Raw genomic sequence first — 115,343 nt, forward strand, 5'->3', positions numbered from 1 at the left:
TCTATCAGTACCAAATATTGTAGAACCAAAATCTATAAAAAAACCCAGTCTACACAAAAAGAGCATTGATCATTTTGATCAATGCTCTTTTAAAAATATTACTTAACACGACGTTCTGGAATACGAGCGGCCTTACCATGTAATTCACGCAGGTAGTACAACTTAGCACGACGTACGCGACCATGACGTGTAACTTCAAGATGGTCAACACGTGGTGTGTGAAGTGGGAATGTACGTTCCACACCGACACCGTTACTGATCTTACGAACAGTATATGTCTCGCTAATGCCAGCACCGTGGCGCTTAATAACAACACCTTCGAACAATTGGATACGTTCGCGGGTACCTTCAACGATTCGTGCATAGACACGAACAGTATCTCCAGGACGGAAATCAGGCATATCTGTACGAAGCTGATCAGCCGTGATCTTTTCAATTAACTTGTTTTGACGCATGTTTTTCTTTCCTTTCGCCGACATTCATGTCAGATTACTAACAGCGGAATACCGTTTCTGCGGCTTTAACAGCCATTAAATATACTAACATAGTTCAATACTCATTGTAAAGAACTATTCTGGCTCGGTATCGTCTTCTTCAATTTTTATATCGGACAACAAGTGTCTTTGTTCCGCAGTTAACTTAATTTTATCTAATAGATCTGGCCGGCGGTGCAACGTTCTTCTTAATGATTCTTTAGAACGCCATTGCCTAATGAGCTGATGATTACCACTCAACAGTACATCTGGGACCTTCATTCCACGAAAATCAGCTGGTCTAGTGTATTGCGGATACTCTAATAATCCATTTGAAAATGAATCCCCGCTGGCTGAATCGTGATTACCTAGCACACCTGGAATAAAACGGACAGTGGCATCAATCATGACCATTGCGGCTAACTCTCCGCCAGTTAAAACAAAATCACCTAGCGATACCTCATCAGTGACCAAATTACGGATCCGTTCATCATATCCCTCATAGTGACCACAAATAAAGGTTAGATGTTCTTCTTGTGCTAAGTCATTGGCCAGACGTTGGTCGAATCGCTTGCCCGCCGGATCGAGCAGAATCACCCTGCCTTTTGGCATCTCTGGATCTGTTTCCTTGTTAATGGCATCAAAGGCATCAAAAATTGGTTGTGCCTGCAACAACATGCCAGCTCCACCACCATAGGGAGCATCATCAACGTGACGTTGTTTATCTGTGGTATATTCTCGAAAATCAGTAACGTTAACGTCTAATAGCCCCTTCTCGGTTGCCTTACCAAGAATAGATTCAGTAAGTGGACCTTTAAACATTTCTGGGAAAAGACTTAGAATATCAATCCTCATTATTCTAATCCCTCCATCAACTCAACAAAAACAGTTTGATTATCCAGATCAACCTTCTTAATGACATCATCAATGACTGGCAAAAGTAAATCACTTTTCTTTGGTCGTTTTACTACCCACACGTCATTTGCTCCAGGAGATAGAATTTCTTTAATTGTACCAAGTTTTTTTCCATCCAGAGTTTGGACTCCTAGGCCGATAATTTGATGATGATAATACTTTCCATCTTCAAGGTCTTGCTGATCATCTTCGCTTACCATCAGCTGATGCGTTTTAAACTTTTCGATTTGATTGATATCATTAAATTCTTTAAAAGTCACCAAGAAAAAATTTTTTTGCATTCTGGCACTTTTGACAGTCACTTTAATTGGATCAGCATCTTCAATGTACAGGGTATTGCCGACTTTGAATCTTTCATCTGGGAAATCAGTTGTTGAAACGACTTTGACTTCGCCACGAATACCGTGTGTATTCACAATTTTACCAACATTATAGTATTTCAAATTGGACTCCTCTACTAACCCACATGTAAGTTAGAATATAAAAAACGCCTGCACGGTTATTGTGCAGGCGTTTCGTGGTTGCGATGATCGTTAATCAGTAACCGTACTTTTCTAGATTTATCATTAATTGTGCTATGAACAATTGTTCTAATTGCAGCTGCAACGTGTCCATTACGACCGATAACACGACCAACATCATCCGAATGAACATTCAAAGTGTACTGCTCAAAATTTTGAGTTTTTTCTACTTGAATATCAATCGATTCAGGATGGATGACAATCGGTTGAACAATTAATCTAATTAACGTATCTATTTCAGTACTAGTCATGATTATTTACCACTACTTCTTTGAAAACTTTTCATCGTGAAACTTTTTCATGATACCGGCATTTGACAAAATGTTACGAACAGTATCTGAAGGTTGAGCACCGTTGTTAAGCCATTGCATAATGTTTTCTTCTTCAAGCTTAACTTCTGCTGGTTCAATCAATGGATTGTAAGTACCCACTGTTTCGATGAAACGGCCATCACGTGGTGAACGTGAATCAGCAACTACGATACGGTAGAAAGGACGCTTCTTTGAACCCATGCGCTTCAAGCGAATTTTAACTGACATTGAATTAGACACCTCCCAAACTTTTATTAACAGGTAATAATATACCAGTGTTCGAAGTGAATGTAAAGTAAAATTCCTTAACAGTTTTATTTTTTCGATTCACTTCATTAATTTAGAAAGTTCAGGATTTTTTCAAGGCAACTATTCATCCAGGTATTCCTTAGTTGAAGCAATGATATCTTGAAGTCCTTTCTTCGCATCAGCAAACAACATGTGAGTCTGATCATCGGAGAACAGTTCGTTTTGAATGCCAGCATAACCAGTGCTCATCGAACGTTTGATAACGACAACAGACTTAGACTTATCAATGTCCAAAATTGGCATCCCCGTAATTGCAGTCCCCTTACGACGAGCGGCAGGATTGGTAACGTCATTAGCACCAATAACTAATGATACATCAGTATTTTCAAACATCGAGTTTGCTTCTTCCAGCTGCTTCATCTGATCATATGGAACGTTTACTTCAGCAAGTAAAACATTCATATGTCCAGGCATACGACCAGCGACTGGGTGAATAGCGTAGTTAACATTAATATCATGATCTGTCAGTAATTTAGCTAATTCAGCTACTTCATGTTGTGCTTGAGCGGCAGCTAAGCCATATCCAGGTACAATCATGACGTTTTGGGCATAAGCCAACTGAACCCCAACATCATCAGGTGAGGTTTCTTTGACATTAACTGGCACATCATCTGCAGCTGCACTGTTACTATCACCTGTACCAAAACCACCTGCGATAATGTTCATAACCGATCTGTTCATTGCTGCAGCCATTTGGAGGGTCAGAATAGTACCAGCGGCACCAACCAAAGCACCGGCAATGATCAAGGCTTGGTTATCAATAACGAAACCAGCCATTGCAACGGCTAAACCAGTGAAGGCGTTCAAGAGAGAGACAACCACTGGCATATCAGCACCACCGATTGGAATGGTCATCAAAATACCAAAAATTAAACTAGCTACAAGGGTTAATACTAACCACCATGCATTAACTGGAAAACCAATTGTTAATACGACGGCGGCAACAATGACAATAACAACGATGGCGTTAAGTAATTTTGCACCAGGAAATGAAATTGGTTTACCAGAAATATTACCTGCAAGTTTTCCAGTTGCAATTAGTGAGCCAGAGAACGTAACTCCACCAATTACCAGATCAAGAGCAACTGGGAAGGAAAAGGCAAAACTGATATGACTACCCGCAGTCAAGCTAAGGTAATCAAATGTACCAATTGCGGCAGCGGCACCGCCACCCACTGCGTTGAAAAGACTGACCAGTTGTGGCATATCTGTCATTTCAACGGTTCGAGCACGAATGGTACCATATGCTAGTCCTAGAATCAGGCCAGCGGCTAAAACAATGCTGCCAGTCATTGTTGCTTCATGTTTGTTAATAACAATTAAGAACGTCATGATGACGGCAATGATCATCCCCACTGCTGAAACACGATTCCCATTACGTGCAGTTTTAGGTGTCCGCATCATGTGTAATCCAATGACATAACAAGCAGCACTAACCAAATACATGAGCGACACAAGCGTAATTAATCCTGACATTACTTGTCGCCTCCATCCTGTTTTTGATCATCTGTTTTCTTAGGCTTTGAGAACATCTGAAGCATTCTGTCAGTAACGACATAACCACCAGAGACGTTAATCGATGCTAAGAAAACAGCAATGAAGGCAATTACATAAAACAACACTGAGTGAGCTTCAAGTGCAATTAAAATTGTTCCGACAACAACAACACCATGAATAGCGTTGGCACCAGACATCATTGGTGTATGAAGAGTTGAAGGAATTTTACTAATAACTTCGAATCCAACAAGAATACTTAGAACAAAAATAGCAATATTAGTATATAATTCTTGACTCATATTAGCTCTCCTCCTTTGTTTCCGAATCTTCTGCTGGCTCTTCTGGTTTCGGTAGCTCAGGAAGGTCTAGAGCCTTTCTCAACCTTGCATTAATAATTTCACCATCATATACGGCAGCCAATCCAGTTAAAACATCATCAGTTGGATCAATTTGAATTTGATCATCTTCAATAACGTAGTTAATAACTGCTTGAACGTTTTTTGCAAATAATTGTGATGACGAATTAGCTACTCGGCTAGCAAGATCACCCGCACCAACGATGGTGACATGGTTATCGGTAACGACAGTTTCAAAAGGTTTGCTTCCTGCAACGTTACCACCAAGATCACTAGCTCCTAGATCAACGAACACAGTTCCTGGCTTTGAATTTTGCACACTGTCTTCAGTTACCATCAACGGTGGTTTGTGACCAGGCACTTGTGCGGTAGTAATGACAATGTCGTTTTGAGCAATAAATTCAGCCAATTCTTTATGTTGAGCTTCTTGTTCTTCGTCAGTTAATTGACGTGCGTAACCACCACTACCGGCACCGTTAGACACAGAACTGGTTAAGAAAGTAGCACCCAGAGATTCAACTTCGCCTCGTGATGCTGGACGAATATCATATCCTGAAACGATTGCGCCAAGACGCTTAGCAGTCCCAATTGCTTGAAGACCTGCGACACCTGTTCCCAAAACTAGAACTTTAGCTGGCTTGATCGTTCCGGCCGCAGTGATCATCATTGGAAAATATTTTGGATACAAATCACTAGCGATTACGGCTGCTTTATAACCGGCAACACTGGATTGTGAACTGAGTACATCCATTGTTTGAGCTCTACTGATGGTTCGTGGTAATAAGTCAAACGACAAAACATTAACTTTGTTCTTAGCAAACTCCGTCATTTCGTCCGTAACCGTTAATGAATTTAACAACCCTAATATTAACTGACCGCTCTTAAATTGCGATCTGGTTTGTTCGTCGGGGTTATCAATCATGACGACAATATTAGACTGCTCAATGACAGCATTTCGATCGACAACTTTTGCACCCGCACTCTCATAGTCGTTGTCAAAAAAGTTAGCATCTTCTCCGGCACTAGCTTCGACGAGTATCTGTAACCCCTTTTTTACCAATCTCTTGGTAACTTCAGGGTCAAGCGCCACACGGTGCTCATGTGGCGATGATTCTTTAAGGACACCAATTGTAAGACTCATCCCAAATTCCTCCTCCTGAAAAATGTTTGAAAACGGATTCACAATGCAATTATATTGTATTCCTTTTGCAATAAATTGACAAACCATTAAATGGTAAAAATGTTTGATTTATGTGCTTTAAATAGCTCAATAACGCAAAAATATACAAAAAACCCCAGTTAACGACCAGCTTTGTCAAACTGGTTGGTAACTGGGATGGGTTGTTCACGTAATCACATATATCAGTTTTATTACGTAAAATTATCGAATGCTATTATTTACTGCTGGATGTGGCCGCCGTACTCGAAGAACTAGTTGAAGTAGGTTCAGATGATGATCTAGTTGCGGCACTGGAACTGCTAGCTTTAGCTGCTGTCGTTGAACTACTCGTCGAATTAGTTTTGCTATTGGTAGTAGATGAGGAAGATTTAGTTGATGTGCCATAGCTCTTGGCACTGGTATTGGTTCCAGTAGTTGTACTGTACGAAGGACTAACTGTGCTTGTGGACGTTGCAGTACTGGTGGCTGTATTGTCCGTTACGGTAGTTTGTGCAGAAGCTTTGCTTGAAGAACTCGATTTAGACTTTTTCTTATGTTTGCTGCTTGAACTCGATTTAGAAACAGAGGAAACTTTGGTTTTAGAACTAGCAGATGAGCTGGTTGATGTTGAGGATCCTGCACTCAGAGCTAAACTGAACACAATGATTGCCATAATGGCACAAAGCCCTAAGATCCACGGTAAAGGATGTTTATTGAACCAAGCAAAGTATGGCTTTAGCTTGTCATACCTTCCAGTTTCAGGCTTCTTATTATTGGTGGATTGATGTACAGGTTTAAATGCCCTAGCGTACTTGTTTCGTTTTTTAAATAATTGCGTTGATTTTTTGGATCTGCCTGTATTTGTGTGATGTCTGCCAACTCTTGTCGTTGCATTTTGATCTGAACCACGTTTTCTCAAATAAATCCCAACCTTAATTTCGAATACATAATGATGTTTAAATAGCTTTATAAAAATTAGTCAGGAATGATGTAGTCCCTGCTAATGTCCACTATTATCTTAATTTAATTTATCAGTGACTTCAACAAAATTAGTGTGATGGTTTTGTGTTAAAAGTTTGACATCAAAAAAAGAAGTCCACCAAGGGACCTCTTAATTATTTATATTATCTCTATCTTAGTGAGTAAAACCATAAGTCTTGATTTCTGCTTTTTCATGGAATAATACGTGAGCGTTATTTAAATCTTTAACAGCTTGCTTCAGGTCTTGAACATAGTTGTGAGCCATGTTCATCCCCAAATCTGACCGCACTACAATTCGTTGAATCACTACTTTATCAAGATCCTTTGGCAGCGGATAAGCCGGTACCTGCCAGCCTTTCATCAGTAGGCGATCCGCCAAATCATAAAGCGTCCACTCGCGGTTATCATCTTTAGTCAGCTTGTAACAGATAATCGGTAGTTGCGCCCCGTCATTGATGACGTCAAAAATATCCATTTTTTTAATTTCTTTTGCAATGTAGGCAGCGACATCGTGAGTGTGTTTTTGAATGTCATAGTACCCGTCTGAGCCAAACCGAATGAAATTATAATACTGGCCAATTAACTGAGCGGCACTGTGTGAAAAGTTAATGGCCATCGTTGGCATTTCACCGCCCAAATAACTAACCTTGAAAATCAATTTCTTAGGTACAAACTTAGCGTCTCGCCACAGAATCCAGCCAATACCAGGGTAAACTAAGCCATATTTGTGGCCTGAGGTGTTAATTGAAACAACATTTTTTAATCGAAAATCCCACTTGAGATTTGGTTCCATAAACGGGGTATAGAACCCTCCGGAAGCAGCATCCACATGAATGTATACTTTATATTCTGTGTGTGCGTTATAGTCTTCTACGAGTTGATCTAGTTTCTGGATATCGTCATAGCGACCAGTATAAGTAATCCCCAGAATGCCGACAATACCAATCGTGTATTTATCGACGTAGTCCATCACGGTATCCATGTTTAAGGATTGGTGATTTTGATCCAGTGGTACGGTGCGCATTTCAATATCCCAGTAGGTACAGAATTTCTCCCAGCAGACTTGATAGCCGCTGGAAATAACTAGGTTTGGTTTGTGAGCATTAATATCCAAGCCCAGCTTTTCAGCCCGTTTACGCCAGGAAAACTTCATGGCCATGCCACCTAACATGCATGCTTCCGACGACCCGACGGTAGAAGTACCCATATACTTTTCCTTTTTATCAGCATTCCATAGATTGGCGATAATGCTGACACAGCGATTTTCAATTTCAGCGGTCCTTGGATATTCAGATTTATCAATAGCGTTTTTTTCCAATGATTCGCTCATTAGTTTGACGGCTTCGGGTTCCATGAACGTCTGACAAAATGTTGCCAGATTTAATCTGGAATTTCCCTCGTCCAGCAACTGATCTTTCACGAGCTGGTATGCAATTCTTGGTGAAAGAGATTCTTTATTTAAACGATACTTTGGCAGATCGTGATCTTCACCATTTGATCCAAAAGTTGGCCTGAGTAACGAATTTTCTTCTTGATCGTGTTTTCCATATAACATATTAGAGCCACCTCACTTCGATTTATGTGTTATCTACTAATTGTAACCGGTTCCAATTGTGTAATATTATCTTATCATTTTCAATAAGAAGACTCAATTTAGTAAGACTTTAGATGAACTAAATTAACCTGGTAAGTATATAATTAACTAAAATGGTCAAAGGAGGAATTATAATGACTCGCCCAATGCATCGTAAACATTATCGTGTTGATAACGATACAGACCTTAATAATTTGATTAAAGACTTGAAAAAACGTGGATACGAGTGGTTTAGTCCAACTCTTGCCAACCAACCGATCAATATGCCATCAGTGGTTCATGTTGACCCGAACACAATGACCATCACAACGAGCGATATCCCCTTACTGAGTCAAGAAGATATCGATTACGATATTGTCAAATATACTAGCGGTGACAATCTGGACTTGCCGGATGGTCGTTAAAATCGTATCCACAGATAGAAAAACACGAGTGAACCGTCAGAAATAAATCTGATCGTCCACCCGTGTTTTTATTTAAGATAGCTTGTTGCCGTAATGCGTCGTCTTAACCTGAAAAAACTGTTAACAACAAATTTAACATTTTCTACTGTCATGAACAAAATTAGTTCACCGATTAGACAGACGACTAATAGAAATGAAAATGCTTCGATTATTTTTTTAAAACCATTTGCAATGTATCCTAGTGATTGCTTCAAGTTGATGCCACCAATCATATATTTGTTCGCTGTTTGAAATATCTTGTTTATTATAGCACCGCCAGCCGACTTAACCACTACCTTATCAAAATCTTAAATGATCTATTAGGAAAAAAATGGTTATTTGTTGAAAATAACGACTGGTGTACCAACGGAAACAGCCTTGTATAGCTTTGCTACAAATGCTGGTGGATTGTTGACACAACCGTGACTTCCGTGGGACAGGTACCAGTCTCCGCCATAGCGTGGTTGCCAAGGAGAATCATGTAATCCGACACCTGTGTCGTTCGCTGGCATCCAGTACTTTACTGGTTGAGAATAGTTGGCGCCGTGTAAAGTTGCATTTCTTTGTTTGCTCCAGATGTAATCGACGCCGGTGGGAGTTGATTTATGTTTAGTTGGATTGCCAGTGACAACATCTGAATCCATCACTAATTTACCCTTTTTATAAAAGTACTCATGTTGATTCTTAATATCAACCTCCACGTAGGTACTACCAATGTCTGTACCATTTCGATGGTAACCTCTACCAGTTGTAGCAACCCAACGATGAAAGTTTTTACCGTCATTAATGTTTTGACTTAACATTGTTAATTCTTGCTTTTTATCTACAGACCAGCCATAAATGCCACCTTTAACGTCAACGGTTCCTTCTTTAGTGGATTTGAATTTATGATCCTTGCCGTACGTTGCATATTGATGATTGACCTGATCCAGGAATGTCTCTATTTTACTGGTATCGAGTTGAACATCGCCATTGTTTTCTTTAATCCAAGACTGTACCCGTTGTCGATTAACTTTGAGAGATTTATGGTCGTATATTTTAATAGCGCCACTAACATTACCCATTTTAGTCATTTTGGATTTTGCTTGCTTAAATTTGGCCATATTTGTGGTCAATAACGGTTTAATGTACGTAGCGTTTAGCTTAACGGTATTTTGGTTATGATCCACACTAGTACTGATTGCCTTCGCCAGTCTGGTTGCACTAATTTGATTACCTTGATGTTGTTTGTGGGTAATCAATTTACCGTTTCTATATGTTAAATACGCGTCCTTTGATGGTTGACGTTTTTGATTTAGCTTATCAGCGGTCTGTCGACTATATTGCTCCAGTGTTTTTTGATTCAATAACGCACGACTATTGGGAATTGTTTGTGCATTGTTGGTTAGAACTTTAATCGGCCAATCCCAAGCATGCTGTTTTCTAGCGAGCTCTTTCAACGGTTGTTTAAAGTCTTTACGTATTCCAATTGTTTGTTGACTATCTTTAGCAACTATTTTGCCATTTTCCACCAGCGTCATTTGATTAGTTTTTAAGTGGTGAATTAAAATTTTATCTGCCTGATCAACACTTTTTCCAGCAATCTTAGTACCTAAAATTTCTGTGTGTGGCAGAAAATGACTATGATAATGAATTACACCACCAAAATAAATAATTATCAAAACAATAATTCCCAATGCCACGTATCCGCGACTGTTCAACTTTCTCATCTTAAGTACTCCCTATGGTGCTTACCAATTATTACAACAATATTACGTTAACATTTCATAGACGTAACATCAATGTTTTTTTATGATGGCGGTATTTTTTGTGAACATTGTCATAATTTAAGATTCGATAACTTTCTTAAGATAAAGACTAATCTTTATGATAATCCTTATATAAATTTGCGCCGTAAATTCACAATTTCAACACTGGTGGAATGATAAAATATCTTCGTTGTTTAAATTAACAAAGAAGGTTATTAGTATGTCACAATATAAGACATTTATTTTAAATTTTGATAATGGCGATCATTACACATTCAGTATGGCGGATACTAAGTTGGTATTTGCAGCTGTTACGCATGATTTTATGTACATTGATGGCTCGATTCATAATATTTTACACACATCATCTGTGTACTTAGAACTGCCAGTTGCTAAACTGCAACATATTATCAAAACAAACCTAAATCGATCGCTTACCCTTCAGCGACGCTTAGAAATTGGAGGCTTTGACTCAATTTCTTTTAGTGATAAAACAATTGAAATTGGTAGTGGTCGAAACCATCCGAATGTTAAAATTGATGAAATTAGCGGAGTGAAACCGAAAAACACTGATAGATTTTTTGTAAACATTCATCCGGAAAACGGGATTGATGTTGAAACTGGCGAAGTTGATGAACTAATTGCGGGTAAATAAGATCAAAAAGTATTAAACACATGGTTGGTTCAAGATCCAGCGGTATCTACGAATATTACCAAAACTACTAATCTAGGCCTCAACTTATCTAGTTTAAACATTGCAAACACCGATTTCTGATCATATAAGCAAGAGACCCCAAACCAAAATTCAGGATTTTGGTTTGGGGTCTCTTACATTATTTGAATAAAAATGCTGCTGTTACTCTCTTATTAATTCCAATCATGGCTAGTTTGAACAACCATATAGAGACGATCGTGGTTATCTCTGCCAGCTTTTTTACCAATATCCTTGAAACTGCCGCCAACCTGTTTCATACCGGTCATATCAAGTACTTCAGAATCATCGATATTGACGCTAAAGTACTGCTTTGCTAACGATAAAGCCAACTTGGTGTAGCCAGATTCATTCACAATTACTCGGCCACTATCATCAAAGGTGAAGACGTCATCATTGAATGGATCTTCTGGAATACCTCTTAAAATATTACTTTTTGCCTCGATCACTGCCACACCAGCTTCAATGATTAAGTAGATGTGATACTGATCATCCACCGCTTCAATTAATCTCAATGTGTGTTCTGGTAATTTATTGCCAATACCATCTAGAAACTCTGCACCCTCTGCTGCAACGGAGAATTGGTGATTGCTGTAGATGTCACTTAAAACTCTTCTAGCCTGCCAATTAGATGTTTGGTACATTAATTGGTCTTCTTTAAATTTATTTTCTGAGTACATCTGACCATAATTAAAGTCTTTGTACAGTGTTGACCACATCTCATTCGTACTTGGTATTGGTTTTAGTTGTATTGTTTCTTCTTCCATTTCGTCAAGATTAGTATTTGTAAAGCTGCCAAGTGCGTATATTTTGCCAAAACGACTGTACTGATCCCTGATTCCCTGAAATAAATTATGTTGGTCCATGAAAATCACCCCAGTTTTAGTAGGTTACCCTACTTATTTTACACTTTTTAATTAATTTTGTTGTTCAACAACATTAACCGTGATTGGAATTCCTAGCTGATTTTCGGCCATATAAGGCCCCCAAAACTAAAATTTTAGTTTTGGGGGCCTTATATTTTAAGGGACAAAGATCCCCTATATCTTATAGATCAATCTATGCAGGAATGATCATTGACTTGATAACTTCACGATTGGTCATAGCTTGGTAAGCTGAATCAATATCATCGAGACTATACGATTTAGTGAAGACTTTGCCAGGATGAATATCACCGTCTAGCACAGCCTTTAGTAAAACTTGTTTATCGTAAGTTGTGACCGACGCAGGACCACCGGCAATGATAGTGTTTGTGTAAAATGACTGAGCCATATCCATCTTTGGTTCATGTGGAAGCCCCACACGGCCAATGATGGCACCTGGACGACCAAGCTTCATTGCTTCTTCGTTTGATTGTTCACTGCCGACACATTCCAACACTGCATCAACGCCGGCATTGTTTGTTAATTCTTTGACTTTGGCAACAGCATCATCCCCACGCTCTGCGATAATATCTGTAGCACCAAATTCAAGAGCTAGTTTTTGCCTGTCTTCATGGCGACTCATAGCAAAGATTCGCTTTGCTCCGCGCATCTTAGCCGCAATAACTCCGCATAGACCAACGGCACCGTCACCGATAACCGCCACCGAATCACCCTTCTGGACGTTTGCTACGCGAGCGGCGTGATAACCAGTGGCCATCACGTCAGCTAAAGTTAGCAATGATTTAAGCATTTCTTCACTGTAATCGTCTGGATTACCGGGGATTTTAACCAATGCCCATTCCCCGTGTTGGAACCGAATATATTCAGCTTGAACACCATTACTGAAGTTATCAGTATGGTTTTGACAGTCACCATCAAAACCGGCAAGACAAGCAGCACAATGGCCACACCCGTGTGTAAATGGTGCAATAACGAAATCGCCAGTCTGAACCGTTGTAATGGCTGATCCAACTTCGGTAACGATACCGATTGCTTCATGACCGGAGTTTTCAGAATTTTCGGGAACATCGTCTAAACCACGATATGCCCACAAATCGGATCCACAGACACAGGTTCTAACGATCTTGATAATGACGTCGTCATCCTTTTGGATAGTTGGCATGTCAATATCCTTAACTTCAACTTTACCTGGTTTAACAAAAATTGTTGATTTCAAATTTAGCACTCCTTTTGAATGACTGAGTATTGAATTGCAAATTAATGGTCTAAAGTTCAGATAATTACAAAGAAATTGTATACCTTTGAGTAAGCTTTAAGTCAAGATGTTTATTGATTTTTATTTTGGTGTGACGATGACGGTTGCACTGATTGGTCCTTCTGCAACCATCGGTGGTAGGTAAGAACTGCCATCATACTTACTTTCATACGCAGCATTAATTTTGTCAGTTAACTCGGCGTCGTTGATAATTGGTGCAAAGTTAACTTGATATTCATGGCCGGCCAAACTGATTTTACCGGCTTTTTGGGTGATTGCTGAGTTGTACCATTTGGATTTTTGACCGTTCCAGGCACGAATATAAAGTCCATCGTCTACTACAACCGACCAAATCCATGTCGGGGTACCAAACGTCTTGCCGTCATCGTAGTATGGTGAAACGTGAAAATCGTCTGCTTGTTTAAATTTACTTAATTGTTCTGAAGTCCATTCACTCATATTAATCTCTCCTTACAATTTTTCTGATCTCTTTAGCTGGTACTCCGGCCACAACCGTATTATCGGGGACGTCTTTAGTCACCACCGCTCCGGCACCAACAATTGAATTTCTTCCAATTGTAACGCCGGGGAGAACAATTGCTCGTGCTCCAATCCATGCGTTTTGTAAAACATGAATTGAGCTAACCAACAATTCCCGCCGATTGTCTGGATCAGGGTCATGATTGACCGTAATCAGTGACGCACCGGGTCCAATTAGAACATTATCTTCCAATTTGATACCGCCTAGATCTGTCATTTGAACATTAGCGTTTAACAAAACATTGTTTCCAAATTCAATTCCAGCACCATAATCAGTGGAAAAAGGTAACTTCATCTGTAGATCTTTTGGAGCTGGTCGTCCTGTAATTTCTGAGATAAACTGCGCAATCATTTTGGCTGAATCTGCATTTGCATTCATATCTCTTACTAGCCTTTGATTACGATTAATTGTGGCTCGACGGTCTGCAAGATCGGTTGCGGTTAATCTGACTGTTTTGTTAATGTAAATCAACTCCTCTCTGAAGTGTATCGACAACACATTGATAAGCTTATTTTAAAGATATAAGATGATTATGTTAAATACCTATTGATAATGGTTAACTATACGTTTTAACTATCGATTGGAGGAATTAGTGATGGAAATTAGGGTTTTACGCTACTTTGTATCAGTTGCGCAAACACATAATATGTCTGAAGCTGCCCGGATATTGCACGTGTCACAGCCGACATTGTCACGTCAGATTGCTGATTTAGAGGTGGAAGTTGGTGGTCCCCTATTTGAACGACGATCACGTGAAATGGTTTTAACCGCAACCGGTAGATATTTACTGTCAAAGGCGAACACGATTCTTTCGTTGGTTGATAAAACGACTACTAATTTACAAGCTCAACAAGTTGATATATCTGGCAGTTTGGATATTGGATCAGGAGAAAGTGAAAATTTGGATGCTTTAATGAAGCTACTGGCACACTTTCAGTATGATTATCCTAATGTCACGATTCATCTACATACGGGTAACGCTATGACAACGGAAAACCAACTCGAAAATGGATTGCTTGACCTAGGTGTTACGATGGGCCGGCGAGATCTCCGTTCTTTTGATTCGTTAAAATTACCACAACAAAATCGTTGGGGTGTAATTATGCGAAAAGATAGCCAGTTGGCACAAAAAAGCAGTGTTGTGCCCACCGATCTGATTAATTTACCAATTTTTGTTTCGGAGCAAGCCATGCAGCGTGACTTTTTTGCGGACTGGTGGAGAAACGTCAAAGATTCTATCAATGTGATCGGTACTTACGACTTGCTCTACAATTCAACGTTATTAGTTCGTGCAAGAAAATGCTATGCAATTGCATTTGACGGACTGCTTAGCGGCAATATGGCTAAAGATTTAACATTTCGACCACTTCAACCTGAACTTAACGAACCAATTAATATAATTTGGTCGAAAAATCAACAATTATCACCAATTACTGCCCTATTTTTGAAGAGGCTACGGGCCGCTTTCGGATGAGATTATACAAAGTTGTTATCGTTCAAAAAAAGCATCCTTTCTGGATGCTTTTTTGGTTATAGTTTCGCTTAACCGATGCTACCTTCCATTTCGAAGCCAATTAATCTATTTAATTCAACTGCGTACTCCATGGGCAATTCTTTTGTGAAGGGTTCAATGAAGCTCATCACGATCATTTCAGTCGCTTTTGCCTCAGAAATACCACGGCTCATCAAATAATATAACTGTTCTTCTGAAATTTTTGAAACTTTAGCCTCGTGTTCCATGGCCACATCAGCGCACGAGATCTCGTTAAATGGAATTGTATCACTGGTAGACTGATCATCCATGATAATGGTGTCACATTCCACATGAGCAAATGATCCTTCTGAATGCTTGTTAAACCGAACTTTGCCACGGTAGTCTACTGCACCGCCATCTTTAGAAATCGATTTTGAGATTACTGACGATGAGGTGTTTTTAGCATTGTGAATCATCTGTCCACCAGTGTCCGAATCAATATTTCGGCCGGCGACGGCAATTGACAGCATGGTGCCACGAGCGCCCTCACCGTTTAAGTAAACAGATGGATATTTCATGGTCACTTTTGAACCTAAATTACCATCCACCCATTCCATCACAGCATTATCGAGTGCTTGGGCCCGTTTAGTCTCCAAACTGTAAACGTTGTTTGACCAATTTTGAATTGTCGTATACCGGCAATATGCGTTTGGCAACACGTTAACTTCCACAACTGCAGCGTGTAAATTATCTTGATTGTAGATTGAAGCACTACATCCCTCAACGTATTCAACGTGGGCACCTTCATCAACGATGATCAACGTTCTTTCAAACTGGCCTGATCCTTCGGTGTTCATGCGGTAGTACGATTGCAGTGGCATTGATAACGTGACACCTTTTGGAACATAGATAAATGTGCCACCTGACCAAACTGCCGCATTCAGTGCTGCAAACTTGTTATTAATAGGTTTAATAAGTTGACCAAACCATTTCTTAAATAATGCTGGATGTTCTTGTAATGCTGAATCGATGTCTGAAAATATTACACCTTGTTTGTCAAAGCTTTCTTTCATGTGGTGATAAACGACTTGTGATTCATACTGTACGGCCGACCCCATTAAGAATTCCCGTTATGCTTCCGGTATGCCAATCTTGTCAAAAGTATCTCTCACATCTGTTGGCACTTCATTCCAGCTATCATGGGTTTCATTAGTATATTTTTGATAATATTTCATATTTTTTAAATCTAACCCACTTAAATCAGGTCCAAATGAAGGAAACGGCATTTTTTCGTAAACATGAAATGCTTGTAATCTGTAATTTAACATCCATTCTGGTTCACTTTTATCCCGCGAGATTTGGCGGACAACGTCCTCTGTTAATCCTTCATTTGTCGAAAATATTGGATCCACATCATCGTGAAAACCAAATTCGTAGCCAGCATTGTTGGCTAAAATATCTTCTAGTTTATCCATAAACTCATTTCCTTACTATGTATTTATTTTGTTGTTCTATGTGGTGAAAATACAAAATCTACCCTCCTTAATCTAATTAAAACTAGATTATAAACCAATCCAGCAACATTACATAGTGTTAGAATAAATAATTTATATATTTTTGTATATAAAGATTAACGATGCTTTTGTTGCTGTGAAATGAAAAACACCTGTTCTAATAGACTGAGATCATCCACATGATTTTATATTTTAATTATGATACCTCACTAGTACACAATCTAAAAATTTCAACAAATATTTTTATAGAAGTAATCTAAAATTTTTTAAATATTTTAGAATTAAGCCTTCTAATTGCTGATATATTAACAATAATCTAAAACCTTAACTTTAGTAACATACATATTTGGGCAAAATATAGTGTAGATATTGACTTATATAAAATTGGAATATACAATGTCTGTGAGAGATTGTGAATTATATAACTATGAGGGGTGATAAAAGATGGAACAACAAAATATAATGGCTGCTGGAATGTTGCATAGGATGATTCGTGAATTTACTGACAATGAGTTAGCCCCACTGGATATGCAGATCGATGCACAAGGAGATTATCCAGATGGATTATTTGATAAGGTTGTCAATAACGGCTTGCTAGCAATCACACTTCCTAAGGATTACGGTGGTGCTGCTTTTGATTACGAGACTGCAGCTAAAGCACTTCATATCATGGCAATTGGGAATGCCAGTATGGCAGTCACACTGGAAGGTCACTTTAAGACGTTGGAACAAATTTTAAAGTACGGTGATCAACGATTAAAAGATGCTTATTTGCCAAGTGCTACTCATCGAATTTTCGCCTTTTCTCAGACAGAGTCATCTGGCGGTTCTAATCCTAAAGGAATTTCTACCCGTGCCACTCGTCAGGGAGATGACTGGATTATTACGGGTGATAAAATCATGATCACTAATGGCGGACTAGCCCAAGTATATTGCGTTTTAGCAAAAACCGATGATGATCAAATGGGCGTCTTTTTGGTTGACCAAGATATGCCCGGATTTTCTTTTGGTAAACGCGAAGACTTTATTGGTTTGCGTGGTACACCGGTTGGTGAAATTGTGATGGATCATATTAAGGTTCCTAGTTACCACCTGCTGGGCAAAGTTGGTCAAGGCCTGGAAATTGGCAACAATGCTCATGATGATGCACGAATTTTAATGGGTGCAGTTTTGACAGGTATTATGGAACACGAGTTGCAGATTGCGGTTGATTACAGTAAGCAACGTAAAGCATTAGATACCCCACTATATGAATTGCAATCAATTCAAGAAAAGATCGCAGAGATTGCCATTGCCCGTCAAAACACTGAATTACTCTACCAGCATGGTGCCCAATTGAAGCTTGCACATCAGTCATATGCTCAAGTGGCAGCGATGACTAAATCGTATGGTAGTCGTGCGGCTGTTCGTTCCGGCGATATGGCACTACAAGTGCTAGCGGGATATGGATACAGTCGTGAATATCCTATTGAGCACTTGATTCGCGATGCACGCGCAATGGAAATTGCCGAAGGTACTGTTGAGCGAATGAACGGTGAAATCACACTGAAGCAGATTAATCGTTAGGAGTGAGTCGGATGAAAATTGTTGTATGTATCAAGCAAGTACCAAAAAGTGATTCGGTAAAAATTGATCCCAAGACCAATAATATGATTCGAGATAACGTTGAAGGTGTAATTAACCCATTTGATAAAAATGCAATTGAAGCTGCCTTGACGATTAGAGACCAACTTGGTGGTGAAGTAATCATTCTAAGTATGGGTCCTGATAGTTATATGAGTTCCTTGCGTGATGGCCTTGCAATGGGAGCTGATCGAGCCGTCTTGTTGAGTTCCCGTGCGTTTGGTGGCGCAGATACTCTCGCAACCGGCTATACAATCAGTCAGGCACTGAAAAAAATTGGTGATGTTGATTTAGTTTTGTTTGGTCGCCAGTCTGTGGACGCGGATACCGGTCAAGTTGGGCCAATCGTGGCACAATATCTTGATGTTCCTCAAATTACCTTTGTTGAACAGTTGCGGATGATTGACCAGCATACTTTGATTGGTCAACGATTATTAGATGGTTCAACCCAACAAGTCCAGGTGACATTACCGGCAGTTGTAACTGTCCGTGCCGAACTAAATACACCACGATATGAGACGCCAGTTAATATTCAGTCCAGTTTTGAAAAAAATGTTGATGTATGGGACGAACATGACATTGATTTAGACAAGAGTCGCATTGGCCAAGCTGGTTCTCCGACGGTTGTCAAAAGAGTTTTTGCGCCTGACAAAAAAGGACGGCAGACAAAGACTTTGAATGGTAATGCCAAAAAAGCGGTGCAAGAATTGCTGGGACAGATTAACAATTAAGGGGTGATAACATGACACAAACAGAAATTTGGGTATACGTTCAGACCAATCAAACATCAGTTGAACCAACCAGCCTTCAGTTAATTACCAAGGCTAAAGAAATTGCAGTTAATCAACGGGTAGTCGCAGTGATGCCAACTGTTGTTTCTGAAAAACTAATTAATGAAGTCCAGGAGTATGGTCCTGATAAAATTATTACCCTTGAAGATGATCGGTTTAAAACAGCTACTGACACTGAAATTGCTGATGTATTGTATCAAGTAGTTAGTACCAGAAAACCGAATAGTCTTTTAATTCCTGCAACAGTGATTGGTAGATCAGTTGCACCACGCCTACAAGCAATGTTACAAACTGGATTAACGGCTGACTGTCTAGACGTTTATTTTGATGGTGATACGCTAGTTCAAGTAAAGCCCACGTATGGTGATGACATTATGTGCGAAATTACATGCCCTGATCATCAACCACAAATGGCGACTGTCCGCCCTAACGTTTTCAAAGCAGTTAAACAAAATAATGACACGACAATTGAGAAAGCTGATTTTGAATTTCATCCTGAAACTCAAGTGAAGGCAAGTACACCTCAGTCAATTATTAGCAGTGCCGCCAACATTGGGGATGCTAATGTGGTCGTTGCTCTCGGCCGTGGAGCTAGTAGTCCAGCCATCATTGAAAAAGCCCGTAAACTAGCGGCTAAGCTTGGTGGCATGGTTGGCGTGTCTCGACCATTAACTGACAGTGATGAATTTGGTCACGAAAGCCAAATTGGTCAAAGTGGCCAGTCAATTGCGCCTGACCTGCTGATTAATTTTGGCATTTCAGGAGCTGTACAGTACCTGGTCGGTATTGAGAATGCTAAGACAATCGTTTCAGTCAATACTGATCCAGATGCTCCAATTTTGGCAGCATCTGATTACGCATTTGTCGGAGATGCAAATGATTTTATGGATAATTTACTGGAACAAGTAAGATAAAAATACTAAAAAATAGACGCATTACCTTAGATTTGAGGTAATGCGTCTATTAGTATGCAGTATAAAAATTAATCTTTTTTCCAAAAGTCCGTTGTGGCACCTTCAGATGAACTTGATACAAGGTGTGCATACTTACCTAATACACCACGCGAATACAATGGTGGAATTTTGGTTTCTTTGCGTCGTTTGGCCATTTCTTCGTCTGATACTTTCATGGTGATTTCACGAGTATCTTGATCGATCACGACAGTATCTCCGGTGTGAAGGTAGGCAATTGGACCAGCGTCCTGTGCTTCTGGTGCAATATGGCCAACCACGAATCCGTGTGAACCACCAGAGAAACGTCCATCCGTCAGTAGAGCAACGGTTTCACCCTGCCCTTTACCAACCAAAATACCAGAAAGCGACAACATTTCCGGCATGCCAGGGCCGCCTTTCGGGCCAACAAATCTAACGACAACAACATCGCCATCTACAATTTCATCAGCCATAGCGGCATCAATCGCATCTTCTTCGTTATCAAAAACCTTGGCTGGACCTTCATGGCGTCGCGCCTTCAGACCGGCTACCTTAATTACGGCACCATCGGGAGCAAGATTACCGTGAAGAATAATTAATGGACCATCTTTTCGCTTAGGATGTTCAAGTGGCATAATGACTTTCTGACCTTCTTTAAGCGATGGAGCATCTTTTAAATTCTCGGCCAGTGTTTTACCAGTTACAGTCATGCAATCACCATGTAGGTAACCATTTTCGTATAGATATTTCATGACGGCTTGAACACCACCAACACTGTATAAATCACGGAATACGTACTTACCGCTTGGCTTTAAATCAGCTAAATGAGGGACTTTTTTCTGGAATGTATTGAAGTCGTCAATTGTTAACTCCACGTTTGCGGCATGGGCAATTGCCAACAGATGAAGAACAGCATTAGTTGATCCACCCAATGCCATGACCACCGTAATTGCATTTTCAAATGCATCACGCGTCATGATGTCCTTTGGATAAATTCCCTTTTTTAGGAGGTTGATAACAGCCTCTCCGGCCTATTCAACATCTTTTTTCTTTTCTTCAGTCGTGGCTGGATGAGATGCTGATCCTGGTAGACTCATCCCCATGGCCTCAATTGCTGAAGCCATAGTGTTGGCTGTGTACATACCACCGCAACCACCGGGTCCTGGGCATGCATTACACTCAATGCGGTTAACTTCTTCTGATGAAATATCACCATGATTCCATTGACCAACGGCTTCAAAAATTGAAATTAAATCAATATCTTTTCCATCTAAATTGCCGGGATCAATGGTGCCACCGTAGACAAAAATAGCCGGAATTTCAGTGTTAGCAATCGCAATCATTGATCCAGGCATGTTTTTGTCGCAACCGCCGACTGCCACAAATGCATCGCAATTATGACCACTCATCGCTGCTTCAACTGAATCGGCGATAATATCGCGAGATGGTAACGAGAAACTCATCCCTCTGGTTCCCATTGAAACCCCATCTGAAACAGTGATCGTGCCAAATTGGACCGGCCAACCACCTGCGGTAATTACCCCCTTCTTTGCTAATTTACCTAAACCTTCTAGATGCATATTACAGGGAGTATTTTCTGCCCATGTACTAATAACACCAACGATCGGTTTCTTAAAGTCTTCGTCTTTCATACCGGTGGCGCGTAATAAGGCACGGTTGGGTGCTTTAACCATTCCATCATAGACGTGACTGCGAATCCGAAGGTCTTTTTCTTCATTCGCCATATGTATTTCTCCTTCCGAAACCACAAACTAACTACCTTGTTGGTTTCTAATCGTATTTTAACATAGAAAGCTTTGTATATAGATGGATTATAAGTAAATTAAATAAAAAACTTGAAAGTTAAAGCATTTAATGTAAAAATACAACTACTTTAGTAATTTTTGAAGGAGGTCAAAACAATGCGTGATGACATTAAGATCAATGATAAAGCGGAGCCTATTGAAGAATCATTACTAGATGTGTTAGAAACAGTTATGGATCCAGAAATAGAATTAGATATTTATAATTTAGGATTGATTTATGAGATTAACTTAGAAAATAATGGCAATTTACATATTATTATGACTTTTACCGGAATGGATTGTACCTGCATCGGATCAGTATCCAATGATTTGAAAACCAAACTACCAAAATTAAATGAAATTAACGATGTTTCTGTAGATATTGTTTGGTCGCCTGCTTGGAACATGACCAGAATTAGTAGAATTGGTCGTATGACATTGGGAATCAGCCCTCGCTGATGTTACAATAAATACATATTTTAAATTCATTTATTAGGAGAAGTGATAGTTTTGATGCTGAATCTTGCAAGAATTTATGATGAAAATCAGCCTGATGGTTACAGGGTACTTGTTGATAGAATTTGGCCACGAGGGATGAGTAAAGTTCGCGCTAAACTAGATCTTTGGGAGAAGAATGTGGCCCCATCAACGGAACTACGCAAATGGTTCGGTCATGATCCTCAAAAGTTTGCTGAATTTAAAGAACGCTATACTGCAGAATTAAATGCAAGTGGTGCTGCATCGGCATTATTTGATAAAATTAAAGATCAGCCCAATGTATTACTGCTGTACGCGGCAAAAGATGTAGAAAATAATAATGCGGTTGTACTACAAGAAATATTGAACGGAATGAATAAAAATAAGTAAAGCTACAATACAGTGTGGACCTGTAAGGAGCTTTACTTTTCTTTTGACTAATATTTTATCCAAACATAGTTTTTATATTTTTATTTTTAACATTATTGTCCAAACGACAAACTATACCAAGAAATAAATCGTCGTTTTTTAAAAAGTCGATAATCTGAGTTGCTACAGTAGATTGCAATAGTTTAATTTCTTCGAAAGCTTTTTTCTGCGAAATAATATTACACATAATACCCTCACTATTGTCAGTGGGGATTTTTTCCTGTGCGTCCAATTTACTGGAATCTCTAATAACATAAATAACGCCATATTTATCAGTACAAAGATAATAATATTTCTTTTTTTTGTTATCAAAAATCGTATCCGTTGAATTCATTCTCTTGAAATCTGTATTGAGTATACGTCGTACTTCTTTCAATTTATTTTGTAACGATGTGTACTCACCACAGGTTTCACATTTAGATGTATCTGAGCCAATTATGTGATCGCTATGGTTAATGTCATGGTCATTATTGAGGTCTATACTTTGTGCTAACATCAACCCTCGATAGTGCTTTAACTCAAATTTCATTTCATTATTGTTGTCATTTTTTAAAAAATTCAATTTATCAGACTCCTATCCAAAATAATTGAATTGGTTACTCATTTCTTGTTATTTAAAACTGGTTAGATCATGGCTTGAATATATGCCATACCAAGTTAAAAAGGCTAGTATGGTCCAAATTTTCCTCGAATTATCTTTGGTTCCATCACGGTGATCATTTAATAATTTTAGTACATAATCTTTGTTAATTATGTCATCAGCCGATGAATGCTTAATAATTTTTCTGGCCCATTCGTAAAGATCATCTTTTAACCAATCATTGAGCGGAACTGTGAAATTTAGCTTCTGGTGATTAACCACTTCGTCAGGTAGAAAAAACTTTGCCGCTTCTCTTAAAGCTATCTTTGTCTGCCCATGATTTACTTTTAATTTTGTGGGAATTGTTTTCGATAATTCGTATATTCTCCTATCGACAAACGGTGTTCTTAATTCAAGTCCAAAAGCCATCGACGTACGATCAGCATTTAACAATAAATTATCTGGCAACCAGTAATGTAAATCGATATCTTGCATTCTTGAAATTGGATCAGAACCGATTGATCTTTGATATTCACTGTTAACAGCTTGAAAGAATGGCCTTGAAAGATTGTAGTGGTTCATTAATTGTTGCTTTTCATCTTCTTTAAATATTTTGGTACCCACAAACCTTTCTTCTAAGGGAGTTGTACCACGTAGTAAAAAGTTTTTGAATCGTGAGCCGTCGGTATCATTACTTAATGATTCCTTTATGGAATTTTTTAAGGATTTGGGCAATAATTTAAACCATTTAAGTGACTTTGGCTCAGTGTAAATTCTATAACCACCGAACATTTCGTTGGCGCCCTCTCCTGACATTATAACTTTGCAATAATTGCTACTAAGTTTTGCCAAAAAATATTGAGTAAACGCAGCAGGATCCGCCAGTGGATCGTCTATATAGTAAATAAAATTAGAAAACTCTTTCATAAAATCATCAGGTGTGATAATTAAACTTTCGTTATCAACTTGTAATGCGTTAGCCGTTTGTTTTACTAAATCCAGTTTGTTATACCCCTTTCTATCGAATCCAACAGAAAATGTTTTAATTTTTGGGTTAATTTCTCTAGCTATTGCCACAATAATTGAAGAGTCGATTTCTCCGGATAGAAAAGCACCTATTGGAACGTCTGATCTCATATGTTTTTCTACTGAATCCTGTAGGGTCTCTATAATCGACTGTATTAAATTATTTTTATTGATTTTATTATTTGGGACAATCTTCGCATCAAAGTATTGTTGAATATGCATCCGTCCATAAAAAGTTTTAGTAAAGCTATGGCCTGGCAATAGTTCAATAATATTGTTGCTTAATGTGGATTCGCCCGGAATATACTGATACGTAAAGTAATCCTGTAGCGCATTCATATTGATATCATCGTTCTTAATATTCTTCATCAATGATTTTTTTTCTGATGAAAAATATATTTTTTTATTCGTTTCAAATAAAAATAATGGTTTAATGCCAAAGTGATCTCTTGCACCAAAAACCTCATGAGTCTTGGTGTCCCAAATTACAAACGAGAACATACCTCTCAAATGGGTTACAACAGCACTACCATATTTTTTATAGCCGGCAAGCAAAATCTCAGTATCTGAGTGAGTTTTAAATTCGTAATTTTCTCTTTCAAGTGATTTCCTTAAATCTATATAATTGTATATCTCTCCGTTAAAGACAATCCAGTAACGATCATTATCGTAAGATAGTGGTTGTTTACCTTGATCAAGGTCAATAACACTCAGTCTTCTGTATCCGACACTAATATCATTGTTTTGATAATAAATTTCATCATCTAGCCCTCGGTGTTCAGTTTGTTTACACATCAATCTAATCTCACGCATATCAATACTTTTTTCACCATTACCATTATGAATTACACCAACAAAGCCACCCATTTAAATAACCCTCCATTATTAAATCTTATGTTCATCGGAAGTAGCAACACTTTTAACGTAATACCTCAAGTAAGTGTCATTCATATTTTTTACGTGAAACTCACCTACCGGGTAACTTGATTGAACACCGCCTAATTTTAGATCTCTATTACTTAAGTTTTTAACGCTGACATTTAAAACGCCCGCTTTTTGAGATGCGTAGGAAATATTATTGATACTCGTTGAACTACCTATTTCCTTTTTTATAATTTTACCGTCATGTTTAATAACAACCTTAACCGGAACCTGTATGTGACCACTAACTAATTCGATATTGGAACTATTTGAGTGAGTAACAATATTAGATGAAATCGTCTGGTTAGGCTTAATATCAATCATTTCGTTATCAAAATAACGTCCATCGCCCTGTTCAGCAACAAGTAAATCTTTTTTAACAACATTAGAATTTTTAAATTCATTACCAAACGTACTCAGTAGCGCTAAGGTGACAATGCCTGAAAAGAAAATTTTCTTTTTAATTACCAATCGACTGAATACTTCAGAATTACTAAAGCTTGAAACGCTCCATAACATTAATATTGGAAGTAGCGGAACTGCATATCTTGGTTCCACTTCCCAAAAAATAATGTGAAAACTACTCAAACCAAGTGCAATCAAAATTGCTAAGCCATTGTTATCTTGATTACGGGTGCTTAAGAAACTGAAAGCTGAACTTATAAATAAAAATACTAGAAAAATTTGAGAGATTAGAGATATCCAAGAATTAACTATGTCTTGATTGTATAGATACCAACTTGGTTCTTTTTCCCACTGTGTAGTTAATTTCAAACTGTCAAATGTACCAGATGAAGTAAACACAAAGCTCTTTTTCAAAAGGTGTTGCGCTAAGCCAATAAATCCCATATTTTTAATTCGATCTTTAATAATTTTTTTCTCGGAAGTTTCTTTTCGTGTTTTTGTTTGTAAACTCATTTGATAGTGTGCATCCTGATAATCATATTCGCCGTTTGTGTTTGGATTTAATGACATTGCAATCCAGCTGGTTGCTGGTAGTTCTTCATTTGGTCTAGCCTGATAATCGTAAACATGATTTTCTAATTGAAATGTGCCAATTCCAATGAAAATACAAACTATGCTAATTATCACGGATGTTAGTAGATTTTTACTTGACCACTGCTTTTTTATTAGCTTTGTTACTATCATAATTCCAACGGCAATCAGCAAGACGATCATATTTGGTTTAATGAGTGTGCTGAAAATATCCAGCAAAACCATAACAGCAAAAGAAGCGTATTTTTTATATCCAACATTTGTATCAAAATATATCCACAAAGCGAAGGTTATGATTGGAACAGGTATTACAAATGCATCTGAATAGACAAATAGTCCGTATGCATATAAAGGAACACTAAATAGCCAAAATATTGCGAATATAATTTTTAAAGTGTCCATTTTCCAGTAATGGAAAATCTTTATCCCTGCTAATAGTGCCATGTCAATCCAGACGAATTGAATGATATTAACAGATTGCCAAACGTAGTTAACGGAGAATATTCGAACAAATTTGAGTATATATACTAATAAATAAACATAGTTTACATTGTTTTTATAGACATAAAAATAATTGGCCCACTTAGTTGTCCCTTTAACTAGTGCCATTGCTTGATTTCTGACAAAAAAAGAATCAGCCCTACCGTAATCCACAAAATTAAAAGAAAACCATAGTTGCGTTAAAAAAATTAACAACAAAACTACTGCTAACACAATCTTTTTAATTCTGGTGTTCATTCTGTTTATCAATACATACATTATTCTTGTAACTAGTATTAGGGTTATTGCACCAAACATTATCCAGAATGGGCTAACCAAGAAGGAACTTTGATTAGTTAACATGGAATAAAAAGATGCCATCAACGAAATTGAAAAGAATATTAAAACACCAACGATTTTGATTTTTGATAGATTCACATTTTCACCTGTTATAATTTATTTTAATTTAGTAATTAATCACCCCGTATTTCACTTTCACGAGTAAGCATAGTCGAACAAAAATACTTAAAAAAGACCATAAAAATAAAATTAAAATGAGATTTTCACACTAAACTAAAAAGTACTATGATAATTTCACAGCGTCGATAAAAATTTACTTAATTTATGAGATAGTCATTGAATAAAAAAATTTGTGGTAGTATGTTTACTCGCGGATCGTGTTGAACTTTTTGCCTATGTAACATATCAGTCTTGTCTTTCATTCAACACGATCTTTTCTCGTACATACCTATAATTGGAGGTTATAAAGTGAATAAAACAGTCTTATTAGTCGAAGATGAAATTGGATTAATTGATTCTCTTAAAACCGAATTTGAGTTTGAAAATTATAACGTTTTAACATCTGCAAACGGAATCGATGCGGTTGATTTATTTTTAAAAGAACGAGATAAAATTGATTTAATTTTACTCGACTGGATGTTGCCTAAATTAGATGGTCTGGGTGTCTTAAGAAGAATTAAAAAGGATGGAGATGTACCAATCATTATGTTAACCGCTCGTGATTATACTGGTGATAAAGTTGCCGGTCTTCTTGAGGGGGCTGATGATTACGTAACCAAGCCTTTTGATACTGAAGAATTATTAGCACGAATGGAGGTTGTTCTTCGACGCCCAAGTTCAAACCATTTACAGGGTAACGATGGTGTTTACAGGTTGGATGACTTAATTGTTGATAATGATAAACATCAGGTAATTAGAGGTTCTCACAATATTCAACTAACACAGCGTGAATTCAACCTTTTATTAGAGTTAATTAAGCATTCCGGAAAAACGTTTACTCGTGATGAATTAATAAATTCAGTATGGGGAGTTGATTTTGACGGGTTACCAACCGTCGTTGATGTATATATTCGATACTTGAGAAATAAAATTGATAGAATACCAGGAGAAAACAAATTGATTCACACTACTCGAGGCGTTGGTTATTCTTTATCCTTAAACAGATAAAAAAGCTGACTAACATTATTTTTTATAATTTCACAACTATATAATATTTGTAGCAATGTGCCCTATGACTGTTTATTTACATGAAAAAAGTTCTTCATAATCTATGAAGAACTTTTTTTGTTTATTGAAATTTCACATATAACTGTATTCATATATATAGCTTCCGGTTGTCATGAAAGAATAAATGAGATTTTATCATCTGACTATTATTTTAACGATCTTTTTTAACTTCAATTGTTCTAATAATATGAATACCGAGATACGGGTCTCACAAAGTAAAAAAAGAGATAAAGAGAGGTAGTTAAATGATAACGTCGTTAATGACATCAATTTTAAATATTAGTCACTTGTTACCTCAAGTGATTGCACAGTTCGGCTGGTTAACCTATATTGGATTATTTGGGATAATTTTCATTGAGACAGGTTTAGTTCTTTTCCCTTTTCTTCCAGGAGATTCAATTTTATTTTTGTGTGGTTCAATTGCAGCTTTATCAAATCATCCACTTAATCACATAATTCTAATCATTGTATTGTCAATTGCAGCAATTTTAGGTGACTTCGTTAATTTCGAAATTGGTCAGCATTTGGGTAAACATTTAACCGGTTCTAATAAATGGAGTAAATGGATAAAGCCAAAATATGTGAAAGATGCTCAGTCCTTTTTCAATAGACATGGTTCATCCGCCATTTTTTTAGGAAGATTCGTTCCAATTATCCGAACCTTTATCCCCTTTACTGCTGGTGCCAGCAAAATGCAATATAGAAAATTTGCTATTTTTAATATTTTAGGTGCGTTTTCATGGGTTGCCGTGGCCGTACTTGCTGGTTTCCTTTTTGGAAATGTTTCAATTGTCAAGGCTCACTTTGAGCTAATTATGGTGGCAATTATTATAATTTCACTGGCACCTGCCGTCTTGATGAGTGTAATTCAAAATAAGAGAAATGTTGGATTGTAAATTTACAATCCTTAAGATTTATCGTTTATGTTGTTAATTATTTCGATATCTGAAATAATTGTAATGGGTTTCAAATTAAGAATAATATTATACGATTAATATAAAATGAATAAAATAATTTATTTGAAAGGAATTAATTATAATGCATAAACATAGTATGTGGTTAGTTACTGGTATTGTATCAACCATTTTGTTTATTTTTATCGTATTTGGAGTAATCACTAAAAACAACGTTATAACAAATTTTGATTTTGTTTGTCAGGCTGCAGTTGGATCAATGGTAAATCCAAATGCTACACGAATCATGTCTGTTGTTGCATTTTTTGGAAGCCCTACTGTGAACATTGTACTAACGATATTAATAGCCATCGTCCTTTGGATCATAAAAGACAAAATAATTGCTTTATGGATTATGTGTACCCAACTTGGAGGAAGTGCTTTAGCATTTATCATTAAAGAGTTAGTTCACCGACACAGACCAGGTATGCAAATAATAAAAGATAGTGGTTTCAGTTTTCCAAGTGGACATACTTTTAATACTGCAATCTTAGTGTTGATTGTTATGTTTATTATCGTACCAAAGATTCAGGGGCAAGAATATGAGCTTGTTGTAAATCTGCTCTCAATTATATGGCTATTTGCGGTGGCATTCTCGAGAGTTTATTTAAGAGCTCATTGGCCTTCTGATGTTGTCGGTAGTATCGCTTTAGCTTTAGCTTGGTGGGAAATTGCACGTATTCTATATTTCAAATTCTCTCCTCTTTTAGAAAAATACTTAAAAATAGATAATTCGAAAGGTAGAAATTAGTGACATGGATAAACTTACAATTGTTGTGCCAGCCTATAATGAGGAAGAGGTTCTACCTGATTCTGTTCGAACACTTTTGAGTGTTGAAGACAAATTAATTAGCTCTCAAATGTTCGATTCATCGTCAGACATTTTAATTGTCGATGATGGATCGACAGATGATACATGGAATATTATTAATGAAGAAAATGAAAGAAACAAAAGAATTACTGGTATTAAATTTAGTCGAAACTTTGGTCACCAAAATGCTTTGATCGCTGGAATGACGGAGGCCATTAAGACTGCAGATATAGTGGTTACAATCGATGCGGATCTACAGGATGATCCTAACGCTATTGAGAAAATGACCAGAGAATTTTTAAATGGTTCTGATATTGTATATGGAGTTCGAAATGATCGCCACACGGATACCTGGTTCAAACGAACCTCTGCTGGAGCTTTTTACAGAATATTAAATGTATTGGGAGTTCACTTGATTAGAAATCATGCTGACTTTCGGCTGATGTCAAAACGTGCAGTGGAAGTGCTTCTTGAGTATAAGGAACGAAACCTATTCATCCGTGGCATGATCCCATTAATTGGTTTTCAGAGTTCAAAGGTTTACTACAAGCGATCACCTCGAATGGCTGGTGAATCAAAGTATCCGCTTAGAAAAATGTTATCATTTGCGTGGGACGGACTGACGTCCTTTTCGATTGCCCCAGTTAGGGCAATCCTTATGTTGGGAATATTGTCCAGTCTATTAGGAGTTGCCGCCTTCTTCTATTCAATACTCACTAAGTGGTTTGGATTTACGGTTCATGGATGGTCTTCACTGATGATTTCAATTTGGGTTCTCGGTGGTCTGCAAATGGTAAGTTTAGGAGTAATTGGTGAATACATTGGTAAAGTAACCACGGAAGTTAAACAAAGACCAAGGTTCACAATCGAAAAGAAAATAGGTTTGCAATATGAAAAATAAAAAATTTTCGTTGCTAACCATTTTTCCGATAATTTTAGTAATCGCACTTTCGATTGGCATTGTTGCAAATCTTTTTGATTCAGCAAATCCTAATTCAATTTCGATAGTCCTGTTTATTAGCTTAATAATGCTACTAACATGGTTTTTTACAAAAGATAAATCTTTTCTAACCGAAAACAGTATCAGAATAATAACTTACAGTACTATTTTATTGATTTTATTGATACAAATTATCGTAATTGCTTATTTCAAAGCCTCAGTTTATCATGACCCATTTAGAGTATTTTCCCAGGCAGAATTGTTGAGTCGAAATAGTTTTGACTGGTCTCGTTTCACATACTTTTATCGATATCCAAACAACGTTAGCCTAGCTTTCTTAATGTCTTTATGGCTAAGAGTATCTAATATTTTCTCAATTTCCACCAATATATCGTTGAACATATTGTCTATTATTTTAATCGACAGTTTTATATTGATGATGCTAAAGACCGTCAGGAAAAAATCAAAAAATGATGCACTCTTTATTTTTTTGACCTTATTTTTCCTAATTGGCCCATTTTCCTACTCATACTATTTACAAGTCTTTTATTCAGATTTACCTTCTATGTATATACTGCTACTAACTTTTATTGTTTTAGACAACTGGAACACTTTAAATAAAATAAGACGGTATTTATACGGAATATTATTGTTTTTTGCAATATTGATTGGACAATTAATCAAACCAAATTTGGTTGTTTTCGTTGTGGCCATCGCCATTGTTTTATTATTTGAGTTTAAAAATAACAAAACGTTAACACGACAAATTATGATTCCTCTATCTATAATATGTATTGGTATCTTTGCGGCCTTTCCAGTTGGATCCGAAATTAAGACAATTACTCACTTTTCTAATAATGCAAGATATGAAATGCCATCTTCTAACTGGATTTGGATGAGTTACAAACCGACCGGCCATGGAACGTACAATGGTGCTGATATTAAAAAGATGAATTCCCTACCAGATGAAAAAGCTAGGCAAAAATATTTTGCGCCACATTTAATTGAAAGAATAAAAAAGCTAGGATTTAGTGGAGTTATTAAGTTATGGGTTGTTAAGGCCGGTATTCTTCTAGATACTCGGACTATTCCAAAATCTTACACTGGCGGCTTTATAGAAGTGCCTCACATTTATGCCAAATTTCAAGATTTTGTAAGTATATTGGAATCGATGTTTTATAGAGCCAGTTTTGTTTTCATTTACATGATAAGCATCATGACATTGTTGACTTCATTAAAAACCAAAGAATATCTTAATAGCCCAATCAATATACTAGCGATTGTACTTGCAGTGGGCTATATTGCATTTCATACACTGGTTTGGGAAACTGAAAGTCGTTACGGCCAAGTTTTATTTCCAATTCTAATTTTTATGGATACTCACCTATCCTTGTCCCAGACAATTAAGATTATGAATAAAAATGTAATAGTGATGTGGAGCACGTGCGGATTGATTATAGTCAGTTTGTTTAGCTTTTTTTAAACCCCTGGGCGTAAGCATCCCAGTGTTTTTAGTAAAACGTCAACTGTTGTTGCAACACAGAGCAGCGAACTATCAACGCAATACAAGCCGAAACTCAATAAATTAAGTAAAGGTAGTGTTGCATCGCAAAAAGTTAAACTAAATCAGAGAACTAATAGTTTCTCTTTATTCATGCCACATAAAAACAATATTAACGCATATCTTCTTGATACTAAATCAAGTAAAACTTACAAATTCAAATATTCTGATCACAGACTTAGAGTTAAGGCAGATCTTAGGGCTGGAATTTATAAGGTGGTTGTTACCAGTCCAGTAAAAACCAATAATAAGTTTGAGATTACAACAACTAAAAAATACAAATTAGCAAATTACCCACTAAGTATAAATGGAAAATCTAATCCTTATCAATCGTTCATTTATGTGGCTAGTTATAATAAATAGTGTTAATTTCTACACGAAAGGACTATCTAGTCTAATTAGATAGTTCTTTTTTCGTGAAAAAATTTAAGATTAAGAACATGTAAATCATAAAAACAATTCTTTTTTTGCATGGAAGAATCACAATATAATCTTATCCATTGACTATTCTACTAGAATACTAAATGTATGGAGGTAATTATGCCTTGGAACAACAGTCACTCAAAAAGCCTGCTTATCTTTATGAAATTGACTTCATGCGTCTTTTCTTTATCTTAGGTGTGCTTTTCAATCATGTTATCAATCAGTTTACGGCCAATATGGTCTCAGATCCCACTAATACCGAGTATAAATTACTTTCTGTGAGTTTGATAGTTCATTTCACACGAATGGGTTTCATGTTCATGACCGGTGTTGTACTGACTCTCAACTATTATCATCGTCATGATTGGTTAACATTTTATCGAAAAAGATTTAATGGTAGCATATGGCCTTATTTAATCTGGAACGCCCTATTATTGGTAGTTACAATTATTGTTGGTGAAACTACACAGAACACTAAATCCATATTTAGTTGGTCTGGATTTGGCCAACAATTTGTAAATATTATACTTCACGGCAGTAATTTTTATATGTATTATATGCTAATCATTATGCAACTATATTTAATCTTTCCAGCATTAATGTGGTTATTTCACCATTGGTCAACATATCATAAAAGAATTTTAATCATCAGTTTTTTTATTCAACTTGTTGAGCTAATAATAGCAAAATATGTTTTGCCACATGTAGATACATCTAACTGGATTTATTGGATCAAAAATTATGACATAAATGTATTTTCGTATCAGTTTTATTTCATCTTTGGCACTTTCACGATACTTCATTATCACGAAATAACAGATTGGATTAGCAAACGAATTAAATTTTTGCTACCCACAACCATACTTGCAGCAATCGGTACAGTTGTGTATTTTTGCTGGTATGACAGGATTGTACTTGGTTTAACTGAAGGTAGGTCAGTATCTCCTCATCAGCCTTATACATTAATTTATGCCATTTTAGTGATTGTCATCATTTTATGGGTTGGACAACACTATGCTATGTGGTATAAAAACGGGATGCCTAAATGGCTTTCGTCTGTTGTAAAAAATGGTGCAAGAGTCAGTTTCGGCATGTATCTAGACCAGACAATTGGTCTGCTGATATTGGATGAAACTTTACAGCATATACATGTATCAAATACTACAATGCTTTTTTTAATTCCGTTAGGATACGCATTTGTCGTTGCAATATCATTTGGTATTGCTTGGTTTTGTTATAAAGTACGTCCATTTGGCTTTTTAATTGGACGGCCAAATTGGCATCCATTTAAGCGAGCTAAAAAAAGCAAGTCCTCCATTAAAACAACTGCAAAAATTGGCTATGACATAAATACACGTTAATAAGTCTGGTATATATGGGCAATACAATACTTATAAATGGTATTGTGTTGTCTTTTTTTATATCAATAATTTTGTTCAAAGCGTTGGTATTGTTTTAACAATATTTTTTAACCTATAATTAAACACAACAGGTATTTGAATCCGATTACAATATTTTTAATATTGTCTTTTAGCCTAGTACAATACTGATATTTGTTGGCTAAAGATATAATAATTTATATTACGTTTCTACATTTTATACCCGACAAAGGAGTAAGGAAATGAAACTTGCCAACAAAATAGTTTCAGTAATATTTTTTTTACTGGCATTGTTACCCTTATTTTCATGGCTAATTATCAGTAAAACCAACTTCAGCTATATTTTTACTGGGATTACTTTGATAGTCACTACCGGAGTTCTTATTTTACTTGTTCTATTTAGATTAATTTTTATCTTTCTTTCATCCGTTTCTGAAAAAGTGAATAAATGGATTCTAGCTATTATATTGTTTATGATAATTATTGTTCAATTATGGCTATCCTTCCACTTCATTGATTACGGTAGAGCCGATTCATTTTATGTCCGTAATGAGGCCGTTGGGTTGAGTTCCGGTATTCATGAATGGAACAATTATTTTTACGTTTACAGCAATAATGTTAACTATACTGAATTTCTCGCCGGCTTAATAAGTGTTCTACATTTTTTAAAGTTCACGAATATTTGGCTTGTCATCAACATAATTAACTTTATATGGTTAGATTGCGGATTATTTGCTGCATTAAAAATAGTTTCATTAAAACATTTGAGTCCTGCAGCAGGCAATATTTTTAGTATTTTGTGGTTATTTAGTTTGCCTATATATTTTTTTGGTCTATTCGTGTATTCAGATGTCATCGCACTACCTGTGCCAATCATAACCTTTGCCTTGTGGATATATTTTGATACAAACGATGGATATAAAAAATACGCTTCTTTTGCTGTTATGGTTTTGCTGGATATTTTCAGCACACTCATTAAACCAAATATGATCGTCTTGCTGATTGCCGTTGGAATTATGATAACAACAAAGTTAATTAAAAAACAGTGGTCAAGTAAAACAATATTGACGTCCATGATAATTAGCATAGTTTGTGTTTTTATTGGAATTGGCACATTTCGATTAGAAAACAAAGTTTACAATTATCAGGATAGACCAAATGAAGAACTGCCAGCGACCAGCTGGATCGCTATGTCTCTAAATTTCTCAAACGAAGGAATGTATAATTTAACAGATGTTCGTAAGCAGATATCGTTACCAACTCATAACGCAAAAATAAATTCAGAAAAAAATATTATTAAAAAAAGAATTAAAATGATGGGTGCGTCAGGATTGCTGTTGCATTTCTTTCAAAAGTTATCTATTTTTCTGGGATCTGGAACATTTGGCGGAGAAAAATTAACATCTCAATGGGAAATTGAACCAAGTTGGTATAGAGAAAACCATCAGATATTAAATTTTCAATTTACCATAATTTCTCAAATGTTATTATCCTTTGTTTTTTTAAACTCGGCTATAGGATTTTTGAGACGGAGTTCCAACTATGATAATTTACTGCCATTGTTAATTTTTATTGGTTTATCAACTTTTCATATTTTTATTTGGGAAGTAGAAGCAAGATATGCTGTGCCGCTATACCCTCTTCTACTACTGTGGTGTGCCGATGGTATCGATTCACTTAAAAAAATTACGTTTAAGATTAGCAGATTTAATCAAGTTTTGCTGAGCTTTTGTCTTATTGCTTGTCTTGGGTTGCTGTCATTTATCACGCCTAAAGTATTAAATAATAGATTTTCTTCAACCGTCGTCGCAGAACAGGGAAACGGGAAATATTTTAGTGATGAAAATATAACCTTAAAGGCGAGAGAACGAGTATTTACAACAGTGAAAGTTCATGAAAAAAGCAATATTCTTAAGATATATGGAAACCACAATAGTACAAAGGTTTTGATTATTTTAACAATGGACGGTAAGACCATAAAAACAACGACAACCCGGTTATCTGAAGTTACGACAATGAAATACCCGAAACAGAATCCTGGAAAAATAACAATTGAAATAAAAAACTTGAGTAACCATGATACTTCATTAGGCGTTGTTCATTCCCATTATCCTGTGGATTCATTCCATATTAGAAATATTAAGAATACTTATCTGACATATTATATTATGTTCCAACAATAAAGTTTAGATAGTACTATCTATCATGAAATTAATAAAAGCCACAACCATTAAATTGGCTGTGGCTTTTATTATTATGGATAAAGTAGTTTTTATCAAACTATTAAATTCTTCATTATTACGTTCAGGTGAAGTGAGATTGTTTATTCATGGACCCTAACTTCTATTGAATAATTGTACACTAAGTACTGCGATTTCTTCAATATAGCAACATGGTCAGATGTTACGAACAAGATTGACAAATGAATATTTTTTTTGATACACAAACAACAATATTCGACCTTAAATTAATTATTTAAGTACAGTCAATTAAAATTATCTTGTATAACAAATATAAATTCAGTAAATCAGTATGTCTAAGCAACAAACTGGTTATTAAAACACTCAAATCATCTGCGCTTCTTATTCTTCTTCATACGTTTTTTCTTGTTCTTTTTCATCTGACGAGACATGCGTTTCATAGCTAAACCACTGAGTTTGCTACCACCACCGGGCATGTTACCACCCATTAGGTTTTCCATACCAGACATGTTACCGTTTGAGACTTGTTTCATCATCTTTTTCATTTGGTTGAATTGTTTGATCATGCGGTTGACTTCAACAACAGGTCGACCAGCACCGGCAGCCAAACGACGACGGCGACTTGGGTTTAAGACATCGGGATTTTCTCGCTCCTCAGGTGTCATTGAATAAACAATTGCCTTGATGTGTTCCATGTCCTTTGGATCAATGTTAGCGTTTTTTAATGCAGGGTTATTAGCCATTCCAGGAATCATCTTCATGATGTCTTCCATAGATCCCATTTTTTGAACCTGCGACATTTGATCAAGAAAATCGTTGAAATCGAATGAATTTTCTCGCATTTTTTCAACGGTCTTCTGTGCTTGTTCTTCATCAAAGTCCTTTTGGGCTTTTTCAATCAACGTCAGCATGTCGCCCATGCCAAGAATTCTAGAAGCCATACGATCTGGATGGAAGACGTCTAAATCATCCATTTTTTCGCCTTGACCAACAAATTTAATTGGTTTGCCGGTAACGGCACGAATTGACAGTGCCGCACCACCACGAGTGTCACCATCTAATTTTGTCAGGACAACGCCGGTAATATCTAATTTGTCGTTAAATCCCTGTGCAGTTTCAACGGCATTTTGCCCAGTCATTGCATCAACAACTAACAGAATTTCATCCGGGTCGGCTAATTTCTTGATGTTAGCCAGTTCATCCATGAGCTTCTCATCAATCTGTAAACGACCAGCCGTATCAATGATGACATAGTCATTGTGTTGGTCCCGGGCCTGCTCAAGACCTTGACGTACAATTTCAACTGGGTCTACATCAGTTCCTAGTTGAAAAACTGGCACATCAATTGATTCGGCAACCTGCTCCAATTGATCAATAGCAGCCGGACGATAAATATCGGCAGCAATGAACATTGGACGAGCGTTCTGATCATTTTTCAATTTTAACGCCAATTTGCCGGCAGTGGTAGTTTTACCTGCCCCTTGAAGACCAGCCATCATGATGATTGTTGGAATCTTTTCAGATTTGTTGAGGTCAACAGCCTCTTCACCCATCATTTTGGTTAATTCTTCATTAACTATTTTAACAATTTGTTGGGCAGGATTTAATCCCTTGAGAACTTCGGCACCTGCGGCTCGGGTTCTTACTTGTTTAACAAAATCTTTGACAACCTTAAAGTTAACATCCGCTTCAAGTAATGCTAAGCGAATATCACGCATCGTTTCGTTAAGGTCAGCTTCAGTAACCTTTGGCTTACGACGCAGTTTGGCCATTGTATCTTGTAATCTTTGTGTTAATCCTTCAAACGCCATAACTTACTCCAATCATTCTTCTTCAAGATTTTCTAAGTGAGCAACTAAATTATTTAGTTTTTCATCTTGAGGGTAGTTTTTTTTAACATATGTCTGAATTTCATCTGCTTGCTGATTACGAGCAACAAATTCGCTGTACAAATGTAGCTTACTTTCATAACCTTCAAGAATAGTTTCCGTCCGTTTAATATTATCATATACGGCTTGACGACTCACGGAAAATTCTTCGGCAATTTCACCAAGGGAAAAATCGTCACCGTAATAAAGTTGAATGTAGCTATCTTGTTTTTTGGTCAGTAACGGTTGATAGAATTCAAATAAAGAGTTAATTCTATAGTTTTTTTCAATTTCCATGGCAGTATCCTTTTATTTTGTTGGCTCGACGAGTCCCTTGAACAGTCCGTATACAAATTCGCTGGCATCGAACGCTTGCAAATCGTCAACTTGTTCACCCAAACCAACGTATTTAACTGGAAGATGCAACTCATTTCGAATAGCCAGTACGATTCCGCCACGGGCGGTGCCATCCAACTTGGTAAGTACAATGCCAGTGACATCTGTGCTCTCTTTGAACAATTTAGCCTGGCTTAACGCATTTTGACCGGTGGTTGAGTCTAGAACCAACAATACTTCATGAGGGGCGTCCGGAATCTCACGACTGATGATTCGTTTCATTTTCTCCAACTCATTCATCAAGTTAACTTTGTTCTGGAGACGGCCAGCAGTATCAACAAATAAAACATCGTAATTCTCTTTTTTTGCTTTGGATACAGCATCAAATACTACTGCAGCCGGATCACTTTTTTCAGGACCTGCAACGACGGGAACATTATCTCTTTTTCCCCAAACTTGTAACTGTTGTATAGCGCCTGCCCTAAATGTATCAGCAGCCGCAAGTAAAACTTTTTTACCTTGTTTTTGGTACATAGCTGCCATTTTACCGATGGTGGTTGTCTTACCAACACCGTTGACACCAACAAATAAGATAATGGTAGGGCCAGATTTAGCAAAATTAATTTCTGTGTGCTCATCCTTACCTTGCTGTTCATACAAATCGACCATTTTTTCAATGATCACGTTAGTTACATCCTGTTTGCTTTTGGCATTCTGTAACTTAACTTCTTCACGCAATTGATCACTGATTGAGACAGCCATTTCAAAGCCGACATCGGATTCAATTAAGGCCTCTTCCAAATTTTCAAAGAATTCTTCATCAACATGCCGAAAGTTGGCTAATAGTGCATTTAGTCGAGCACCAAATCCGGTCCTTGTCTTTTCAAGACCCTTTTCATATTTAGAATCTTGTTTCTCCTCCTCATCTTGAATTGGAGAATCGCTAGTTTCAGAATCGTTATCGGCGTTTGATTCTGAACTTTCAGATTGTTCTACAGTGTCTTCTTGTTGCAGTTCATCGGGTACCGGTTCTTCAATCGATGAAGCTGAGCTTTCTGCAGTTTCAGTGGTTTCAACGTCTTCTGTACTATTTTCAGATTCTATCGATTCTTCTTTACCAGGTTCGATAGTCTTTGAATTTGATGAGGTGTTATCTGGAACAGCTTCAGCGGCCGTTCTGTCTTCCCCAGTTGTTGGTTGTACCGCACTTTCAGACTTAATTTCAGCTGCAGAGCTGTTTTCTTCTTTTTGCTCTGACTGTTCGTCTGTTTTACGTGATTTGCGCTTAAAAATGTCAAATAATCCCATTAGTTTCCTCCTTATACTGGTACATCTTCCAGTGAGACCGAGACCATTTTTGAAACGCCAGATTCTTGCATAGTCACACCATACAGGACGTTAGCGTTCATCATAGTACCTTTTCGATGCGTCACAACAATGAATTGTGGGCCACGGCTTCCGTACATGCTTAAGTATCTTGCAAAACGATTAACGTTAGCTTCATCAAGTGCAGCTTCGGTTTCATCCAAGATTGCAAATGGTACTGGGCGAACTTCCAGGATTGCAAACAGCAAAGTGATCGCTGTTAATGCCTTTTCACCGCCGGATAGCAGACTCATATGTTGGTTCTTCTTGCCAGGCGGCTGAGCGATAATGTCGACACCTGTGGTTAATAAATCGTCTGGATCCGTCAATACTAATTTAGCTTGACCGCCACCAAACATTTGAACAAAGACATGTGAAAATGATGTTGCAATTTGGTGGAAGCTTTCGTTAAATCTCGTTTTAACTTCTTCATCCATTTCTTGCATTGTATCACTTAACTGTTTTTTAGCATCTAATAAGTCGGTTTGCTGATCATGCAGGAACGAATACCGTTTGTTAACTCGTTCGTATTCTTCAATTGAACCCAAATTAACTGGTCCAATTTCATCTAACCCACGTTTCAAAAGCTTGAGCTGTGAACTAATTTCGTTTAGGCTCTTGTCACTCAAATTTTGCTTCGCTTCTATGAAGGTCATGGAGTAATTCTCGGATAATCGATTTAGTCCTTGATCAATTTTTGACTCTAAAATCATGTTCTGTGAGTTAACATCGTTTAACTCATTTAGTGATGCTTGTTGTAGCTCTCGTAGTCGGTCAGCGTTTACATTTGCCTCTTCTAACTTAGATGACTGCGATGTAAGTTGCTGATCAATTTGGCTGAGATTTGATTGAGTCTCCGATTGTTGTTCAGTTAAATTCTTCAATTGCGTTTCAGCATTTTTACGTTCACTTTGTCGTTCTTCGATAGATTGATTAGCAATATCTGTCTGGCGCTTGATTGAATCTAGTTCATTGTTAATATCGTTGAGCTGTTCATTTAACTGTTGCCGGTCATCCTTAACGTGACTAACCTTTTCTTGAGCCACGGCAATCCACTGCTTCTTATCATTTAGTTGCTGCGTTCTCTTTGAGGAAGTTGACTGGACAGTTGATAAGTCATTCTTTGCCTCAGTGATTTGTTGCTTAATGTTTTCAATCTTGTCTTTGATCTCTTTTTCTTGATTATCATTGTCGGCGATCTGTTGGTCAAATGATTTGTGAGGATCACCATCCTGATTAATTTCATATTCTAACGCAGATAATTGACGCTTAGCCTCGTTACACTGATCAGTTAGTAACTTTACACTGCCATTAACTTCTTGAAATTGTTCATTAGTTTCAGCCACTGAATGACGCAGTTCATCGATTGTTACACTATTTGTCTTGCTAGCGTCTTCGTATTTTTGTACTCTCTCTTCTAGCTGTGTCGAACTGGCTTTAGCTGAACTCAAATCATTATCTAACTGTTCAATTTCTTGCTGTCGACTCAAAATTCCTTGACGCTGTTGTCGGTTTGCACCACCAGTCATTGAACCACTAGCATTGATTAGTTGGCCATCGAGTGTCACGATTCTAAATCGATGCTGGGTTTGACGGGCGATTGCAGTCGCATTATCCAGCTGATCGGCGATGATTGTGTTACCTAACAGATGGGTTAATACTACCTGTTTATCGTCTTCAGTGCTAACAATATCACTGGCTAGTCCTTGAAAACCCGGTAACGATTCCACCCGAGATAAAATTGAACGATTCGTAGAATAATTTGCCAATGTATCGATTGGCAGGATTGTTGCACGTCCCGCACGTTGACTGACCAAGTACTTGATGATTTGTTTACCGGTTGACTGATTATCAACAACTAGGTTTTGTAATTGAGCGCCAAGAACAGTTTCAACGGCCGTTGTGAATTTTGTTGGTACATTTATCAATTCCGAAACGGGCCCAAATAGCCCCTGGAACATTTGGCGATGTTGAAGTACCTGACGAACACCTTGGTAAAACCCAGTGTACTCAGTTTCCATCGACTTTAGACTGTTGATCCGTGCTTCAAGAGATTGGACTGTCGCTAATGATTGATACCAGGCCTTTTGCACCTTATCATAGCCGTACTTAAGTTTTTGTTGTTGACTAAGTTCGCCATTCAGCTGTTGTTTCAAATCGTCTAACTTTGACGATTCTGTGCCGTAAGATTCCTGCTTTGAAGTTAATTCTTGATTTAATTTAGATAATCGAGTTTTAATGGTGGCCTGTTGCCTGCCAACTTCTTCCTGTCGTTTTGCACTTTGTTCATGATTCCTGGTCAAATATGACTTTTGATTATGAACAGTTGTTAGTTCCTGCATTTGATCAACTTGTTGTCCCTGTAATTCTTCAATTTTTTGGTTCAGAGCGTCTGCCTGTTGTTGGGCACTCATTGAAGAAAGTTGATCGAGTTCTTCCTTCGCACTCTTAATTGAAGCAAGCTGTTCTGTTATTTGAGTTTCAACATTGCGTAATTGGTTTTCTACTGTTGTCTTCTGATCAACTAATTCGTCCCGGCGAGATTTCATCTGACTTAGATTACTATCCTGTTGACTTGAACGTTCATTGGTTAAATTAAGAGTGTTTTTGACATCGGCCAGCTGCTTAGTTTGTGTTAATAACGCTGATTGTAGCTGATCCTTTTTGTTAGTGAGCTCAGTTTGGATCTGCTTTAATTGATCAATTTTTTTGTTAGCTTCTGCAGTTTGAATCTCATACTGGCTAGCCATCTTCTTAGCACTTTGCTGTTGCTTTTCAATGGACTCCTTTTGCCTTTGATACTGTTCAATGTTTAGTACCGTTTTAGTTCGATCTAACAAGTCAAATTGAGATTTTTGATCCTTGTATTCACGCGCCAATGAGCTTTGCTGAGCTAAAGGTTCCAGCTGAGTTTCAAGTTCACTGATGATATCACTGACACGGTGTAAATTATCAGTTGTATCATTCAGTCGTTTTTCTGCCGTAGTTTTATTTTTTTTGTATTTGGCAACACCAGCTACTTCTTCAATGACTGCACGACGATCAGTCGATTTACCATTGAAGATGGCTTCAACTCTACCTTGAGAAATAATTGAAAACGATTCTCGACCAAGACCAGAGTCCATAAATAAATCAAGAACATCTTTTAAACGACATTCTTGACCGTTAAGCAAGTATTCACTATCACCATTTCGATAGAGTTTTCTAGTAATTTTGATTTCAGTGTAGTCACTGCTTAGGTAATGATCTTGGTTATCAAATGTAATCGAAACTTCCGCCCTATTAACAGGTTTACGGGTGTCAGACCCCGCGAAAATGACGTCAGTCATCTTCGAACCGCGTAAATCTTTGGCGGACTGTTCACCCATAACCCAGCGGATTGCCTCGATAATGTTACTTTTACCGCTACCATTTGGACCGACAATCCCTGTCATTCCTGGCATAAATTCGATTTTTGTTTTCTGAGCAAATGATTTAAACCCATTTAACTCTAAGGAAATCAACCGCATTTTGTTCTCTCACTTTACTTACTAGTTTTACGTAAATCATTGAGTGCAGCCTTGGCCGCCTCCATTTCCGCATGTTTCTTGGAAGTTCCAGTTCCGGAACCAATTTTCTGATTGTCTGCATACACGTTAACTGTATATTGTCGAGCGTTAGCAGGTCCCTCTTCCTTAGCAACCTTGTAGTCAATATCGACATCACCATTACGTTGTAAAAACTCTTGCAGACTTGTTTTGTAATCAACAGCATGGTCAAACCAGCCTTGATCAAGTTTAGGAAAAATAACTTTAGTAATAAACTTCTCAACGGCTTTTTTTCCTTGATCAAGGTAGAGCGCACCAATAAATGATTCAAAAATATCACAAAGTAAAGAAGACCGCTGACGTGCCCCAGCCATTTCTTCACCGTGTCCAAGACGAATGTATTTATCAAAATGACACTCAAGTGCGAATTTACTAAAACTGTCTTCCTGCACCATTGCAGCTCTTAGTCTAGTTAGTTCACCTTGAGGCATTTTGGGGTACCGTTGATAAATGTATTCCGAAACGGTCAATTGCAATACGGCATCACCTAAAAATTCAATTCGTTCGTAAAACTTGAGTCCCTGGTTGGGATGCTCGTTAACGTATGAGGCCTGTGTAAATGCTTCATCAAGTAATTCATGGTTGTTAAAATGAATATCAAAATCGTTTGCTAATTCATTTTCTAAGTCTTTAATCATCGCTACTCCCTTCTTTTGTTATAGTGCTTATTATACGTGTTTTGCAAGGATTGGAAAAGAGCTACCAATGTTTATAATTACAAATAAAAAAGCCACAACATTTTGTTTTGGCCTCTTTAAAATATTATACATTTATTTTACTTTGATGCTTGATGTGAGGCAATGTAATTAACAACTTCGCCGATTGTATTCAGCTTTTCGGCCTCATCATCTGAAATTTCGGAACCAAAAGTGTCTTCAACTTCAAGTACGAATTCAACAAAGTCAATTGAATCTGCATCCAAGTCAGTTTTGAGATTTAACTCATCAGTTACTTTAGCGCGGTCAATATCAAAATGATCCGCAACGATGTCACTTACTTTATCAAAAATTTCTTGTTTTTCCATAATTAATAACTGCTCCTAGTTTTCGTTTCACTGAAACAGTTTAGTCGTTTTCGGGCTGCTTGTCTACATTTTCCGTAGTTAATTCAGTATCAAAATATTCAACTGTTTGTTCAATGACTTTTGAATCAATCATTGTTTTAATTTGACTGATAGTATTCTTAACCGCATCAGCCTTAGACGCACCATGGGTTTTAACAACTGGAGATTTCAGACCTAGCAACACAGCACCACCATATGTTGAAGTCCCCATTACCTTTGCAATTTTACCAAACACTGGCTTTAACAGTAGGTAGCCGAGCTTTGCGCGTAAACCACCGTCCATGATACCATGCTTAATCAAACTCAGCATGGTTCTGGCAGTACCCTCAGTAGCCTTAAGTGCAGCATTACCTGTCCAGCCATCGGTGACAATTACGTCAGCTTGACCGGAGAGCATTCCACCAGCTTCAATATTTCCAACAAAATTTAAATCTTCGGTAGCATTTAACGATTGCCATACGTCTTTATGTAGACGATCACCTTTATCTTCTTCTTCACCGTTGTTTAGCAGTCCGATGCGAGGCTCTGAGACACCTAATACTTTTTGAGCGTAGAATTTGCCTAAGTATGCGTATTGAACTAGGTTGCGTTCCTTACTTTCCGCATTAGCACCAGTGTCTAAATAGACAAAATTGTTTTGTTTCAAAGCAGGATTAGGCACCGGCAAGATCGAAGTTAAACCTGGACGATCAATTCCCTTGATTCTACCAACAATAAATAATCCAGCCGCAAGTACTGCACCCGTGTTGCCAGCAGAGAAAAATGCATCTGCATCATGTTCTTTGACTGCATTTGCAGCTCTAACAATGGATGAGTCCTTTTTCTTACGAATTGCGCGGACTGGTTCTTCACCCATTTCAATTTCTTCGGTGGTTGCAATTACTTGGATGCGGTCGTTATTTTTAATTTGCTCATTGACTTTTTTTTCATCACCGAATAGTAAAAATTCAATATCAGGATATAAATCACGGGCCTGTTCAACCCCTTTAATAATTTCTTGGGGCGCATTATCTCCGCCCATTGCGTCTACAGCAATTTTCATATTTTTATTCCTCGTTTCTCGTTATTAATCGAAGTGCGTTTGTAACTGATTGCGTTTTAGATATGCAACTAATGGCATATTATCATCGACTGTGTCCCAATTTGGTGTTTGCAACAATGAAGCGGCATCATGCTGAGCAACTTCCAGCATCTTTAAATCGCCGACCGGATCACCAACTTTAAAGTCAGGAACACCAGACTGTTTTTGCCCCAGTACATCACCAGATCCACGTAATTCCATATCTTTTTGTGCAACTACAAAACCATCGTTTGTTTCAGTCATTGTTTGCATTCTTGCAGTGCCAACCTCATTTTTAGGATCGGCAATTAAAATACAGTAACTTTGTTGTTTGCCACGACCGACACGGCCTCTTAATTGATGTAGTTGCGCTAAGCCAAATCGATCAGCATCGTAAATCATCATTACCGTTGCATTAGCAACGTCGACACCGACCTCAATAACTGTGGTAGATACTAGCACTTGAATCTCATTTTGCTTAAATTGTTGCATCACGTCATCTTTTTCATCATTTGCAAGTCTACCGTGAAGCAGGCCAACCTTAAACTGTGGTGAAAAATATGATTGAAGTTGTTCATAGAGCTCAGTAGCGTTTTTAACGTCTAGAGCTTCTGATTCTTCAATTAAGGGCGTCACAATGTAAACCTGAGTTCCCTTCGATAGTTGCTCCTTAACAAAGTCTAAGCCAACACCTACCTGATTAGATCTAAGCCATCTGGTTATAATTGGCAGCCTGCCCTTTGGTAATTCATCGATAATAGATACATCCATTTCACCGTAGGCTGTAATCGCTAAAGTTCTAGGAATTGGTGTGGCAGTCATTGCTAGTACATCAGGATGGTTCCCTTTTTCACGAAGCTTTTGGCGCTGTCCAACACCAAATCGATGTTGCTCATCGGTAATAATTAAGCCAAGGTTAGCGTATTCAACGCTATCTTGAATTAAAGCATGCGTGCCGATGATTAAATTAATTGCGCCAGCCTTTATTTGTTTTGCCAACGCATTATGTTGTTTCTGCGTTAGGGTTCCCGTTAGTAAGCCAACGTTGACCGGCAAGTTATCAAATAGTTTGGCTAAGTTTTGGGCGTGCTGTTCTGCCAATAATTCGGTTGGAACCATCAAAGCAGCCTGATAACCAGCAGTGATTGTAGCATAAATTGCAATGGCAGCGACAATGGTTTTACCAGAGCCTACATCCCCTTGCAATAATCTATTCATCTGAATCGGTTGGCGTAGGTCACGGCAAATATCGTTAACAACTCGTTTTTGGGCGCCGGTTAATTCATAAGGAAGACTCTTGATAAAGTCTTTTATTTCATCATTATGATAAAGAATTTCTAAACCATTTCTTTTTTGATTAGCACGTTTGGTTGCCTGCAATCTCAGCTGGAATAAAAAAAATTCTTCATAGGCAGCTGTTCGTCTCGCCAATTTGGCGTTTTCATCACTAGATGGGAAATGCATTTCCTTAATCATTTCTCGTCTTTCCATTAAATGGTAATGTTCAATTAATGTATGTGGTAATAGTGTTGCGATTACTTCCTGATATTTTTTAAATGCTGTTTCAATATCTTTACGGAGGGTTGTCTGACGAACGTGCTTATTAACAGAATATACTGGACTAAATGACTTGCTATCATCATCACCGACGTTTACCAGTTTGCTTCCTGTCATTTGACGTCGCTGACCGTCCCATTTGCCGAAAATAGCAACATCGTTACCTAATTCAATTTTTGATTTGAGATAAGGCTGATTAAAAAAGGTAACGCCAACGACTTCTTTATTGACGAGTACTCGAAAGCTCAGGCGATTTCTTTTGTAGCCGAAACGTGCAATTACAGGTTCTGACATCACAGTTCCTTTGATCGTCATTTTTTCTTGATCTTTGGCATTATCAACTGATTGAACTTCAAAGTTATCATAGCGAAGCGGATAGTATGTCAAAAGATCTTCAATTGTCAAAATATTTAAAGAAACTAAGTTCTCAGCTGATTTAGGACCGATACCCGTTAAATCGGTTACCGAATCTTGAAGACTAATCATGCCATCCTCCTTTGGTTATATAAAATGCAAAAATGACCGAGTGAAAACAAGGTTTCCTCTCGATCAAATTTAAACTGCTATTCAACTGAAATTAGATATGGATATACAGGTTGATTTCCTGCATGAATTTCAACTTCTAATTCATCATCAATTGTTGAAATTGCTTCTTCAATAGCTTGAGCAGTTTTTTCATCGCCATCGTTTCCGTAAATAATGGTGATAATTTCGCTATCATCATCTAGCATCTTTTTGACCATTTCGATTGCTGCGTCCTGAACGTTGTCGGCGGTTACTTCGATCTTACCGTCAACGATTCCCATGAAATCATCTTTCTTGATTTCAACACCGTCTATTGTCGTATCTCTAATGGCATTCGTAACCTCACCACTTTTTACAGTGGATAGGTTGCCTTCCATTGCAGTTTGATTTTCTTCTAATGAACTATCTAGATTAAAATCTAGCATTGCTGCCATTCCTTGAGCAATCGTTTTACTGTGCACGATCTTAGTTGGTATATTTACGACTTGTGCAGCTTGGTCAGCAGCCATAAAGATGTTGCCATTATTTGGCAGGACAATTGCTTTTTTAGCACCGCTGTTGTTAACAGCATCAGCAATATCTTGGGTGCTTGGATTCATGGTTTGACCACCACTAATAATCTGGGTCACACCTAAGCTCTTGAATAGCTTTGCAACACCGTCACCAGATGCAATTGCAATAACTGCAGTCTCTGCAGGTTCTTCAGAAGCAACAGGTTCTTCAGCCTTAGCAATTGGTTCTTTAGAGTCTTTTTCCATGATGGTCTCTTGTTGCCAACGCATGTTGTCAACTTTAACCTTTTGAAGGTCACCGAATTCTTGACCCCAAGCTAAGACCTTACCAGGATGCTCAGTGTGGACATGAACCTTAACGATTTCGTCATCATTAACAACTAGTAAACTATCGCCTAGTTTTGCTAAATAGTTATAAAATTCATCATAATCAAATTTCTTGTCAACTTGTTTACCGCGTCCGATTCGTACCATGATTTCTGTACAGTAACCATAGACAATATCATCAGGATCAAGTTGTCCTTGAGCGCTTCTGTGATGTTCAGCATTAATCATCTCGTCCATTTCAGCATTATCTGGTGTATGTCCATCCTCTGCGGTTGTTTGACCACTTAATGCTTCATAGAAAGCTTTGAGAACAAATACGAGCCCTTGACCGCCAGAATCGACCACACCAACTTCTTTTAACACAGGTAGCAGATCTGGTGTCTTCTTTAATGCAGCTTCTGATGCATCATAAATGGCTTTAATAATCTCAACCAAATCATCGGTTGTGTCAGCTTTATCTCTACCAGCTTTTGCTGATTCACGGACAACGGTTAAAATGGTTCCTTCTGTTGGCTTCATGACAGCCTTGTATGCAGTCTGAGCCCCATTAGCATAGCCAGTGACAAAGTCGTTAGCATCAAGTGTAGCTTTTCCCTCAATACCCTTTGAAAAACCACGAAAAATTTGTGATAAAATAACACCTGAATTACCGCGAGCACCCATTAATAGTCCCTTGGCTAAAGCAGCTGCTAATTCATCTACATCATCACTTGTTTCTTCTCTTTCGTATTTAGCTCCACTAGCCAATGACATGCTCATATTGGTACCAGTGTCCCCGTCTGGAACTGGGAATACGTTTAAAGAATTAATGAATTCGGCGTTTTGCTGTAGTCGGTTAGAAGCCGCCTGTACCATCTTGCCAAATTCAAGATTTGTTATTTTTGTGACTGTCAATTAATTATCCTCCTGACGAAATCTCACTAACTTATTCAGCAAGTACGCGAACACCTTGAACAAAGACGTTCACTGAATTAGCAGTTACGCCAAGCATTGATTCTAAATTATACTTAACTTTTTCTTGAACGCTTTTTGATACTTCTGAAATTTTTGTACCATAGCCAACAACAATGTTTACGTCAACAGCAATACCATTGTCCTGTTGCTTTACTACGACACCTTTACTAAAGTTTTCCCGTCTTAAGATATCATTGACGTTATCTCTCAACTGATTGCGGCTGGCCATACCAACAACACCATAGTTATCTGTTGCGGCACCACCCACTACAGTTGAAATTACATCATTATCAATATCAATTGTGCCGTACTGGGTTTTAATTTTAACTGCCATGTTAAATGGCCCCCCTTTTTTATTGCAAAGTAACTTTTACTCATAACGATATTCTACCATACCACATAACCGATAAAAAGCAAATTACAAACTTATGAACCATTAATGGCGGTAGATTAGTGTTTGTAGCTGTAAAGGTCAAATACTTGATAGAAATCTATTGCAATAGTCGCGGTGCTATGTTAAATTATTTAGGTGAGTTATCGCGCAAATGCGATCAATAAAAAAATTTGATGAGAAGAGGAGGGGTTTATTCATGGCTAAGGATTTTATCAACGGTAAACGGACACGCTTTGGTAACAAGCGTTCTCATGCCCTTAACTCAAGTCGTCGTAGCTGGAAGCCAAATTTACAGAAGGTAACAATTCTCGTAGATGGCAAGCCTAAGAAAGTTTACGTTTCAGCACGTACTTTGAAATCAGGTAAAGTGACTCGAGTTTAATTACAAAAAATCACATCTAAATGATGTGATTTTTTATTTTACTAAATTAGCACGAAAAAAAGCAAGTCGGCTTATTATTAGCCTGACTTGCTTTTTTGTGTTATTTATCTTTACTTTGAATAACTGCCACAATGCCAGTTTCAAATTGAAAATGGTTAGTGGTTCCCTCAAATTCATTACTGGTCCATGAAATTGGATAATTACTGTCAAAATGGTCCAATGTGTATTTTTCGTCTAATAGTGTTAATCCTTTGACTTCAGTTAAATTGACGAATGCGAGATATTTTTTATCTGGTTCTTTTACAATTGTATAATTTCCCGGACGATAAAAAGAAATCGTGTTTTGTGCATCAACAATTTTTGTTTTCGAAACAATTGATTTAAATTGGGGATCTAGAACCAGAAATACATTAGCTAGTAAATGATCCAATCTGCCACCTGTAGCACCATAAATGCGCAATTCATCAAAATCAAAATTATCCATGGCAGTTATCACCCCGATTTGTGTATCTGTCAGGTCTTTTTCCGGTGGGAACGCTTTGATTTCTTTAATTTGACTACGAACTAACTTATATTCGGATTCATTGATGGAATCGAAATCGCCAACGGCAATTGACGGCACAATTCCCTGTTTTAGCAATCTAATGGCACCACGGTCAACAGCGACCCATGCGCCGCTGACTTGACCATTTTTTAATTCATCGGGCCACTCTTCAACCGGACCGCCAACTAGTATGTTTACTACTTTCGAATTCATATCGTTTTCCCATTCTTCCAATTTAAAAAATGAAGGCTGAAAAATTATTTTCTCAGCCTTCAAAGTTTTTATTTTGTAGCTTCTTTTAACGAGTTCATCTTTGCAACTGGATCGTCTGAATTGAATACATATGATCCGGCAACGGCAACAGTTGCCCCTGCTTTGTAACAGTCAACAACTGTTTTATCGTTAACACCGCCATCAATTTCAATATCGTAGTTCAAACCACGTTCCTGCTTGATTTTGTCTAATTCAGCAATCTTAGCAACGGTTTCTGGCAAGAACTTTTGACCACCAAAGCCAGGGTTAACAGTCATTACTAGTACTTGATCAACCATTCCTAAAACTGGTTCAATCAGTGATACTGGTGTGCCTGGGTTGATAACTACTTCAGCCTTAACGCCACCATTTTTAATTAATTGAAGAGCTCGGTGAATGTGAGAGGTTGCTTCAACTTGGACACCAATGACATCTGCACCAGCATCAACAAAGTCTTGAATTAAATGTTCTGGGTTTTGAACCATCAAATGAACATCAAGAATCAGTTTTGAAATTGGACGAATTGCTTTTACGAATCCTGGACCATATGAGATGCTTGGAACAAATGTACCGTCCATCACATCAATGTGAAGGTATTCCGCACCGCCTTTTTCTACCTTTTCAATGTCTCGTTGTAAGTTGACGTAATCTGCACTTAGAATTGATGGAGCAACTTTAATCATTCTAAATTCCTCATTTCTCTTTATTATATTTTGGTTTTTGATTTACCACTAAATTGTGAAACATTTGGTAACTCTCATACCGACTAGTCATTATTTTACCATCTGCAAGCGCATTTTTCACGGCACATCCTGGCTCTTTTAGATGTAAACATCCTCTAAAACGACAATTGACGCTTAATGAGAGCATTTCAGGAAAATAATGGGATAATTCGACATCTGTCATGTCAAACGCTTCATATGATGAAAATCCTGGTGTATCGGCAATCAAACACTGATTAACATTCAGCAAGCTAACTTTGCGTGTCGTGTGTTTACCACGTTGCAAAGCCTGTGAAATTTCACCAGTTGCGAGGTTTAGTTCAGGTGAAAGATTGTTTAACAAGGTTGATTTGCCAGCACCTGTTTGTCCCATGACGACACTAATTTGACCTTTAAGTCCTGCCATTAACTTTGTTTTAACTGATTCGTCAAACGCTGGTTGATGGAAAATAACATCGTAGCCAATATCTTGGTAGCCTTTTACAATGTGATCATTAAAATACCGTACTTCGTCATCTGACAGCATGTCAGTCTTTGAAAAATAGATGATCGGTTTAACATTTTGGGCCTCAAGTGCCACCAACTGACGATCTAATAGGTTAGTCGAAAATTCTGGTTCCTTCACCGCTGTCACAACAATTGCAATGTCAACATTAGCAATTGGTGGTCTAACGAGTTCGTTTTTACGGGGATGAACCTTTAGTACGTATCCCTCCTGTTGATTATCACTTTGAAAATCAACATGATCACCAACCATCGGTTTAATTTTCTTTGCTCGAAAATTACCGCGAGCCCTGGTTCGATATATTTTATTATCAGCTAACACATCATAAAATCCACTTAATGACTGTTGAATTACTCCATTTTTCACATGTTTCTCCTATTAATTAACCTTGAATATTTGTAGCACTCATAATGGTTTTACCATCGCGGATAACTTTGTATGCACCAGTGCTATCACCATTCAACGTGAACGGCACATTGATCGTTGTATCTTGGCTAATCATAACATCTTGATACTCTTGAGTCAGGTTATGACTGGCGTCTTGAATGTAAATTTGAACACGATTCTGAGTTTGATTATTGGAACCATCAAATGGCACGCTAATTTGTACAGTGGTGGTATTTTGTTTTGCTTCGGCAACTGTGACTGAAATCGAATCACCATGCGTTACCTTAGTACCAGCACTAGGCGATTGGCTAATTACATTCCCCTCAGCAACAGAATCTGACTGCGCTTGCGTAGTCGTTAGCTGTAACTGATTGTCATCAGCGTACTTTTGTACCTCTTTTTCAGACTTATTAGTGAAGTCTGGTAATGTGATTTTCTTTTTACCTGTGCTGACATTCATGGTAATCGTTGTCTTGTGGGCGTTTACTTTTTTACCAGAACGAATGCTTTGCTTGATAATATTTCCCGTGTCAACATCATCAGAATATACCGAGACTTTCTTTACCGTCAATCCCTTGTTTCTTAAACTTTCAGCAACTGTTGCGTAATCCTTGCCAACATAGTTTTTTAAAGTAATTTTCTGGCGGCCGGTACTAACAACCAAATTGACCTTGCTGTGTTCCTTAATCTTATGCTGAGCCTGAGGGTTAGATGAAACTACGTGACCAGCCTTAACGCTTTCGCTGGTTTCTTTCTTAACAGATCCAACTTTCAGATCGGCTTTTTTTATCTTTTTCTCTGCTTGAGTCTGAGTTAAACCACTAGTGTTCGGCACAACTACTCGTGTGGGAACTATTAACCAAACTACAATACATGCAACAATGATTATTAGCAACGTAATAATCCACGGCCATTTACGGTGCTTCTTCTTCGGTTGACTATCGTCAATTGAATCAGTGTCACCTTGTTTTTCCACAGCCTTATTCAGATCATCGGGATTAATAACCTTTGTTTCACCCTGATCAACAGTGCTTGGAACGAATTTGGTTTCGCCTTTTCTGGATGGTGAAAGTGCTGTCGATAGATCATCAGCCATTTCCTTAGCACTTTGATAACGTTCATCGGGCCTTTTGGCAGTTGCTTTTAGAACAACATTTTCTAGTGCTTGAGGAATATCCTCATTAAATTGTCGGACTGACGGAATTTCATCTCTGAAGTGTTTGAGCGCAATTGAAACAGCCGTTTCACCTTCGAATGGGACTTTGCCAGTTAACAATTCGTATAAAATTATCCCTAAAGAGTAAACATCTGACTGTGGAGTCGCAATACTGCCACGTGCTTGTTCAGGTGACAGATAGTGAACGGACCCCATTACTGTGTTTGTTTGGGTCAGCGAATTTTCTGACGCGGCCACTGCAATACCAAAATCGGTTATTTTAACTCTTTTTTGGTCGTCAATTAAAACGTTTTGGGGCTTTAGATCTCGATGAATGATGCCATGCTGATGAGCTTCTTCTACGGCCGATAGAATTTGTTCCATGATTTCAATAACTTGGTGAAACGGAATTGGAAAGTGAGCGCTGATGTATTCCTTTAAATCAGTTCCCTTAACGTATTCCATGACTAAGTATTGAAGCCCATGTTCTTCACCAACATCGTAAACACCAACAATATGGGGGTCACTTAACTGCGTTGCCGCAAGGGCCTCTCTTTGGAATCGCCGTTTAGTATGTGGATCATCTCGCAAGTCAAGACGTAACAACTTAACTGACACATCTCTATCAAGTATTAAATCGTGTGCCAGATAGACGTTAGCCATGCCACCTTCACCCAGCGACCGTATGATTTCGTAACGATTATTTAATTTGTATCCAGGATTCATGATTGATCATCCTCCTGGTTATTTTCAACAATCAGTACGGTGATATTATCTGGTCCGCCAGCCTGATTTGCGTCATTGATTAGTTGTTCACACTTTTGATCCGTTGATGTGTCAGATTCAAGTACTGACAGCATTTGATCGTTTTCAACCATATTTGAAAGACCATCAGTGCATAAGAGCAGGCGATCTTTATCTTTAAATTTGTATAAATTCACATCAATATCAGCATCGTCTGAAATGCCGAGAGTTCTTGTAATAATATTTTTTTGAGGATGAGTTCGGGCTTCATCTTCCGTAATTGCGCCGCGTTTTACCAATTCATTAACCAAAGAGTGATCTTCAGTTAATTGACTTAATTTTCCATCGCGATTCAAATATCCACGACTATCACCAATATTGGCGACAATCATTTGGTCATCAAAAATAATAGCCGCAACCAGTGTCGTGCCCATCCCATGGAGGTCCGTAAACTGTTCAGCCTTTGCAATTATTTGAGCATTTTCGTCACGAACTTCGCTTGACAGCCATTGCACAGCCATTAACGGTGTATCAAAAGATGTTTCTTCAAAGTGTCGTCCAATGTGAGAAACGGCCATAGATGAGGCAACATCCCCACCTTGATGACCACCAATCCCATCAGCAACGATTGCAAATGTTAGTTTATCTAAATTTTTAAAGACGCCGACATAATCTTGGTTTTCTTCTCGAGCTTTGCCGATATCGGTTTTAAAAGCAATTTTCATACCAATTCTCCATTATTGATTACGTTTCAACGTTGCCACAAAGAAGCCATCGGAGTCAAAATCACTAGGCAAAATTGTCAGAGTTTTATCTTCACGGTCGTTGAACAGTTGATTGCTTGTCTCAGTCTTCTGCAATGTAAAATCTGGATGGCTTTGCAAAAACTTATTAACCACTTGATTATTTTCTTGTTGCAGGATAGTGCAAGTACTATAAGTGATTATACCGCCTTTTTTTACCTTTGTCGCAACAGCGTCCAAAATATTTAGTTGAATTGTTTGCAAGTGGAAACTATCTTCTAGTGTCTTTTCATAACGGATTTCCGGTTTTCGTCGAATTAGGCCAAAACCGCTACACGGAGCATCTACTAAAATACGGTCAAATGATTCGTCTGCGAATTTTTCACTCACTTTACGGGCGTCCAATTGGATTGCATCAATGACAGAATTTGTATGCATTCGTTTAGCATTATCTTTAATTAATTTAATTTTGTGTTGATGAATGTCCAATGCTGTCACTTTACCACCATTGTTGATGTCCAGATGTTCAGCAATTTGAATTGTTTTACCCCCAGGTGCCGCGCACGCATCGAGTACTTGATCACCAGGATTAATCTTCATGCTATCAACGGCTAGCATTGCGCTTTCGTCTTGAATCGTAATTGTCCCATCTCTAAAAAGTGGCGATTCTGCTGCAGATTTACCACTGATGATCAACGCGTAAGAAGTCACAGTGCTACGCTTGACTGAAAATCCATCATCTTCTAACGATTTGATAACTTGTTCAGTATCAGCACTTTGTTTGACCCGGATAGATTGATGGGCTGGTTGGTTAATCTTTTTGAGAATTTCATGCGTTTTTGAGTCGCCATACTGAGATGCCAGTTCATCAATTAGCCATGATGGAACACTATATTCGGTGCTGAGCCTTGTTGTTTGATCTTGAAGCTGGTCAAAGCTACGAACGCCTTGCCTTAAAATGTTGTGTAGTACTGCCGTCACTAATTTACGAATACCAGGGTGACCTTTAATTTTGGCAATTTTGATTGATTCATCTGTAATAGCCCATTCTGGCACCTTGTCCAAATATTTGTATTGATATAAAGACATTAACAATAGTACTTGAACCCATGACTCTAGCTTCTTCCCTTTTATAAATGGGGCCAGCCAGTATTCAAGGGTAATTCGGTGTTGAATGACACCATACACAATATTTGTGAGTAATCGTCGGTCTGCATCGGACAAGTGTGCCTGCGCAATTACCTGATTAAGTTGAAGGTTTGAATAGGCTCCAGACAAGAGTACCTTGTCAAGAGCCTCAAGTGCTAGGAATCTGACACTTTGCTTAGTTTTACTAGCCTCGTTATTCATGAGTTACAGCCTGTACCCCTTGCTTTAAGTCTTGATGACCGTTTAAATAGTCTGTGATTGACATTTGCGGCTTGCCTGCAGGTTTAACCTGCTGAAAGCTGATAACAGTTCCCTCACCAGCAGCTATGACGAGTTCGTGTTTGCCAACTCGCACAACTTGGCCAGGATTTAGATTGGTTGTCTCATTCAACGGCTCCGCACTGATAATCTTTGTCCTCGTACCATCTAAAATTACGTTAGCAATTGGAAACGGACGTAATCCTCTGATTTTGCAGTCAATTTGATGGGCAGTCTGCGTAAAGTTCAACCTTTCTTGCTCCGAAGAAATATTAGGAGAAAAAGTTACTTGATCTTCATCTTGCACAACGGGATTAATATTGCCACTGATGATGTTTGGTAATGTTTCCATCAATAAATTGCGACCTAGATCACTTAATTTATCAAACATTGAACCGGTATCATCTTGGTTGGTAATTGGAATGGCCCGCTGCGAAATGATATCACCAGCATCCATTTTCTTGACCATGTAAATAATTGACACACCGGTCTCACTATCACCGTTAATAACGGAATAGTGCACCGGAGCACCACCGCGGTACTTTGGTAACAAAGACGCATGGACGTTGACCGCAGCAATTTTAGCGGCGGCAAGTAACTTCGTAGGTAAAAATTGACCAAATGCAGCAGTCACAATTAGATCTGGATTTAGTTCAATAACTCTGTCCATTTCAGAGCTATGATTGATTTTTTCTGGTTGTAAAATTTCAACCTCATACTGCTGTGCAAGTTGTTTCACTGGGGGAGCAGTGACCACATGCTTACGGCCAACTTTACGGTCTGGCTGTGTAACTACTGCTAACACCTGGTAGTCCGAGGAATCTAGCAGGTCTTTTAGGATTGGTACTGAAAATTGAGGTGTCCCCATAAATACGATTGAAGTCAATAAATTTTCCTCCTCTAGATAAAATACTGTGGGTCTGGATCAATTGATATTTGAATTTTATTCTTAGTCAACTTTTGACTGCGTTGCATTAGTTCAGTTAATAGTTCATGCAACTTATTACTGTGTTTATACTTAATAACAATCTGATAGAAATAACGCCTGTTTACGCGGGCAATTGAACGCGGTGTTGGGCCTAGAATTACGCATTCCTGTCCTAAACCGTCTTGCAAAAATTTACCGATTGAAAAAATAGTTTTAGCGGCCATCTTCTCTTCCGGATGGCTCACTGTAATTTGGGTGGTGTAATAGTACGGCGGATAATTACCACGGTGTCGTAATTGCATTTCAATTTCAAAAAATTTTTCAAAGTTATGATGCTTTGCTAATTGGATGGCATAGTGATCAGGATTATAGGTTTGGATGATTACCTGTCCTGGTTTATCAGCTCTGCCAGCCCGACCGCTAACTTGTGTCAATAGCTGAAATGTGTGCTCACTTGCCCGAAAATCTGGCAAACCAAGACCGGTGTCTGCATTCAATACTCCAACAAGTGTGACGTTTGGGTAGTCCAGCCCTTTTGCAATCATTTGTGTTCCTAAAAGAATGTCTGCGTCGTGATGACCAAACTGGCGCAGTATCTTTTCATGCATTCCCTTGCGTCTAGTTGTGTCCACATCCATTCGGAGTATACGAGCCTCAGGAATTTTTTCCTGCAATTCGGTTTCCACCTTCTGGGTACCCGTACCATAATATCGAATTTGGTGGCTATGACAATTCGGGCAGATATCAGGAATTGGTTCTTCATGGCCACAATAATGGCATTTCATTGTGTGCGTATCCATATGAAGAGTTAATGAAATATCACAGTTAGGACATTGTAAAACAAAGCCACAATCTCGACACATAATAAATGAAGAGTATCCACGACGGTTTAACATTAAGATAGTCTGCTCGCCACGGCTAATTCTAGTTTGAACTTCTTCAAGTAATTGGGTTGAAAAATTACTTTCAGTGTGGTGTTTTAATTCTTCACGCATATCAACAACACTGACAGAAGGCATTGGCCGTTTGTTAATTCGATGTGTCAGCATTAGTTGTTGATAGACATTTTTTTGAGCTCGTGCCCTAGATTCTAAACTGGGTGTTGCACTCCCCAATACTAACGGAGCGTTATGATATTTGGCACGCCACTTAGCAACTTCCCTTGCGTGATACCTTGGCGTTTCATCCTGTTTGTAGCTTGTTTCATGCTCTTCATCAAGGATGATCAAGCCAATGTTTTTTAAAGGTGCGAAAATAGCCGAACGAGCACCCACGACAACATGCGCTTCTCCTCTTTCAATTCGGCGCCACTCATCGTATTTTTCACCATTTGACAGACCACTATGCATGACGGCAACATCTTTACCGAATCTTTTTTCAACTCTTGAAACGATCTGAGGAGTTAATGAGATTTCTGGGACAAGCATAATTGCAGTTTGATTATGATTCAGTGCATTTTGAATGCTTTGCAAATATACTTCTGTTTTACCGCTACCGGTAACTCCTTCCAGAAGAAATGTCTTGTTTTGCTTTTGATCAATGGCATCGGTGATTGAACTGACGGCATCTGCTTGTTCAGTATTTAAAGTTAATTCTTTTTCACGATTACTGTTTTTCTGAAGCTCGATTGGTGTTCGGTAAACTTCAATAGGTAACTTTTTTAACCAGCCCTTCTGCTCACCAATCGTGAACGTAGCATTGCTGATTTTACTGTTTGTTCTTGCATCAGACAACTTGATTGTTTGACCAATAATACTTTGTAGATAAGACAACAGTTTATTTTGTGCCTTAGCTTGTGCGGTTAAAGTACTGCGCTGTTCTTCAAATTGTTCAAATGACATTAATGGAGAAATACCAACAGCTGTCTTAGGCTTAGCCCTGTTTTGAACGTGATAAGTTATCTCAACTTTTTGTTCTTTTTTTAGCTTTAATAAGCGACTAACTGTTTCTTTCGGCATTGATTCGGGGATGAATTCTATTTCTTCTAAACCGTGGAATAATTCGTCAAAGTCAGTTTCATTAACTTCATCAACTAGTTTTAGATACTTGGTTGTTTTTGCCTTGAGTAGGTTAGGCAGCATTGTATGCATACAAGTTATTTGAAATGCAAACGTTTCATTCGCCATCCACTTTGACAGATCAAGTAATTCTTCGTTCAAGACCGGTGTTAGTTCCATCAACGAATCAATTTTTTTTAGTTCGCCGTCATAATTTGATTGTTCGTCAAGACCGACAACAAATCCCTGAACTTTGCGACTACCGTTACCAAATGGTACTGTAACTCGCATGCCACGTTGAATCTGATGCTGCCATTCCTCAGGTACTTGATACGTGTATGGCTGATTGGTTTGCATAGTTGGCACATCGACTATGATTTGCGCAATTTCTGCCATTTAATCACCTTGCAATAATTGATTTGAGATTAGTTTAATTATTTTTTCTGCTACGAGCTTTTTGCTCATTTTCGCCCATTTTTGTGGCTCATGTCCTGGTTGCAAAATCGTCACCTGATTGTCATCGCTGCCGAAGCCGACGCCAGTTTCATTAACATTATTAGCAATAATATAATCAGCATTTTTTTCGTTCAATTTTTTTGTTGCGTTATCAATCAAATTTTGTGTTTCCGCGGCAAAACCAACAATTAATTGGTGAGTCTTTCTTGAACCAAATGTTTTTAGAATATCTGGTGTTTCTTTGAAATTGATAAAAATTGAGCGTGTATTTTCACTTTTCTTCATTTTCTGTTGTGACGTTACTGATGGCGTATAGTCAGCCACTGCGGCAGCCATTATCAAAGCATCTGTCGCATCAAAATTTTGTTCAACGGCTTTTGCCATTTGTTCTGTTGACTCGACACGTAATAAATTGATTGACGAGTTAATCTCACTGGATGAGTCAATTTGACCGGCGATCAGTGTAACGTCTGCCCCAGCCTCTTGCGCTGCGTTAGCAATTGCAATGCCCATTTTTCCCGATGATCGATTACCAATGAAGCGTACAGGGTCAATAGATTCTCTTGTGCCACCGGCAGTTACCAATATTTTTTTACCGGACAAGGTTAAAGATTGGTTCAATAGTTTTGCAACAGCTGATGTGATTGTGTTTAAAGCAGGAAAACGCCCTTTTCCGCTATAACCTTCTGCCAGGCGTCCTTCTTCTGGTGCAATAACGGTAATGCCGTCAGCAATTAATTGGTTGACATTACGTTCAGTTGCGGGATTTGACCACATGTGCGAGTTCATAGCTGGTACCACAACTTTAGGTGCATTAGTAGCCAAAATAGTTGATGTAACTGCATTATCAGCGATACCATTGGCAATTTTTGCAATTGTATCTGCGGTTGCCGGTGCAACTACTGCTACGTCAGTCCAATCTGCCAATTCAATGTGCGCAATGTTACTGTGATTATCGTCGCCCCATAAACTAGTTAACACGGGATACTTCGTTAGTGATCCAAACGTAGTCTTTGTCACAAATTCCGTTGCAGCTGGAGTCATCGCTACTCTGACTTCATTACCATCCTTTTGCAATGCTCTTAATAATTCAACCGCTTTATATGATGCAATTCCACCTGTTACATGGAGAGCTATATTTGACATGGTTGATCCCCCGTTCATGATAAATACTAAATAAAATTATAACACGGATATCAAAAAAACAGACCTAGGGCAATCAATTACTTTGTCCTAGATCCGTCTTATTTATTTGGATTAATCCTTGTTACTTTCAGGATCAATTGTAACTTTACCAGCTTCGATTTCTTCAAGAGCCTTACCAACCGACTTATCAGAATCGTACTTGCTCAATAGTGGTGTTTCACCAGCATCAATTTCGTGGGCACGTTTGCTTGCAAGCATAATTAACGAATAACGTGAATCGACACGTTGCAATAATTTATCTACAGATGGGTATAAAATCATTTCTTCATCTCTCCTAACATTCCAAGGTAATCGGGCATTACTCGGTGAACGCGTAATCGTTCGCTGCGAATAATGTTTTTAATTTTTTCAACTGCGTTAGGAACTTTATCATTAACAACAGCATAGTCGTAGTTCTGCATCATTTTGATTTCGCCAACGGCTTTTTCAATGCGTTTGTTGATGACATTCATGGCATCTGTTCCTCGATGAATCAAGCGTTGCTTTAGTTCCATTAAATCTGGGGGCGTTAAAAATACAAACACTCCATCAGGACATTTAGCCCTAACCTGCATGGCACCATTAACCTCAATTTCGAGAAAGACATCTTTACCTGAGTCTAACGTCTCATTTACATAGTTTAAGGGTGTTCCATAATAATTGTCAACATACTTGGCATATTCGAGCATTTCACCAGTCTGGATATTATGCTCAAATTGTTCCTTGCTTACAAAGAAATAATCAACTCCATCAACTTCGCCAGGACGTGGCTTACGTGTCGTCATTGAAATTGAATACTGAAAATCATTATTATCTTGATCAAAGATTGCTTTGCGAACCGTACCTTTACCAACTCCGGATGGGCCAGACAAAACAATCAACATTCCGCGCTTTTTCATACGATCTTGTAGCTCCTTAACTTATGTGTTATCAACCATTGTGCACTATTTACAGTTGTTTATCAAGAAAATTTACCAAGTCCCCTAGTTGAAAGCCGTTTAAATTAAAATTTAATGAGGGGGGTTGCAAATTAGAACATTTGTTCGTATAATGTGTACACAAACAAATGTTCGGGAGGATTTCAGTAATGCAAAATTATCAAAGCACAATTAAAGTAGTCGGTGGGCACCTCAGACAGCAGTTTGATAAATTGTTGCTTGCAGAAAGCCCTCGTCCAAAGATTCAGCCGGTAACTATTAAAACTAAAATGCCACTTTTTCAAATCCAATATTTTGTTAAACAGGCAATTGAAAAGAAAATGAATGTTAAAATTCAAATGATTCCATTAACGGATGCAGGACAAGTAGAAAACGCTAAGGGTGTTTTAAAAATAATTGCGCCAAATAAAATTATGCTAAAATCTAACAATAGTTTGAGATATGTGGTTTCTTACGATCAAATCAGATTTATCGAGCAAGCATAGAAAAGTATATAAAAAGAAGTCAGTTTTAACGCTGACTTCTTTTTTTGAACATTATTTTCTATTTTTTCTGTGCCATATTAAGTAATTCTTGTGCGTGCTCAAGAGTTAGTTTAGTAACTTCGGCTCCAGATAACATTCTAGCGAGTTCATCGATCCGTTGTTTTTCGGTTAAAGGTGTGACGGATGTTGTCGTTCTATTATGATGAACACTCTTTTTAATCAAGAAATGGTGGGCTGCAACTGCAGCCACTTGTGGCAGATGTGTAATGCAAAGAACTTGTGAAGAACTAGCGATTAATCTTATTTTTTCTGCAATTGCTTGGGCAACTCGTCCACTGACCCCGGTATCAACTTCATCAAAAATGATGCTGGTGATTCCCATGTTTTGCGCAAAAATCGTTTTTAAGGCGAGCATTACCCTGGATAATTCACCACCAGAAGCAATTTTAGCAAGTGGTCCGAGGCTTTCACCTGGATTGGTTTGAATGTAGAATTCAACTTGATCTAATCCATTCGGCAGAATATGGTCACTGTGTGAATTTAAAAATTTCACTTCAAAAATGGCCTTTGACATATAGAGCTCTTTAAGTTGCTGGTCAACGTCTTTTGATAATTTAAAGGCCGCTTTTTCACGCTTTTCGGTTAAAAGATGCCCAGTTTTTAACAAATTCGCTTCAGCTTGGGCTAGCTTTTCTTCAAGATTATCGTTATCGTCCTCTGCTATTTCCATTGATTTTAATTCCTGTTTTATTTTTTGATAGTAGTTAAGAATCTCATCGACAGAATCACCATATTTATGCTCAAGATCTGCAATTAGAACTAGACGATTTTCTATCTCATTTAGGCGCTTTTCATCGAATTCTAAGGAGTCTAACTGGTTGGATGCTTCACTGGCAGCATCTTGAAGACCATAAAAAGCGTTTGAAATCGAATCAGTTAAATTTGCATACTGTTGATCGAACTCTGTAATTTCTTGCAAAGCACTCATTACATTTGCCACTGCGTCTAAAATTGAACCATTTTCATCGCCATTTAAAGTAGCATTTGTAAGTTCGAGTGCGTTATTGATTTGCTGGAAATGATTCAAACGATCACGTTCTGTGCTTAGCTCTTCGTCCTCATTTGGTTTCAAATCGGCCGCTTCAATTTCCTGAACTTGAAAACGGAGCATATCTAAGCGTTGTGCCCACTGTTGCTCATTCGATTGTTTTTTTCCAAGTGCTGATTTAATTTTAACAAACTCATCGTACTGCTGCTGGTATTTGTCGATTAATTTTGATACTTGCGGTTTAGCATATTCATCAAGCATTCCCAAGTGTTCTTCTGGTCTCAGAAGCCTCTGATGTTCATTTTGTCCCTGGATATCTACGAGCCATGAGCCAATTTTTCTTAAGGTGGCCGCATTGATTAACATGCCGTTCACCCGAATCATATTACGACCGCTACGATGAATTTCTCGTTGAATGATGATGGTATTATCAACATGATCAATACCAAGTTGATCCAAAAGAACGATAAACGCCTCTGACTTGGGAATGCTAAATTGACCTTGAACGCTTAATTTATCTTCACCACGACGAATAAATTCTTGTGATCCGCGTCCCCCGGCCAACAGTCCCACGGCATCAATAATAATTGATTTACCCGCTCCCGTTTCACCAGTTAAGACAGTCATTTGATTATTAAATTCAAGTGTCAAATGGTCAATAATTGCTAAATTATCAACGGTGAGTTCTTGAAGCAATTCAATTTCTCCTTTCGCATTCGGTCATTGGTGTTACCTATTCAACAAACTTTTGAATGATTTCTTTTACGTTTGTTGCGCCCTCATCGCTTCGGCAAATTACTAATACCGTCGAATCGTCTCCGAGTGTACAAAATACATCTGAATAATTCATTTGCGACAGCAGTGTGGATAGCGCAGGTCCATTACCAGGTTGTACATGGAGTACGATAAATTTTTCCTGTTGGTCTAGTGAAATTAGTGCATCAACTAATGTCCTGGATAGTTTCTTTTGGGTATCTAGCTGTTTTTGTACTGGCAAGCTGTAGTGGTATCCGCCCCCCACACTTGGAACTTTTACTAGTTGCATTTCTTTAATGTCCCGAGAAATAGTTGCTTGTGTTACTGCGACACCCTGCTCGCCTAACATCCTAACAAAATCTTCCTGTCGTTCGATGCTATTTTGAGTAATTAATTGTCGTATTTTTGTTTGCCGTTCACTTTTTCGCATTATTACACCCCTTATTTTGTTTATTTATACAATATATATTACTTTAATTGTATAAATAATAAAAGACCTAATAGAATTTTATTTGTTTAAACCACTGTATGCGTTAGATAATACCTGATCAATAGAAACGTTATCAAAGATGGTACCTTGGCTATCAGTTAACTTTAAGTGAACTAAAAATTCAATGTTTCCTTGACCGCCTTTGATAGGAGAATAATCTAAACCAGTTACATTGAAATGACTGTCGCATGCAAAACCAAGTACATTTTCTAGTACTTGTCGATGAACCTTTTCATCTTTAATAATGCCATGTTTACCAACGTTTTCCTTACCAGCCTCAAATTGCGGCTTAATTAATGCAACAACATCACCGTCATGAATCAGGATTTGCGACAGTACAGGGAGGATTAATTTTAATGAAATAAATGATACATCAATTGAGGCAAATTCAGGCTGTCCATCCTTGAAATCATCTAGCTTACTGTAACGGAAATTGGTTTGTTCCATTACAATTACCCGTGGATCTTCTCTGAGTTGCCAAACTAGTTGGTTGGTGCCAACATCAAGCGCATAACTCAATTTTGCTCCATTTTGCAACATGACGTCTGTAAATCCACCGGTTGATGAACCGATATCCAAAACAACTTTGTTCTTAACTGAAATATTAAATACGTCTAAGGCCTTTGCAAGTTTTAACCCGCCTCGACTGACGTAGGGCATTTTCTTTCCTTTTAGCCTCAGGGTTGTGGTCACAGGAATTTTTTCACCGGGTTTGTCTAGGCGTTCGCTATTCAGTCCCAGAACTTCACCTGCCATTACAGCACGCTTCGCCTGTTCTCGTGAATCGAATAGTCCCTGACGAACTAATAAAATATCTACACGTTCTTTTTCCATTAAAATTTTTTCCTCTTAAAATTTAAAATAATTCAGAAATTGATCATAAATATCAAATGATCGACCGGTCTGCTTGATCAATTCTTCTTTTGTACCAACAGCATCTCCAAGAGCTCGGCTCAGTGCTTTTTTAGTACCATCTATGCCAAGTAACTCGGGATACGTGTTTTTATGTTCATCATGATCTTTGTGTACCTGTTTTCCCATTTGTGCAGTGGTACCAATTACATCCATTAAATCGTCATATATTTGAAATGCTAAACCAAATATCTCTCCGAATTTTGCTAGCAGCTTAAGAGTGTTTTGATCAACATCTGCAATAATTCCACCAGCTATTGTTGCATATCTTAGTAATGCACCAGTTTTATTACTGTGAAGAACTTGTAACTGATTTATAGTTAATTGCTGATGTTCGCCGAGTATATCTGCGGCTTGTCCAGCAACCATTCCTGCAGGACCTGCAGCTTTCGAAAATTCTATAACTAATTGACGGACAATGTGATCATCCAATTGATTATCTGCAACCCACTGGAACGCAAGCGTTAAAAGACCATCTCCAGCTAATGTCGCCATTCCTGCACCAAATTTAACGTGATTTGTTGCCACACCTCGACGTAAGTCATCGTTATCCATGGCAGGCAAATCGTCGTGAATCAACGAATAAGTGTGGAGTAGTTCAACAGCGCAGGCTGCCTTAATAACATCATCACTTAATTGATCGTTGAAAATTTGAAACGTTGCAAGTGTTAAACTAGGCCGCAAACGTTTACCACCTGCCAATAATGAGTAGCTCATTGAGTCATTTAAAGTATCCTGACTAATATCATTAGATATATTAGCTACAAGATAGTTGTTAATTAAAGATTGAAGTGAATCAATATTATTAATGATTTTCATCCTCTTGCTTATTGTCAAACGGGACTTCATTACAGTCATCATCCATTAATTTAGTTAATGTTTTTTCTGCGTTATCTAGGGTAGATTGTAGTTGTTTGCTTAATTCAATTCCAGATTGGAATTGTTTTAAAGCTTCTTCCAAGGGAACATCGCCCTTTTCGAGTTGTTCAACAATTGTTTGTAACTGGGTTAATTGATTTTCAAAGCTTTGTTTGTCACTCATTTTCATGCTCCTCATTAATTGATTTAATTTCTGCACTGGCATTGCCGTCATTGAAGTGAAGATTAATATTACTACCAATTTTCAATTGTTTTACTCCACGAATTACATGGTCATCTTTAGTAACGTAAGTATATCCACGACTCATAATTTTTAGCGGGCTGAGGAAGTCTAACGATTCAATTGTCGATGAAAACTCACGCTTACGGTTGTCCAATAAAAGTTGAATTCCCCGTTTTAAACGTTGTTCAACATTTACTTTTGATTGTTGAGCGGAATTAACCTGCTGTTGCAAAGCTTGGAAAGATAAACGGTTACGCATAACCGAAAGCGACTGTTGCCAGTTACTGAACGATGCATTAATCTGTTGATTTAGACGCTGCTTCAATATGTCGACATTTTGGCTATATCCTTCATACAGACGTGTTGGCTGCTGGAAAATATAACTCTTTTGCAGTTTATCAAGTCGTTGTTGGTCTAATTTGATCAAATTGCGAATCGCCGCCATCAAACGTTGTCGTTGTTGTGTGATTTTTAAAATTTCATCAGTTAGTACCGGCACTGCTAATTCTGCTGCTGCCGTTGGTGTTGCTGCACGGACATCTGCTACTAAATCGGCAATTGTCGTATCAGTTTCATGTCCAACTGATGATATGACTGGCAAATTACTGTCTGAAATTGCTCGTGCCACGATTTCTTCGTTAAAAGGCCACAGATCTTCAATTGAACCGCCACCACGACCAATAATTAATGTGTCGAACGAACCATCATCGTTAGCACGTTTAATTTGCTTAGCAATATCAGGCGCAGCTGCGTCGCCCTGAACTTGTGCCGGGAATAAAACCAACTGGACAATTGGAAATCGTCTTCTAGTGGTGGTGATGATATCTCTGATAACTGCACCACTTGGGCTGGTTACCACTGCAATTTTTTTAGGAAATTTGGGCAGTGGCTTTTTGAATTCATCAAACAGGCCTTCGCTGGCTAGTTTCTTTTTTAACTGCTCATATGCTTGATAAAGTGCCCCCACTCCATCTGGTTGCATGGAATCAACATAGATTTGGTAACTGCCACTAGATTCATAAAGGCCAATTCTACCTGATACCAACACTTTCATTCCGTCTTCTGGTGTGAATTTGACTTTCTGGAAGGCAGATTTAAACATAATTGCGCTGATCTTAGCATGATCATCTTTTAAACTAAAGTATTGATGAGCATTTGTACGTAACCTAAAATTTGAAATTTCGCCGGTTAGGTAAACTCTACCAAGGTATGGGTCGACATCAAATTTACGCTTTATATATTTTGTAATTGTACTAATTGATAGATATTTGGAATTGTCCATTTTAATGGCTCCATTTTGCGAGTTCAACTGTCTGGCTCATTAACGTTGCAATAGTCATTGGCCCAACTCCGCCAGGCACTGGTGTAATGGCACCTGCCTTGTCAAAGATATCATCGTAATCGACGTCTCCGATCAGCTTACCTTCACTATTTTGCTCAATACCAACATCAATAACTGTTGCGCCAGGTTTAATATAGTCTGACTTAATTAAATGACCAATACCTGTTGCGGACACAATTATATCAGCATCACTGGTGATTTTTGCTAGATTTGTTGTATGACTGGTGGTAATGGTTACTGTGGCATCGGCGTTTAATAATAATGCGGCCATTGGTTTGCCAACTAAAATACTGCGGCCAACAATAACAGCTCGTTTACCAACAGTCGGGATTTGGTACTCTTTTAAAATACGCATAATTCCTTTTGGAGTACATGCAACTGGATAATTGGATGCTTCATTTCCGTAAAGCCGCCCCAAATTTTCTGGATGAAATCCGTCAACGTCTTTTTGAGGTGCAATTGCTTCCGTTACCTCAGATTGACTGATTTGTTTTGGTAATGGAGCTTGGACTAAAATTGCATTAATTGAATCATCAACGTTAAGTTCATGAATTGCCTCAATTACCTCACTTTGAGATGCATCCATTGGGAATTTTTTTAGAACGGATGTCATTCCTAATTTGTCAGCTTTACGTTGCTTGCTTCTTGTGTACATTAAGCTTGCTGGATCTTCGCCAACTAATATCACAGCAATACCAGGCTTGACACCCCGATTAGTTAGAGCAACCACTTCTTCTTTAGTTTTCTGGTTAATTTTTTTTGCCAATTCCTTGCCATTTAGAATAGTTGCCATTGAATGTTCCCCCTGTTATTATCCGAAATTCATAATGTTAATATTTTATCATAAACTAGCAATGCTTGTTTAGTTAGTCGACCAAAAAAAGCTCAGTCATTCTGCGAATTTTCGCAATAAACAACTAAGCTTTTAAAATTTTTTAACTATTTTGTTTTTCGTAGTTTCCGAGGACACCATTAACAAATTTCTTTGATTTATCGTCACTAAACATCTTGGTAAGTTCCAACGCTTCGTTAATAGCAACAGCATCAGGAACATCATCAACAAATTTAATTTCGAATAAGGCAATTCTCAAAATAACTAAATCAGTTTTGGCTAGGCGTGACAATCGCCAATTCTTCGCTAAAAGTGATTCAATCGTCTCATCAATGTCATCTTGGTTTGCAACAACACCATCAACTAATTTAACCAAATAGTCTGGAACTTCTTGTGTTTCGCCAAGTACTTGCTCGTAAATCGCGTTAACGTCCGCACCCGAATTGGATGAAAGTGCAAACAACGTTTGAAAAGCACTTTGTCTAATTTGATGACGATTCAAACTCACTGTTTTTCTCCATTCTCATCTTCAGATTCAGCAAAAATATCATTAGGATCAATTTGCTGTTCTTTCTTTTCGGTAATTACACCTTCGATGTGAACATTGACTTCTTTAATCTTAAGGTTAGTCATCAAAGAAATTTGCTGCTTAACCTTATCTTGGATTTCTAAAGCCACTTTTGGAACAGATACTCCATAGTTTAAGTAAACCGCGACGTCAACCGACAGCTCTTCTTCATCGTTAGTTAATTTGACACCACGACCATGATCTGGCCGGCCCAATAGTTCATTAACACTATTAGCAATTGAACCGTGCATCCTAGATACACCATCAATCTGGCTTGCGGCAATTCCCGCAATAATTTCTAATACCCGTGGGGCGATTTGAATTGTCCCTAACTCTTGTTGATCATCATTTAAGACAATATTGGTTTCTTCAGCCATCGGTACAGTCCTCCAGTCTCAATCACAATTATGCTCGTGAAATGTATGTCCCATCTGTAGTGTTGATGATTAATTCATCGTCAGCATTAACAAAGAACGGTACTTGGATAACCAAGCCTGTTTCCATTGTCGCTGGTTTTGATCCACCGGACGCTGTATCACCCTTGATACCTGGTTCAGTTTCTGCGACTTTTAATGTAACTGTATTTGGTAATTCAACACCCAGTGTTTCGTTGCCAAACTGGGTAATGTTAACTTCCATGTTTTCTTTCAAATACTTAATTTCGTTCTTAATGTTTTCTGATGGTAATTCAATTTGTTCATAATTGTCGGTATCCATGAAAACATAGTTATCACCATCGGCGTACAAAAATTGCATTGTACGACTAGTGATGTTTGCTTGTTCCATCTTAGCACCGGCGCGGAAAGTTTTTTCTTGAACGGCACCAGTGCGTAAGTTCTTCAACTTAGAACGTACAAAAGCGCCACCCTTACCAGGCTTAACATGCTGGAACTCGATAATACGCCAGATGGCGTTATCTACTTCAATTGTGAGACCATTTTTAAAATCTGCTGTAGAAATTGACATAATTGCTTCCTCCTAGAATATATCTCTTTTATTTTGCAATAAATAATGTGAAATTGCAACCAATCTACAAAATAATTAGATTATCTGGTGCGTTCGATATTTGCTGTGCTGCCCCATCTGTAATCAAAATATCATCTTCAACTCGAATTCCACCTTCACCGGGTAAATAAATTCCCGGTTCAACAGTCACGACTTGATTAGTTTTCAAAGTGTCCTTTGTGAGAGTACCATAACTAGTGGGAATTTCATGAACTTCTAAGCCGATTCCATGGCCCATACCATGATTGAAATATTGCCCATAACCGGCATCATTAATAATATCTCGTCCAACTTTATCCAGTGACTTGCCGACTATTCCGTTTGATGCCGCATTGATTACGGCTTCACGAGCCTGATACACAATTTGGTACAACTGGTTAAATTTAGCTGATTGATTTCCGAGCATAATTGTTCTGGTTAGATCGGCCGTATAGCCATCTACAAAGTATCCAAAATCAATAATAATCGGTTCACCGACCGTAATTTGTTTTTTAGTTGACAGCGCATGAGGTTTAGCAGCATTGGCACCACTAGCGACGATAGTATCAAACGAAGCTTTTGTAGCGCCGTTTCTTTTCATCCACCAATCTAGCATATTAGCAATATCGACTTCTGTCATACCTGGTTTAATGGTTTCACAAATATAGTCAAAACCTTTTTGATTCAATTCTGCCGCGTTTTTTAACTTCTTAATTTCAGACGGATCTTTGATTGATCGTTTGTCTTCAATAAAGTTATCTATCGGTACAATATCTGCATCAAATGTTTCATCAAGTAAATCGTAAATCTTATATGAAATATTTGATTCAATTCCAAGGACACTAATATTTAGTTTATGACAAAGACGGTTTACTTCACCGTAATAGTCTCTAGTAATACACCCAACAGTTCCAGATATATTAGATTCAGTTACGGCTTCTTCGTACCGATCATCGGTGATCAGGTACCCCTTTTGACTGTAAATCAGTAAGCAACCATCTCCCTGAATTAACTTAAAACCAGTAAGATAGTATATATTAACTGAGTCAGTAACCAAAAATGCATCTAAGTACGCACTTTCAATATCTTTTTGTAGATTTTCAACTCGTTGCATCAAAGATTCACCACTTTTTTGCAAAATTAAGGACCGTAGCAAAACATTGGTTTTGCTACGGTCCTCATAATTTCTATTGGGCCACAGGGTAAACTGAAACCTTACGCTTGTCACGTCCAAGACGTTCGAATTTAACGACGCCATCAACTTTGGCAAACAGGGTATCATCACTACCACGACCAACATTTTCACCTGGGTTAATGTGAGTACCGCGTTGACGATACAAAATTGATCCTGCTGTTACAGTAGAGCCATCAGCTGCCTTTGTACCAAGACGACGACCAGCTGAGTCACGACCGTTGGCAGTAGATCCGCCCCCTTTATGGTGTGAGAAGAATTGTAGATCCATAATCATCATTCATTCACCTCCGAATAAAAAAGTTATTGAGTTTTTAGCTTTAAAGTTAAGTTTTTTGGATAGCTCTCTGCCATATCGGCAATACCGTTGTAGAAAGTTTCCAAAAGAATTTGAGTATCATGCTGTGACGACAGTTTATCAACTTTCATCAAGCCACCATTATCTTCATCGATAATAACTTGAGGATTGTCGTTTGCAATATCTTTTAAACCATTAATAATGGTAATTGATAATCCAGAAACCGCTGCACAGACTATATCTTGCCCGTATGGACCAGATTCAGCATGTCCAGTAATCGAAAAACTACTGAAATTACTGTTCTGATCCTGAAAAAATATTGCCTTAATCATGGTATTTTCTCAAATTAAGCGTTGATCGTGTCGATCATAACCTTGGTGTATGGTTGACGATGACCTTGCTTGCTGTGTTGATGCTTCTTTGGCTTGTACTTGAAAGTAACAACCTTACGTTCCTTGCCCTGCTTTTCAACAGTTCCTGAAACAGTTGCACCATCAACAGTTGGAGTACCAATCTTGGTTGAGTCACCACCAACGAAAACCACTTGGTCAAAAGTAACCTTTTCACCAGCATCTGCTGCAAGCTTTTCAACGTAGATAGCCTTACCAGCCTCTACCTTGTATTGCTTGCCGCCAGTTGCAATAATTGCATACATAATATTGTGCACCTCCCTAATATCTAAGACTCGCCGTACAAGTAGCATTATATGCTTTAGACTTGTTTGCGTGCGGTTGTAGTTGTAGGTTCACAAATACAACAGACATATGTTATCAGAAACGACATCGTTCGTCAAACTATTATCAAAAATTATTTGCCGTTTGTTAATTAATAAGCGCTCTATCAGAACTTAATGCGGCACAATTATAAGTTACCTAGTTCAAGTTTTTGTCTTAACTATCCTGTTGACACCCAGTTTCGATCGATTTGTGAAAGTTTCTAATGAATCAGTACTTTTAAGGCACGCTACATAATAGTATACTTTTTACGTAATTGATATAAATTATCGTTTTATTTCGGGAGGAAAAATACGATGGCACAGGATAATGGATATGTTTATGCACTAGAAAATAAATCATTCCCAGGATACATCAAAATTGGGCAGACAAGTAACTTGTCCAGACGGCTAGCAGAATTCAACGATACGGGTATCCCAGATGGTAAACCGACATTGCTGTTATTTGCCGTTAAAATTCAAAACTACAAAAAAGCTGAACACTTGCTACATAAGGCACTGTCAGATAAACGTGAAAGTTCTTCGAAAGAATTTTTCAAAGCTACATATAATCAAACGAAGGAAGCGTTTGACCTGCTCACCTTTAATGACAATTTAGCTGAGTGGATTCGCCCAGAAAAGTATAATTCTCAAATTACGGGCAAAGAGTATAAGGTTGTCCAAAGGAAAACTGGTTCTCGGCCAAATCGCACATTCAAATATTTGAGCATACCTGCAGGTGCGACACTTACTTTTAAGGAAGATCCTTCAATCAAGGTTACAGTATTGGATGGTAAAAACCATGTTCTTTGTAGATGTGGGCAAAAGCACACATTATCACGTGCAGCTATCTGCTGTTACGATTACTATCATCAGCTGCCTGAGGATCAGTGTGGGCATGACCGTAATGGATTTGCTTGGTTCAAGTATAATAATATTCTGGTATCAAATATGAAACCAATGGTTAATGAAGAACTTGGTTAAATATAAACTTAGGAGCGGTCAGAAAATTTTCTGGCCGCTCCTATAGCTTATATTCACTTAGTTTACAGATGAACTGGTAACTTCGAGATTATCTTCAATAAATTGTTGTTTCCAAGTATCCAAATTTTTTAATACCTGTTGTTTGTAATCATTTTTTTGTTGATCCGTCATCTCGTAGGTTGGAAACCAGCTGGTAAACTCATCTGTATACAATTGACACATCTGTTTGTCAAAAAGATAGCAAATTGCCAGATATCGTGCATTATGAGGCTTTTGTAAATAGTCCATTACTTGATCCGTTTTATCACTCAGCCTATCACAAACAGCTGTAATCTTTTTTGAATTATTAACGAGCTCAGGCACCGCTTTTTTAGCAATGTTTACATACTCGTTGATTTGTTTTATCAAATAATCCTTTGTATCCATCTTAGTTGCTCCTTATGCGTTGACACTGTGAAATAACTATTTAATAAGAGAAACGTTGATTAAATTCTAGTCCTATTTGTGTGTTAAATCCAAAAAATATTTGCAAAAAGATGGTAATGGTTAAAGTGACTCATATATGATTATTAATCAAACACAGTTTTCCGTATGTATCACAATAAATAGAATTGACATTATGAACTATTATCAATATAATGATTAAGGTTTGGAGCGCTAGCTCAGCTGGATAGAGCATTCGCCTTCTAAGCGAACGGTCGTGAGTTCGAACCTCACGCGCTTCATAAATGGTACGTATGAGATCCCTAGATGATGTTTAACAACACATCTAGGGATTTTTTTATAATCAATCTTTGCAAGTTAGATGCGATTTTTTTTGCTGATACCTTAAAAACCTTAAACAAACGCTGTTAAATTGGCAATTATTCATAGTGATGAGCACTAGTAAAACATTTGTACAACAATTTTAATTTAAATGTCTTTTAATTTCCTTGACGTAGCGCTTACATTTAGATTATACTCGACACAACATTAATATTTGACAATTTAGTTTGTTGTTTAGGGGTTGTGAATATGGCGAATAGTAAAACTGATCCAAGAGTTATCAAAACGCGAAATAACCTAAAAAAAGCGTTAGTTCAGTTGATGAAACAATACAAAGTGGAAAATATCAGCGTTCAAAAGATCACCGAAAAGGCATCTATTACTCGCGGAACGTTCTATTTGCATTATAAGGACAAACAGGATTTTATTGAACGGTCATTGAGCGAAATTCTAGATGACTTCTTTGACGCAGTCATGATTGATGGTGCAAATTATTTGCCATCGATTAATAGTGACGAGCGAATTCATGTGTTTTCTCAACAACGTGCATTTAAATATATTGAAAATGAAGCGGAAACATTTGATGTTCTAATCAATAATCAAGAAAACGAACCATTTTTCGATCGATTGAATGCTCGCCTCACAGACTATTTGCAAAAATTCCACACACAAATTGGAGACCAGTTCACCGACATTGGTGTCCCAGTTAACCTTGAAATTTCGTTTATTGTATCCGCTGAATTAGGCCTGATTAAGAATTGGCTAAAAGATGGCATGATTTATACTCCTCGATACATGACTCAAAGCATTGATAAAATTTTTGGACAAATCAAGTGTGATGGAGTTTTCTTTACTGATTTCTTTGTTGATGAAAGTAAAAGTGATTTTTGATAAAAAATAATAAATGGAGCCGCAAAATTTTGCGACTCCTTTTTTTATTTAACAATTATGACATCACATTTAGCATTGTTCATAATATAGCTGGCAGTTGAACCAATAAAAACTCGTTCCATCCGTGATTGACCTGTCGCCCCTATGACAATCGCATCAATGTTTTCGTCCTTCGGTAAGTTTTCAGCAAGCTCGAGTTTGTGATCACCTGTATAAACCTTTGTCTTATAAGGTATACCGGCTTCTTTAACCTCTGCTACAAACTTATCCATTGTTGCCGATGCGTTTGCCATTAGATCATCGCGTAAATTTGGAGCCATTACATAATTACCCGTGTTACTGATTGCCATTGCAATTGCCCTGTTGTCCACCACTGTGACCAGTAATAGTGATGCGTCCAGTGCTTGTGCTAAATCAATTGCTCGGTGAAGTGCATTGAGAGCCTGATCAGATCCATCGATACCGACAAGGATCTTTTTATATCTGGTAACCATAGATATATCCTCCTTTAAAAATGCGTGCGCCTAAACAACTTTGCTACAAAATTATTATAACGTTATTTTTTTATAGTAGTCAAAAGATATAGGTTATTGTTTTCGAGATTGGTACGCGATACTAGCGCTTTACAATTTAACTATGATATAATTTTTATTACTGAAGATGGTACACAAATTAATGAAAAGGCTGTGATTAAATTGTCCGTGCTTAGCCCCCGCACACATACCTATTAAAAACACTAAGGAGCTAAAAATTAACTATGATAGATGACGACCCACATATATGTAAAACGCCCAATAATTGGTGGAAATTAGATGCACAGCAACTTGCTAAAGATTATAGTACTGACATTGAAGCTGGTTTAACTAACGAAGAGGTAGATGATCGATTAAATCAGTATGGTCATAATGAATTAAAAGTAAAAAAAACCTCCAATTTTATCTGCTTTATCAAGCAGTTTAATAACAGTATTATTTACATTTTGGCGGCGGCTGCAATTACAACGCTACTAATGCATCGTTATTCAGACTCAATTGTTATCGGGCTGGTAATCATTGTCAACGCAATCATTGGTTATGTGCAGGAAAAACAAGCTGATGATGCGCTAACCAAAATTAGCGAATTATTAATTTCTAAAAACTTCGTAATTCGTGATGGTGACAAGCTTGAGATTGATTCAAGAGATATCGTTATTGGTGATCTAGTTAATCTTGAAGCTGGTGACGCCGTACCAGCAGATATTCGATTGATTTCGGCAGATAATTTTACCGTCCAAGAATCGTCGTTAACTGGTGAATCGGTTGCTGTGGATAAGACTGAGGAGCCAATTCAATCAGATAAGCTGGCCATTACTGATCAACATAATATGGTGTTTGCGTCAACGATGGTCACTACTGGATCGGCCCTGGGTATCGTGGTTGCAACCGCGGGTGACACTCAAATCGGCCACATTCAACAGTCAGTTCGTGATGTAAAACAACAAGCAACTCCATTGATGAAAAATTTGAATAGTTTAGGTTTTGGTCTGTCTGTAGCTATTTTAATTGTAGCATTTGCCCTGTTCTTCCTTGGCTGGGTTACTCGCGTTTATAGCTTGCCAACTTTGTTAATTGCAATTGTGACAATGGTAGTTGGTTCAATGCCGGAAGGGTTACCTGCTAGTACTTCAGTGGTCCTTGCAATGGGAACACGGAAAATGACGAAGCAAAATGTGATTGTTAAAACACTCCCTGCCGTTGAAACCTTGGGTGCGGTTGACATTGTTAACACCGACAAGACTGGTACATTAACTAAAAATGAGATGACGGTGACCGAAATTGTTACCCCATCAAATAACTACACTGTGACAGGTGTTGGTTATGGTGATGATGAGACTGGCAAAGTTGCCGGTGAATTACAGTTAGATGGTAACTCATTTGATGCCCATAAAGACGAGGCACTTCAATGGCTAATTGATATTGCTGGTCAGACTACGGATGCTGAACTTCATCTAGAAGATGGAAGATGGGAAATGACTGGTGAGCCAACCGATGGTGCACTCACAACGATGTACTACAAGTTAACTGGTAGCCATCCGGAGACGGAACCAATCGATTCACTGCCGTTTGATTCAGCGATTAGGTTCTCCGCACGATTGGTGGATTGGCATGGTAATAATGTTCTTATGCTTAAGGGATCCCCTGCTACAATTATGCAAAAGGCAACTGATAATGGTGTCAAGATTGACCAAGAGTATTGGGACCGAGAAATGAGTGCAATCACGAAGCAAGGAATGCGAGTTGTTGCTTTAGCTTATCAAGAGGTTGAACAAAATGTTCAGTCTATCGAGGACATCACCATTGGCGCCCAGATGCATTTCGTCGGAATGGTCGGTATGATTGATCCTCCTCGGACAGAAGTTAAGGATTCAATTCGTCAACTTCGTCAGGCCGGTGTTAAGGTTAAAATGATTACTGGTGATCATCCAGACACGGCAGCGGCCATTGCTGAACAACTTGATCTTGATGAGACGATAAAGTCAATTACTGGTCCAGAAATTGATGATATGTCGGACGAAGAATTGAAGGCACACATTGATCAGTACAATGTCTTTGCTAGAACCACGCCGCTCAACAAACTTAGAATTGTTAATGCTCAACAGGCTAATGGTCACGTAATTTCTATGACTGGTGACGGTGTAAATGATGCCCCCGCTCTTAAGCAAGCAGATATTGGTGTTGCGATGGGAACTAAGGGTACCGAAGTTGCCAAGCAGTCTGCAGATATGGTGCTAGTTAACGATCGCTTTACGGATATTGTTGCCGCGGTTCGTGAAGGTCGCCACGTTTTCGATAATATTAATAAGACAATTCGGTTTCTTTTACCAACCAGTTTTGCCGAAGGCATGATTGTTGTCTACAGTATTCTGATGGGACAAACGATGCCCCTTTACCCTACTCAATTGCTATGGATTAACATGGTATCGGCATTAACAATTCAGTTTGCGTTCATTTTTGAACCTCCAGAAAAAGGAATTATGTTACGCGGCCCTAGGGACGTTAAATCTGGGATTATGTCAAAAATGGATGTGGTTGAAGCCGTGTATGTTTCTCTGTTGATATCAGGGCTAGGAATGATTGCATACGATTTCTTCTCAAATATGGGGATGTCACATGTCGTCGGAAGTACGATGACGTTAAACATTATTATCTTTGGGAAGATATTCTACCTGTTTAATATTCGTAACTCGTTTCCTGCAATTTCAAAGTACTTTTTCCAAAATAAGATGGCTTTTTATATCATCGGTATTTTGATAGTACTTCAGATGGGAATCATATACTTACCGTTCATGCACAGCATATTCCACACAACAAGTATTGACCTAGTATATGGCTGGATTATCCCAATTATTGCGGGAATAATTGTGTTGTTTGTCACCGAATGTGTTAAGTTATTACGGATTCAGTATCGTAAAACCAGAGGAAAAAAATCACAGCAGTTTAACTAATTAAAAGTAATTCCTTACAAAGAGGAATTACTTTTTTTACTGCAATAATTAAGTTATAATTTATATAAGCAATAATTAATGTGAAAGTGGTGATGTATTATGAAACGTAAAATAGTTAAATTTTTTAGAACTGATGGATTTATCTACTTAATTTACGTTTATATAATCGCGTTAATTGGCGCATCGATTACTTTTTCAATTGCTGAAAAAGTCAGTTTGCCGACCGCATTTTGGTGGGGCATCGTTACTACCACGACGGTCGGATATGGAGACATATCCCCTGCTACTCCGATCGGTAAAATAGCTGCCGTAGTTTTAATGTTTGTAGGAATATCTTTTATTGGAATGCTTGCTAGTGCAATTACCACATACTTTGGCAGCAACAACTTGAACCAAAGTGAAAATGAAATTATCGATCAAATTGAAAATTTGAAGCAAGAAAATAAAAGACTAATGGTCAAAATTGATCAACTTAACGACAAGATATCGGACAGTTTAAAAAACAAATCTTAAGCAATGGTAAAGCTTGTCCCATAGACTTCCTTAAGCTCTTGCATATTATTACATTTATATTACCATTGTAATGTAAAGTAAATTTTGTTTAGGAGGGATTATTTATGGGTCCATTTTTAGTAATCGTTTTGTTATTATTGTTTGTAGCTGGATGGCAATTTTATTCAAATAATTCCGCAAAAAAACAAAGTGGTAAACACTTTGCCGACGAACCATTTCATGACCGCAAGGCATAATAACAGCCATTTTTATAAGTTTATTCAATTCGATCATCTTTGCATGATCGATTTTTTTGTTTTAAAAAAGATGTTTAATTTTTTAGGTTAAACATCTTTTATTTCTTAGTAAATTATTACAAAATGACTCAAACAAGATTAACTGATTTGAGTCATTTTGTATCTGTTAGTAATCGTTTGCTTGACGATCTTCGTTGATTTTGTATTTTTCAAAATACTCATTCATAATCTCATCTTCCGAGAACTTGAAGTCGACTAATCCCATTTTTAAAAATAGCCGCCATGCGTGACGCAAATCATCCTGACGATTGTCAAAGTAACTGTTATACAGCATGTGTTTAATTGCCAAGTATTCCTTGTTAAGTTCTGTTTCTTTTGATTCTTTGAGTTTTTCAATGCCCTCACGATCCAATACAACTTGGTGAGCCCATTGACGTTTGGCACTGTATAGTAGCATAAAATCCAGTGCGTCAACATATTCTGTTAATAATGTTTCTCGCTGTGTTTTACCTGGATCATTTTTCCCACGGTGCGTCTTCCAAACTTTAAACCATTCTGAGGTATTTGCAATTTCTGCTAGTTCAACGTCTAAGGAAACAAACACATTTTCTAGGCTTTTCTTAGCTGACATGGCAATTTCACGGTCTTCAGCAATTTGATGATCTAAACGGATTGAATACTGTAGTAACTTTGTAATATCTAACATCAAAAATCTCCTAAACTAGTCTGCAAAGATTAACGGATCGGACTTAACTTCCAATTCATCTCGGTTATCTAGGTACCATTCACGAATTAACGGATAACGTACCAGTAAATCAAAGAATGATACCGCCTGGCGCTTGTCATCAACTTTAAAAGCCCAGTACTGAATCTGTGATGAACTAGGTGTCACACCCAGCTCAAGTGCAGTGTCAGAGTCAAGCTGCAAGCGCGCACCTATACGATCAGATAGGTTAACTAACATGTAGTCCGTTTCTGCAGTGTTAACAAATAGCTTATCAATGATAGTTAGTTGCAGACCGGTGTTTTCCAAGTAGTACTCTGTATCATTGGAAGCTCCTAAGATACCGAAATCAACGCTGAAGCCGAAATCTTGTTTTAAGTAGTGAGTAAAGGCAATTAATGGATAGACTGCTTGCTCAATTACTTCTTCATCAACACCTTGGTTTTGGGCCAATTCAATGACAAACAAGTTAACCAGCGCCTTGTTGTTAAATCTGAGCATCCGTCTTTGCAAGTTAATATAAAACAGTTTTTGTTTAGTAATCTCTTCAACAAAAAAGGCGCCACCGTTCTCGCTACGTTCCAAGGAAAAACTAAACTTAGCCTGACCAAGGATTGGCATTAAAACGGAACTCAGATTTTTATTTCCAGCATCAAACGAAACTGATAATTCCTTACGATCATGCATTTCAAGTAAGCGACCCATAAACAGTAAGTAGTAATCCTGTGGTTTATATTGATGCTGAAACTTGACGAACTCTGTGTCGACGCTCAGTTCAGCCAGCTGGGCCGCTGCATCGAGTAACTCTTCGTTATCCTGGGTGTCGACTAACTGATCAATTAACGTGACATATTTTTTGCCTAGTTCAAGGCCCTCTTTAACATTTGCGCTAAATGAATGCAGTTGCGAAGCCGTGGACATCGATTCTTCTTCACTAGTCACGATCTTCCACCTGCTTTCCGTTTGATAGTGTGTTCAGGTAGTCTGCATACAAATTACGGTTTGCCGATTCGAAATCATCAAAATTACCGAAAGTATCAATAATACTCTTTTGTTCGTAACTCAAAATCGTATTCTCTTTTGATAGTGCAAGGACACGAGATTCATTGTCCTTGATTGTTTTAAGAGCGTCACGTGCCTGCTGGTCTTGGTCTTCTAGCTGACTTAATTGATCAACAAGATCCTGTCTTGCTTCTTTTTGTTTGCCAGATTCCCATGGCATGCCGGTTCTTGTTGACACATCTTTTAGCTGACCTTGCAGTTCATCCTTTTGATTCTCACGTTCTTTTTGATTGTCAATTAAGCTCTGCAGGTAGTCATTTTCTTTTGAAATTTCCTCAATTTTACCGCTGTTAAATCGTTTATTTTCTTTAGCAAGTTGAAATGATTGAGTAAGCTTATCATATTCTGTTTGATTAAAAACGAAACGAATATTTAGAACATCAAGTTCGCCAAACTCACGACGATCCCACCAGTTACCAAAGTAAATCTTAAAATGACCGCGTTGATATTCCTCATAATAAAAGAACGGATAAGTTTTACCCAAGAACTTGATCATGTTTGCGCTAAGATAGTTGCTTAACTCATCGGACAGGTTATCAACTAAGTTAACGATTCCTAAGTCATTTTCTTCGTTTTCACGATGCTCAATTGCTGATGAATAACGTTGGTTATCCAGCAAAGAGAATATTTGTTGATCATCGTGATCCGCCACGGCTTGTTGTAATTTTTGTAAGTATGTAATCTTTATTGATATCTGTTCATCAATAATACTGTTGGCACTTTTTTGATCATCATGATCTACTTCATTTGTCATAGTCATTCTCCCCATAAATCAGATTCATACATATATATTACCTAATTTTAACAATAGTTTAAAGTACTCACACCTGTAACATTAATTTTTTAATGAAATGATATACTTTTGGTCTTGTTTTATTCTAACAAGACCAAAAAAATTGGTATAAAAGTCATTATTGTCTATAGGTGTGCCCAAATAAGTAATTTAGTGCTGTAATTTATCTAGTCTAAACATGCAACAAAAAGTCTTCCAAGAGTAAATCCGAAAATGATTTACTCTTGGAAGACTTTTGTTTTGAAATTAAAACATCTTTTTACACCATTTTATGATTAATCATTTGCATGAACGTCAAACGCTGATAATAACATATTTGCGACCCCTGGTGCATCAGGATCATGCTGTCCTTTGCCTGTATCTAGCTCACGTAATTTATCAATTTCTTCTTGATTTAATTCGAAATCGAAAATGTTTAGATTACTCTTAATTCGATTCTCATGAACTGATTTGGGAAAAATAATAATCCCTTCCTGATTTTCGAATCGAAGGATGATTTGACCAGCATCTTTGTGGTACTTAACGGCCAAATCTTGAATCAACGGTTCAGTTAATAAGCTTTGATTACCCTGACCTAGAGGTGCCCATGCTTCTAACTTTACGTTGTCCTTTGTCATTATCTGGCGAATTTCATGTTGTTGAAAATATGGATTGAATTCTACTTGATTGACTGCAGGTTTAGTATCAAATTGTGGAACAAATTGATTCCAAATTTTAGGTGTCATGTTAGATACACCAATTGATTTAATTTTACCAGCTTGCTTAGCACTTTCCATGGCCTTCCAAGCGCCCAAGACATCCCCATAAGGTTGGTGAATTAAATATAGATCAATGTATTCGAGCCCTAACTTATTAAGAGAGCGATCAATTGCAGTTGAGGCTGCTTGTTCCCCATAGTCTTGAAGCCACAACTTGCTAGTAACCCAAATCTGGTCTCTTGGAATGTTACTATCTTTGATTGCTCGTCCAACCTCTGCTTCATTGAAATATGCAACCGCGGTATCAATGTGACGATATCCTAATTCTAAGGCTTTTTTAACTGCCTGATATGTTGAACCATCGTTAGGGATTTGAAATGTACCAAAACCAATTGCTGGAATTTGATTACCATCATTTAATGTGATTGTTGGTGTTGTCATTATGAATTTCTACTTACTTTTTTAACTGCTTTAAACTTGAACCGAAAATTTGTTCAATGGTGATTGGATCTCGATGGTCAAAAAATTGGCTTTCATGTCTATCGAGTTCGGCGATTGTGTTCATTTCCGCATCTGACAGTTCAAAGTCAAAAACGTTTAGATTTTCAACCATTCGGTTTCGATGCACGGACTTAGGAATAACCGTAATATTACGTTGAAGTAACCAGCGTAGGATGATATTGCCAGTTGATTTGCCATATTTATCGGCAATCTTTTGGATCTCCATATTTGAAAAAATACCATGCTTGCCTTCTGCAAAGGGTGCCCATGCTTCAACGCGAACATCTTCACTTTGATTGAAAGCAACTTCAGCCGTTTGTTGGTACCAGGGATTTACCTCGATTTGGTTAATGACCGGCTTGACGTCCATAGTTAGTTCTAGATTCTTTAACTGGTCCGCATAAAAATTAGACACACCGATCGATCGAATCTTTCCGGCTTGCTGTGCTTCTTCGAGCGCACGCCAAGCGCCCATTGTGTCACCATATGGTTGATGAAGAAGGTAAAGATCCATATAATCGAGATTTAATTTTTGCAGGGAAGCGTCAATTCCCTTTTTGGCACGATCATAGGTGAAGTCAGATACCCATAGTTTAGATGTTAAAAAGATGTCATCCCTCTTAACACTACTATTATTAATTGCACGACCCACTGCTTCCTCATTTTGGTACGCACTGGCAGTATCGATTAATCGGTACCCAGCTTCTAAAGCATTTGTTACAGCAACTTCGGCTTCTTGCAAATCAGGAACTTGGAAAACTCCAAATCCTAATTGTGGCATTGAATTACCATCATTTAACTTGGTTTCTGGAATGTTTGTCATTATGAAATACCTCTCTCCTTCAGTTATTGGTAACATCATACAATCGAATAGCCTACTTGAAAATTACTATTGATGAATGCTAGTATACGCATAACGTATGCTAGGAGATGATGATATGATTGACGAGTACTTACTTCAAGAATTGGTAGCTTTTCAACAAACTGGGACATTAGCAGCAACTGCGCATCAGTTAAACGTTACCCAACCAACAATTACTAGAGGAATGCAGAAACTGGAAAATGATCTTGGTGTAAAGTTATTCAAACGATATCCAAATCGAATTGAACTAACCCAAACTGGTCAATTAGCCGCTATAGAAGCAAATAAGCTTTTGAATGATAGTCAATTATTTGTAAAAAAAATTCGTAATTTTGATCTCCGTCAACGAAACTATCGAATTGGATCATCAATTCCAGGGCCCTTGTTAGCGATGCAGAACCAAGAATTTTCTGAACCGGTCTCATTAGAAACACAATTACAGCAAACTGATCACATTAGTGAATTATTGAATAACAATGAATTTTCAATTATTTTTTCGAATCAAGAATTACAAACAGATGAAATTGAATCCTTGTACGTTGGTACGGAAAGCTTGGCCGTTAATATCGATAAATTTATGTACCAAGCTAATCAATCCACTGTCACTTTTAAAGAACTTCGCGGGCTTAGTTTCGTGGTACTGGGCGATATTGGACCCTGGCGTCAGGTTATTCAAGATGAAATTCCTGATGCTACTTTCATGTATCAAGCGCGGCAAAATGCAATGAAGCAATTAACTACCTATTCTAATTTTCCCTACTTCACTACGAACATCACTAACACTGATCTGGCTAATGATGAGACTGAAAATGATCGAATAATGATTCCAATCAGTGATAGTGCTGCACACATGCCCATTTTTGCCAATTATTTAAAAACAAACAAAAGAAGTCTTAGATCACTCATCAACGAAATTCGTAGTATTTTACCCAACTAAAAAGACTCGAACAAAAGTTACAATTGATCTATAAACAGTACTAAAACAGACTAATTTAATTATTTAATTTGGCTAGTCTAAACGTGCAAAAAGCGATTGCTTCTGGCCACGTAGGCCCCCAAAGATTAAAATCAAAAATTCGGGATTTTAATCTTTGGGGGCCTACGTTCTGGAAGCAAAACGCCTTTTTTCGCTCTTTTTTCTAATCGCCGTCCCAACGTTTATCATAGTCATTTGTAATATGCAATGAATCTAGAATTTTCATTGTTTGATGATCAATAAGATCCTGAATTGATGCTGGATGATTATAAAATGCCGGAATTGGCGGAATAATTTGTGCGCCAATTTTTGCTAATTTAGTCAAGTTTTCAAGATGAATCACGCTTAACGGTGATTCGCGAGGAACAATGATCAACTTGCGTTGTTCTTTGATTGTGACATCCGCTGCTCTGCCAATTAAGTTATCCGCAAACCCGTACGCGATGCCAGCAACCGTCTTCATGCTTGCAGGTACGATGATCATTCCGTCATGTAAGAATGAACCACTGGCAATTTTGGCGCCCTGATCACTGTTACTGTACACATAATCGGCTAATTCACTGATCTCTTGGAAAGAATAGTCGGTTTCAAGAGCAAGATTTTTCTTTGCCCACGTGCTTAAAACCAGGTGTGTTTCAATATCTGGCATGTCGTGCATTTTTTTTAGCAGATCGATGGCATAAATTGTTCCTGACGCTCCTGTCACTCCAATCACAATTCGCTTCATTGTCATAATCCTCCCTACCAATTACTTCAAATATTTTTCCCAATCAGGGACTTCCATGAACTGAGCCCGCTCGAACTGATCTTTCATATCAAATGGGACTGTTCCATCGATCACTAGTTTTGATGACATACCACGAACCCGGATTGACTTTGGATCGTACTCTGGCCGTTCTGATGGATCCAGGGGATGATTTCTCATGCCGGATAAAATCATTAAATCTTGATCGGCTTGGAAACGGGTATTCATCGTCCAAATCACATCGTTCATATCAAATATATCCACGTCTTCGTCAACTAAAATAACCGTCTTTAATTCCTTGAATGCTGAAAATGCTAGTAACGCTGCTTGACGTTGAATACCTTCATCGGCCTCATTATCCTTATGAATTTGCATAATGGTCATCAACTTACCACCGCCTGCAGGTGGATTATAAACGTTTTTAACTTTGCCTGGGATTGCACGGTCGACTAATTGTAGAATGCTGGCTTCAGTCGGAATACCCGCCATGCTGACATGCTCTTCACTTGGACCAATGACACTCTGCATGATTGGATCATTTTTTCGGTGAGTCACCGCGGTTACTTTAATCACTTGAAGTGCTGGATTAGCGTCTCCATCATACCCAGGAAATTCTGGCATTGCTTTACCAGTATGGGTATTAATGTCTTCTTGAATTCGTTCGTTAGGCATAATATATCCTTCAAGCGTATATTCAGAACGGGCGATGGCATTTTCATCAACGGTTAGTCCCTTAACTAAATCGACAGGTTGTTGACGAATGGCACCAGCAACACCTAGCTCGTTGTATCCGAATGGTGTTGTTGGTGGCTCAAATGTTGCACCAATGGTAACTGCCGGATCGAGCCCAATATTGATAGTAATTGGCATTGGTTTATTGGCCTTTTCGTATTCTTCGGCAAACGCACCAATATGACGACCACCTGGCATAATATAAATGCCAATCTTGTCTTTATCTTCTAACACCATTCTATGAATAGTGACGTCACTCTTTGACTTATCCAAACTGGATCCAAGTACTACCCCAATTGTGATGTATGGTCCAGCGTCTTGAGGTGTATTAGTTGGTGCTGCCACCAATTTACGGATATCAAAATCAGCATCTTCAGCTCGATGCACAACTTCATGGGCAGGTGCATCCTTTTCTTCGACCATTGTGGGCCAAACAGGATTTGAAACAGCATCGTTCAAGTATTTACCTAGTGTTTTATAATCGGTGTGGAAAATTTTTCCAACTCTTTTACGACTAGCCATTAGCCCTGTTAAAACTCGGACGCCAGGAAATCCTTTGACATTATTAAACATCATCGCGGGACCTTCCTTAGTTGGCCGCTGCACGGTACCACCTGCACCGATATAGCGATAAACGCCGGATAATTCAGCAACGGGATCAATTTCTACATCGGTTTCGTGATACTGAGTATCATCGTTTTTGATTTCATCAAGTACTTCTCGTAGATCATATTTCTTTTCAGTCATAATCAAAACCTCCATTACTTGTTTACAATGGTTATTTTAAGTTATTTAGCCATTGCTAACAAATCGTGTTTAGACTAACATTATTCCTAAATGGAATAATAAAATGGAGATGACTAAGTTGACAATTGACGATCTCAAAAGCTTTGTTAAATTGAACGAAGTAATGAATGTGTCCGATACTGCAATTCAATTATCGATGACGCAGTCTGCCCTTTCAAAAAGAATTCAGGCTATGGAAAAAGAACTCGGTTCACAGTTAATCTCAACTAAAAATAAACGCCACCTAGTAATTACAGAAAGTGGAGACGTCCTTTACCGGTATGCGCAGACTATTTTGACACAGTTTGGTCTGATGGAAGACGAATTGGAGCAGTACCGTGAATTAAAAAAGGGAACTCTGCGAATTGGTAGTATTCCAGTGATGTCTCAGTTTGGACTGATGCAGATTATTGATGAATTTATGACAAAGTTTCCGCAAATAAATATTAGTCTTGAGGAAACCGAAGGAGAACAGTTACTTACTCAATTAAGATCCGATAATTTTGATTTAGGAATTATCAGAGACGTTCAATCTAACTTACTAAACCGCTCTCAATATGAATTTATTGATTTAGATACGGATGAATTGAAAGTAGTTTTGCCTGTGTCGCATTCTTTGGCAAAGGAAAAATCTTTGACGATTAATCAACTAGTTGATTCAGATATTGCTACCCTTCAACCAGGTTCCGGGATCTATGAGATTGTTAATGAACTATTTAATGAAGCAGGCCACACCCCGAATATCAGATTTACATCTACCCATATTGAAACACTGATTAAAGTGGTGGCTAATGCTAATCGTGCAACTTTTTTGTTTAATAACTCAATCAAGGATTTACCCCGTGATCAGTTTGTAATTTTACCATTTACCAAGCCAATCTATAGTAATCTACAAGTCGTTTATCACCATGGCAACCTATCACAAGCCGGTAAGCGGTTCGTGGATTTTTTAATAAACTCCAAAACAAAAACGACCAGTGATTAGACTGGCCGTTTCAATTACTATTTTTTCTCGTCGATTAAAATTGTACCCGGATTAGGGTTTTGTTTAATGGCGCCAATAATTTCATGTGGCGTGTAAAGTTCCTCAAGATAAGCCACATCATCTTTGGTCAATGAAACATCAAGTGCCGCTACCGCATCATCAAGATGTTTAGCTTTAGTGGATCCGACAATTGGGGATGTAACCCCTTTTGCCCACTGCCAAGCAAGTGCAATCTGTGACATGTTGACATTGTACTTTTTGGCCACTTCGTTAACACGTTCAACAATTCCCAGATCCTGCTGTTCGGCTAAGTCGTACTTTCCCATCGCTACACGGTCGGTTTTGCTACGCATTGTATCAGTTTTCCAGCCTAAATGACTGAGGTGCCCTGCAGCAAGTGGACTGTATGGCATTAAAGAAACATTCATTTGTTGACAGATTGGAATTAGTTCTCGTTCGTCTTCTCGGTACAACAAATTATAGTGGTTTTCCATTGTTTGGAACTGTGCCCAACCATTATCCTTAGCTGCCTGTTGCATATTATAGAATTGATAGCCGTACATTGCTGATGCACCAATTGCGCGAACTTTTCCAGATTTAACTAGGCCGTTCAAAGCCGCCATGGTTTCTTCAATCGGTGTGTCATAATCAAAACGATGGATGATATAAAGATCCAGATAATCTGTGCCTAACCGATTTAAAGTTCCCTCAATTTCTCTTTCAATGGCCTGTTTGGATAGCCTACCTTCATTGAAGTACACCTTAGATGCAATTACCACATCGTCACGTTTTACGTTATTTTTGAGTGCCTTGCCGAGGTACTCTTCGCTGGTGCCCTGTGAATATGTGTTGGCAGTATCGAAAAAATTAATATTTAGATCCAATGCGTGCTTAATGACCTTCTCACTGTCTGAGTAGTTCAGGGACCAATCATGCATGGTCCCGGGTTCACCGAAGCTCATTACACCAACGCATATCTGTGAAACTTTAATATTAGCATTTCCTAGAGTAGCGTATTTCATGTTCAAACCTTCTTTTTATAATTATTAAAAAATATTTGCCTTAATCTGCTTGGTATTACCAAATTTTTCGGTTAAATCAGTTTCAAATTCACCTAAGTAAATCATTTTATAGGGTGCAATATTGGTGTTTGCTAATTGAAATGAAAGTACATTCCATTCTTGATAGTAGTATATTCCACCCAAATGAACGTTAGACGTTTCTAATTCTTCGGACAAATCCAAATTTTGAGGAAGTTTTGCATAATATTCAATGTTCTCACGACGGGTTAATTCAACTTTCAATGGCAACATAGTTGTGAGAGAATCCATCGTTTTACTTGGCTGCATGTGCAATATAAATGGCAATTCTTCAATGCTAACTTTCATATTGACCTCCTTAATAATAACGTTTACAGATATAGTGTAACCCTTTTAGTGCACTTTAATGCAAGTACTTAAATTTAGTGGTTTTTAATTTAAGAAAACTAGGGTTAATTCGTAGAGCAGAATGGTAATACTTAATAAAGTGCGCGCAGATTTCTTGCATTACTGTTGCTATAAACCTTTATAATATGTTTAGTAGTAAATTAATTTTTATCAAGGAGGCCGAAAATATGCCGCTATTACAATTTAATTTAGTAAAAAATGCTTGGACAAAACCACAGGTAAAGGAAATTTTGGATATTGCATATGATGTTACTCTCTCAGCATTTAATGCTCCCAATGGCGATCGTTATCAAACAGTTAGTTATTTTGATTCAGATGACCTGATAATGAAAGATACTGGACTGGGTTTTCAACGAACTGATAAAAGAATTCTGCTAAATATCAGAACACGCCCACGTACCAATGACGAAAAAATAAAATTTTACCAGCAATTTTTAGCAATCTTACAAGAAAAAATGGGACTCGATCCGCATGACCTTATGGTAGATATGGTGGAAAATGGGGATGCTGATTGGAGCTTTGCTGATGGAAAGCCCCAGTTTTTAACTGGAGATTTATAAAAAAATAAGTGTATCCATTGATGAAATAATCTTTGGATGCACTTATTTTTTATTTGTTCGATATGACCAGAAAGCTTTTGTTTCGTTAGATATTTTTGATTACTTTTGCTGGTGTTCCAACAGCAATACTGTTAGCAGGAATGTTTTTTGTTACCACAGCCCCAGTACCAATAATGGCATTTTCGCCAATTGTGACACCTGGTAAGATACTAACTCGTGCCCCAATCCAAGCATTTTTCTTAATAGTGATTTCACCAGTCTTAATAACACGAATATTTTTAGGCTCATGATTGACACTAAAGATCCCAACTCCTGGTCCCATCATGACTCCATCTTCAATATTAATGGTACCAACTGACATCATGGTTAAATTATGATTTGCGTAAACATTTTTGCCTAAATTAACATTATTACCGCAGTCAATGAACATTGGTGGTGTGAAATACGTGCCGTCATGAATTTGATGATTCAACAACTCATTCTCCAATTTCACCAGTTTGTTTTTTTCGGCTGGATCGGTTGTATTAATCAGATGACAAAGATGGTCACTGCGATCAATCTCACCATGAACTTCTTTTTGATAGTTTTTGTTACGAATGTCATATGATTTACCATTTCTAAAATCTTCAAAAACACTCATTATTCCCCTTTCATGAATCCTCAGATGAGCATATAAATTATTTAATCATTGACGATTAAATATGACTTGATCGCCTGACGTTGGTCCATTGCATCATATGCTGCTTGAACATCATCTAGCTTGAATTCTTTGGTGAATACCTTTCCTGGATTGATTTTTCCATCTAAAACAGCTTGCAGTAAAACTTCTTTGTCGTAAGTTGTAACGGAAGCAATGCCCCCACGCAAACCAATGTTTTTCCAGAATAAATTATTGGTATTCATAGATGCTTTTTGCGGTACACCCACACGACCAACTACTGCCCCAGGGCGGCCAACTTTAACTGCTGTATCTACAGATTGTTCCGTACCAACACACTCAAGCACTGCGTCTGCACCAGTACCGGTTAATTCCATGACCTTGTCAATCGCTTCATCGCCACGTTCTTCGACAATATCAGTTGCTCCAAATTCCCGAGCCAATTTTTGACGATCTTCATGACGGCTCATTGCAATGATCCGTTTAGCACCGCGAAGTTTGGCTGCAATAACGCCACATAGCCCAACGGCACCGTCACCCATTACGACCACGGTATCACCTTCTGAAACTTCTGCAGATACCGCCGCATGATAACCAGTGGCCATGACATCTGCAAGCGTAACAAATGACTTTAATTGGCTTTCGCTGTAGTCACTAGGTTGACCTGGAATTTTAACGAGTGCCCAGTTAGCGTTAGTGAATCGTAAATACTCACCCTGATACCCGCCATTACCCCCGTTTTCTTGATTGAGACAATTACCATCAAACCCAGCTAAACAAGCAGCACAGTGACCACATCCATGCGTAAATGGTGCGATAACGAAGTCGCCAGGTTCAAAGTTACTAACTTCATTTCCAACTTCTTCAACGATTCCGATTGCTTCGTGGCCGACAAGACTATTCCTAGTTCTTTCTGCAATTCCTCTAAACCACCATAAATCAGACCCACAAACACTAGCCCTTACGATTTTGATAATTGCATCCGTTGGCTTTTGAATATCTGGTCTTGACACCTCATGAATTTCAACCTTGCCTGGTTCGATAAACGCTGTTGCTTTCATTATGAATTCCTCCTTGTGAAATATAACTTCTAAACTTTATGTTGCTAATATAGACCTTAAAGTACACTTTAAGGCAATACCTAAATTTAATTTTTTAATACGGTTTAGCGGTAATGTACAAAATTTTCCATTGATCGACATTTTTTTCGAGATGCAATGTTAATTCAAGCGACCAAGTATTTCTTAAGCCGTGAATGTCGGCATCAACACGACTTTGACCAACTAACACCGCACTATTGTGAGTTAATTCAATTATGTCAACATGTTCTTCTGTGGATGAATAGTAATTCATACCACCTGTTTCAATTTCATCTAACCACTTCACTTTGTTTTGTTTCATGCCACTCATATGAGCAAGATAAAAGTTATCATCTAAAAGATTACCAAGTTTAACGATGTTGCCATCAACCATATATTCATTGTGTTGGCGATATATGTTAATGATTTCTTCTCTATTAGTCATGTTTCACCTCATTAATTTTTTTCACGATTAGTGTATGCCCTTGAAGTAACATTAAGGCAAGGCATTTCAAAAAATTTTAATTTACCCCTTGCCTTCAAGCTACTTCAAGGTTGTAAACTGCATTTGAAAAATTATTTTATCTTAGGAGATTATTATGACAAGTAAAAAAACATGGTTAATTACTGGTGTTAGTAGTGGATTCGGATATGAGTTGACAAAACAACTGTTAAAAAAAGGTGACATAGTTGTCGGTACTGTTAGAAAACTAGATGGTGTAAAAGACTTTACTGATCAGTATCCAGACACTTTTTTTAGCAAAATATTGGATGTTACAGATACTCCATCAATTCATAAGGTTGTAAATGAAGTATTTACTAAATTTAAAATTGATGTTCTTGTAAACAATGCTGGCTATGGTTTGTTCGGTGCAGCTGAAGAATTAAGTGATGAGCAAGTTGATCGTATTTTAAATACAGATCTAGTTGGCTCAATTCAAATGATTCGTTCATCACTGCCACATTTCCGTGAACAGAAACACGGCCGCATTATTCAAATTTCTTCATATGGTGGTCAAGTTGCATATCCTGGCAATTCAATGTACCACGCAGCCAAATTTGGGATCGAAGGATTTGTAGAATCAGTGGCTCAGGAAGTGGCATCGTTCAATATTGGTGTAACAATTGTAGAACCAGGTGGTGCTCGTACCGAGTTCCGTTATGGTAGTGCTCAAGTTGCAGATGAATTACCAGCATACGATGGTAATCCAGCTCATGATTTCAAGAAAATGCTTGATCCCGCTAATGGTTTAGCACCTGGTGATCCAGCACGAATGGCTGCACGAATTATTGAAAGTGCGGATAAGAATCCTGCCCCATTGAGAATGGTCCTTGGTTCAGAAGCTTTAAAGAACACTATTAATACACTGGAAAAGAGAATTAATGACTATAAGAGTCAGACGGATTTAGCGGCTTCAACAGACTTCCCTACAGGCGAATAGTTGGAAATAAAAAAGAACATTTAAATAAAATGTTCCCTTCGCTGATTCACTGTAAATTTTTATAAGAAGAAGGTACAGAAATATATTTACATCGAAAGATTGATGTTGAACCTTTTTTTAGTAGAATGAAGGCATTACTTGGTGTGCGACGAACTCATTTATGACGACAACAGTCCATGAAAAATGAGCCGGGTATATTATTAATTACCATGAACCTAACGAAATTGAGTACATTATTAAATAATAATACTGAAGAACTGCTCAATCATAACTTTTCTGATGCAAAAAATATGTTTCTAAAAAAGCAGAATCAAAATTATCTTTCAAGATAAGTTTGATTCTGCTTTTCAATTATTCAGTGACTAATTTTTTCCCCGAATTGTCAAACCAAGTGCAACAAATAGACCTATTTCAAAAAATTGGTATAGTTAGTCAGCTAACTCGGGAACAATGTCCGCAGGACATTTATAGTCCAAGCACCTTCTTGGACGGTGATTAAGTGTATATTGAACTTCTTGAATATCAATAATGGAAAAATCTTTGAATGATTTTCCTTTAGGAAAGAATTCTCGAAGTAAGCCATTAGTGTTTTCATTGGTGCCACGCTCCCAAGGTGAATAAAGGTGAGCAAAATAGACATCTGTTCCAGAAACATTATCCAGCAATGCAAACTCACTACCATTGTCGAACGTTATTGTGCTGAAGTGTTGAGATCCATAGTTATCAATGACAGACTGAAGTGCCTTTCGACAAGTATCAGCGTGATAATTTGAGATCTTCACTATTATTTCTAATCGACTTGAGCGTTCCGTCAAAGTCATTAGTGCAGGTTCAGTGTCGACACGCTTTGCCTTAATTAAATCACCCTCCCAATGTCCAAACTCAACTCGTTTTTCAACGCTGGCTGGATGCAATTCGATTGATTTACCCAGTATTTTTTTATTGATTCTGTTATGGCGCTTACCAGCATGTTTTACACGACGGCGTAGTTTAATTGGTAGATCTTGATTTCTCAATGAAAAAAGGTTGCACTCAATATATCTGTACACCGTTGGTGTTGAAGGGCATGGGTAACTCGGATAATTCTGTCTAAACCAATGTACAAATGTATCAACACTGTGTAAACTCGGCTTTGATCTAAGTGCTTTAGTGAGTAACTCAATAAAGAATCCACATTTGGCAAATAGTCCTTTCCAAACACAATGTGAACGATGTTCACGATAAACGGCTTCACCAGTATCTGCAAAATAGGTTGTATAAGCACAATGTCGCTGAGAATCTATCTGTGTTGTTGTGCCTCGTTTCAGTTCACGATATACAGTACTTGCATTACGTCCGATTAAATCTGCAATTTTATGAACTGGAACACCGAGTTTATAAAATGATTCAATTTGCCCACGCTCATATGATTGTAGTTGTTGGTAGTGCCTGTGAGTAGTATTCTTAGATTGGGTCATGAAGAGATTCCTTTCTTACTTTGTTTAGTCGCTTATAAGAATAGGTCTTCATGGCCTTTTTATCTAGACTAAATGGTCTAGTTGGTTAATGTTGCACTTCGATTTTAAATCGGGGAAAAAATCAGCAGTCAAAAAAGGCCTACCATTTTCGGTAAGCCTTTTTGCTATAATATCTTAATTATAAGTCAGTAAATTAGTACTTCTCAACGTACTGATCGCGTTCCCATTCACTAACCTGTTGACGATAAGCGTCCCATTCAAGGTTCTTAGCCTCCATAAAACTCTTGTATAAATGATCGCCCATCGAGTGCTTAAGTACTTCGTCCGTCTCAAGATACTTAAGAGCATTGTGAAGTGTTGATGGCAAACTGATAATATTGTTATCTTCACGTTCTGTTTCATCCATCCGGTAAATATTACGATCAACACTATCGTTTGGCTGAATATCTGCCTTGACACCGTCTAAGCCTGCTTCAAGTACAGCAGCAATTGCCAAGTATGGATTAGCTGAAGGATCAACTGAACGTAATTCTAGACGTGTTGAAACGCCACGAGCATTTGGTACTCGAATTAATGGTGAACGGTTTGAGCCAGACCAAGCAACGTATACTGGTGCTTCAAAGCCAGGAACCAATCGTTTGTACGAGTTAACGATTGGGTTGGTGATAGCTGTAAAGTTACGTGCATGCTTCAATAATCCACCTAAGAAGTTATAAGCGGTATGTGACAAATCAAGGTCTCCGCCATCTTCGTAGAATGTATTACCATCTTTATTGAAAAGTGACATGTTGATATGCATACCGGAACCATTGATACCTGATAATGGTTTTGGCATGAATGTTGCGAATAAACCATACTTACGAGCGACAGTCTTAACAACTAACTTGAACGTTTGAATGTTATCTGCGGCTTCCAGTGCATTTGCATACTTAAAATCAATTTCGTGTTGACCTGGAGCAACTTCGTGGTGAGCAGCTTCAATTTCAAAGCCCATATTTTCAAGCTCTAGCACGATATCGCGGCGGCAATTTTCGCCTAAGTCCATTGGCGCCATATCGAAGTAACTGCCTTGGTCATTTAATTTTGTTGTTGGTTTACCAGCTTCGTCCATCTTAAAGAGGAAGAATTCTGGTTCAGGTCCGATGTTAAAATCAGTGAAGCCTGCAGACTTCATGTCATCAAGTACACGAATCAAGTTATTACGTGGGTCACCAGCGAATGGCTTACGATCAGCCGTGTAAACTTCGCAAATTACACGAGCAACTTTGCCGTGTTCTGCACCCCATGGAAATACAAGCCATGTTGACATGTCTGGATAAAGGTACATATCACTTTCTTCAATTCGAACGAATCCATCGATTGATGATCCATCAAACATAATTTTGTTAGCCAAAAGTTTGTCTAATTGACTGATTGGAATCTCAACGTTCTTGATAGTGCCAAACAGATCGGTAAACATCAATCTGAGAAAACGTACATTTTCATCCTTAATTAACTGTCGAACCTCATCGTCTGTATATACATGCTTAGCCATATAAATACCTTACCTTTCTTATACCCAACAACATTAAAATGTTTTTTTATCGGAGCTTGGGACTAGTTGGAGACATACCTTGCAGTCCGCCAGCACGGAGAATTTCATCATGAAGAATTTCGCGAACATCATCGTCTGTTAGTGTCTTACTTTGTTGTTCTTTGCGGTGTTCTTGATCCAGTTGCTTCTGCATAAAGATTTCTCGAATGCCGGCCATATTAAGACCCTCATCAAGATAATCTTTAATTTCCAGTAAACGATCAACGTCGTTTAGTGAGTACAGTCGGCGATTACCATCACTGCGCTCAGGCTTAATCAACTCCTGAGTTTCATAATAGCGAATCTGCCTTGCAGTTAAGTTGGTCAATTTCATCACAGTACCAATTGGCAAGACTGCTAATGAACGTCTGAGTTCCTTTTCCTTCATGAATCAACCCTCCTTCCTGATTACGTAAAAAGCATAACAGCGAAAATTATAAAAGTCAATGTTTCATGTCATGTTTTCTAACATATAACTAAATGACTTACTTTCGTAACCATTCGGTAGCTATTTGGTTAATTTCGGTAACTGAATTAGTATGTTCTACTAAATTAAACCAAGTGACATCCATTTTATTACGGAACCAGGTTAATTGACGTTTAGCATAGTGACGCGAATCTTGCTTGATTTTTTCAACAGCAGTTTGAAAATCACACTTCTGATCAAAATAATCGAATAGTTCACGATACCCAATTCCTTTACCTGACTGAAAATTAACTCCATTTTGATCGTAGAGCCATCGTGCTTCTTGTTGAAGACCTTCATCTAACATTTGATTAACGCGTTGATTTATACGGTTATAAAGCAGTTTTCGATCAGTATTCAGGCCTATTAGCTTAAATTCATTAGTACTATGTTTTTGTATTTGATCGGAAAAAAGATGGCCAGTTTTTTCAATCACTTCTAGTGCTCTAATTACCCTTCTATCATTATTAACTGGGATTCCAACTGCAGCTTTGTGATCAAGATCATTTAAATGGTCCCAAAGTTGCTGCTTACCGTTTAAGTCTGCAAATGCATGCCATTTAGCTCTAATTGCTTCGGATTCTGAATCAAATTGATCATTTCCAAGTGCAAGATTTTCTACTAATGATTGGACATAAAATCCCGTTCCACCAACAACAATGGGCTGTTTCCCCCGAGCAACAATATCATCTATTGTCTTATTAGCAAGGGATTGAAAGTCAGAAACAGAAAACCGTTCATTAATCTCTCTGATATTGATTAAATGATGTGTTATTCCTTGCATTTCCTTCGGCAATATTTTTGCAGTTCCAATATCCAGATGCTTGTATACTTGCATTGAATCACCTGAAATAATTTCTCCATTCAACTCTTTTGCCATTTTCAAAGATAATTCAGTTTTGCCAACTGCCGTTGGGCCGACAATCGCTAGTACTTTAGTCAATTTATCAAACTCCTTTTGTGAATGACTGGTAAATGTGATCGTTTTCTTGCATAATAGGGTAAATAAGAATTGGGGGTATGATCATGAAACAATTTGCAAAGGGCTTTGTAATTGGAACGGCTGCCACAGTTGGTGCCGTTATTGGCGGTATTGCAACATTCCGCAAGCACGTGGTTAAGCCAATTGAGGAAGAAGAAACAAGATTTGAGGAAAATCGTAAAGCGGCTGTCAGAAAAGGTCGTTCTGCACACAACAAATAATTTATTTCCGTTTCATGAAGTTATGTATGAAAGAAGACAGGTTACCTTATTAGGTTGCGTGTCTTCTTTTTGATTTTCATTAACAAAATTAAGGAGGCTAGAAATTACTTTCTCAGCCTCCTATTTTGATTGTAAATTAATATTTCTTCGTCTTTGTTTTACCACTCCAACGAGCGTAGCCATTTTTTAGAATGGAGATATCCTTATACCCTTGCTTACCAAGAGTTGATGCTGCACGTGTACTCAAAGTCATGCCTTGATCGTAAAGATAAACTGGAAGGTCTTTTCGGATCTCCACATATCGCTGTTTCAACATGCTATAAGGTACGCTACGTGCACCAAGAATATGTCCCTTGTCAAAGTCAGTCTTTTCACGCAAATCGATGACCTGAGCTTTCCTCATACCGTCTTCAAATACATCTTCTTCAAGAACTTTAGCGAACCTCTTCCGACGGATGGACTGTGTAATCGTGCTCCCGATCCAAATAACAATAACAATTAATAATATAACATCGACCGCGATCAATGCTTTGCTAACTCCAACTACCAAATCAAATTCCTCCAAAAATCAAATTACTCAAATCTTTGAGCCAACGAAGCAGCTCCGATGACGCCAGCGTCATTTCCGAGTTCAGCTAACTTTAATGATGTAGAATCGCGAACAGTTGCAAATGCGTATTCCTGGAATGATGTGTTAACACGATCAAGTAGGAATTTACCTGCTGCAGATACGCCTCCGCCAATTACAACAAACTCTGGATTTAAGATATTACTAATATTAGCACATGCGAGCCCAAGATAGTGTGCCACTTTATCGACAACTTCATTTGCTAAGAAGTCATCTTCTTTTTCAGCCAAATCAAAAACAATTTTTGAAGTAATTTCCTGTCCATCGTCAATCATTGCTTTTAATTTGCTGTCACCGGCGTATTGTTCAGCTGCGTCCGTTGCTAAGTGCACAACGCCAGTTGCTGCAGCGTACTGTTCAAGACAACCATGATTACCACAAGTACATAGATAGCCCCCGGGCTGAACAATCATGTGGCCAATTTCACCGCCGGCACCGTTAATTCCGTGAACTAATTGTCCGTTAGAAATTACTCCACCACCAACACCAGTACCAAGTGTCACAAAGACAACCTCATTACCGTTATTGCCAGCACCCTTCCATCGTTCACCAAGTGCAGCAACGTTTGCATCATTATCAACCGCCGCTTTTAATCCTGTACCTGTTTCCAGTTGTTCAATAATTGGTTGCGAGGTCTTCCAGTTAAGGTTAAATGCACCCGTAACAGTTCCTTTGTGAAGATTGACTGTGCCGGGTGTTCCAATACCGATACCGACAAATTGATCCCGAGACATCTTATACAAATCTATGTGGTGATTGATTGATTCGACAATGCTAGGAACAATATGTTGTCCATCATCCAAAATATTGGTCCTAAAAGCCCATTTTTGTTGAACTTCACCATTTTCAGTCAAAATTGCAAACTTAATTGTCGTGCCGCCTAAATCAACACCGATTAACTTTTTACTACTCATCACACGTCCTCCTTGAGACCATTCCTTGTTTCTAATTGTTCTTCCAAATGGTGTTCATGGCGCAAAACAAGTTTTGCCTTTAAATAATCATCATGTGATACGACACCTGATTTAAACAAGTTATCTAGTTCAAGTGCCATCAGCTCAATATCCCACTTACGTTTGCCAACATAGACGTAAACTCCGAATTCTTTGAGCAACTGTTGAACATCATATAACGTTTTCATTAGTCAATCACCTCAGATCGTTCCCATACCCATTTGGTAAAACATAACAACTATTACAAGCAATATGATGCCACTTAGAAAACGCTTTATCAAGTTGATTTTACCAATTTGTGGAGTTCCTACAACATATCCCATCAAAAAGCCACCAACTAATCCACCTAAATGACCATATATATCGATACCAGGCATAAATAGATCGAATACTAAATTAATTGCCACAAATGTCAAAAATTGACGGCTGAGAAGCCGAATATACGGATTATGGTGAAATGATTCACCCAGCATTAGAAATGCCCCAAACAAGCCAAAAATGGCCGTGCTGGCTCCAGCAGAAAGTGAATTAGGCAAGAACACGAAGCTGGCCAAATTTCCAGTGAGTGCACTGACAAAATAGATTGACAAAAACCGTGCGTGACCAAACATGTTTTCAATTTGAGTGCCAATGTAATACACAGTTACGGAATTAACAACCAAATGCATGAGGCCAATATGAAGAAAAACTGGTGTAATTAATCGCCACCATTGTCCTTCTTGAATCAGTGTGCCAACCTTTGCGCCAAACTCGATTAAAATCTGTGTATTAGTTGATCCTCCGGCAACCGTCATTAATATAAATACGATTACTTGTATCAAAACAATTGCCTGAGTGCAAAATGCCTGTTGCTTTAAATTATTCCAACTCATTGTTTTCTCCCTCAGCAATTATTAAATGACCAATTCTAACATCAAATTCATCAACAGGCCAAGTGATTTTACCCTGAATCTGTGCAGACAAGACCAGACTAACTGTGTTACCACCATATTTTGACAGGTATCGGTCATAGTAACCAGCACCAAATCCGAGTCGACTATGATCACTTGCAAATGAAACCCCTGGGACAATGATCAAGTCTATTTGCTCCTGATTATATATCTGTCCATTGACAGGTTCATCAATGCCAAATTTTTGCTTGAATTTAGTGTCGTCATCTAACAATACAAATTCCATTTGTCTGTGTGGCAATGTTCTCGGAATAACAATTTTTTTGTTTGATTCAATCGCTTGTTGGATGATTGGCGCCGTATTTACTTCAATCGATTGGCTTTTAGTAACTGCAATTATCTTTGCTGATTGCCATTCCGCAGAATTAAACAGGTGTGCATACATTGATTGCTCTTGACGTTCCTTTTCGTGAGCATTCATTGCGGACATTTCGCCAATGTAGTGTTTTCGAGCCTGTGTTTTGTCGTTAATTGCAGTTCGCCTCTATTCAAAATTTTGTGTAATAGATACAAAAAGAGTAGCAACAAAGAATCTTGTTACTACCCTTTAATACATAACCTGGCACAAGACCATTATATGTTAATTATTTTGTTTCACGATGTAAAGTAACCTTGTGATCCCGTGGGCAGTACTTCTTTAATTCAATACGGTCGGGATTGTTACGACGGTTCTTACTTGATAAGTAATTCCGTTCATGGCATTCAGTACATTCTAATGTGATGTGTACGCGCATGGCTGAAACCTCCAAACTTTTTTAATCGGGTGGAACCCTAACTCGTATAACTATATCATTAATTAACCCTTTTGGCTAGTGATTTATGACAGTTTGTTAAGTAAAGTTCCTTGACATGCTTGTTAATTATTTTTTGCTTCTACATACTTCCAGAAAGCCTGATAGACATCGTGTCCCACGGTAACAGCAATAGATGAACTATTAGTATCCGCACCTGGTACTGCAATTGCTACTACAACCTTTGGATTCTTATAAGGTCCAAACATAATCAAACTATGAGTTAAGGTCGATGTTGTGCCGGCAAATGTTTCGGCAGTACCTGTCTTAGCAGCAACGGCTGGACTCAGATCTTCTAGTGCTGAACCAGTCTTGTATGGACTAGATCCATGCACAACCATGTACATTCCTTGACGAACAACGTTCCAGTCTGATTGATTGGCGTTAATGGTATTCAAAACAGTTGGTTGAGTGGTAGATTCAACCGGTCCAAGCGAACCGTTCTTGTTAGTTCCACGAATCTCTTTAACAATGTAAGGCTTCATCCGGTAACCACCATTGGCAATGGTGGAAGCATATTGTGCTAATTGCATAACTGTATAACTATCATAGTTACCATACGATAAATCGAGTGCTTTACCAATGACATTGGTTGGGCCAGTATACCCTGTTGTTTCTCCGGGAAGATCAATACCTGTTTTAACTCCCAATCCAAATTGGTTAAACACATTTCTCAGCTTAGTAAATATGCTCTTCTTCATTGTTAACGCAGCGCCAGATGAATACGTGAAGTTACCCTCTTTCATCGCAAGTTGCATCATATACGAGTTAGAAGAAACTTCCAATGCTTCTTCAGCAGTGATAGCAACCTTACCACTCGTGTTCCACCATGAACTCTTACTTGGAGTTCCTGCGATCTTAATTGGTTGATCATAAAGTGTGTTATTTGATGGGGTAATTACACCCTTCATCAACGCACCCATCACGGTTGCACCTTTAACGACAGATCCCATAACGATTGAATGGTTAATTGATCCAATCTGGTCATTTGTAATCTTACCTGTCGAAGTATTACGATCCAGGCCACCCATAGCGTAGATTGCACCAGTATTAGGATTCATAACAACGATGTAGGCACCTGTTGAGTGAGACTTACTACCATAAGCTTCATAATCTGACTTAAGGATACTCTGAACCTTGTTTTGGAATTTAGAGTTAATTGTTAGAACAAGGTTGTCACCCTTTTTACCTTCATACTTAGTAACAGCCTTTTGAACTGAGTTTGAATTGCCACTTGACGATACTTCAGTTTCTTTTTTGGTCCCTGCCAATGTTGACTGATACTCTTGTTCTAAGTAACTGATACCAACACTATCGTTACGAGAATAGCCTTCTGATAACAGTTCATTAACAGAATCACTAGGTAAACCAGTTTTAGAGTTTGATACTGTACCTGTTAGAGACGCGATCGCCTTACCTTGTGGGTAATTTCGTGTCCAACTAGTCCCAACCTTAATACCAGTCATCTGATTCAAATGTTCGCCAACCTCAGCGATTTCTTTACTAGTTACGCCAGTTTCTTTGATATAAGTAGTTTCAAGAGACGTCGTGCTACTCATATCTGCATAAATCATTGCCTTAATTTTTTGACGAGACGTTAACTTAATGAATCCAGGATGGTTTTCTAGATATTTGATCTCTTCATTTGATTGTTTCGACTCTGACATTCCTTTATGTCCTGGAATTTGAGCCAACACCTTCTTTTGATGAGATGTGGGAACTAAATAATAATCAATCTTATTACGTTTAGTAAGAGTAGATACCGATAAATTCAGATATTTGCCCAGGATATTTGCCGTTCTGTAAATTTCGGCTGAGGTATCAGTAGATCCTCGAGTGTAAGTAATTGCCTGATGGGCTGCATTACCAACCAGTACTTTTCCAGTGGAGTCATAAATCATTCCACGTTGAACGTTTGTGGTTTCAGTACTTGTATCGGAGTCGCTAACATCGGCTTTGTACGTGTCACCATTGAGAACCTGCAGGTAAAATAGTCTTCCAATCAGAAGTAATAGTAATATACCGACAGTCCACATTAAAAAGTTTAAACGGAATGGTATTTGGGACTGTGCTGTCTTTTTCTTTGATCGCGGTTTGAATCTGTTTTTGACACGAGTTGATAGTTTCAAAATACTAAATGCTCCTTAAAAAATATGTATACGTATGTGTATCTGCGTATTCTCACGAGATCCATTTTATCAAAAATTCATAAAACAAACCAACTTACTATGTTATTCTAAACGAAGTAACGAAAAATCAACAGCGGTTTTGTGTAATTTTAACTTTTTTAGTAATTATTTTTGATGTGAGGTTAGATAATTGGATTTTATTAAAAGATTTATTCGTCAAAATTGGATCATGCTATGCGCTTTTATCATTCCGGTAGCACTAATGGGTGGATATTTTGCATACCGATCCATGGCACCATTTGGTTCAAGTAGTATATTAACCGTTGATCTTGGTCAGCAATACATTGATTTCTATTCATATTTTAGATCAACGGTATTAAGTCATCCTGACACGTTCTTTTACTCATTTTCAAAAGATCTGGGTGGTGACATGGTTGGAATTTTTTCCTACTACCTAATGAGCCCCCTGAATTTAATTATCCTATTTTTCCCTGGTAAGACATTATCAGTTGGTGTTTTGGTCATTACGTTAATGAAATATGGGTTAGCAGGTTACAGTTTTGCATGGCTTTTACAAAAGACTAAATTGCAGGCAGGGTTTAGAATCCTCGCATTCTCAACATCGTATGCAATGATGGGATGGATTATCGCTAATCAATTAAATGTTATCTGGTTGGACGTTTTATATCTATTACCACCTGTTATTTGGGGGTTAATTAAATTAGTAAATGAAAACAAACCCTGGGTTTACATTATTTGGTTTTCGATACTATTGGTAATTAACTACTACATGGCTTGGATGGTTGCTATTTTTACGATCTTATTTATGATTTGGCAACTAAATGATCGTTCTTTGGGATTTAAAACCAGTTTCAAAAGATTTTTAAAGTACATTGGTAGTTCTGTCTTATCCGTGCTGTTTGCTTGTGCTTTACTGCTACCAACACTTTATGCGTTGATGCAGAGTAAAGGAACCTATACCGAAACAGCAGTTAAATTTAAGTTTGAATACTTCCCCTTCAAAATGCTTGGTAAACTAATTACCGGATCATTTAATTTTAAAGAAATGCCTAGTGGTCAACCGAATATTTTTGTTGGCATGCTAATGTTGATGGCATTCTTGCTTTATTTTGTGGATCGCAGGTTTCATTGGCGTCCTCGATTAGCATCATTTGCAATTACATTATTTATTCTTTTATCATTTTGTTTACAACCGCTAGACTTGCTCTGGCATGCTGGTCAATTTCCAGTATGGTACCCATACCGATTTTCCTTTGTATTTTCGTTTTGGGTTCTTTGGATGGCAGCCCATGTGTTAACTCCTAACTTCCGCATTGGATGGAAAAAAGTGATTCCGTTAGCAATTATTATCATCGCCATCCATATCTATTTGAAGCTGAATATGTCGTCATTTTCTTACATCACGGATAGTCAACTATTAATTAGTATTGGTTTTAGTTTTGTTGGAATTGTTTGGCTGTGTATTCCACGCTACTATTCTCCATTCCTGTATGATGGATTATTTGTCATGCTAGCAACATTCGAAATGGCAACGAATGCATACACTTCGCTTAACAACATTAGTTATGTGAGCCAATCTGATTTTGGTGATTATACAACCGAACTTGATAAGGCAGTTAATAAAATTAAAAAAAGTGATAGCGGCTTCTATCGAATTGGCAAAACATTTATGCGGACGAAAGATGATACGATGCAGGCCGATTACGATGGTGGGTCACATTTTGGATCAACACTAGAACCAAGTATTCCCTCGTTCTACGGTTCGATTGGTGAACCCGATGGTGATGGTTTTGTGGCATATACAAATGGCACACAGGTTACTGATTCGTTGTTAGGTATGAAGTATTTTATGACTGCTCGACCAACCACATCCATCCTCGGCCAGACAACATCTTCTATTTTACCGGCAACGTCGAACAAGCCAGATTTGAATCGGGAAAATATTAAGAGCGAAGATTCACTGACACAGACATATCGAAATAAGAACGCCCTGTCAATCGCTTTTGCTGCTTCAGATAAAATTAAATCGCTAAAATCAAATACTTCTGATCCTGTTGCTTGGCAATCAAAAATTTATCAAGCATTGGCTGGTGACAAATCAAACAAATCACTGTTCGAAGTACAGAACTTTGATCATGTAACATTTAACAATGTTCAAACATCTAAAAAAATAACTGGGACTGTCTTCAGTAAGCAAAATCTGCTGGAACCGGCGTACGTTAAATTAACTTTTGTACCCAAAACCAATGAATCGTACTATTTGACCTTTGGCGCTAATCTAACGAGTGACGTGGCTTCTTATTATCTGAATGGTAAAAAGCTCACACAGTACCCGACATTTAGGAATACAGTGATTATTAACGTTGCTTCCAAGCAAAAAGGTAAACCAGTAACAATTACATTCAAAATGAAACAGCAAACAATGTGGTTACAAAATGTTAGCTTGTACAAGTTGGATCAGAGCCACTTTGACAAGTTAAAAACAACATTGAAGAGTTCTCCTTTAAAAATTAATTATCATAGTAATACAAAAATAACTGGAACAATTGATGTAAAAAAGCAACATCAATTATTGATGACAACGATTCCCTATTCAAAGGGATGGCATGTTAAAGTTGATGGGAAAAATGTTAAAACTACTAAAGTTATTAATACCTTCCTGTCTGTGCCAATTTCCAAGGGACACCATAAAGTCGAACTATATTACAGGTCTCCATGGTTGATCGCTGGTATTATTGTTTCGGTAGTTTCAATTGGCTCGGCGATTATCTTCACCCTGTATCAACATAAACGTCGAACAAAAAATAGAGGCTAACGGCCTTATAATATTGTAAAAGGGCACGAACTTAAATTGTTCGTGCCCTTTTAGATTCAAAAATAACCTATTTGTCTAACTCACCGTTACTGATGTATTCATATTTGGGACCATCAGTTTTTTCATCATACTCGATTGTTAAGTCATAGCCTCTAAAAAACCATTCATCAAGTTCGTCTACAAAATAGTGTACTCCGTCTTTAACTTCATCGACAACTGGATTTGTCGGATGATCATCACGCACCATGCCAAGTGAAAATCCGTCATGGACAGGTGTTTTGCCGTATACCTTGCCAAAAAATCTAACACCCATTCCAGAATTAAGTCCCATTTCATTTTGAAACCATTGGCTTGCTGAATCGGTAACATTAATAACCATTTCTAATCTCCCCTTAGCAAATATTGTATGCGCTTACCACGCCGCAGCTTAATAATACCATGAACAAAATAAAATGCCACAAATCGATTTAGCTGAGAATTATTGAAAATAAAAAAACTAGTTAAGCAGGTGCCTAACTAGTTCCACTAAATTCATTGTTATTCAACAGATAAAATCTTAACCTTCATTGATCCGGCTGGAAGTTGAATATCAACTTCCTCATTAACCTTATGGCCCAATAGACCAGCAGCAATTGGAGATTCATTAGATATCTTACCATTCATTGGATCAGATTCTGATTGACCAACAATTGTGTATGTTTCAGGCTCTTCATCAGGTAATTCTTTGAAAGTTACTTGACGGCCAAGTGATACTTCATCCTTCGCAACAGCATCATTATCAATGATTTCAACGTTATGAAGCATTGTTTCAACTGTACTGATACGACCCTCAACAAAAGCTTGTTCGTCCTTTGCTGACTCGTATTCGGAATTTTCTGAAAGATCTCCATAACTACGAGCAATCTTAATTCTATTGATAACCTCTGGACGAGTTTTTGCTTTTAGTTCTTCTAATTCTTTTTCTAGTTTTTCTTTACCCTCAATGGTCATTGGGTAAGTTTTGTCTTCTGACATTCTGCCACCTTCTACAATCAAAATAAATTTAACAGTCAAAACATTACCACGTAAGGGCTTGCATGTAAAGAATAATTTTAATTATCCTAATATTTTGTCTAAAAGTAGTACATTAAACTGTTTAAGAACAGATAGATTGTACCAGATTATCGTGTATCTGTTTACCATTTTTGCTAATTTTCGACTAAATTTTTTATTGATGCTTTGTCAAAATATCACGCACCTTGGTTGTCAGTAAGTCGATTGCAACCGTATTTTGACCTCCCTCAGGCACGATAATATCCGCATACCGTTTTGTAGGTTCAATAAATTGGTGATACATTGGTTTGACTGTGGCTAGGTATTGATCGATGACTGACTGTAATGAACGGCCACGTTCGAGCATGTCTCGTTGAATTCTACGAATAATTCTAATGTCATCATCTGTGTCGACAAAGACTTTAATGTCCATCAAGTCTCTTAAACGAGGATCATCTAAAATTAAAATTCCTTCTAAGATGATTACATCCTTAGGCTCAGTATGAATTGTTTCACTTGAACGGGTGAATTCAGCGTAATTGTAAACTGGTTTTTCAATCGGTTGATTTTTCAATAATTTTGTTAAGTCACTAATTAATAGATCGGTATCAAAGGCAAGTGGATGATCATAGTTAACGGCTTTGCGTTCTTCCATAGTCATTTCAGCCTGATCATTATAGTAAGTGTCCTGTTGCATGATCATAATAGATTTTCCGGCTAATTCATGGTAAATTGCTTCACTAACTGTAGTTTTACCACTACCGGAACCACCAGTAACACCAATAATAATTGGTCGATTTATGTTGTTGTTCAACTTTTTAAGCTCCCTACTTAGTCGTTATCTTTAGCTAATTTTTTGGTGATTTTTTGATGTTGTGCGTATGTCTTTGAATAGTAAATCTTACCAGTCTTGGTATTTGCGATAAAGTACAAATAACCTTTGCTTCTGTCGGTTGGATTCAAAACAGCCTTTATAGAACTGATGCTTGGACTATTGAATGGACCAGGACCATAACCTTTATTGATATATAGGTTATATGGTGAATCAACTTTCAAATCCTTATATGTTAAATTCTTCTTATGAGTATTTAGTGCATACATAACAGATATATCAGACTGAAGTGGCATGTTCTTATCAATTCTGTTAAAGAAAACACCAGCTATTTTACCACGATCAGACGTTGTCACACCTTCACGTTCAACTAATGAAGCCAACGTGAGCACTTCTTGGACACTTAAATGCTTTTTAGTCATTGTTGAATAGTATGGCTTTAAAGAAGTATTTTCCGCTGCTACCATTTGGTTAACTAATGATTTAAGGCTTTTCAGATTTGATACGTCATATGTTGCAGGATACAAGTAGCCTTCAAGTCGGTATCTGACGTTTTTAGCTGTCATTGTTGAATCTAATAGTTGTGGGTATTCATTGGCAAGCTTATTAAGATAGGATTCGTTCTTCATCAATGTTAGAAACTGTTTTGAACTATATTTTGTTTGTTGCTGAACGGTTTTTGCAATTTCATCAATTGTTTCACCCTCTTGAACTAATACTTTACCTTTTTCCCCAATTAACGATGTTGAGCTGCCGCCCTTTTCAAGCTCAGAAACAACTTTTGTCAAACTCATAGATGGTTTTAAAACATAGTATCCAGCGTTAAAAGATGTTTTATTATGAGTTTTGATATAGTAGTCAAATACCCATGAACTCTTGATTACCTTTTTGTTTTGAAGAATCTTACCGATTTTTTCGTTCGATGATCCAAGCGGTATTTTAACCTGTACTGACGTATTATCTGAGGAATTCACAGCTTTCATTGATGAATTGATATATACCTTTGTGCCGACTAGACCAAGTGCTAGCACAACAATAATGGTTATCGCAATCCACCAATATCTTTTTTTGTGTCCTCGTTGTTTTTTTTTATCCAATTTTTCTACCACCCTATTTTTTTAATCCAATCCATTATACTAAAAAATGGTGGGTTATCTACGTTGAAGTTCAAAAATTACAAACTATAACTAATCCTTAATAAAAAAATCAGCGCAAAAGTTGCGACTGATTTTTTAATCTAGCGGATTTCAGTATCAAATTCGGCGGTTAGGTAACTAACAACTTTATCAAATGATTCGTTAACTTGGTCTTCTGTTAAGGTACCATTTTTATCTTGATAAGTAAGTGTGTATGCTAACGATTTCTTGTGTGCTGGTAGATGAGCTCCCTGATAAACATCAAATAGATGAACATCTACCAAGTAGGAGCCACCCTTCTTGTTAATTGCAGCTGTTATATCACTATTCAACGTATTATCGTCCAACAACAATGCAATATCACGCTTAATTGAAGGATACTTACTAATTTCGTCATAGTGACGACCTTGCTTTGGAGCTTCAATGATTGCTTCAAGATTAAGCTCGAAAACATATGTTTCAGGAATTTTGTATTCCTTCGCAATTTGTGGATGAACTTGGCCAATGAATCCAATTAATTGATCGTCAAGCTTGATATTGGCTGTCCGTCCTGGGTGTAACTCAGCACGTTCATTTGACGGAACAAAAGTAACTGTGCCCGATAATGACATATTTTCCAAATAACGTTCAACAATCCCTTTTAAATCGTAGAAATCAACAGAGTGGTTTTCTTGATGCCAATTATTATTGAGAAGCTGTCCGGTCATTGCACCAGCGATATGTTCTTGTTCTAAAGGACGAATGCCATCATTGTCAGTTGTAAAGATTCTGCCCTGTTCATACAGACGAACATCCTTTTGTTTTCTAGCAATGTTGTAAGCAATATCGTTGAGAAGACCACTGATAAGGCTCATACGAGTCGCAATGTGATCTTGACTCATTGGATAATCGAGCAGCATTGGTGTTCCGTGATTTTCAATCTGGAATTGTTCCGCTTTATCATTGGTAGTCAAAGAATAGCTGATTGCCTGGTTAAGTCCTTCACCCTCTAGCACATGACGACTTGATCTGATCAAATTTTGACGAAGACTTAAGGCGCCAATATTACTTGTTTGCTCAGGTAATGTTGAAGGTAAGTTGTCATAACCGTAAATTCTTGCAATTTCTTCAAGCAAGTCAGCTTCTATGCTGACGTCCCACCGACGAGCTGGTACAGTGACCGTGATCGTATCACCGTCAACATTGTAATCAAATGCAAGCCGATCAAATATGTTGGTGACGTCTTCCATCTTCATTTGTGTACCAAGGACATGATTGATCCTTGCAAGTTTCATTTCAACTTTTGGCTCGTTAATTGCAGCTTCGCTTCCAGTCACAATTCCAGTGGCAACTGTACCATTACCAAGTTCCGCAATTAACTCAGCTGCTTCGTTTAATGCAGTTTCAACTGTTTCAGGATTAATGCCGCGTTCAAATCTTGTTGACGATTCACTATGCAGGTCATGACGACGAGCCTGCTTTCTTATTAAAGTTGGATTAAAAATTGCAGCTTCCAATGCAACATTTTTCGTTTCATTACTGATTGCGGTATCTAAACCACCCATAGTTCCAGCCAACGCAGCAGGTTTATCCCCCGCAGTCACAACGACATCCTGTTCATTAAGCTTTCTTTCATCTTCGTCCAGTGTTGTAAATGCTTCGTCTTTCTTAGCAAATCTTACCTTAATTTCTTTTTCCGGAAGTTTGTCGTAATCAAAACTGTGTAATGGTTGGCCATACTTAAGCAAAATGTAGTTTGTAACATCAACTACGTTATTAATTGGGCGAATACCAGCATTCCAAAGACGGATTTGCATCCACATTGGGCTGTCTTTAATTTCAATGTTATTGATTACACGCAATTTATATGTTGGAGCTAAGTTAGTGTCGTCAATTTGAACCTTGATTAAATCAGCAGTACTTGTCGTTGAGTTTTCCTTAACATTAAGTGTTTTGAAGTGAGACTTCAGTCCATAGAAAGCGGCGATATCATTTACATTACCAAGCATGCTGAACATATCACCACGGTTGGGAGTGATGTCTGTATCAATAATTGTATCATCCATTCCTAAATATGGAAAAACAGACTCACCAGGCTTAGCATCATCTGGTAAGAACCAAATTCCTTCATCGTACGCCTTAGGTGCGATTTTTTCACTGAAACCAATTTCTTGAAGTGCACACAACATACCTTCAGAAATTTCTCCACGCATTTTACTACGTTTGATTTTAATATTGTTACCGATACGTGCACCGGGAAGAGCGACAATAACGTTTTTTCCTGCCACAACGTTCGGAGCACCACAGACAATTTGGACTGTCTCTTCACCGTTATCAACTTGGCACAGAGTTAGGTGATCAGAGTCTGGGTGTGGCTCAACGCTTTCAATATGGCCAACAACTAATTTCTTTAAGCCGTCACTTGGTGAGTACACATCATTAATATCCACTGACGTTCTGGCAATTTTTTCGGCCAAATCAGTTGGATTAATATCAATGTCTAAATATTCTTGTAACCATTTGTATGAAACTTTCATAATTTATTGATTATCCTTTCTGGTCAAATTGCGTTAAGAAGCGAACATCGTTTTGATAAAAATCGCGGATATCTTCTACGCCATATTTCAACATTGCAAAACGATCTGGTCCAAGCCCGAATGCAAATCCACCATATACTTCGGGATCAATTCCTGCCATTTTCAAAACATTTGGATGAGTCATACCAGCTCCCAATACTTCGATCCAACCGGTGTGTTTACAAATTGCACATCCCTTACCAAGACAATTGAAGCATGTGATATCAGCTTCAACAGATGGTTCAGTAAATGGAAAGTAGCTTGGGCGCAAGCGAACTTGTAATTCATCACCAAATAATTCTTGAGCAACAACTTCAAGGGTTCCCTTCAGGTCAGCCATTGTTATGTGCTTACCGATGACCATACCTTCAACTTGATGAAATTGGTGGCTGTGTGTAGCATCATCGGTATCACGACGGTAAACTTTACCTGGTGAGATCATCTTTAAAGGACCTTTGCTGAAGTCGTGTTTTTCAAGCATTCTAGCCTGCATAGGTGAAGTTTGTGTTCTCATTAGAACTTCTGGTGTCACGTAGAATGTATCTTGCATATCGCGAGCTGGATGATCCTTTGGCAGGTTCAACATTTCAAAGTTATAGTGATCTTCTTCGACTTCATCACCGACTGCAACTTCATAACCCATACCAACAAACAAATCAACGAGCTCATCAATAATTTGCTGAATAACATGCGGTTGTCCTTGGGCAACTTCACTACCTGGTAAAGTAACATCAATTGTTTCCTGTTCCAACTGCGCATTGATTTTTGCAAATTCAAGTTCTTCTCGGCGCTTATCGATTGCTTTTGTTAGATCATCTCTAATTTCATTTGCAAATTGTCCAATTTTTGGACGTTCATCAGCACTTAATTCACGCATGCCACGTAACGCTTCCTTAATTGGACCTTTTTTTCCAAGCAATCTTACTCTAATGTCGTTAATTCTATCTAGATCTTCACTGTTATCGACGTCTTTTAGGCCCTGCTGGCGTAACTCGTCTAATTTTTCTCTTAACCCCATTGTCTTCTCCTTTTTTGATCAAAATAAAAAGCCTCATCCCAAAAGGGACGAAGCTTCGCGGTACCACCCTAGTTTGCAGATAATCTGCACACTCAAAAAACTTTTTAACGGCTGTCGACCGGACACAATTGTGTCAACTTCGGAAGTGAAATTCAGATAAAACAACTAATTACCGTTCTCAGTCAGTGCCGGTAACTTCCTTTTAGTTTTCTTACCCTACTAGTTTCCATCAACATCTTTATTTGTACGTTAATTATTCTAATTAATATTCAAGCACAGGTCAAGACTAATTTTCACTAAACCACTTGTCGCCCCACTGATGTGCGGCTTCCATGACAGGCGCAAGTTCTTGCCCCTTGTCCGTAAGTGAATAGTCAACTCTGCTGGTGTCATCATACGTATTACGAGTGACGATACCACAATGCTCGAGCTCCTTAAGTCTTTCAACTAGAACACGATCACTACATTTTGAAACGCTGGCCACAAGATCCTTAAATCTCACTGACCCCTCGTTTAACAGAACTTCAATGATTAACCCATTCCACTTTTTACCCAGAATTGAAAATGTTTTTTCAAATTTTGGACAAAGCGTAAAATTTTCTACAGATTCCTTAACTGCCACAAAGGCCACCTCCCTCAAGCAACATTTTTTAAATTAGTTTGCACGTACGCCAATTCTTTGCATCCAATCGTCAACTCTTGCACGAAGTGGTGAGAAGAATTCATGTTCGGCCTCGTAATCATCGACCAAAGAAACCAACAAGCTTTCTTTATACTTTGGTAGAGCAAGTGTTGCTCCAAACATATGCTTTAAAATAATGTCTTTTTCCATATCATTTAATGGTGTAATTTTTTCCGCGTTCCTTAATGCCACTCGAGGATGAATGAAGGCATGAGAACCGAGGTTAAATTTCGTTGTGCGCCAGTCATAGTAAAACAAATCGTGTAATAGGCCGGCACGAGCGACACTTCGATAATCCAAATGCATTTTTTTAGCAAGTTCGTAACTATCAAATGAAACAGCAATTGAATGGTCTAGCCGATTCGAATGATGATGCTGAGTATACTGTGATAGTTTTTGAACGGCAGGATTACGCAGTAAATCTGAAACAATTTCAACATATTCCTGATCTTCTTGCCAAATATTTTTTTTCATACAGAGCCCCTTTTCTTAATTCTGTCAACATGATACACGCATTTGCAGAAAAAGCAAAGCTTTTAGCTCTTTAATGGCTGATTTTTAATAATCATTTGATGTTTTGATTTAACTGAAACATTAAAATTCCTGCTGAAACGGCTACGTTAAGTGATTCGGCTCGACCATTCATCGGGATATACAAATTAGAAGTCGTTTGAGATAAGATATTGTCACTTAGACCGTTGCCCTCATTACCCATTACCAGAGCAAAGCTACCTGCAGGAGCCACATCACGAAAGTTCTTAGCTTCAGGATTTAACTGAGTGCCATAAATTGGAAAATGTTGTTTTTTAAATAATTCTATCCATTCATCTAAATTACCATGGCGTAGTGTTAGGTGAAATTGGCTACCCTGCATGGAGCGCACAACTTTTGGCGAATATAGATCAGCTGTTTTACTTCCTGCAACGACTCCTGTGAACCCCGCAGCATCAGCAGTTCTAACCATAGTACCAATGTTGCCAGGATCCTGAACTTGATCCAAGAACAACCATGCTCCTCTGCT

The 115,343-nt window shown here is 37.9% G+C and carries 116 protein-coding genes, 1 tRNA gene, 2 pseudogenes and 2 other annotated features (1 of these 121 running past the window's edge); of the genes and pseudogenes, 29 read left to right on the forward strand and 90 right to left on the reverse strand.

The window, feature by feature from the left end; translation table 11 throughout:
• Positions 1-98: 98 nt before the first annotated feature.
• From rplS to gad, 10 genes are all read right to left on the reverse strand, one after another.
• Positions 99-455 carry a 50S ribosomal protein L19 gene (rplS, locus tag FD16_RS01720; protein WP_010622142.1) on the reverse strand — a complete coding sequence of 119 codons (357 nt, stop codon included), beginning with the start codon at positions 453-455 and terminating at the stop codon, positions 99-101.
• Between the two features lie 114 nt (positions 456-569).
• Positions 570-1,328, reverse strand: a complete 759-nt coding sequence (gene trmD, locus FD16_RS01725) for a tRNA (guanosine(37)-N1)-methyltransferase TrmD (RefSeq protein ID WP_010622141.1) — start codon at positions 1,326-1,328, stop codon at positions 570-572.
• Positions 1,328-1,831, reverse strand: coding sequence for a ribosome maturation factor RimM (gene rimM / locus FD16_RS01730; protein ID WP_010622140.1), 504 nt, complete (start codon positions 1,829-1,831; stop codon positions 1,328-1,330). The genes trmD and rimM overlap by 1 nt, the downstream gene beginning before the upstream one ends.
• Positions 1,832-1,887: 56 nt before the next feature.
• Positions 1,888-2,160, reverse strand: a complete 273-nt coding sequence (locus FD16_RS01735; protein ID WP_010622139.1) for a KH domain-containing protein — start codon at positions 2,158-2,160, stop codon at positions 1,888-1,890.
• Between the two features lie 12 nt (positions 2,161-2,172).
• The gene (gene rpsP, locus FD16_RS01740) at positions 2,173-2,448 is read right to left on the reverse strand and encodes a 30S ribosomal protein S16 (RefSeq protein WP_010622138.1); all 276 of its coding nucleotides are present in this window, start codon (positions 2,446-2,448) and stop codon (positions 2,173-2,175) included.
• Between the two features lie 141 nt (positions 2,449-2,589).
• Positions 2,590-4,005 (reverse strand): NAD(P)(+) transhydrogenase (Re/Si-specific) subunit beta, encoded by a 1,416-nt coding sequence (locus tag FD16_RS01745; RefSeq protein ID WP_010622137.1) that lies wholly within the window; start codon positions 4,003-4,005, stop codon positions 2,590-2,592.
• Complete coding sequence (locus tag FD16_RS01750; RefSeq protein WP_010622136.1) at positions 4,005-4,325, reverse strand: NAD(P) transhydrogenase subunit alpha part 2; 321 nt, start codon at positions 4,323-4,325, stop codon at positions 4,005-4,007. The genes FD16_RS01745 and FD16_RS01750 overlap by 1 nt, the downstream gene beginning before the upstream one ends.
• Before the next feature lies 1 nt (position 4,326).
• Positions 4,327-5,523: an NAD(P) transhydrogenase subunit alpha gene (locus FD16_RS01755; protein ID WP_010622135.1), complete on the reverse strand. Its 1,197-nt coding sequence runs from the start codon at positions 5,521-5,523 to the stop codon at positions 4,327-4,329.
• Positions 5,524-5,776: 253 nt separating this feature from the next.
• The gene (locus FD16_RS12705; protein WP_155804351.1) at positions 5,777-6,460 is read right to left on the reverse strand and encodes a hypothetical protein; all 684 of its coding nucleotides are present in this window, start codon (positions 6,458-6,460) and stop codon (positions 5,777-5,779) included.
• 216 nt (positions 6,461-6,676) lie between these two features.
• Entirely contained in the window at positions 6,677-8,077 is a 1,401-nt protein-coding gene (gene gad, locus FD16_RS01765; RefSeq protein WP_010622133.1) for a glutamate decarboxylase, read from the reverse strand.
• Between the two features lie 173 nt (positions 8,078-8,250).
• On the opposite strand from gad, the gene FD16_RS01770 reads away from it, so the two are divergent.
• Complete coding sequence (locus FD16_RS01770; RefSeq protein WP_010622132.1) at positions 8,251-8,520, forward strand: hypothetical protein; 270 nt, start codon at positions 8,251-8,253, stop codon at positions 8,518-8,520.
• A 68-nt stretch (positions 8,521-8,588) separates the two neighbouring features.
• Here the strand turns inward: FD16_RS01770 and FD16_RS01775 are convergent, their stop codons facing one another.
• Both FD16_RS01775 and FD16_RS01780 read right to left on the reverse strand, forming a co-directional pair.
• Positions 8,589-8,774, reverse strand: a complete 186-nt coding sequence (locus FD16_RS01775) for a hypothetical protein (RefSeq protein WP_029508366.1) — start codon at positions 8,772-8,774, stop codon at positions 8,589-8,591.
• A 120-nt stretch (positions 8,775-8,894) separates the two neighbouring features.
• Positions 8,895-10,268: a L,D-transpeptidase family protein gene (locus FD16_RS01780; protein WP_010622130.1), complete on the reverse strand. Its 1,374-nt coding sequence runs from the start codon at positions 10,266-10,268 to the stop codon at positions 8,895-8,897.
• Between the two features lie 259 nt (positions 10,269-10,527).
• Between FD16_RS01780 and FD16_RS01785 the strand changes: the two genes are divergently transcribed.
• Entirely contained in the window at positions 10,528-10,962 is a 435-nt protein-coding gene (locus FD16_RS01785; protein WP_010622129.1) for a hypothetical protein, read from the forward strand.
• Between the two features lie 212 nt (positions 10,963-11,174).
• On the opposite strand, the gene FD16_RS01790 is transcribed toward FD16_RS01785, so the two are convergent.
• The 4 genes from FD16_RS01790 to FD16_RS01805 all read right to left on the reverse strand — a co-directional run bounded on the left by FD16_RS01790 (position 11,175) and on the right by FD16_RS01805 (position 14,170).
• Positions 11,175-11,885 carry a hypothetical protein gene (locus FD16_RS01790; protein ID WP_010622128.1) on the reverse strand — a complete coding sequence of 237 codons (711 nt, stop codon included), beginning with the start codon at positions 11,883-11,885 and terminating at the stop codon, positions 11,175-11,177.
• Between the two features lie 193 nt (positions 11,886-12,078).
• The gene (locus tag FD16_RS01795) at positions 12,079-13,119 is read right to left on the reverse strand and encodes a zinc-binding dehydrogenase (RefSeq protein ID WP_010622127.1); all 1,041 of its coding nucleotides are present in this window, start codon (positions 13,117-13,119) and stop codon (positions 12,079-12,081) included.
• A 120-nt stretch (positions 13,120-13,239) separates the two neighbouring features.
• Positions 13,240-13,617, reverse strand: coding sequence for a DUF2255 family protein (locus tag FD16_RS01800; RefSeq protein WP_010622126.1), 378 nt, complete (start codon positions 13,615-13,617; stop codon positions 13,240-13,242).
• Position 13,618: 1 nt separating this feature from the next.
• Complete coding sequence (locus FD16_RS01805) at positions 13,619-14,170, reverse strand: DapH/DapD/GlmU-related protein (RefSeq protein ID WP_010622125.1); 552 nt, start codon at positions 14,168-14,170, stop codon at positions 13,619-13,621.
• Positions 14,171-14,294: 124 nt separating this feature from the next.
• Between FD16_RS01805 and FD16_RS01810 the strand changes: the two genes are divergently transcribed.
• Positions 14,295-15,173, forward strand: a complete 879-nt coding sequence (locus FD16_RS01810) for a LysR family transcriptional regulator (RefSeq protein ID WP_010622124.1) — start codon at positions 14,295-14,297, stop codon at positions 15,171-15,173.
• Between the two features lie 68 nt (positions 15,174-15,241).
• On the opposite strand, the pseudogene sufB reads toward FD16_RS01810, so the two are convergent.
• A pseudogene (gene sufB, locus FD16_RS01815) lies at positions 15,242-16,648 on the reverse strand (Fe-S cluster assembly protein SufB).
• A gap of 483 nt (positions 16,649-17,131) precedes the next feature.
• Between sufB and FD16_RS01820 the strand changes: the two are divergent.
• The 3 genes from FD16_RS01820 to FD16_RS01830 are packed head-to-tail and all read left to right on the forward strand — an operon-like array spanning position 17,132 to position 20,015.
• Positions 17,132-18,253 (forward strand): acyl-CoA dehydrogenase family protein, encoded by a 1,122-nt coding sequence (locus FD16_RS01820; protein ID WP_010622123.1) that lies wholly within the window; start codon positions 17,132-17,134, stop codon positions 18,251-18,253.
• 11 nt (positions 18,254-18,264) lie between these two features.
• Positions 18,265-19,041 (forward strand): electron transfer flavoprotein subunit beta/FixA family protein, encoded by a 777-nt coding sequence (locus tag FD16_RS01825; RefSeq protein WP_010622122.1) that lies wholly within the window; start codon positions 18,265-18,267, stop codon positions 19,039-19,041.
• A gap of 11 nt (positions 19,042-19,052) precedes the next feature.
• A complete protein-coding gene (locus FD16_RS01830; protein WP_010622121.1) occupies positions 19,053-20,015 on the forward strand; it encodes an electron transfer flavoprotein subunit alpha/FixB family protein in 963 nt (320 codons plus the stop codon).
• Positions 20,016-20,083: 68 nt separating this feature from the next.
• On the opposite strand, the pseudogene ilvD reads toward FD16_RS01830, so the two are convergent.
• Positions 20,084-21,778, reverse strand: a pseudogene (ilvD, locus tag FD16_RS01835) (dihydroxy-acid dehydratase).
• Positions 21,779-21,955: 177 nt separating this feature from the next.
• On the opposite strand from ilvD, the gene FD16_RS01840 reads away from it, so the two are divergent.
• Both FD16_RS01840 and FD16_RS01845 read left to right on the forward strand, forming a co-directional pair.
• Positions 21,956-22,297, forward strand: a complete 342-nt coding sequence (locus tag FD16_RS01840; RefSeq protein WP_010622120.1) for a metal-sulfur cluster assembly factor — start codon at positions 21,956-21,958, stop codon at positions 22,295-22,297.
• 45 nt (positions 22,298-22,342) lie between these two features.
• Complete coding sequence (locus FD16_RS01845) at positions 22,343-22,705, forward strand: DUF488 domain-containing protein (protein WP_202813405.1); 363 nt, start codon at positions 22,343-22,345, stop codon at positions 22,703-22,705.
• A gap of 55 nt (positions 22,706-22,760) precedes the next feature.
• On the opposite strand, the gene FD16_RS01850 is transcribed toward FD16_RS01845, so the two are convergent.
• The 3 genes from FD16_RS01850 to FD16_RS01860 are packed head-to-tail and all read right to left on the reverse strand — an operon-like array spanning position 22,761 to position 27,185.
• The gene (locus tag FD16_RS01850) at positions 22,761-23,306 is read right to left on the reverse strand and encodes a hypothetical protein (RefSeq protein ID WP_010622118.1); all 546 of its coding nucleotides are present in this window, start codon (positions 23,304-23,306) and stop codon (positions 22,761-22,763) included.
• Between the two features lie 48 nt (positions 23,307-23,354).
• Entirely contained in the window at positions 23,355-25,217 is a 1,863-nt protein-coding gene (asnB, locus tag FD16_RS01855; protein WP_010622117.1) for an asparagine synthase (glutamine-hydrolyzing), read from the reverse strand.
• An 18-nt stretch (positions 25,218-25,235) separates the two neighbouring features.
• Positions 25,236-27,185: a hypothetical protein gene (locus tag FD16_RS01860; protein ID WP_010622116.1), complete on the reverse strand. Its 1,950-nt coding sequence runs from the start codon at positions 27,183-27,185 to the stop codon at positions 25,236-25,238.
• Between the two features lie 330 nt (positions 27,186-27,515).
• On the opposite strand from FD16_RS01860, the gene FD16_RS01865 reads away from it, so the two are divergent.
• From FD16_RS01865 to FD16_RS01900, 7 genes are all read left to right on the forward strand, one after another.
• Entirely contained in the window at positions 27,516-28,214 is a 699-nt protein-coding gene (locus tag FD16_RS01865) for a response regulator transcription factor (protein WP_010622115.1), read from the forward strand.
• A 305-nt stretch (positions 28,215-28,519) separates the two neighbouring features.
• Positions 28,520-29,170 carry a VTT domain-containing protein gene (locus FD16_RS01870; protein ID WP_010622114.1) on the forward strand — a complete coding sequence of 217 codons (651 nt, stop codon included), beginning with the start codon at positions 28,520-28,522 and terminating at the stop codon, positions 29,168-29,170.
• A 142-nt stretch (positions 29,171-29,312) separates the two neighbouring features.
• Positions 29,313-29,978: a phosphatase PAP2 family protein gene (locus tag FD16_RS01875; protein ID WP_010622113.1), complete on the forward strand. Its 666-nt coding sequence runs from the start codon at positions 29,313-29,315 to the stop codon at positions 29,976-29,978.
• 4 nt (positions 29,979-29,982) lie between these two features.
• Positions 29,983-30,939 carry a glycosyltransferase family 2 protein gene (locus FD16_RS01880; protein ID WP_010622112.1) on the forward strand — a complete coding sequence of 319 codons (957 nt, stop codon included), beginning with the start codon at positions 29,983-29,985 and terminating at the stop codon, positions 30,937-30,939.
• Positions 30,929-32,461, forward strand: a complete 1,533-nt coding sequence (locus FD16_RS01885) for a hypothetical protein (RefSeq protein WP_056938518.1) — start codon at positions 30,929-30,931, stop codon at positions 32,459-32,461. Before FD16_RS01880 ends, FD16_RS01885 begins: the two co-directional genes overlap by 11 nt.
• 623 nt (positions 32,462-33,084) lie before the next feature.
• Entirely contained in the window at positions 33,085-34,323 is a 1,239-nt protein-coding gene (locus FD16_RS01895) for an acyltransferase (protein ID WP_010622111.1), read from the forward strand.
• Between the two features lie 260 nt (positions 34,324-34,583).
• The gene (locus FD16_RS01900) at positions 34,584-36,524 is read left to right on the forward strand and encodes a hypothetical protein (RefSeq protein WP_056938519.1); all 1,941 of its coding nucleotides are present in this window, start codon (positions 34,584-34,586) and stop codon (positions 36,522-36,524) included.
• Between the two features lie 386 nt (positions 36,525-36,910).
• Here FD16_RS01900 and ffh read toward each other — a convergent pair whose 3' ends face one another.
• The 10 genes from ffh to FD16_RS01950 all read right to left on the reverse strand — a co-directional run bounded on the left by ffh (position 36,911) and on the right by FD16_RS01950 (position 50,030).
• A complete protein-coding gene (gene ffh, locus FD16_RS01905) occupies positions 36,911-38,353 on the reverse strand; it encodes a signal recognition particle protein (protein WP_010622109.1) in 1,443 nt (480 codons plus the stop codon).
• A gap of 12 nt (positions 38,354-38,365) precedes the next feature.
• Complete coding sequence (locus FD16_RS01910) at positions 38,366-38,707, reverse strand: putative DNA-binding protein (protein WP_010622108.1); 342 nt, start codon at positions 38,705-38,707, stop codon at positions 38,366-38,368.
• Between the two features lie 12 nt (positions 38,708-38,719).
• On the reverse strand, positions 38,720-40,054 hold the full coding sequence (gene ftsY / locus FD16_RS01915) for a signal recognition particle-docking protein FtsY (RefSeq protein ID WP_010622107.1): 1,335 nt from the start codon (positions 40,052-40,054) through the stop codon (positions 38,720-38,722).
• An 11-nt stretch (positions 40,055-40,065) separates the two neighbouring features.
• A complete protein-coding gene (gene smc / locus FD16_RS01920) occupies positions 40,066-43,620 on the reverse strand; it encodes a chromosome segregation protein SMC (protein ID WP_010622106.1) in 3,555 nt (1,184 codons plus the stop codon).
• A 14-nt stretch (positions 43,621-43,634) separates the two neighbouring features.
• Positions 43,635-44,336 (reverse strand): ribonuclease III, encoded by a 702-nt coding sequence (rnc, locus tag FD16_RS01925; protein ID WP_010622105.1) that lies wholly within the window; start codon positions 44,334-44,336, stop codon positions 43,635-43,637.
• A 137-nt stretch (positions 44,337-44,473) separates the two neighbouring features.
• A complete protein-coding gene (acpP, locus tag FD16_RS01930) occupies positions 44,474-44,722 on the reverse strand; it encodes an acyl carrier protein (protein WP_010622104.1) in 249 nt (82 codons plus the stop codon).
• Between the two features lie 40 nt (positions 44,723-44,762).
• On the reverse strand, positions 44,763-45,803 hold the full coding sequence (gene plsX, locus FD16_RS01935; RefSeq protein ID WP_010622103.1) for a phosphate acyltransferase PlsX: 1,041 nt from the start codon (positions 45,801-45,803) through the stop codon (positions 44,763-44,765).
• A 24-nt stretch (positions 45,804-45,827) separates the two neighbouring features.
• On the reverse strand, positions 45,828-47,864 hold the full coding sequence (recG, locus tag FD16_RS01940; protein ID WP_010622102.1) for an ATP-dependent DNA helicase RecG: 2,037 nt from the start codon (positions 47,862-47,864) through the stop codon (positions 45,828-45,830).
• 77 nt (positions 47,865-47,941) lie between these two features.
• Complete coding sequence (locus FD16_RS01945; protein ID WP_010622101.1) at positions 47,942-49,636, reverse strand: DAK2 domain-containing protein; 1,695 nt, start codon at positions 49,634-49,636, stop codon at positions 47,942-47,944.
• Between the two features lie 31 nt (positions 49,637-49,667).
• Positions 49,668-50,030 carry an Asp23/Gls24 family envelope stress response protein gene (locus tag FD16_RS01950; RefSeq protein ID WP_010622100.1) on the reverse strand — a complete coding sequence of 121 codons (363 nt, stop codon included), beginning with the start codon at positions 50,028-50,030 and terminating at the stop codon, positions 49,668-49,670.
• 256 nt (positions 50,031-50,286) lie between these two features.
• Here FD16_RS01950 and rpmB point away from each other — a divergent pair, with 256 nt between their 5' ends.
• Positions 50,287-50,472, forward strand: coding sequence for a 50S ribosomal protein L28 (gene rpmB, locus FD16_RS01955; protein ID WP_010622099.1), 186 nt, complete (start codon positions 50,287-50,289; stop codon positions 50,470-50,472).
• Positions 50,473-50,572: 100 nt separating this feature from the next.
• Here the strand turns inward: rpmB and FD16_RS01960 are convergent, their stop codons facing one another.
• From FD16_RS01960 to gmk, 11 genes are all read right to left on the reverse strand, one after another.
• On the reverse strand, positions 50,573-51,229 hold the full coding sequence (locus tag FD16_RS01960) for a thiamine diphosphokinase (protein ID WP_029508360.1): 657 nt from the start codon (positions 51,227-51,229) through the stop codon (positions 50,573-50,575).
• 68 nt (positions 51,230-51,297) lie between these two features.
• A complete protein-coding gene (gene rpe / locus FD16_RS01965; protein ID WP_010622097.1) occupies positions 51,298-51,951 on the reverse strand; it encodes a ribulose-phosphate 3-epimerase in 654 nt (217 codons plus the stop codon).
• A gap of 10 nt (positions 51,952-51,961) precedes the next feature.
• The gene (gene rsgA, locus FD16_RS01970; RefSeq protein ID WP_010622096.1) at positions 51,962-52,861 is read right to left on the reverse strand and encodes a ribosome small subunit-dependent GTPase A; all 900 of its coding nucleotides are present in this window, start codon (positions 52,859-52,861) and stop codon (positions 51,962-51,964) included.
• Between the two features lie 16 nt (positions 52,862-52,877).
• Entirely contained in the window at positions 52,878-54,764 is a 1,887-nt protein-coding gene (pknB, locus tag FD16_RS01975; protein WP_010622095.1) for a Stk1 family PASTA domain-containing Ser/Thr kinase, read from the reverse strand.
• The gene (locus tag FD16_RS01980; RefSeq protein WP_010622094.1) at positions 54,761-55,507 is read right to left on the reverse strand and encodes a Stp1/IreP family PP2C-type Ser/Thr phosphatase; all 747 of its coding nucleotides are present in this window, start codon (positions 55,505-55,507) and stop codon (positions 54,761-54,763) included. Before FD16_RS01980 ends, pknB begins: the two co-directional genes overlap by 4 nt.
• A 12-nt stretch (positions 55,508-55,519) precedes the next feature.
• Positions 55,520-56,875 (reverse strand): 16S rRNA (cytosine(967)-C(5))-methyltransferase RsmB, encoded by a 1,356-nt coding sequence (rsmB, locus tag FD16_RS01985; protein WP_010622093.1) that lies wholly within the window; start codon positions 56,873-56,875, stop codon positions 55,520-55,522.
• Complete coding sequence (gene fmt, locus FD16_RS01990) at positions 56,868-57,818, reverse strand: methionyl-tRNA formyltransferase (RefSeq protein ID WP_010622092.1); 951 nt, start codon at positions 57,816-57,818, stop codon at positions 56,868-56,870. The genes rsmB and fmt overlap by 8 nt, the downstream gene beginning before the upstream one ends.
• Before the next feature lie 14 nt (positions 57,819-57,832).
• Positions 57,833-60,253, reverse strand: a complete 2,421-nt coding sequence (gene priA, locus FD16_RS01995; protein ID WP_010622091.1) for a primosomal protein N' — start codon at positions 60,251-60,253, stop codon at positions 57,833-57,835.
• On the reverse strand, positions 60,254-61,459 hold the full coding sequence (coaBC, locus tag FD16_RS02000; RefSeq protein WP_010622090.1) for a bifunctional phosphopantothenoylcysteine decarboxylase/phosphopantothenate--cysteine ligase CoaBC: 1,206 nt from the start codon (positions 61,457-61,459) through the stop codon (positions 60,254-60,256). It lies immediately after the preceding gene.
• Between the two features lie 111 nt (positions 61,460-61,570).
• A complete protein-coding gene (gene rpoZ / locus FD16_RS02005) occupies positions 61,571-61,780 on the reverse strand; it encodes a DNA-directed RNA polymerase subunit omega (protein ID WP_010622089.1) in 210 nt (69 codons plus the stop codon).
• Entirely contained in the window at positions 61,777-62,397 is a 621-nt protein-coding gene (gene gmk, locus FD16_RS02010) for a guanylate kinase (RefSeq protein ID WP_010622088.1), read from the reverse strand. The genes rpoZ and gmk overlap by 4 nt, the downstream gene beginning before the upstream one ends.
• A gap of 188 nt (positions 62,398-62,585) precedes the next feature.
• Between gmk and FD16_RS02015 the strand changes: the two genes are divergently transcribed.
• Positions 62,586-62,921 (forward strand): hypothetical protein, encoded by a 336-nt coding sequence (locus FD16_RS02015; protein WP_010622087.1) that lies wholly within the window; start codon positions 62,586-62,588, stop codon positions 62,919-62,921.
• Positions 62,922-62,979: 58 nt separating this feature from the next.
• Here the strand turns inward: FD16_RS02015 and recN are convergent, their stop codons facing one another.
• The 14 genes from recN to rplU all read right to left on the reverse strand — a co-directional run bounded on the left by recN (position 62,980) and on the right by rplU (position 73,100).
• A complete protein-coding gene (gene recN, locus FD16_RS02020) occupies positions 62,980-64,665 on the reverse strand; it encodes a DNA repair protein RecN (RefSeq protein WP_010622086.1) in 1,686 nt (561 codons plus the stop codon).
• A gap of 37 nt (positions 64,666-64,702) precedes the next feature.
• The gene (locus FD16_RS02025) at positions 64,703-65,155 is read right to left on the reverse strand and encodes an arginine repressor (protein WP_010622085.1); all 453 of its coding nucleotides are present in this window, start codon (positions 65,153-65,155) and stop codon (positions 64,703-64,705) included.
• A gap of 78 nt (positions 65,156-65,233) precedes the next feature.
• Positions 65,234-66,049 carry a TlyA family RNA methyltransferase gene (locus tag FD16_RS02030; protein WP_010622084.1) on the reverse strand — a complete coding sequence of 272 codons (816 nt, stop codon included), beginning with the start codon at positions 66,047-66,049 and terminating at the stop codon, positions 65,234-65,236.
• Between the two features lie 15 nt (positions 66,050-66,064).
• Positions 66,065-66,946, reverse strand: a complete 882-nt coding sequence (locus FD16_RS02035) for a polyprenyl synthetase family protein (protein ID WP_010622083.1) — start codon at positions 66,944-66,946, stop codon at positions 66,065-66,067.
• Positions 66,933-67,169 (reverse strand): exodeoxyribonuclease VII small subunit, encoded by a 237-nt coding sequence (locus FD16_RS02040; protein WP_010622082.1) that lies wholly within the window; start codon positions 67,167-67,169, stop codon positions 66,933-66,935. The genes FD16_RS02035 and FD16_RS02040 overlap by 14 nt, the downstream gene beginning before the upstream one ends.
• Positions 67,162-68,511, reverse strand: coding sequence for an exodeoxyribonuclease VII large subunit (xseA, locus tag FD16_RS02045; RefSeq protein ID WP_010622081.1), 1,350 nt, complete (start codon positions 68,509-68,511; stop codon positions 67,162-67,164). Before xseA ends, FD16_RS02040 begins: the two co-directional genes overlap by 8 nt.
• 1 nt (position 68,512) lies before the next feature.
• The gene (locus tag FD16_RS02050; RefSeq protein ID WP_010622080.1) at positions 68,513-69,364 is read right to left on the reverse strand and encodes a bifunctional methylenetetrahydrofolate dehydrogenase/methenyltetrahydrofolate cyclohydrolase; all 852 of its coding nucleotides are present in this window, start codon (positions 69,362-69,364) and stop codon (positions 68,513-68,515) included.
• Between the two features lie 142 nt (positions 69,365-69,506).
• A complete protein-coding gene (gene nusB, locus FD16_RS02055; RefSeq protein WP_010622079.1) occupies positions 69,507-69,911 on the reverse strand; it encodes a transcription antitermination factor NusB in 405 nt (134 codons plus the stop codon).
• On the reverse strand, positions 69,908-70,348 hold the full coding sequence (locus FD16_RS02060) for an Asp23/Gls24 family envelope stress response protein (RefSeq protein ID WP_010622078.1): 441 nt from the start codon (positions 70,346-70,348) through the stop codon (positions 69,908-69,910). Before FD16_RS02060 ends, nusB begins: the two co-directional genes overlap by 4 nt.
• Before the next feature lie 28 nt (positions 70,349-70,376).
• Complete coding sequence (efp, locus tag FD16_RS02065; protein ID WP_010622077.1) at positions 70,377-70,937, reverse strand: elongation factor P; 561 nt, start codon at positions 70,935-70,937, stop codon at positions 70,377-70,379.
• A 64-nt stretch (positions 70,938-71,001) separates the two neighbouring features.
• Positions 71,002-72,069, reverse strand: coding sequence for a M24 family metallopeptidase (locus FD16_RS02070; protein ID WP_010622076.1), 1,068 nt, complete (start codon positions 72,067-72,069; stop codon positions 71,002-71,004).
• A gap of 73 nt (positions 72,070-72,142) precedes the next feature.
• Positions 72,143-72,424 carry a 50S ribosomal protein L27 gene (rpmA, locus tag FD16_RS02075; RefSeq protein WP_029508358.1) on the reverse strand — a complete coding sequence of 94 codons (282 nt, stop codon included), beginning with the start codon at positions 72,422-72,424 and terminating at the stop codon, positions 72,143-72,145.
• Between the two features lie 26 nt (positions 72,425-72,450).
• Positions 72,451-72,777, reverse strand: coding sequence for a ribosomal-processing cysteine protease Prp (locus tag FD16_RS02080; RefSeq protein ID WP_010622074.1), 327 nt, complete (start codon positions 72,775-72,777; stop codon positions 72,451-72,453).
• Between the two features lie 14 nt (positions 72,778-72,791).
• Complete coding sequence (gene rplU, locus FD16_RS02085; protein ID WP_010622073.1) at positions 72,792-73,100, reverse strand: 50S ribosomal protein L21; 309 nt, start codon at positions 73,098-73,100, stop codon at positions 72,792-72,794.
• A 16-nt stretch (positions 73,101-73,116) separates the two neighbouring features.
• Positions 73,117-73,188 (reverse strand) — a sequence feature (ribosomal protein L21 leader region).
• Between the two features lie 287 nt (positions 73,189-73,475).
• Here rplU and FD16_RS02090 point away from each other — a divergent pair.
• A complete protein-coding gene (locus tag FD16_RS02090; protein WP_010622072.1) occupies positions 73,476-74,141 on the forward strand; it encodes a GIY-YIG nuclease family protein in 666 nt (221 codons plus the stop codon).
• Positions 74,142-74,198: 57 nt separating this feature from the next.
• Here FD16_RS02090 and FD16_RS02095 read toward each other — a convergent pair whose 3' ends face one another.
• Positions 74,199-74,567 carry a hypothetical protein gene (locus FD16_RS02095; protein ID WP_010622071.1) on the reverse strand — a complete coding sequence of 123 codons (369 nt, stop codon included), beginning with the start codon at positions 74,565-74,567 and terminating at the stop codon, positions 74,199-74,201.
• A 225-nt stretch (positions 74,568-74,792) separates the two neighbouring features.
• Between FD16_RS02095 and FD16_RS02100 the strand changes: the two genes are divergently transcribed.
• Positions 74,793-74,866, forward strand: a tRNA-Arg gene (locus tag FD16_RS02100).
• A 289-nt stretch (positions 74,867-75,155) separates the two neighbouring features.
• Entirely contained in the window at positions 75,156-75,797 is a 642-nt protein-coding gene (locus tag FD16_RS02105) for a TetR/AcrR family transcriptional regulator (RefSeq protein ID WP_010622070.1), read from the forward strand.
• A gap of 44 nt (positions 75,798-75,841) precedes the next feature.
• Here the strand turns inward: FD16_RS02105 and FD16_RS02110 are convergent, their stop codons facing one another.
• The gene (locus FD16_RS02110; protein ID WP_010622069.1) at positions 75,842-76,291 is read right to left on the reverse strand and encodes a universal stress protein; all 450 of its coding nucleotides are present in this window, start codon (positions 76,289-76,291) and stop codon (positions 75,842-75,844) included.
• A 263-nt stretch (positions 76,292-76,554) separates the two neighbouring features.
• Here FD16_RS02110 and FD16_RS02115 point away from each other — a divergent pair, with 263 nt between their 5' ends.
• The 3 genes from FD16_RS02115 to FD16_RS13230 all read left to right on the forward strand — a co-directional run bounded on the left by FD16_RS02115 (position 76,555) and on the right by FD16_RS13230 (position 80,030).
• Positions 76,555-79,281 (forward strand): HAD-IC family P-type ATPase, encoded by a 2,727-nt coding sequence (locus FD16_RS02115; protein WP_082603532.1) that lies wholly within the window; start codon positions 76,555-76,557, stop codon positions 79,279-79,281.
• Between the two features lie 99 nt (positions 79,282-79,380).
• A complete protein-coding gene (locus FD16_RS02120) occupies positions 79,381-79,794 on the forward strand; it encodes an ion channel (RefSeq protein ID WP_010622066.1) in 414 nt (137 codons plus the stop codon).
• Positions 79,795-79,898: 104 nt separating this feature from the next.
• Positions 79,899-80,030, forward strand: a complete 132-nt coding sequence (locus FD16_RS13230; protein WP_268869683.1) for a hypothetical protein — start codon at positions 79,899-79,901, stop codon at positions 80,028-80,030.
• A 166-nt stretch (positions 80,031-80,196) separates the two neighbouring features.
• Here the strand turns inward: FD16_RS13230 and FD16_RS02125 are convergent, their stop codons facing one another.
• The 5 genes from FD16_RS02125 to FD16_RS02145 all read right to left on the reverse strand — a co-directional run bounded on the left by FD16_RS02125 (position 80,197) and on the right by FD16_RS02145 (position 84,631).
• Positions 80,197-80,736, reverse strand: coding sequence for a dUTPase (locus tag FD16_RS02125; RefSeq protein WP_010622065.1), 540 nt, complete (start codon positions 80,734-80,736; stop codon positions 80,197-80,199).
• Positions 80,737-80,751: 15 nt separating this feature from the next.
• Positions 80,752-81,696: a hypothetical protein gene (locus tag FD16_RS02130; protein ID WP_010622064.1), complete on the reverse strand. Its 945-nt coding sequence runs from the start codon at positions 81,694-81,696 to the stop codon at positions 80,752-80,754.
• Positions 81,689-82,570, reverse strand: coding sequence for a hypothetical protein (locus tag FD16_RS02135; RefSeq protein WP_010622063.1), 882 nt, complete (start codon positions 82,568-82,570; stop codon positions 81,689-81,691). Before FD16_RS02135 ends, FD16_RS02130 begins: the two co-directional genes overlap by 8 nt.
• A gap of 314 nt (positions 82,571-82,884) precedes the next feature.
• Positions 82,885-83,748 (reverse strand): aldo/keto reductase, encoded by an 864-nt coding sequence (locus FD16_RS02140; RefSeq protein ID WP_010622062.1) that lies wholly within the window; start codon positions 83,746-83,748, stop codon positions 82,885-82,887.
• 13 nt (positions 83,749-83,761) lie between these two features.
• Positions 83,762-84,631 carry an aldo/keto reductase gene (locus tag FD16_RS02145; protein WP_010622061.1) on the reverse strand — a complete coding sequence of 290 codons (870 nt, stop codon included), beginning with the start codon at positions 84,629-84,631 and terminating at the stop codon, positions 83,762-83,764.
• A gap of 115 nt (positions 84,632-84,746) precedes the next feature.
• Between FD16_RS02145 and FD16_RS02150 the strand changes: the two genes are divergently transcribed.
• Positions 84,747-85,607 (forward strand): LysR family transcriptional regulator, encoded by an 861-nt coding sequence (locus FD16_RS02150; RefSeq protein WP_010622060.1) that lies wholly within the window; start codon positions 84,747-84,749, stop codon positions 85,605-85,607.
• Between the two features lie 202 nt (positions 85,608-85,809).
• Here FD16_RS02150 and FD16_RS02155 read toward each other — a convergent pair whose 3' ends face one another.
• Both FD16_RS02155 and FD16_RS02160 read right to left on the reverse strand, forming a co-directional pair.
• Positions 85,810-86,379 carry a UbiX family flavin prenyltransferase gene (locus FD16_RS02155; protein ID WP_029508356.1) on the reverse strand — a complete coding sequence of 190 codons (570 nt, stop codon included), beginning with the start codon at positions 86,377-86,379 and terminating at the stop codon, positions 85,810-85,812.
• A 15-nt stretch (positions 86,380-86,394) separates the two neighbouring features.
• Positions 86,395-87,870: a UbiD family decarboxylase gene (locus FD16_RS02160; protein WP_010622058.1), complete on the reverse strand. Its 1,476-nt coding sequence runs from the start codon at positions 87,868-87,870 to the stop codon at positions 86,395-86,397.
• 109 nt (positions 87,871-87,979) lie between these two features.
• On the opposite strand from FD16_RS02160, the gene FD16_RS02165 reads away from it, so the two are divergent.
• On the forward strand, positions 87,980-88,894 hold the full coding sequence (locus FD16_RS02165) for a LysR family transcriptional regulator (protein ID WP_353424436.1): 915 nt from the start codon (positions 87,980-87,982) through the stop codon (positions 88,892-88,894).
• Between the two features lie 17 nt (positions 88,895-88,911).
• Here FD16_RS02165 and FD16_RS02170 read toward each other — a convergent pair whose 3' ends face one another.
• A complete protein-coding gene (locus FD16_RS02170) occupies positions 88,912-89,916 on the reverse strand; it encodes an aldo/keto reductase (protein WP_010622056.1) in 1,005 nt (334 codons plus the stop codon).
• A gap of 24 nt (positions 89,917-89,940) precedes the next feature.
• Positions 89,941-90,282, reverse strand: coding sequence for a cyclophilin-like fold protein (locus FD16_RS02175; RefSeq protein WP_010622055.1), 342 nt, complete (start codon positions 90,280-90,282; stop codon positions 89,941-89,943).
• 227 nt (positions 90,283-90,509) lie between these two features.
• Between FD16_RS02175 and FD16_RS02180 the strand changes: the two genes are divergently transcribed.
• Entirely contained in the window at positions 90,510-90,902 is a 393-nt protein-coding gene (locus tag FD16_RS02180; protein ID WP_010622054.1) for a tautomerase family protein, read from the forward strand.
• A gap of 85 nt (positions 90,903-90,987) precedes the next feature.
• Here FD16_RS02180 and FD16_RS02185 read toward each other — a convergent pair whose 3' ends face one another.
• From FD16_RS02185 to FD16_RS02195, 3 genes are all read right to left on the reverse strand, one after another.
• Positions 90,988-91,542 (reverse strand): DapH/DapD/GlmU-related protein, encoded by a 555-nt coding sequence (locus FD16_RS02185; protein ID WP_010622053.1) that lies wholly within the window; start codon positions 91,540-91,542, stop codon positions 90,988-90,990.
• A gap of 41 nt (positions 91,543-91,583) precedes the next feature.
• The gene (locus FD16_RS02190; protein ID WP_010622052.1) at positions 91,584-92,621 is read right to left on the reverse strand and encodes a zinc-dependent alcohol dehydrogenase family protein; all 1,038 of its coding nucleotides are present in this window, start codon (positions 92,619-92,621) and stop codon (positions 91,584-91,586) included.
• 94 nt (positions 92,622-92,715) lie between these two features.
• The gene (locus FD16_RS02195; protein WP_010622051.1) at positions 92,716-93,084 is read right to left on the reverse strand and encodes a nuclear transport factor 2 family protein; all 369 of its coding nucleotides are present in this window, start codon (positions 93,082-93,084) and stop codon (positions 92,716-92,718) included.
• 154 nt (positions 93,085-93,238) lie between these two features.
• Between FD16_RS02195 and FD16_RS02200 the strand changes: the two genes are divergently transcribed.
• Positions 93,239-94,081, forward strand: a complete 843-nt coding sequence (locus FD16_RS02200; protein ID WP_010622050.1) for an SDR family oxidoreductase — start codon at positions 93,239-93,241, stop codon at positions 94,079-94,081.
• A gap of 428 nt (positions 94,082-94,509) precedes the next feature.
• On the opposite strand, the gene FD16_RS02205 is transcribed toward FD16_RS02200, so the two are convergent.
• The 4 genes from FD16_RS02205 to miaA form a co-directional block, all read right to left on the reverse strand.
• A complete protein-coding gene (locus tag FD16_RS02205; protein WP_010622049.1) occupies positions 94,510-95,538 on the reverse strand; it encodes an IS30 family transposase in 1,029 nt (342 codons plus the stop codon).
• A 193-nt stretch (positions 95,539-95,731) separates the two neighbouring features.
• Positions 95,732-97,072, reverse strand: a complete 1,341-nt coding sequence (gene glnA / locus FD16_RS02210) for a type I glutamate--ammonia ligase (protein ID WP_010622048.1) — start codon at positions 97,070-97,072, stop codon at positions 95,732-95,734.
• 46 nt (positions 97,073-97,118) lie between these two features.
• On the reverse strand, positions 97,119-97,499 hold the full coding sequence (locus tag FD16_RS02215) for a MerR family transcriptional regulator (RefSeq protein WP_010622047.1): 381 nt from the start codon (positions 97,497-97,499) through the stop codon (positions 97,119-97,121).
• Between the two features lie 97 nt (positions 97,500-97,596).
• Positions 97,597-98,520, reverse strand: a complete 924-nt coding sequence (miaA, locus tag FD16_RS02220; RefSeq protein WP_010622046.1) for a tRNA (adenosine(37)-N6)-dimethylallyltransferase MiaA — start codon at positions 98,518-98,520, stop codon at positions 97,597-97,599.
• Between the two features lie 83 nt (positions 98,521-98,603).
• Here miaA and FD16_RS12535 point away from each other — a divergent pair, with 83 nt between their 5' ends.
• Entirely contained in the window at positions 98,604-98,780 is a 177-nt protein-coding gene (locus FD16_RS12535; RefSeq protein WP_010622045.1) for a DUF3042 family protein, read from the forward strand.
• 136 nt (positions 98,781-98,916) lie between these two features.
• Here FD16_RS12535 and FD16_RS02225 read toward each other — a convergent pair whose 3' ends face one another.
• From FD16_RS02225 to FD16_RS02250, 7 genes are all read right to left on the reverse strand, one after another.
• The gene (locus FD16_RS02225; protein ID WP_010622044.1) at positions 98,917-99,330 is read right to left on the reverse strand and encodes a rhodanese-like domain-containing protein; all 414 of its coding nucleotides are present in this window, start codon (positions 99,328-99,330) and stop codon (positions 98,917-98,919) included.
• Positions 99,331-99,353: 23 nt separating this feature from the next.
• Positions 99,354-100,322: an ROK family glucokinase gene (locus FD16_RS02230; RefSeq protein ID WP_010622043.1), complete on the reverse strand. Its 969-nt coding sequence runs from the start codon at positions 100,320-100,322 to the stop codon at positions 99,354-99,356.
• Positions 100,322-100,549, reverse strand: coding sequence for a YqgQ family protein (locus tag FD16_RS02235; RefSeq protein WP_010622042.1), 228 nt, complete (start codon positions 100,547-100,549; stop codon positions 100,322-100,324). The genes FD16_RS02230 and FD16_RS02235 overlap by 1 nt, the downstream gene beginning before the upstream one ends.
• 12 nt (positions 100,550-100,561) lie before the next feature.
• Positions 100,562-101,233 (reverse strand): rhomboid family intramembrane serine protease, encoded by a 672-nt coding sequence (locus FD16_RS02240; RefSeq protein WP_010622041.1) that lies wholly within the window; start codon positions 101,231-101,233, stop codon positions 100,562-100,564.
• Complete coding sequence (locus FD16_RS02245) at positions 101,220-101,783, reverse strand: 5-formyltetrahydrofolate cyclo-ligase (protein WP_029508355.1); 564 nt, start codon at positions 101,781-101,783, stop codon at positions 101,220-101,222. Before FD16_RS02245 ends, FD16_RS02240 begins: the two co-directional genes overlap by 14 nt.
• A gap of 112 nt (positions 101,784-101,895) precedes the next feature.
• Positions 101,896-102,045 (reverse strand): 50S ribosomal protein L33, encoded by a 150-nt coding sequence (rpmG, locus tag FD16_RS12540; RefSeq protein ID WP_076625554.1) that lies wholly within the window; start codon positions 102,043-102,045, stop codon positions 101,896-101,898.
• 122 nt (positions 102,046-102,167) lie between these two features.
• The gene (locus tag FD16_RS02250; RefSeq protein WP_010622038.1) at positions 102,168-104,231 is read right to left on the reverse strand and encodes a peptidoglycan D,D-transpeptidase FtsI family protein; all 2,064 of its coding nucleotides are present in this window, start codon (positions 104,229-104,231) and stop codon (positions 102,168-102,170) included.
• Positions 104,232-104,421: 190 nt separating this feature from the next.
• Between FD16_RS02250 and FD16_RS02255 the strand changes: the two genes are divergently transcribed.
• Positions 104,422-107,067: a YfhO family protein gene (locus tag FD16_RS02255; protein ID WP_010622037.1), complete on the forward strand. Its 2,646-nt coding sequence runs from the start codon at positions 104,422-104,424 to the stop codon at positions 107,065-107,067.
• A gap of 67 nt (positions 107,068-107,134) precedes the next feature.
• Here the strand turns inward: FD16_RS02255 and FD16_RS02260 are convergent, their stop codons facing one another.
• From FD16_RS02260 to FD16_RS02300, 9 genes are all read right to left on the reverse strand, one after another.
• Positions 107,135-107,446, reverse strand: a complete 312-nt coding sequence (locus FD16_RS02260) for a HesB/YadR/YfhF family protein (RefSeq protein ID WP_010622036.1) — start codon at positions 107,444-107,446, stop codon at positions 107,135-107,137.
• A 158-nt stretch (positions 107,447-107,604) separates the two neighbouring features.
• Entirely contained in the window at positions 107,605-108,081 is a 477-nt protein-coding gene (gene greA / locus FD16_RS02265) for a transcription elongation factor GreA (RefSeq protein ID WP_010622035.1), read from the reverse strand.
• 193 nt (positions 108,082-108,274) lie between these two features.
• Positions 108,275-108,913, reverse strand: coding sequence for a uridine kinase (gene udk / locus FD16_RS02270; protein ID WP_010622034.1), 639 nt, complete (start codon positions 108,911-108,913; stop codon positions 108,275-108,277).
• 17 nt (positions 108,914-108,930) lie between these two features.
• The gene (gene mltG, locus FD16_RS02275) at positions 108,931-110,028 is read right to left on the reverse strand and encodes an endolytic transglycosylase MltG (protein WP_010622033.1); all 1,098 of its coding nucleotides are present in this window, start codon (positions 110,026-110,028) and stop codon (positions 108,931-108,933) included.
• A 140-nt stretch (positions 110,029-110,168) separates the two neighbouring features.
• A complete protein-coding gene (pheT, locus tag FD16_RS02280; RefSeq protein WP_010622032.1) occupies positions 110,169-112,583 on the reverse strand; it encodes a phenylalanine--tRNA ligase subunit beta in 2,415 nt (804 codons plus the stop codon).
• Positions 112,584-112,593: 10 nt separating this feature from the next.
• Positions 112,594-113,640 (reverse strand): phenylalanine--tRNA ligase subunit alpha, encoded by a 1,047-nt coding sequence (gene pheS / locus FD16_RS02285; RefSeq protein ID WP_010622031.1) that lies wholly within the window; start codon positions 113,638-113,640, stop codon positions 112,594-112,596.
• 40 nt (positions 113,641-113,680) lie between these two features.
• Positions 113,681-113,882 (reverse strand) — a binding site (T-box leader).
• Between the two features lie 44 nt (positions 113,883-113,926).
• Positions 113,927-114,262, reverse strand: coding sequence for a winged helix-turn-helix transcriptional regulator (locus FD16_RS02290; RefSeq protein ID WP_010622030.1), 336 nt, complete (start codon positions 114,260-114,262; stop codon positions 113,927-113,929).
• A 33-nt stretch (positions 114,263-114,295) separates the two neighbouring features.
• Positions 114,296-114,796: an HD domain-containing protein gene (locus FD16_RS02295; protein ID WP_010622029.1), complete on the reverse strand. Its 501-nt coding sequence runs from the start codon at positions 114,794-114,796 to the stop codon at positions 114,296-114,298.
• A 91-nt stretch (positions 114,797-114,887) separates the two neighbouring features.
• On the reverse strand, positions 114,888-115,343 hold the 3' portion of the coding sequence (locus tag FD16_RS02300) for a TrmH family RNA methyltransferase (protein ID WP_010622028.1). The gene runs 321 nt beyond the window's last position; only the last 456 of its 777 coding nucleotides appear in the window; the start codon falls outside the window, past its right edge — the gene reads right to left on this strand; it ends in the stop codon at positions 114,888-114,890.

It is taken from the genome of Paucilactobacillus suebicus DSM 5007 = KCTC 3549 (assembly GCF_001434475.1).
GTDB classification, from domain to species: domain Bacteria; phylum Bacillota; class Bacilli; order Lactobacillales; family Lactobacillaceae; genus Paucilactobacillus; species Paucilactobacillus suebicus.

Excerpts from the sequence above, each read along its gene's own strand:
- FD16_RS02200 (WP_010622050.1), top strand. The coding sequence starts at position 93,239 with ATGACAAGTAAAAAAACATGGTTAATTACTGGTGTTAGTAGTGGATTC.
- rpoZ (WP_010622089.1), bottom strand. The coding sequence starts at position 61,780 with ATGATTTTATACCCATCTGTAGATAAATTATTGCAACGTGTCGATTCA.
- FD16_RS02120 (WP_010622066.1), top strand. The coding sequence starts at position 79,381 with ATGAAACGTAAAATAGTTAAATTTTTTAGAACTGATGGATTTATCTAC.
- FD16_RS01780 (WP_010622130.1), bottom strand. The coding sequence starts at position 10,268 with ATGAGAAAGTTGAACAGTCGCGGATACGTGGCATTGGGAATTATTGTT.
- FD16_RS02205 (WP_010622049.1), bottom strand. The coding sequence starts at position 95,538 with ATGACCCAATCTAAGAATACTACTCACAGGCACTACCAACAACTACAA.
- FD16_RS02050 (WP_010622080.1), bottom strand. The coding sequence starts at position 69,364 with ATGGCAACTATTCTAAATGGCAAGGAATTGGCAAAAAAAATTAACCAG.
- FD16_RS02295 (WP_010622029.1), bottom strand. The coding sequence starts at position 114,796 with ATGAAAAAAAATATTTGGCAAGAAGATCAGGAATATGTTGAAATTGTT.
- asnB (WP_010622117.1), bottom strand. The coding sequence starts at position 25,217 with ATGGGTGGCTTTGTTGGTGTAATTCATAATGGTAATGGTGAAAAAAGT.
- FD16_RS02095 (WP_010622071.1), bottom strand. The coding sequence starts at position 74,567 with ATGGATACAAAGGATTATTTGATAAAACAAATCAACGAGTATGTAAAC.
- FD16_RS02030 (WP_010622084.1), bottom strand. The coding sequence starts at position 66,049 with ATGGAAAAAGAACGTGTAGATATTTTATTAGTTCGTCAGGGACTATTC.
- FD16_RS02185 (WP_010622053.1), bottom strand. The coding sequence starts at position 91,542 with ATGAGTGTTTTTGAAGATTTTAGAAATGGTAAATCATATGACATTCGT.
- FD16_RS01770 (WP_010622132.1), top strand. The coding sequence starts at position 8,251 with ATGACTCGCCCAATGCATCGTAAACATTATCGTGTTGATAACGATACA.
- FD16_RS02110 (WP_010622069.1), bottom strand. The coding sequence starts at position 76,291 with ATGGTTACCAGATATAAAAAGATCCTTGTCGGTATCGATGGATCTGAT.
- FD16_RS02040 (WP_010622082.1), bottom strand. The coding sequence starts at position 67,169 with ATGAGTGACAAACAAAGCTTTGAAAATCAATTAACCCAGTTACAAACA.
- FD16_RS02240 (WP_010622041.1), bottom strand. The coding sequence starts at position 101,233 with ATGAGTTGGAATAATTTAAAGCAACAGGCATTTTGCACTCAGGCAATT.
- FD16_RS02180 (WP_010622054.1), top strand. The coding sequence starts at position 90,510 with ATGCCGCTATTACAATTTAATTTAGTAAAAAATGCTTGGACAAAACCA.
- pheS (WP_010622031.1), bottom strand. The coding sequence starts at position 113,640 with ATGGGGTTAAGAGAAAAATTAGACGAGTTACGCCAGCAGGGCCTAAAA.
- FD16_RS01960 (WP_029508360.1), bottom strand. The coding sequence starts at position 51,229 with ATGAATTCGAAAGTAGTAAACATACTAGTTGGCGGTCCGGTTGAAGAG.
- FD16_RS02060 (WP_010622078.1), bottom strand. The coding sequence starts at position 70,348 with ATGGCTGAAGAAACCAATATTGTCTTAAATGATGATCAACAAGAGTTA.
- FD16_RS02260 (WP_010622036.1), bottom strand. The coding sequence starts at position 107,446 with ATGGTTATTAATGTTACCGATTCAGCAAGCCAATGGTTTCAAAATGAA.
- rsmB (WP_010622093.1), bottom strand. The coding sequence starts at position 56,875 with ATGAATAACGAGGCTAGTAAAACTAAGCAAAGTGTCAGATTCCTAGCA.
- FD16_RS02080 (WP_010622074.1), bottom strand. The coding sequence starts at position 72,777 with ATGATTAAGGCAATATTTTTTCAGGATCAGAACAGTAATTTCAGTAGT.
- plsX (WP_010622103.1), bottom strand. The coding sequence starts at position 45,803 with ATGAAAATTGCTGTAGACGCAATGGGCGGAGATAATGCGCCCCAAGAA.
- FD16_RS12535 (WP_010622045.1), top strand. The coding sequence starts at position 98,604 with ATGAAACAATTTGCAAAGGGCTTTGTAATTGGAACGGCTGCCACAGTT.
- rnc (WP_010622105.1), bottom strand. The coding sequence starts at position 44,336 with ATGATTAAAGACTTAGAAAATGAATTAGCAAACGATTTTGATATTCAT.
- FD16_RS01840 (WP_010622120.1), top strand. The coding sequence starts at position 21,956 with ATGCGTGATGACATTAAGATCAATGATAAAGCGGAGCCTATTGAAGAA.
- priA (WP_010622091.1), bottom strand. The coding sequence starts at position 60,253 with ATGGCAGAAATTGCGCAAATCATAGTCGATGTGCCAACTATGCAAACC.
- FD16_RS01950 (WP_010622100.1), bottom strand. The coding sequence starts at position 50,030 with ATGGCAGTTAAAATTAAAACCCAGTACGGCACAATTGATATTGATAAT.
- trmD (WP_010622141.1), bottom strand. The coding sequence starts at position 1,328 with ATGAGGATTGATATTCTAAGTCTTTTCCCAGAAATGTTTAAAGGTCCA.
- FD16_RS02070 (WP_010622076.1), bottom strand. The coding sequence starts at position 72,069 with ATGCAACGAGTTGAAAATCTACAAAAAGATATTGAAAGTGCGTACTTA.
- FD16_RS02170 (WP_010622056.1), bottom strand. The coding sequence starts at position 89,916 with ATGAAATACGCTACTCTAGGAAATGCTAATATTAAAGTTTCACAGATA.
- rpmG (WP_076625554.1), bottom strand. The coding sequence starts at position 102,045 with ATGCGCGTACACATCACATTAGAATGTACTGAATGCCATGAACGGAAT.
- FD16_RS01810 (WP_010622124.1), top strand. The coding sequence starts at position 14,295 with ATGGAAATTAGGGTTTTACGCTACTTTGTATCAGTTGCGCAAACACAT.
- FD16_RS02135 (WP_010622063.1), bottom strand. The coding sequence starts at position 82,570 with ATGACAAATGAAGTAGATCATGATGATCAAAAAAGTGCCAACAGTATT.
- FD16_RS01875 (WP_010622113.1), top strand. The coding sequence starts at position 29,313 with ATGCATAAACATAGTATGTGGTTAGTTACTGGTATTGTATCAACCATT.
- FD16_RS01830 (WP_010622121.1), top strand. The coding sequence starts at position 19,053 with ATGACACAAACAGAAATTTGGGTATACGTTCAGACCAATCAAACATCA.
- FD16_RS01790 (WP_010622128.1), bottom strand. The coding sequence starts at position 11,885 with ATGGACCAACATAATTTATTTCAGGGAATCAGGGATCAGTACAGTCGT.
- rpmB (WP_010622099.1), top strand. The coding sequence starts at position 50,287 with ATGGCTAAGGATTTTATCAACGGTAAACGGACACGCTTTGGTAACAAG.
- ftsY (WP_010622107.1), bottom strand. The coding sequence starts at position 40,054 with ATGGGATTATTTGACATTTTTAAGCGCAAATCACGTAAAACAGACGAA.
- recG (WP_010622102.1), bottom strand. The coding sequence starts at position 47,864 with ATGATTAGTCTTCAAGATTCGGTAACCGATTTAACGGGTATCGGTCCT.
- FD16_RS01980 (WP_010622094.1), bottom strand. The coding sequence starts at position 55,507 with ATGAAAATTGCTTTTAAAACCGATATCGGCAAAGCTCGAGAAGAAAAC.
- FD16_RS02195 (WP_010622051.1), bottom strand. The coding sequence starts at position 93,084 with ATGACTAATAGAGAAGAAATCATTAACATATATCGCCAACACAATGAA.
- FD16_RS01885 (WP_056938518.1), top strand. The coding sequence starts at position 30,929 with ATGAAAAATAAAAAATTTTCGTTGCTAACCATTTTTCCGATAATTTTA.
- FD16_RS02155 (WP_029508356.1), bottom strand. The coding sequence starts at position 86,379 with ATGACAATGAAGCGAATTGTGATTGGAGTGACAGGAGCGTCAGGAACA.
- rplS (WP_010622142.1), bottom strand. The coding sequence starts at position 455 with ATGCGTCAAAACAAGTTAATTGAAAAGATCACGGCTGATCAGCTTCGT.
- FD16_RS02090 (WP_010622072.1), top strand. The coding sequence starts at position 73,476 with ATGGCACAGGATAATGGATATGTTTATGCACTAGAAAATAAATCATTC.
- FD16_RS01735 (WP_010622139.1), bottom strand. The coding sequence starts at position 2,160 with ATGACTAGTACTGAAATAGATACGTTAATTAGATTAATTGTTCAACCG.
- rplU (WP_010622073.1), bottom strand. The coding sequence starts at position 73,100 with ATGTATGCAATTATTGCAACTGGCGGCAAGCAATACAAGGTAGAGGCT.
- rpsP (WP_010622138.1), bottom strand. The coding sequence starts at position 2,448 with ATGTCAGTTAAAATTCGCTTGAAGCGCATGGGTTCAAAGAAGCGTCCT.
- FD16_RS01755 (WP_010622135.1), bottom strand. The coding sequence starts at position 5,523 with ATGAGTCTTACAATTGGTGTCCTTAAAGAATCATCGCCACATGAGCAC.
- FD16_RS02150 (WP_010622060.1), top strand. The coding sequence starts at position 84,747 with ATGATTGACGAGTACTTACTTCAAGAATTGGTAGCTTTTCAACAAACT.
- FD16_RS02015 (WP_010622087.1), top strand. The coding sequence starts at position 62,586 with ATGCAAAATTATCAAAGCACAATTAAAGTAGTCGGTGGGCACCTCAGA.
- gad (WP_010622133.1), bottom strand. The coding sequence starts at position 8,077 with ATGTTATATGGAAAACACGATCAAGAAGAAAATTCGTTACTCAGGCCA.
- ffh (WP_010622109.1), bottom strand. The coding sequence starts at position 38,353 with ATGGCGTTTGAAGGATTAACACAAAGATTACAAGATACAATGGCCAAA.
- FD16_RS02105 (WP_010622070.1), top strand. The coding sequence starts at position 75,156 with ATGGCGAATAGTAAAACTGATCCAAGAGTTATCAAAACGCGAAATAAC.
- acpP (WP_010622104.1), bottom strand. The coding sequence starts at position 44,722 with ATGGAAAAACAAGAAATTTTTGATAAAGTAAGTGACATCGTTGCGGAT.
- FD16_RS01880 (WP_010622112.1), top strand. The coding sequence starts at position 29,983 with ATGGATAAACTTACAATTGTTGTGCCAGCCTATAATGAGGAAGAGGTT.
- FD16_RS01820 (WP_010622123.1), top strand. The coding sequence starts at position 17,132 with ATGGAACAACAAAATATAATGGCTGCTGGAATGTTGCATAGGATGATT.
- FD16_RS01825 (WP_010622122.1), top strand. The coding sequence starts at position 18,265 with ATGAAAATTGTTGTATGTATCAAGCAAGTACCAAAAAGTGATTCGGTA.
- FD16_RS02035 (WP_010622083.1), bottom strand. The coding sequence starts at position 66,946 with ATGAAAATCATTAATAATATTGATTCACTTCAATCTTTAATTAACAAC.
- FD16_RS02125 (WP_010622065.1), bottom strand. The coding sequence starts at position 80,736 with ATGTTAGATATTACAAAGTTACTACAGTATTCAATCCGTTTAGATCAT.
- FD16_RS01745 (WP_010622137.1), bottom strand. The coding sequence starts at position 4,005 with ATGTCAGGATTAATTACGCTTGTGTCGCTCATGTATTTGGTTAGTGCT.
- efp (WP_010622077.1), bottom strand. The coding sequence starts at position 70,937 with ATGTCAATTTCTACAGCAGATTTTAAAAATGGTCTCACAATTGAAGTA.
- pheT (WP_010622032.1), bottom strand. The coding sequence starts at position 112,583 with ATGAAAGTTTCATACAAATGGTTACAAGAATATTTAGACATTGATATT.
- FD16_RS02235 (WP_010622042.1), bottom strand. The coding sequence starts at position 100,549 with ATGAAAACGTTATATGATGTTCAACAGTTGCTCAAAGAATTCGGAGTT.
- FD16_RS13230 (WP_268869683.1), top strand. The coding sequence starts at position 79,899 with ATGGGTCCATTTTTAGTAATCGTTTTGTTATTATTGTTTGTAGCTGGA.
- FD16_RS02025 (WP_010622085.1), bottom strand. The coding sequence starts at position 65,155 with ATGCGAAAAAGTGAACGGCAAACAAAAATACGACAATTAATTACTCAA.
- FD16_RS02165 (WP_353424436.1), top strand. The coding sequence starts at position 87,980 with ATGACTAAGTTGACAATTGACGATCTCAAAAGCTTTGTTAAATTGAAC.
- glnA (WP_010622048.1), bottom strand. The coding sequence starts at position 97,072 with ATGGCTAAGCATGTATATACAGACGATGAGGTTCGACAGTTAATTAAG.
- FD16_RS01800 (WP_010622126.1), bottom strand. The coding sequence starts at position 13,617 with ATGAGTGAATGGACTTCAGAACAATTAAGTAAATTTAAACAAGCAGAC.
- rpmA (WP_029508358.1), bottom strand. The coding sequence starts at position 72,424 with ATGATTATGGATCTACAATTCTTCTCACACCATAAAGGGGGCGGATCT.
- FD16_RS01870 (WP_010622114.1), top strand. The coding sequence starts at position 28,520 with ATGATAACGTCGTTAATGACATCAATTTTAAATATTAGTCACTTGTTA.
- FD16_RS02215 (WP_010622047.1), bottom strand. The coding sequence starts at position 97,499 with ATGAAGGAAAAGGAACTCAGACGTTCATTAGCAGTCTTGCCAATTGGT.
- FD16_RS01750 (WP_010622136.1), bottom strand. The coding sequence starts at position 4,325 with ATGAGTCAAGAATTATATACTAATATTGCTATTTTTGTTCTAAGTATT.
- FD16_RS02145 (WP_010622061.1), bottom strand. The coding sequence starts at position 84,631 with ATGACAAACATTCCAGAAACCAAGTTAAATGATGGTAATTCAATGCCA.
- pknB (WP_010622095.1), bottom strand. The coding sequence starts at position 54,764 with ATGAATCCTGGATACAAATTAAATAATCGTTACGAAATCATACGGTCG.
- rpe (WP_010622097.1), bottom strand. The coding sequence starts at position 51,951 with ATGATTAAAGTTGCTCCATCAATTCTAAGTGCAGATTACGTCAACTTA.
- coaBC (WP_010622090.1), bottom strand. The coding sequence starts at position 61,459 with ATGTCAAATATAGCTCTCCATGTAACAGGTGGAATTGCATCATATAAA.
- gmk (WP_010622088.1), bottom strand. The coding sequence starts at position 62,397 with ATGAAAAAGCGCGGAATGTTGATTGTTTTGTCTGGCCCATCCGGAGTT.
- FD16_RS02140 (WP_010622062.1), bottom strand. The coding sequence starts at position 83,748 with ATGACAACACCAACAATCACATTAAATGATGGTAATCAAATTCCAGCA.
- xseA (WP_010622081.1), bottom strand. The coding sequence starts at position 68,511 with ATGGACAATTCCAAATATCTATCAATTAGTACAATTACAAAATATATA.
- FD16_RS01910 (WP_010622108.1), bottom strand. The coding sequence starts at position 38,707 with ATGGAAATTGAAAAAAACTATAGAATTAACTCTTTATTTGAATTCTAT.
- FD16_RS01900 (WP_056938519.1), top strand. The coding sequence starts at position 34,584 with ATGAAACTTGCCAACAAAATAGTTTCAGTAATATTTTTTTTACTGGCA.
- FD16_RS02115 (WP_082603532.1), top strand. The coding sequence starts at position 76,555 with ATGATAGATGACGACCCACATATATGTAAAACGCCCAATAATTGGTGG.
- FD16_RS02160 (WP_010622058.1), bottom strand. The coding sequence starts at position 87,870 with ATGACTGAAAAGAAATATGATCTACGAGAAGTACTTGATGAAATCAAA.
- greA (WP_010622035.1), bottom strand. The coding sequence starts at position 108,081 with ATGTCAGAAGACAAAACTTACCCAATGACCATTGAGGGTAAAGAAAAA.
- FD16_RS02190 (WP_010622052.1), bottom strand. The coding sequence starts at position 92,621 with ATGAAAGCAACAGCGTTTATCGAACCAGGCAAGGTTGAAATTCATGAG.
- smc (WP_010622106.1), bottom strand. The coding sequence starts at position 43,620 with ATGCGGTTGATTTCCTTAGAGTTAAATGGGTTTAAATCATTTGCTCAG.
- FD16_RS02230 (WP_010622043.1), bottom strand. The coding sequence starts at position 100,322 with ATGAGTAGTAAAAAGTTAATCGGTGTTGATTTAGGCGGCACGACAATT.
- FD16_RS01785 (WP_010622129.1), top strand. The coding sequence starts at position 10,528 with ATGTCACAATATAAGACATTTATTTTAAATTTTGATAATGGCGATCAT.
- FD16_RS02175 (WP_010622055.1), bottom strand. The coding sequence starts at position 90,282 with ATGAAAGTTAGCATTGAAGAATTGCCATTTATATTGCACATGCAGCCA.